At 33.2% G+C, this 115,343-nt stretch carries 90 protein-coding genes and 6 tRNA genes (2 of these 96 cut by a window edge); 39 read left to right on the top strand and 57 right to left on the bottom strand.

Features of this window, described 5'->3' with window-relative positions; all coding sequences use genetic code 11:
• Both D1815_RS23025 and D1815_RS23020 read right to left on the bottom strand, forming a co-directional pair.
• Nucleotides 1-423: the 5' portion of an alpha/beta fold hydrolase gene (locus D1815_RS23025; protein ID WP_205486649.1), read on the bottom strand. Its footprint begins 462 nt before the window's first position; only the first 423 of its 885 coding nucleotides appear in the window; its start codon is at nucleotides 421-423; the stop codon falls past the left edge of the window.
• Nucleotides 410-874, bottom strand: coding sequence for a DUF962 domain-containing protein (locus D1815_RS23020; RefSeq protein ID WP_118389687.1), 465 nt, complete (start codon nucleotides 872-874; stop codon nucleotides 410-412). Before D1815_RS23020 ends, D1815_RS23025 begins: the two co-directional genes overlap by 14 nt.
• A 90-nt stretch (nucleotides 875-964) precedes the next feature.
• On the opposite strand from D1815_RS23020, the gene D1815_RS23015 reads away from it, so the two are divergent.
• Entirely contained in the window at nucleotides 965-1,522 is a 558-nt protein-coding gene (locus D1815_RS23015) for a thioredoxin family protein (RefSeq protein ID WP_027392299.1), read from the top strand.
• A 14-nt stretch (nucleotides 1,523-1,536) separates the two neighbouring features.
• On the opposite strand, the gene D1815_RS23010 is transcribed toward D1815_RS23015, so the two are convergent.
• The 5 genes from D1815_RS23010 to D1815_RS22990 all read right to left on the bottom strand — a co-directional run bounded on the left by D1815_RS23010 (nucleotide 1,537) and on the right by D1815_RS22990 (nucleotide 5,565).
• Nucleotides 1,537-2,058: a YfiT family bacillithiol transferase gene (locus tag D1815_RS23010; RefSeq protein ID WP_118389684.1), complete on the bottom strand. Its 522-nt coding sequence runs from the start codon at nucleotides 2,056-2,058 to the stop codon at nucleotides 1,537-1,539.
• Nucleotides 2,059-2,067: 9 nt separating this feature from the next.
• Complete coding sequence (locus tag D1815_RS23005) at nucleotides 2,068-2,868, bottom strand: hypothetical protein (RefSeq protein WP_027392301.1); 801 nt, start codon at nucleotides 2,866-2,868, stop codon at nucleotides 2,068-2,070.
• A 254-nt stretch (nucleotides 2,869-3,122) separates the two neighbouring features.
• A complete protein-coding gene (locus D1815_RS23000; protein ID WP_027392302.1) occupies nucleotides 3,123-4,055 on the bottom strand; it encodes a peptidylprolyl isomerase in 933 nt (310 codons plus the stop codon).
• Nucleotides 4,056-4,204: 149 nt separating this feature from the next.
• Nucleotides 4,205-5,002 (bottom strand): tol-pal system YbgF family protein, encoded by a 798-nt coding sequence (locus D1815_RS22995; RefSeq protein ID WP_118389682.1) that lies wholly within the window; start codon nucleotides 5,000-5,002, stop codon nucleotides 4,205-4,207.
• Nucleotides 4,999-5,565 (bottom strand): RNA polymerase sigma factor, encoded by a 567-nt coding sequence (locus D1815_RS22990; RefSeq protein ID WP_118389680.1) that lies wholly within the window; start codon nucleotides 5,563-5,565, stop codon nucleotides 4,999-5,001. Before D1815_RS22990 ends, D1815_RS22995 begins: the two co-directional genes overlap by 4 nt.
• A gap of 103 nt (nucleotides 5,566-5,668) precedes the next feature.
• Here D1815_RS22990 and D1815_RS22985 point away from each other — a divergent pair, with 103 nt between their 5' ends.
• Entirely contained in the window at nucleotides 5,669-6,130 is a 462-nt protein-coding gene (locus D1815_RS22985) for a hypothetical protein (protein ID WP_118389678.1), read from the top strand.
• 3 nt (nucleotides 6,131-6,133) lie between these two features.
• Nucleotides 6,134-8,917, top strand: coding sequence for a CHAT domain-containing protein (locus D1815_RS22980; protein WP_027392306.1), 2,784 nt, complete (start codon nucleotides 6,134-6,136; stop codon nucleotides 8,915-8,917).
• On the opposite strand, the gene D1815_RS22975 is transcribed toward D1815_RS22980, so the two are convergent.
• Complete coding sequence (locus D1815_RS22975; protein ID WP_027392307.1) at nucleotides 8,914-10,797, bottom strand: histidine kinase; 1,884 nt, start codon at nucleotides 10,795-10,797, stop codon at nucleotides 8,914-8,916. The two genes, D1815_RS22980 and D1815_RS22975, sit on opposite strands and share 4 nt — an antisense overlap.
• 98 nt (nucleotides 10,798-10,895) lie before the next feature.
• Here D1815_RS22975 and D1815_RS22970 point away from each other — a divergent pair, with 98 nt between their 5' ends.
• The 6 genes from D1815_RS22970 to D1815_RS22945 all read left to right on the top strand — a co-directional run bounded on the left by D1815_RS22970 (nucleotide 10,896) and on the right by D1815_RS22945 (nucleotide 14,580).
• The gene (locus D1815_RS22970; RefSeq protein WP_118389676.1) at nucleotides 10,896-11,636 is read left to right on the top strand and encodes a LytTR family DNA-binding domain-containing protein; all 741 of its coding nucleotides are present in this window, start codon (nucleotides 10,896-10,898) and stop codon (nucleotides 11,634-11,636) included.
• 248 nt (nucleotides 11,637-11,884) lie between these two features.
• Complete coding sequence (locus D1815_RS22965) at nucleotides 11,885-12,073, top strand: hypothetical protein (protein WP_027392309.1); 189 nt, start codon at nucleotides 11,885-11,887, stop codon at nucleotides 12,071-12,073.
• 234 nt (nucleotides 12,074-12,307) lie between these two features.
• Nucleotides 12,308-12,505: a hypothetical protein gene (locus tag D1815_RS22960; protein ID WP_027392310.1), complete on the top strand. Its 198-nt coding sequence runs from the start codon at nucleotides 12,308-12,310 to the stop codon at nucleotides 12,503-12,505.
• Nucleotides 12,506-12,691: 186 nt separating this feature from the next.
• A complete protein-coding gene (locus tag D1815_RS22955) occupies nucleotides 12,692-12,877 on the top strand; it encodes a hypothetical protein (protein WP_027392311.1) in 186 nt (61 codons plus the stop codon).
• Between the two features lie 147 nt (nucleotides 12,878-13,024).
• Nucleotides 13,025-14,230 carry a hypothetical protein gene (locus D1815_RS22950; protein ID WP_118389674.1) on the top strand — a complete coding sequence of 402 codons (1,206 nt, stop codon included), beginning with the start codon at nucleotides 13,025-13,027 and terminating at the stop codon, nucleotides 14,228-14,230.
• Nucleotides 14,231-14,400: 170 nt separating this feature from the next.
• Complete coding sequence (locus D1815_RS22945) at nucleotides 14,401-14,580, top strand: hypothetical protein (protein ID WP_027392313.1); 180 nt, start codon at nucleotides 14,401-14,403, stop codon at nucleotides 14,578-14,580.
• Between the two features lie 64 nt (nucleotides 14,581-14,644).
• Here D1815_RS22945 and D1815_RS22940 read toward each other — a convergent pair whose 3' ends face one another.
• The gene (locus D1815_RS22940; protein ID WP_118389672.1) at nucleotides 14,645-16,852 is read right to left on the bottom strand and encodes an ATP-dependent DNA helicase RecQ; all 2,208 of its coding nucleotides are present in this window, start codon (nucleotides 16,850-16,852) and stop codon (nucleotides 14,645-14,647) included.
• Between the two features lie 230 nt (nucleotides 16,853-17,082).
• On the opposite strand from D1815_RS22940, the gene D1815_RS22935 reads away from it, so the two are divergent.
• The 4 genes from D1815_RS22935 to lptB all read left to right on the top strand — a co-directional run bounded on the left by D1815_RS22935 (nucleotide 17,083) and on the right by lptB (nucleotide 20,057).
• The gene (locus tag D1815_RS22935) at nucleotides 17,083-18,048 is read left to right on the top strand and encodes an SIS domain-containing protein (RefSeq protein ID WP_118389669.1); all 966 of its coding nucleotides are present in this window, start codon (nucleotides 17,083-17,085) and stop codon (nucleotides 18,046-18,048) included.
• Nucleotides 18,048-18,890, top strand: a complete 843-nt coding sequence (gene tatC / locus D1815_RS22930; protein ID WP_027392316.1) for a twin-arginine translocase subunit TatC — start codon at nucleotides 18,048-18,050, stop codon at nucleotides 18,888-18,890. The genes D1815_RS22935 and tatC overlap by 1 nt, the downstream gene beginning before the upstream one ends.
• A complete protein-coding gene (locus D1815_RS22925) occupies nucleotides 18,887-19,243 on the top strand; it encodes a carboxymuconolactone decarboxylase family protein (RefSeq protein WP_118389667.1) in 357 nt (118 codons plus the stop codon). Before tatC ends, D1815_RS22925 begins: the two co-directional genes overlap by 4 nt.
• 73 nt (nucleotides 19,244-19,316) lie before the next feature.
• Nucleotides 19,317-20,057, top strand: a complete 741-nt coding sequence (gene lptB, locus D1815_RS22920; RefSeq protein WP_027392318.1) for an LPS export ABC transporter ATP-binding protein — start codon at nucleotides 19,317-19,319, stop codon at nucleotides 20,055-20,057.
• Nucleotides 20,058-20,069: 12 nt separating this feature from the next.
• Here lptB and D1815_RS22915 read toward each other — a convergent pair whose 3' ends face one another.
• Genes D1815_RS22915 through D1815_RS22900 form a run of 4 tightly spaced genes read right to left on the bottom strand, consistent with a single transcriptional unit; the run spans nucleotide 20,070 to nucleotide 24,852 of the window.
• On the bottom strand, nucleotides 20,070-21,038 hold the full coding sequence (locus D1815_RS22915; RefSeq protein WP_118389665.1) for a CapA family protein: 969 nt from the start codon (nucleotides 21,036-21,038) through the stop codon (nucleotides 20,070-20,072).
• Nucleotides 21,032-23,503 carry a DUF3160 domain-containing protein gene (locus D1815_RS22910; RefSeq protein WP_118389663.1) on the bottom strand — a complete coding sequence of 824 codons (2,472 nt, stop codon included), beginning with the start codon at nucleotides 23,501-23,503 and terminating at the stop codon, nucleotides 21,032-21,034. The genes D1815_RS22915 and D1815_RS22910 overlap by 7 nt, the downstream gene beginning before the upstream one ends.
• Nucleotides 23,504-23,515: 12 nt before the next feature.
• Nucleotides 23,516-24,064 carry a hypothetical protein gene (locus tag D1815_RS22905; protein WP_205486648.1) on the bottom strand — a complete coding sequence of 183 codons (549 nt, stop codon included), beginning with the start codon at nucleotides 24,062-24,064 and terminating at the stop codon, nucleotides 23,516-23,518.
• Between the two features lie 8 nt (nucleotides 24,065-24,072).
• Complete coding sequence (locus tag D1815_RS22900) at nucleotides 24,073-24,852, bottom strand: phosphatidylcholine/phosphatidylserine synthase (RefSeq protein WP_118389661.1); 780 nt, start codon at nucleotides 24,850-24,852, stop codon at nucleotides 24,073-24,075.
• A gap of 127 nt (nucleotides 24,853-24,979) precedes the next feature.
• On the opposite strand from D1815_RS22900, the gene D1815_RS22895 reads away from it, so the two are divergent.
• Nucleotides 24,980-26,068 (top strand): PorV/PorQ family protein, encoded by a 1,089-nt coding sequence (locus D1815_RS22895; protein ID WP_027392322.1) that lies wholly within the window; start codon nucleotides 24,980-24,982, stop codon nucleotides 26,066-26,068.
• Between the two features lie 96 nt (nucleotides 26,069-26,164).
• Nucleotides 26,165-27,751, top strand: a complete 1,587-nt coding sequence (gene lnt, locus D1815_RS22890; protein ID WP_118389658.1) for an apolipoprotein N-acyltransferase — start codon at nucleotides 26,165-26,167, stop codon at nucleotides 27,749-27,751.
• A 40-nt stretch (nucleotides 27,752-27,791) separates the two neighbouring features.
• Here lnt and D1815_RS22885 read toward each other — a convergent pair whose 3' ends face one another.
• Nucleotides 27,792-29,267: a hypothetical protein gene (locus tag D1815_RS22885; protein ID WP_147404259.1), complete on the bottom strand. Its 1,476-nt coding sequence runs from the start codon at nucleotides 29,265-29,267 to the stop codon at nucleotides 27,792-27,794.
• 154 nt (nucleotides 29,268-29,421) lie between these two features.
• On the opposite strand from D1815_RS22885, the gene D1815_RS22880 reads away from it, so the two are divergent.
• From D1815_RS22880 to D1815_RS22865, 4 genes are all read left to right on the top strand, one after another.
• On the top strand, nucleotides 29,422-31,287 hold the full coding sequence (locus D1815_RS22880; protein ID WP_118389654.1) for an ABC-F family ATP-binding cassette domain-containing protein: 1,866 nt from the start codon (nucleotides 29,422-29,424) through the stop codon (nucleotides 31,285-31,287).
• A gap of 57 nt (nucleotides 31,288-31,344) precedes the next feature.
• Nucleotides 31,345-31,884: a hypothetical protein gene (locus D1815_RS23865; RefSeq protein WP_199726752.1), complete on the top strand. Its 540-nt coding sequence runs from the start codon at nucleotides 31,345-31,347 to the stop codon at nucleotides 31,882-31,884.
• A 65-nt stretch (nucleotides 31,885-31,949) separates the two neighbouring features.
• Complete coding sequence (locus D1815_RS22870; protein WP_027392326.1) at nucleotides 31,950-32,636, top strand: ABC transporter ATP-binding protein; 687 nt, start codon at nucleotides 31,950-31,952, stop codon at nucleotides 32,634-32,636.
• Between the two features lie 71 nt (nucleotides 32,637-32,707).
• Nucleotides 32,708-34,165, top strand: coding sequence for a sodium:solute symporter (locus tag D1815_RS22865; RefSeq protein ID WP_118389652.1), 1,458 nt, complete (start codon nucleotides 32,708-32,710; stop codon nucleotides 34,163-34,165).
• Here D1815_RS22865 and D1815_RS22860 read toward each other — a convergent pair.
• Nucleotides 34,142-34,507 (bottom strand): CoA-binding protein, encoded by a 366-nt coding sequence (locus tag D1815_RS22860; protein ID WP_118389650.1) that lies wholly within the window; start codon nucleotides 34,505-34,507, stop codon nucleotides 34,142-34,144. The genes D1815_RS22865 and D1815_RS22860 overlap by 24 nt on opposite strands.
• A 427-nt stretch (nucleotides 34,508-34,934) precedes the next feature.
• Between D1815_RS22860 and D1815_RS22855 the strand changes: the two genes are divergently transcribed.
• On the top strand, nucleotides 34,935-37,355 hold the full coding sequence (locus tag D1815_RS22855; RefSeq protein ID WP_051336025.1) for a TonB-dependent receptor domain-containing protein: 2,421 nt from the start codon (nucleotides 34,935-34,937) through the stop codon (nucleotides 37,353-37,355).
• Nucleotides 37,356-37,621: 266 nt separating this feature from the next.
• On the opposite strand, the gene D1815_RS22850 is transcribed toward D1815_RS22855, so the two are convergent.
• The 4 genes from D1815_RS22850 to D1815_RS22835 all read right to left on the bottom strand — a co-directional run bounded on the left by D1815_RS22850 (nucleotide 37,622) and on the right by D1815_RS22835 (nucleotide 42,492).
• Complete coding sequence (locus D1815_RS22850; protein WP_118389648.1) at nucleotides 37,622-38,632, bottom strand: 3-oxoacyl-ACP synthase III family protein; 1,011 nt, start codon at nucleotides 38,630-38,632, stop codon at nucleotides 37,622-37,624.
• A 221-nt stretch (nucleotides 38,633-38,853) separates the two neighbouring features.
• Entirely contained in the window at nucleotides 38,854-39,135 is a 282-nt protein-coding gene (locus D1815_RS22845; RefSeq protein ID WP_027392331.1) for a T9SS type A sorting domain-containing protein, read from the bottom strand.
• A 1,348-nt stretch (nucleotides 39,136-40,483) separates the two neighbouring features.
• The gene (locus D1815_RS22840) at nucleotides 40,484-41,791 is read right to left on the bottom strand and encodes an AarF/ABC1/UbiB kinase family protein (protein ID WP_118389645.1); all 1,308 of its coding nucleotides are present in this window, start codon (nucleotides 41,789-41,791) and stop codon (nucleotides 40,484-40,486) included.
• 35 nt (nucleotides 41,792-41,826) lie between these two features.
• A complete protein-coding gene (locus D1815_RS22835) occupies nucleotides 41,827-42,492 on the bottom strand; it encodes a TetR family transcriptional regulator C-terminal domain-containing protein (RefSeq protein WP_027392333.1) in 666 nt (221 codons plus the stop codon).
• A 257-nt stretch (nucleotides 42,493-42,749) separates the two neighbouring features.
• Here D1815_RS22835 and htpG point away from each other — a divergent pair, with 257 nt between their 5' ends.
• The 8 genes from htpG to D1815_RS22795 all read left to right on the top strand — a co-directional run bounded on the left by htpG (nucleotide 42,750) and on the right by D1815_RS22795 (nucleotide 52,358).
• Nucleotides 42,750-44,636, top strand: coding sequence for a molecular chaperone HtpG (gene htpG, locus D1815_RS22830; protein ID WP_027392334.1), 1,887 nt, complete (start codon nucleotides 42,750-42,752; stop codon nucleotides 44,634-44,636).
• Nucleotides 44,637-44,787: 151 nt separating this feature from the next.
• The gene (locus tag D1815_RS22825) at nucleotides 44,788-45,768 is read left to right on the top strand and encodes a response regulator transcription factor (RefSeq protein ID WP_118389643.1); all 981 of its coding nucleotides are present in this window, start codon (nucleotides 44,788-44,790) and stop codon (nucleotides 45,766-45,768) included.
• Between the two features lie 99 nt (nucleotides 45,769-45,867).
• Nucleotides 45,868-49,131, top strand: a complete 3,264-nt coding sequence (locus D1815_RS22820) for a protein O-mannosyl-transferase family (RefSeq protein ID WP_118389641.1) — start codon at nucleotides 45,868-45,870, stop codon at nucleotides 49,129-49,131.
• A gap of 172 nt (nucleotides 49,132-49,303) precedes the next feature.
• Nucleotides 49,304-49,537 carry a thioredoxin gene (locus D1815_RS22815; protein WP_027392335.1) on the top strand — a complete coding sequence of 78 codons (234 nt, stop codon included), beginning with the start codon at nucleotides 49,304-49,306 and terminating at the stop codon, nucleotides 49,535-49,537.
• A gap of 70 nt (nucleotides 49,538-49,607) precedes the next feature.
• A complete protein-coding gene (locus D1815_RS22810; RefSeq protein WP_118389639.1) occupies nucleotides 49,608-50,330 on the top strand; it encodes a hypothetical protein in 723 nt (240 codons plus the stop codon).
• A gap of 7 nt (nucleotides 50,331-50,337) precedes the next feature.
• Nucleotides 50,338-50,601, top strand: coding sequence for a DUF2024 family protein (locus tag D1815_RS22805; RefSeq protein ID WP_027392337.1), 264 nt, complete (start codon nucleotides 50,338-50,340; stop codon nucleotides 50,599-50,601).
• 68 nt (nucleotides 50,602-50,669) lie between these two features.
• On the top strand, nucleotides 50,670-51,275 hold the full coding sequence (locus D1815_RS22800; RefSeq protein ID WP_027392338.1) for a MarR family winged helix-turn-helix transcriptional regulator: 606 nt from the start codon (nucleotides 50,670-50,672) through the stop codon (nucleotides 51,273-51,275).
• Between the two features lie 234 nt (nucleotides 51,276-51,509).
• Nucleotides 51,510-52,358, top strand: a complete 849-nt coding sequence (locus D1815_RS22795) for a DUF6503 family protein (protein ID WP_118389637.1) — start codon at nucleotides 51,510-51,512, stop codon at nucleotides 52,356-52,358.
• A 68-nt stretch (nucleotides 52,359-52,426) separates the two neighbouring features.
• Here D1815_RS22795 and D1815_RS22790 read toward each other — a convergent pair whose 3' ends face one another.
• Entirely contained in the window at nucleotides 52,427-53,647 is a 1,221-nt protein-coding gene (locus D1815_RS22790; protein ID WP_118389634.1) for a M12 family metallopeptidase, read from the bottom strand.
• 218 nt (nucleotides 53,648-53,865) lie between these two features.
• On the opposite strand from D1815_RS22790, the gene D1815_RS22780 reads away from it, so the two are divergent.
• Genes D1815_RS22780 through D1815_RS22770 form a run of 3 tightly spaced genes read left to right on the top strand, consistent with a single transcriptional unit; the run spans nucleotide 53,866 to nucleotide 55,289 of the window.
• Nucleotides 53,866-54,327: a hypothetical protein gene (locus tag D1815_RS22780; protein WP_118389630.1), complete on the top strand. Its 462-nt coding sequence runs from the start codon at nucleotides 53,866-53,868 to the stop codon at nucleotides 54,325-54,327.
• On the top strand, nucleotides 54,327-54,674 hold the full coding sequence (locus D1815_RS22775; protein ID WP_118389628.1) for a MauE/DoxX family redox-associated membrane protein: 348 nt from the start codon (nucleotides 54,327-54,329) through the stop codon (nucleotides 54,672-54,674). Before D1815_RS22780 ends, D1815_RS22775 begins: the two co-directional genes overlap by 1 nt.
• A 12-nt stretch (nucleotides 54,675-54,686) precedes the next feature.
• On the top strand, nucleotides 54,687-55,289 hold the full coding sequence (locus D1815_RS22770; RefSeq protein ID WP_233557612.1) for an alpha-ketoglutarate-dependent dioxygenase AlkB: 603 nt from the start codon (nucleotides 54,687-54,689) through the stop codon (nucleotides 55,287-55,289).
• Nucleotides 55,290-55,323: 34 nt separating this feature from the next.
• Here the strand turns inward: D1815_RS22770 and D1815_RS22765 are convergent, their stop codons facing one another.
• Complete coding sequence (locus D1815_RS22765; protein ID WP_118389626.1) at nucleotides 55,324-55,737, bottom strand: DoxX family membrane protein; 414 nt, start codon at nucleotides 55,735-55,737, stop codon at nucleotides 55,324-55,326.
• A 207-nt stretch (nucleotides 55,738-55,944) separates the two neighbouring features.
• Here D1815_RS22765 and D1815_RS22760 point away from each other — a divergent pair, with 207 nt between their 5' ends.
• Nucleotides 55,945-56,805 (top strand): AraC family transcriptional regulator, encoded by an 861-nt coding sequence (locus D1815_RS22760; protein WP_118389624.1) that lies wholly within the window; start codon nucleotides 55,945-55,947, stop codon nucleotides 56,803-56,805.
• Between the two features lie 14 nt (nucleotides 56,806-56,819).
• Here D1815_RS22760 and D1815_RS22755 read toward each other — a convergent pair whose 3' ends face one another.
• Nucleotides 56,820-57,602, bottom strand: a complete 783-nt coding sequence (locus tag D1815_RS22755) for a S1/P1 nuclease (RefSeq protein ID WP_035084640.1) — start codon at nucleotides 57,600-57,602, stop codon at nucleotides 56,820-56,822.
• Between the two features lie 155 nt (nucleotides 57,603-57,757).
• Between D1815_RS22755 and D1815_RS22750 the strand changes: the two genes are divergently transcribed.
• From D1815_RS22750 to D1815_RS22725, 6 genes are all read left to right on the top strand, one after another.
• Nucleotides 57,758-58,693: an alpha/beta hydrolase gene (locus D1815_RS22750; RefSeq protein ID WP_027392347.1), complete on the top strand. Its 936-nt coding sequence runs from the start codon at nucleotides 57,758-57,760 to the stop codon at nucleotides 58,691-58,693.
• 36 nt (nucleotides 58,694-58,729) lie between these two features.
• On the top strand, nucleotides 58,730-59,536 hold the full coding sequence (locus D1815_RS22745) for a Cof-type HAD-IIB family hydrolase (RefSeq protein ID WP_118389622.1): 807 nt from the start codon (nucleotides 58,730-58,732) through the stop codon (nucleotides 59,534-59,536).
• Between the two features lie 5 nt (nucleotides 59,537-59,541).
• Nucleotides 59,542-61,437, top strand: coding sequence for a peptidase M61 (locus D1815_RS22740; protein ID WP_118389620.1), 1,896 nt, complete (start codon nucleotides 59,542-59,544; stop codon nucleotides 61,435-61,437).
• A 79-nt stretch (nucleotides 61,438-61,516) separates the two neighbouring features.
• Nucleotides 61,517-62,821 carry a DUF819 domain-containing protein gene (locus tag D1815_RS22735; RefSeq protein WP_118389618.1) on the top strand — a complete coding sequence of 435 codons (1,305 nt, stop codon included), beginning with the start codon at nucleotides 61,517-61,519 and terminating at the stop codon, nucleotides 62,819-62,821.
• Between the two features lie 60 nt (nucleotides 62,822-62,881).
• The gene (locus D1815_RS22730; RefSeq protein WP_027392351.1) at nucleotides 62,882-63,616 is read left to right on the top strand and encodes a DUF4369 domain-containing protein; all 735 of its coding nucleotides are present in this window, start codon (nucleotides 62,882-62,884) and stop codon (nucleotides 63,614-63,616) included.
• 125 nt (nucleotides 63,617-63,741) lie between these two features.
• On the top strand, nucleotides 63,742-63,987 hold the full coding sequence (locus D1815_RS22725; protein ID WP_027392352.1) for a hypothetical protein: 246 nt from the start codon (nucleotides 63,742-63,744) through the stop codon (nucleotides 63,985-63,987).
• Between the two features lie 224 nt (nucleotides 63,988-64,211).
• Here the strand turns inward: D1815_RS22725 and D1815_RS22720 are convergent.
• From D1815_RS22720 to D1815_RS22680, 9 genes are all read right to left on the bottom strand, one after another.
• A tRNA-Thr gene (locus tag D1815_RS22720) sits at nucleotides 64,212-64,285 on the bottom strand.
• A gap of 57 nt (nucleotides 64,286-64,342) precedes the next feature.
• Nucleotides 64,343-64,609: a hypothetical protein gene (locus D1815_RS22715; RefSeq protein ID WP_027392353.1), complete on the bottom strand. Its 267-nt coding sequence runs from the start codon at nucleotides 64,607-64,609 to the stop codon at nucleotides 64,343-64,345.
• A 59-nt stretch (nucleotides 64,610-64,668) separates the two neighbouring features.
• The gene (locus D1815_RS22710; protein ID WP_118389616.1) at nucleotides 64,669-65,646 is read right to left on the bottom strand and encodes a type I phosphomannose isomerase catalytic subunit; all 978 of its coding nucleotides are present in this window, start codon (nucleotides 65,644-65,646) and stop codon (nucleotides 64,669-64,671) included.
• The gene (locus D1815_RS22705; protein ID WP_118389614.1) at nucleotides 65,639-66,100 is read right to left on the bottom strand and encodes a peroxiredoxin; all 462 of its coding nucleotides are present in this window, start codon (nucleotides 66,098-66,100) and stop codon (nucleotides 65,639-65,641) included. Before D1815_RS22705 ends, D1815_RS22710 begins: the two co-directional genes overlap by 8 nt.
• A gap of 8 nt (nucleotides 66,101-66,108) precedes the next feature.
• Entirely contained in the window at nucleotides 66,109-66,519 is a 411-nt protein-coding gene (locus D1815_RS22700) for a 6-carboxytetrahydropterin synthase (protein WP_027392356.1), read from the bottom strand.
• Entirely contained in the window at nucleotides 66,516-67,034 is a 519-nt protein-coding gene (idi, locus tag D1815_RS22695) for an isopentenyl-diphosphate Delta-isomerase (RefSeq protein WP_118390109.1), read from the bottom strand. The genes D1815_RS22700 and idi overlap by 4 nt, the downstream gene beginning before the upstream one ends.
• Before the next feature lie 170 nt (nucleotides 67,035-67,204).
• A complete protein-coding gene (locus D1815_RS22690; RefSeq protein WP_118389612.1) occupies nucleotides 67,205-69,163 on the bottom strand; it encodes an OmpA family protein in 1,959 nt (652 codons plus the stop codon).
• A gap of 80 nt (nucleotides 69,164-69,243) precedes the next feature.
• Nucleotides 69,244-70,203 carry a type IX secretion system membrane protein PorP/SprF gene (locus tag D1815_RS22685; RefSeq protein WP_027392359.1) on the bottom strand — a complete coding sequence of 320 codons (960 nt, stop codon included), beginning with the start codon at nucleotides 70,201-70,203 and terminating at the stop codon, nucleotides 69,244-69,246.
• 55 nt (nucleotides 70,204-70,258) lie between these two features.
• Nucleotides 70,259-87,946 carry a gliding motility-associated C-terminal domain-containing protein gene (locus D1815_RS22680; protein WP_118389610.1) on the bottom strand — a complete coding sequence of 5,896 codons (17,688 nt, stop codon included), beginning with the start codon at nucleotides 87,944-87,946 and terminating at the stop codon, nucleotides 70,259-70,261.
• A gap of 325 nt (nucleotides 87,947-88,271) precedes the next feature.
• On the opposite strand from D1815_RS22680, the gene D1815_RS22675 reads away from it, so the two are divergent.
• A complete protein-coding gene (locus tag D1815_RS22675) occupies nucleotides 88,272-89,858 on the top strand; it encodes a peptide chain release factor 3 (RefSeq protein ID WP_027393805.1) in 1,587 nt (528 codons plus the stop codon).
• A 157-nt stretch (nucleotides 89,859-90,015) separates the two neighbouring features.
• On the opposite strand, the gene D1815_RS22670 is transcribed toward D1815_RS22675, so the two are convergent.
• From D1815_RS22670 to D1815_RS22545, 26 genes are all read right to left on the bottom strand, one after another.
• The gene (locus tag D1815_RS22670; RefSeq protein WP_027393804.1) at nucleotides 90,016-90,336 is read right to left on the bottom strand and encodes a DUF962 domain-containing protein; all 321 of its coding nucleotides are present in this window, start codon (nucleotides 90,334-90,336) and stop codon (nucleotides 90,016-90,018) included.
• Nucleotides 90,337-90,469: 133 nt separating this feature from the next.
• The gene (locus tag D1815_RS22665; RefSeq protein WP_027393803.1) at nucleotides 90,470-90,784 is read right to left on the bottom strand and encodes a DUF3467 domain-containing protein; all 315 of its coding nucleotides are present in this window, start codon (nucleotides 90,782-90,784) and stop codon (nucleotides 90,470-90,472) included.
• A gap of 70 nt (nucleotides 90,785-90,854) precedes the next feature.
• Nucleotides 90,855-95,153: a DNA-directed RNA polymerase subunit beta' gene (gene rpoC, locus D1815_RS22660; RefSeq protein WP_027393802.1), complete on the bottom strand. Its 4,299-nt coding sequence runs from the start codon at nucleotides 95,151-95,153 to the stop codon at nucleotides 90,855-90,857.
• Between the two features lie 100 nt (nucleotides 95,154-95,253).
• The gene (gene rpoB, locus D1815_RS22655) at nucleotides 95,254-99,063 is read right to left on the bottom strand and encodes a DNA-directed RNA polymerase subunit beta (RefSeq protein ID WP_027393801.1); all 3,810 of its coding nucleotides are present in this window, start codon (nucleotides 99,061-99,063) and stop codon (nucleotides 95,254-95,256) included.
• A gap of 129 nt (nucleotides 99,064-99,192) precedes the next feature.
• Complete coding sequence (gene rplL / locus D1815_RS22650) at nucleotides 99,193-99,567, bottom strand: 50S ribosomal protein L7/L12 (protein WP_027393800.1); 375 nt, start codon at nucleotides 99,565-99,567, stop codon at nucleotides 99,193-99,195.
• 68 nt (nucleotides 99,568-99,635) lie between these two features.
• Complete coding sequence (rplJ, locus tag D1815_RS22645; RefSeq protein ID WP_027393799.1) at nucleotides 99,636-100,157, bottom strand: 50S ribosomal protein L10; 522 nt, start codon at nucleotides 100,155-100,157, stop codon at nucleotides 99,636-99,638.
• Between the two features lie 15 nt (nucleotides 100,158-100,172).
• Complete coding sequence (gene rplA, locus D1815_RS22640) at nucleotides 100,173-100,868, bottom strand: 50S ribosomal protein L1 (protein WP_027393798.1); 696 nt, start codon at nucleotides 100,866-100,868, stop codon at nucleotides 100,173-100,175.
• Nucleotides 100,869-100,886: 18 nt separating this feature from the next.
• Complete coding sequence (rplK, locus tag D1815_RS22635; RefSeq protein ID WP_027393797.1) at nucleotides 100,887-101,324, bottom strand: 50S ribosomal protein L11; 438 nt, start codon at nucleotides 101,322-101,324, stop codon at nucleotides 100,887-100,889.
• 77 nt (nucleotides 101,325-101,401) lie between these two features.
• The gene (gene nusG, locus D1815_RS22630) at nucleotides 101,402-101,956 is read right to left on the bottom strand and encodes a transcription termination/antitermination protein NusG (protein ID WP_027393796.1); all 555 of its coding nucleotides are present in this window, start codon (nucleotides 101,954-101,956) and stop codon (nucleotides 101,402-101,404) included.
• Nucleotides 101,957-101,962: 6 nt separating this feature from the next.
• A complete protein-coding gene (secE, locus tag D1815_RS22625) occupies nucleotides 101,963-102,160 on the bottom strand; it encodes a preprotein translocase subunit SecE (protein ID WP_027393795.1) in 198 nt (65 codons plus the stop codon).
• 90 nt (nucleotides 102,161-102,250) lie between these two features.
• Nucleotides 102,251-102,323, bottom strand: a tRNA-Trp gene (locus D1815_RS22620).
• Nucleotides 102,324-102,380: 57 nt separating this feature from the next.
• A complete protein-coding gene (tuf, locus tag D1815_RS22615) occupies nucleotides 102,381-103,568 on the bottom strand; it encodes an elongation factor Tu (RefSeq protein ID WP_027393794.1) in 1,188 nt (395 codons plus the stop codon).
• A gap of 58 nt (nucleotides 103,569-103,626) precedes the next feature.
• A tRNA-Thr gene (locus D1815_RS22610) sits at nucleotides 103,627-103,698 on the bottom strand.
• 125 nt (nucleotides 103,699-103,823) lie between these two features.
• Nucleotides 103,824-103,896, bottom strand: a tRNA-Gly gene (locus D1815_RS22605).
• A gap of 33 nt (nucleotides 103,897-103,929) precedes the next feature.
• Nucleotides 103,930-104,012, bottom strand: a tRNA-Tyr gene (locus D1815_RS22600).
• A gap of 121 nt (nucleotides 104,013-104,133) precedes the next feature.
• A tRNA-Thr gene (locus D1815_RS22595) sits at nucleotides 104,134-104,207 on the bottom strand.
• A gap of 101 nt (nucleotides 104,208-104,308) precedes the next feature.
• Nucleotides 104,309-104,611 (bottom strand): ribosome hibernation-promoting factor, HPF/YfiA family, encoded by a 303-nt coding sequence (gene hpf / locus D1815_RS22590; protein WP_027393793.1) that lies wholly within the window; start codon nucleotides 104,609-104,611, stop codon nucleotides 104,309-104,311.
• A gap of 67 nt (nucleotides 104,612-104,678) precedes the next feature.
• The gene (locus D1815_RS22585) at nucleotides 104,679-105,569 is read right to left on the bottom strand and encodes a tyrosine-type recombinase/integrase (RefSeq protein WP_027393792.1); all 891 of its coding nucleotides are present in this window, start codon (nucleotides 105,567-105,569) and stop codon (nucleotides 104,679-104,681) included.
• A gap of 123 nt (nucleotides 105,570-105,692) precedes the next feature.
• Nucleotides 105,693-105,887: a 30S ribosomal protein S21 gene (gene rpsU, locus D1815_RS22580; protein WP_025743950.1), complete on the bottom strand. Its 195-nt coding sequence runs from the start codon at nucleotides 105,885-105,887 to the stop codon at nucleotides 105,693-105,695.
• A 226-nt stretch (nucleotides 105,888-106,113) separates the two neighbouring features.
• Nucleotides 106,114-107,493, bottom strand: coding sequence for an alpha-amylase (locus D1815_RS22575; RefSeq protein ID WP_118390107.1), 1,380 nt, complete (start codon nucleotides 107,491-107,493; stop codon nucleotides 106,114-106,116).
• Nucleotides 107,494-107,987: 494 nt separating this feature from the next.
• The gene (locus tag D1815_RS22570; RefSeq protein ID WP_118389608.1) at nucleotides 107,988-109,967 is read right to left on the bottom strand and encodes a thiol-activated cytolysin family protein; all 1,980 of its coding nucleotides are present in this window, start codon (nucleotides 109,965-109,967) and stop codon (nucleotides 107,988-107,990) included.
• A 440-nt stretch (nucleotides 109,968-110,407) separates the two neighbouring features.
• Nucleotides 110,408-111,571, bottom strand: a complete 1,164-nt coding sequence (locus tag D1815_RS22565) for an acyl-CoA dehydrogenase family protein (RefSeq protein ID WP_118389606.1) — start codon at nucleotides 111,569-111,571, stop codon at nucleotides 110,408-110,410.
• 116 nt (nucleotides 111,572-111,687) lie between these two features.
• Nucleotides 111,688-112,560 (bottom strand): helix-hairpin-helix domain-containing protein, encoded by an 873-nt coding sequence (locus D1815_RS22560; protein ID WP_118389603.1) that lies wholly within the window; start codon nucleotides 112,558-112,560, stop codon nucleotides 111,688-111,690.
• A 20-nt stretch (nucleotides 112,561-112,580) separates the two neighbouring features.
• A complete protein-coding gene (locus tag D1815_RS22555; RefSeq protein WP_118389601.1) occupies nucleotides 112,581-114,182 on the bottom strand; it encodes a sodium:alanine symporter family protein in 1,602 nt (533 codons plus the stop codon).
• A gap of 99 nt (nucleotides 114,183-114,281) precedes the next feature.
• Nucleotides 114,282-115,289, bottom strand: a complete 1,008-nt coding sequence (locus D1815_RS22550; RefSeq protein WP_027393786.1) for a TrkA family potassium uptake protein — start codon at nucleotides 115,287-115,289, stop codon at nucleotides 114,282-114,284.
• Between the two features lie 2 nt (nucleotides 115,290-115,291).
• Nucleotides 115,292-115,343, bottom strand: the end of a protein-coding gene (locus D1815_RS22545; RefSeq protein WP_035085698.1) for a PspC family transcriptional regulator. Its footprint extends 170 nt past the window's final position; only the last 52 of its 222 coding nucleotides appear in the window; its start codon lies beyond the right edge, outside the window; the stop codon is at nucleotides 115,292-115,294.

Here is a 115,343-nt window from a genome sequence, read left to right as displayed (position 1 = left end):
CATTCCTCCATTAAGAAAACAAACGGATTTAATATCAAATTCATATGCTGGGTTCTCTTTTAATCTAGCTAACATTTCCTGAACCACAGTATCTCCATAATCATGCGCCAGTATATGAAAAGAAACAATTCCTTTTTGTTTTAAAAAGGCTTCCCATATATCAACCTGGGACGCAATTGTATATTTAAAATCACTTGGTTTAGCCGAAAAACCATACCCCAACATATCAATAGCATATACGCTATACTTTTCTGCAAGTGTGCCCCATATTTTACTCCAATCCCAAGAAGATGTTGGAAATCCATGCACAAGAATCAAAGGCTCCCCTACCCCTTCTTCTTTATAAAATATTTGATAGTTTTTATATGTGTAATACGATCCTGAATCTTTCCAATTCTTTAATTGCATATTATTTTTTTCCAAACATTTTTTGGATTACCCAAGCAGGTCCAATCAACAAGAATTGTAAATCTTGCGCAGCAGAAGGTTTTTTACCTTCTAAATGATGACCATAAAATTGTCCGATCCAAGCAACGACAAAAATAATAAGAGACACCATCCATAATGGTGCATATTGACTGATGTAGTAATTAGCAATTATACAAAAAGCAACAAAAACTAATATTTGTAACGCCATTTTTACGGATAACCTAACGTAAAAAAGCAAAATAAGTAAAGCAACGACAAACGCCCAATTTTCTATAAATGGGTTTTCTCCAGGTATTATAGAGGCTAAAAAACCACTAGGAATACTCATAATTAGACCAACAACAGAAAAAAATATAGCTGGCACACATATAAAATGAATTGCAATATTTGTTTTGTTCTGATGGCTCACAGCATATTCCTGAAACCAAGTCTCTAAAGTTTTCATAATTTTATTTTTTGGAATGTAACTAAGATAACAATTTTTATACTTATAAAGTATAATATTGTAATTTCGAAAATATAAAAATTAAACATTATGGCTCGTACTCCATCAAACATGCTACCATTAGGTACTGTTGCTCCAGATTTCACTTTAGTAGATGCTGTTACTAATAATAAAGTTTCCCTGAATGATATAAAAGGAGAAAAAGGTACTATAGTTATGTTTATATGCAATCATTGCCCTTTTGTTATTCACGTAAATGAAGAAATTTCTAGAGTAGCTAATGACTACAGGGTACAAGGATTTGGTTTTGTCGCTATTAGCAGTAACGATATCGAAAATTATCCACAAGATGCTCCAGAACACATGTGGAAAACCGCTCAGAAAAACAATTATACATTTCCTTATTTGTTTGATGAAACACAGGAAGTAGCTAAAGCCTATGATGCAGCGTGTACTCCGGATTTTTATCTTTTTGATGGAGAATTAAAACTTATTTACAGAGGGCAGTTAGATGATTCGAGACCTGGAAACGGGATTCCTGTAAATGGTAGAGACCTTCGTCAAGCATTGGATGCGGTACTTAGAAACGCTACAGTTTCCGAAATCCAAAAACCAAGTATAGGGTGCAATATTAAATGGAAACAATAATAAGATAAAAGAGATTACTTAAAAGTACCCGCTATAATCTGTAAATGTGCTAAATGATGGTTTCCGTGCCAAGCGTATATTCCAATATCTTCTGCTAAAGAAATTGCAACATCACCTTCGGGATGAATAAATACTTTTCCTAAATCTTCATCAGATAAACCTTTTAAGAAATACACCCATTTAGCATGCAACGCTTTTATTAAGTCTAAAGAGAGGTGAATTGGTGCTGATTTAGTATCAAATAATTCCGCCCATCTATCTTCATAATATGCTTTAATTACTGGTTGTTCTTCGGTGAGCGCCCATTTAAAACGAATATAACCATTATGATGACTATCATGGATATGATGAATAACCTGTCTTGCAGTCCACCCATCAGGTCGGTATGGGGTTTCTAACTGGGCTTCAGAAAAATTGGAAACTAATTTTTCTATTTTTTTAGGTAGTTCCTCTATATCTTTTATCCAAGTAGTAATTTGTTCTTTAGTAATAGTATTAGGGCTTTTAAACTTTCCTATTGGATATTGAAGATTCATAGTATTATTTCAGTCAACTTTTACGTACAAAAATAAACTCGAAGAAGTATTTTGTAAATCCTTTACAACTAATTCTCGTTCATTCAGAGTCTCTATTTTATATTTATAAATATATTTATCTTTAGGAGATGAACAATACATAACATCATCTTTAATTTTTACCTTTAATCTTTTCAGAAACTTTCCATCACGAAAATTGAAACGTATAGTTTCTTCAAAAATCATATGCTCATCAGGAAATTGAACATTTACCCATTTTCCCTGTAGCGCTTCATAAGTCCCTCTATTTTTAAACTTATTATCTAACAAAGATTTCATTCTTAAACTATAAGAAACAAAAGTTTCTTCAGGTTCTATGTTAGTTACCGCTTGACCAGAAACTATTTTATAAATTTCATTCCCTTTATCAAAATAATGTTTTGACTCAAATTTTGTAAATGCGTTGGAGTAATCCATTACAACAAAGCCATCGCTATTTTTTGTTTCCATATACTGGCGTTGCTTATAATTCACATGAATCAATTGATCATTCCAAAAATAAAATACCGTAATTACCATTGCATTAGGCATCCCGATATTTCTTATGATTTTCTTTAAACGTTCGTGCTCATAATATCCATTGAGCTCCGCTCCATGATCCGCAATCTGATCTAAGAACTCCTCAGGATCCAAAGAAAACACATCGGATTCGATATAACTATCAATGATTTCTATTTGATCTTTGATAGCAGTCATTGCAGCTTCATTATCTTGAGTAAAGGAAAAATTTACACAAAAAAATATTAAAAACACTGTTAGCTTCCACTTCATAACCATCAAAAATGGGGTTTTTGTATTGGTTTATTATCTTATAACTAGGGGTGTAAATATCTGCATTATAGACGTAAAAGTTTACTTTTTTCTATAAAACTTCTCTATTTTAATAAATAAATTAACATTTAAAGAGGGAGGACAAGTGTTAATTATGCGTTAAAGTGGTTTTTTTATGTAGGGTTGACCATTAAAAAAACAAAAAACCTCTGAAAATATATTCCAGAGGTTTTAAAATTATTTTAAAAAGAGTTTTACTTTACTCCTACCAATTCTACATCAAAAACTAGTGTAGCATTTGGGGGAATTACTCCTCCAGCTCCGTGCGCTCCATATCCTAAAGATGGCGGAATTACAAAACGTGCCTTATCACCTATTTGTAATAAAGCGATACCTTCATCCCATCCAGGAATAACCTGCCCCATTCCTAATGGGAAATCAATTGGTTGGTTACGCTTGTATGAAGAATCAAACACAGTACCGTCTGTTAAACTTCCTTTATAATGTACTGAAACAGTTTTTCCTTTTTCTGCTTGAGCACCATCACCTTTTTGGATGATTTTATATCGTAATCCACTATCCGTTTTATCAAAACCAGCAGCTAATTCTTCTAATAATTGTTCAGAAGCCTTTTTTGCAGCAGCTTCTCTTTCTGCTTTAGCTCCATTAAATTGTCTAAAAGTTTCTACAGCATTAAAGTTCTCAGCATCAGCTCCTACCCTTACTATCTCTAAAGAATCAATTGTATCACCTTGCGCAACAGCATTTACGATATCCTGTCCTTCTACAACTTTACCAAAAACAGTATGCTTACCATCTAACCAAGCAGTCTCTACGTGAGTGATAAAAAACTGACTTCCATTAGTTCCAGGTCCGGCATTAGCCATAGATAATACTCCTGGTCCATCATGTTTTAGATCTGGGTGAATTTCATCATCAAATTGATATCCTGGTCCACCTGCTCCAGAACCTTGTGGATCTCCACCCTGAATCATAAAATCAGGAATTACTCTGTGAAATTTTAATCCATTGTAGTAAGGTTTTCCTTGAGGAACTGCTTTGTTCTCCATATTACCTTCTGCTAAACCTACAAAATTCCCAACTGTACCTGGAGTCTTTTGATACTCTAGATTTACTAAAATGCTTCCCTTCGAGGTATTAAATTTTGCGTATAATCCGTCTTGCATAACTGCGTATTTTAAGCTTGTTAAATTTTAAGCTGCAAAGATAGGTAATTGCTTAATGTTTAACACATAAAACGAATGATTGTTTGTCTCTTTACAATCATCGAATCTACAAAACGATACTGATGAAAACTTCTAAGCGAGTCGTATATTTAATCAATCTCTGTTAAAAGCTCCTTAGCCTCTTGATACTTATATGCATTACTATCAGAAACAATAGTTTGTAAAACCGCTATCAATTCTTTTTTATCCTTCTGTTTTAAATAAACCAAAGCTTTATACCAATTGGCTTTTTTAGCTTGTAGTGTGTTAGAATCTCCCAAAAGTTGAAACTGTGATAAAGCTTTATCAAACTTATTAAGTTCTACATATGAGATCCCATTATAAATATAACTTAAAGGATCAATAGATTTCTCTTTTTGATGATAGGTGGTAAATAACTCTGTAGCTTCTTTATATTTTTGCTCTTCGAATAATAACTGAGCATTTTCTAAAATTTTATTAGTGTCTTCTCCTCTAGTAACTAAAGATGGTATTTCATCTAAATGAATATACGAAGCATATAATTCATCGTAATTGGTATCCTTAAAAACAAATAATGAAACGGTGATCAAAACGGCAATAGATGCAGCTATTCCAATAAACCAAAAAGTCTTTGATTGAGAATTTGATCGATTTTCTGAAATCACCTCGTTAATCGTTGATTTTAATGCTGCTGCTTCATCACTTTGATAAAAAGTTTTTAATTGAGTAGCTTCTGTTGTTTTTAATAACTCTTTATTTCCTTCTACCCATTCTTGATCTTCATAAATGGTCTGCATATCTTGCTGCAACTTCAATTCTTCAGAGAGTTCCGTATCAGTAAGCAATCTTGCCTCAAACGATTCCTTTTCTGATGCTGACATATTACCGCTTAGATAATCATCAATTTCTATCGGGTAATCTTTCATAATTCTTTGATTTGGTTATATCTCGAATCTTTTTTAATCAATTTAGTCAATTGCGACTTACAATTAAAAATACGTTGTCTCACTACATTATCTGTATTATATCCTAGTTTTTCTACAATATCTTTATACGGTACTTTCTGAAAAAACAACTGTAATAATTGTTTACAGTTATCAGATAATTCAGCTAATTTTTCTTGAAACAGCTCCCACTTTTCTTGTTCTAAAGTTAACATCGTCATATCTTCTGCTTCTTTAACATGTTCTATAACCTCATCATTTGTTACTATACGTTTTTGTTTATTTAGTTCTCTACGCCATAAATTTTTACAAACTGTATAAAAATAAGCATTAAAATTACTCTCAATAATGAATGCTTTTATCTTATATCTAGCAATTAACTGCATCAAAGCTTTCTGAAAAACATCTTCTGCATCCGTTGTATTCCCATTATTATTAAGCACAAAACTTCTCACCTTGGGAAACTCTTTAGTATACAAATCTTGTATCACCTGTTTTTCTCCAGAAACAATCAGCTTTAACTGGTCTATTTCAGTTATCTTCATTAAGATATCTTTAACTATTTAATTTTTTTTTATTTTAGCGTGGTAACATTTGTTAGGTTAGGGAAACATACTAATAAATAATAATACAAAAAAAGATTTAAGAATGAAAAAAATCACGTTACTATTGGTAGCTGCAGTTTTTGTGATTGGAATACAAAGCTGTTCTACAGAAGAAACTTCTATTATTGAAGAAGAAGCACAACAAACCTTAGAAGAAAATGACTCTAAATTTAACTGGGTTCCGCATTGTAACTTTTTTGTGCGTTATCCAGTTGATTGGACACAAGAAGATAGAGATGATTTTCATATTTGGGCTAGAGAGAACTGGTTTAGTTCCATCTTAGTTCTTTTTGAAGATGGATGCTACGCCGTAGATGAATGGAGAGTCCCATGTTCTGAATTAGAAAAAGTTACTAAAACAGATATTGCATCAGCCAATGCAACTGATGCTGGAACTAAGACGGAAAATGATGACGAGGGCGTTCCTACTATCATATATACACTTAAAGCTAAAAATGGTTATTACGATAATTGTTATGATGTTCCATTACATGGACAGCTTTAGTGTATGAAAATCATAGATAAAAAAACTCAAATAAGAAAGGAAATCTATTTTCCTTTCTTATTTTTTTTAATATATCTAATCAATACTCAATCACTATATAGTCAAAAGATATCCCCAACATTAGATTCTATTCTAATTAGTAAAGAGAGCGATACTATCAAAAAATGCCTATATACTGACCTTTTCAAAACCTATGAAAGACAAAGCAACTATACCCAATTAGGTGCAGATGCTCACGAATTAGGAAAATGGTTTTATCGAAAAAAAAATAAAGAAAAAACCATATATTATACTCAACTTGCTATTGATGCTAAAAAAAAAGCAATCCCCTTTGATAAAGAATTACTTAAAAACAGCTACATCAATCTTGGATATTTTCATAACAAATATAAAAATTACGAGAAAGCTATTAAAGCATTTAAAAACGCCGCCCCTTTTAAAAAAAACTCCTTGAACATAAGAACTTATAACTATTTAGCTGACATCTATCTTAAACTAGAGGATCCCTATAACTCGGTCGAACATCGTTTGAAGGTATTTCAATACTTAGATCCAATAAAAGATCGACAAAAAATCATAAATAGTCATATTAATATAGCCTTTTCATATAGAAATATGGGACAGATTAAGACTAGCAAACAAGTAATTCGACATTTACTGCTAGCAGATTCCCTTGTAAAAATAATAGAAAAACCTAGTATCGAAGATGAGTATCTAATTACCTCAAATTTAGCAATACAATATCATGACCTCGGTAATATGGATTACATTAAAAATGGCTCAAAAAACAACTTGATAATTGCTATTTATTATTACAAAAAAGCCCTTATAATATCCAAAATCATAAAAAACAAAGGTTATGAATGTTCTACTAACTATAATCTAGGATTAGCAAATATTGATTTAGATACTATAATTGCCAAAGAATATTTTAATACATCATTATCATTAGTTGAGCACAAACCAACATTACTAAAGTCTATTTATTTTGGATTTGGTAAACTTGCTTATAAAGAAAAAAAATATGATCAAGCTATTGATTTTTACCAGAAATCAATAGCTGGGTTTTTAAATCCAGAAAAAGCCGATTATAATTGGTCATCAACTCGAAAACAATTAGAAGGAGTAGAAAAAAAATCATTATTCCTAGGGATTTTAAAAACAAAAATTAACACTTACATTGATCAAGGAAATACTTCAAATAACAAAAGTGCTTATTTATTAGCTTTAAAAACAGTAAAAACTGCGGATCGACTAATTGAGATCATGCTAACCTCTGATCTCTCTTACAAAACAAAACTACGATGGCGCGATCTGGCTTCTGAGATTTATATTATTGGACTAGAAGCTTGTTATCGAGCTAACTTACTAGACAAGGCCTTTTACCTCATGGAAAAAAACAAGGCATTATTGCTTATGCAAGATCTTAATAGAAGTAAAACAGCATTACCAGAAAGTATCTTAGAAAAAGAATTAGCATTTAAAAACGATATCGCTTCATTACAAGAAAACAAAAAGGGGGGGTCTGATAAAAAAAAAGATTCTTTATCCATATTAATATTTGACAAAAAAGAGGAACTACAGCGCTTCAATGATTCTATAAAAGGGTTTTACCCAGAACATTTCTTGTCTAAAGAAATTCCTGGAGTACTATCATTATCAGAAATAAAACCAAAGGAAAATGAAGTAATTATTCAGTACACTATGGCAGAACGTATTGGATATACTACTCCTTATGGATATGGGATGATCTTATCTAATGAAGGAAATAAGGTTTTTAAATTGAAACAAATAGATACGTTATTAAATAACATTACATCATTAAGAGAACAACTCAATAAACCATTTACTACTACAAAAGATATCGAGACCTATACTAAAGTTTCCAACGCTATTTATCAATCCTTGTTTCCAAAAGATATTAGAAAATCTCTCAAAGACAAAAAAGTAACAATCATACCTGATCATATGCTAGGAATGATCCCTTTTGAGGCATTGATAATTGACATCAATAGAAACACCTATTTCATAGAAGAAAATGAGATCGATTACGCATTCTCTCTTACTTTTCAAAACAAAAACAAATCCATCCAAAGAGAAGCTACTCAGGATTTCTTAGGAGTTGCGCCCATCAATTTTTCTAATAACCTAACCACATTAAAAAATAGCGCTAAAGAAATCACATATGCTAATAAATTATATGACGGAACGCTGTTAGTGGATCAAGAAGCCACTAAAGAAAATTTTATCAAAAAAATAAAAGATTATAAAATACTGCACCTAGCAACACATGCAGATGCTTCTGATTCTATTGTACCTTGGATCGCTTTTAGAAATTCTAAATTAACCGATTTAGAACTGAACTCTTTACAAAGCCAGGCAGAATTGGTAATATTAAGTGCTTGTAATACTTCTTTAGGAGAAATTAGACGTGGAGAAGGTATATTAAGTCTTGCCAGAGGATTTTTTAAATCAGGAGCCAATACTGTGATTCCATCATTATGGAGCACCAATGATAAAGCGACTGCTACCATCACCGCTAATTTCTATAAAAATCTAAGCGAAGGACGAACTAAATCAGCAGCTCTACGTACGGCAAAACTAAACTATCTTAAAAACAATAAAGATGCGGAAGCCTCTCCTCACTATTGGGCCTCTTTAGTATTGATTGGAGATAGTGGAACTTTATTGCCACAATCTAATAATTTATGGATGTTTCTATTAGGATTTGGGATTGTAGCTGTGATAGTATTATATTTATTTCTTTATAGAAGAAATAAAGATTAAGTATCTATCAAGTAAGGTAATATCACTTTAACTTCAGTGCCTTTTCCATCTGGAATTTGATCAATAGTAAAATTTGTTTTTTTATTTAATGACTTTGCATAAATCTGTAAGCGTTCTTTAATAATTTTACCAGAAAAAGACTGATGTTTTGTATCAACTTTAGATTTAAATTCTGAAGGTTTTGTAATCCCTGCTCCATTATCTACAATAAGACACTGTATCAAACCTTCTTTTTCATTTTTGGATAATACTATCTTAATAAAACCGTCGTCTACACCTCTTAAACCATGCTGAATTGAATTTTCGATAAAAGGTTGAATAAACATAGGAGGGATAAAGGTTTCTTCAATATCAATATCTTCTGAAACTGAAACCGAATAAGTAAACTTTTGAGAAAAATTAGATTCTAATTCCAGATAATCTTCTAAAGATTGTAACTCATCTTCGAGAACAATGAACTCTTCTCTGGAATTTTTGAGAATCAATCGAATTAAACTACTTAATTTGGAGATATACTGTAAGGTATGTCCCGATTTTTTATTTACTAAATTACTTACTGTATTTAGCGCATTAAAGACGAAATGAGGATTTAACTGAGATCGTAATAATCGTTGTTTTAGATTAGCAGTTTCATACTTACTCTTCAGTTTACGTTGTCTAAACAACAATATTCCAACTCCGATAATCGACACTAATATTCCTAATAACGCTATAGCTATAGTATTTCTTTGCTTTATGATAATCTGTTGTTCTTCTGTTATCGCCGCTAACTGCTCTATTGATTCTTCTTTTTCTTTTACTTCATATGCAATATTTAATTCTCTAAGTTTTTCATCCAATACTTGTTGATGAAATTTTTGTAGAAAATCACTTTTTCTTATAGAAACAGATAAAGCATCTTCTAGCTTACCATTTTTTTGATACGTTTTAATAAGGTAATCCATATTCCTCACTTTCAAATCTCGATCGCGCTTATCTAATTTACCTAAAGCATTAATACTATCTAAAGTCCTATTAAGCAAATACATAGCAGCACTATACTCTCCTTTATTCAACAGCATCTGACCATAATTAATGTGAGAGCTATATCTAGAATAGTCCGAAACTTTCTCCGAGTTTAAATCTACTATATCTTTAGATTTTTTAAAATGATAAAAAGCTGAGTCCTTTTGATTTACAGAATGAAATAAATTTCCTAAATGATTATGAGAAGTTACTTTTATACCTATTATAGTATCTAACAATGCTTTTTTGTAAAAAAACTTTGCAGAATCTATTTTTTTTAAATCAAAATACATATTACCAATGCTGTTATACAAAGGGCCATAATTAAGTGGGTTTTTCAAATAGCTTGTATCCTTTGATGTTTTCAACAAGTACATTAAAGCCAAACTATTATCCCCCATTTCTAAATGATTACTAGAAATATCTCTAAGAATATAACCTTTAAGATACTTTGAAAAACCTGGATATTTATTAATCACCCTTAAAGCATTCATCATATAATCTAATGCTTTATTATGATCCTTATAGTGCAACCTTAATGCTCTGCCTCCATTATAGTATGCTCTTGCTAATTGGGTTTCGTCTTCTTTACGTTTCTTATCTGATGTGTCATAAGACGAGATTGCTTTATTTGCAAAGAAATAACACGAATCTAATTTATCTTCACCCAAATATAACACACTCATTTTAGAATAATAATAAGTCCATCCTAACAAATTTTCATCTGTTTCCAACATCTTCTGATATTTTAAAAGGTTTTCCCTATTCGTAGGATAAATCTTAAAAGTATCTATTTCTTTTTGTGTATAACTATTCTTTTGCGCATTCCCTTTTAGTCCAAACATGATTATAACTAGCAATATGGTTGTTCTCATTTTTGTCTTTTTTTTAATAAATTATATAAGTTAATACAAGTATAATTAATTAATTTAGCTATTGCTTAATAAAAAAGAAGTAAAACGCATAAATCTCAATGGATAAAAATATTTCAGTTATTATTATTGAAGATGAAAAAGATTCTTTAGAATTCTTATCCGAAATGTTAGTTGAAAATTTTAAGGAAATAGAAATAGTTGGTAATTCTGGAAGTATACAAGAATCTATAAATATTTTAAAGCTAACTAAGCCTGAATTAGTATTTATGGATATTGAACTTATTGATGGGAATTCTTTTCAAATTCTAGATGAAATTTCTAATCATGAGTTTGAGATAATATTTACCACAGGGTATAATAACTACATTGAAAAAGCAATGGAATATTATGCTTTCAATTTTTTATCAAAACCTATAGATGTCGATAAATTAAAAAATGTTGTTCAGCGATACCTAAACCTGAAAGAACGTATTTTTACAGAACAAAAATACGATCTGCTCAAAGAATTCATGACCAAATCTCGTTTAATGATAAATATCGGAAATGAACATATAGCAATTGATATTGATAATATAATCAAATGTGAAGCAGATGGTAATTATACCATTTTTTTAATTACTGACAGTTTAAAATATTTAGCTTCAAAATCACTAAAACATTACGAAAATCTATTAATAACTAAAGGTTTCTTTAGAGCTAATAGAAAAACATTAATAAATACCAAACATATCACCTCTATCTACAAAAAAGAAACTATCATTTTAAGTAATAAAGAAAAAATAATTGTTTCAATTAGAAATAAATCTAAATTAGGTGATCTCATAAGAACATTCTCTTAAACAATTTAATATACGCTTATCAAATAATCCATTACGCTTATCAATTTATTATAGTATTTCTAATAATACATTAATAAATTGACACTAATTAGTTCTTAGCATTAATAATACATATAATATAGAACGTTGAGTTAAAAACTCTATGATGAAGATTAAATGATTTACTTATAATTTTAAGATTTAATTAGACATATACCTTAAATGTCTATAATTGTTTAAGGAAAAAAATAATTATTAATTCGTAAATTATGTTAAAAAGCATTTTAAAAGAAAATGGAGTTCAAGAAATTAAAAAAAATGAACAAAAAAGTATAAACGGAGGAGTTTTAAGTACAAACTGCGATGATATTCAAGGTTGTCAATATGGAGGCTATTGGACTCCAACATTCAGAAATGGGATAGTTCTAATATGTTGTGCAGGGACCCCTGATAACTAAAATAATTGAAGGTATAATATATCGATGCGAAAAATAAAAAGATAAAGAGATTACTAAAATTAGTAATCTCTTTATCTTTTTAAAAGAACTTAAAAATACCCATGTTTTAAAATTTATTAAAAAAACAAAAAACAGATAGTAACATTTTGGTAATATACTGAACATGGTAGTAGATATATCCTCTAAATATCTATAAAAGTTTAGAGATTTTTTAAAAATTTAAAACTAAAAATTATGTTACAAAACATTTTAAATGTAAAAGGAGTACAAACAATGAACAAACAAGAACAACAGTTAATCAATGGTGGTTTTAATGTAGGTGGATTCGACATTGACAGCTGCATTGATGCAGACACAGACAGATTATGTCAAAACGGAAGATATAATGCTGATGGTTGTTGGACTTGTGATGCCGGAACACCTGATAATTAATTAAATCTATTTAAACTTATTGAATAGATCTTAGAATAATCGTATAAGGTTGTTGGTTTTGACAACCTTATACTTTTAAAATCTCATTAAAATAAACATATACTAATAATTTTAAGATTTAATTAGACATACACCTTAAGTGTCTATAATTGTTTAAGGAAAAAAATAATTATTAATTCGTAAATTATGTTAAAAAACATTCTAAATGTAAACGGAGTATCATTGATTAACAAAGACAAACAGCAATCTATTAAAGGAGGATATTTACCAGAATGTCCAACCTTTTTCCCAGGAGGATGCTTTGCTGGCGCTCCATTTTATTGCAACATTCATGGATTACCATTATGTGACCCACAGGATGAGGAAAATTAATTAGAAAAGAGGTTATCGAATTCGATAACCTCTTTTCATAAACTTTAACCACAATTCTTTTAAAACAAACTTATTTCTATATCAAACCATCTGATTTTTAACAAAAAAGCTATATTTGCTGCTTCACACACTCAGATCGTCATATACATGAAATCTTTACTTTATTTTGCAGTAGGCCTATTTTGTATAGCTACTTGCAGCGCGCAAAGCCTTTATGAAGCTGGTTATTTTATCGATAACGATGGAAACCGAAAAGAATGCTTAATCAAAAAATTGTCATGGAGAAGTAACCCAACAGAATTCGAATGGAAACGAACCATCTCTTCTAGCCCTAAAACTGAAACTATTGAAAACGTTAAGGAGTTTGCTGTAGGAGAAGATTATAGGTTTAAAAGGTATATCCTACAATTTGATCTTAATGGAGATACAGTTGGCAAATCTACTAAATCAAAAGATCCTAATCTTAGGTACCAAAAGATATTTTTAAGAACTATATTACAAAGTAAAACTACCTTATACCAATATTCTGAAAATGGTGTAAATCGTTTTTTCTATACGGATCCTAATACCGTATATCCAGAATTACTTTTATACAAGGTATTTTATACGCCAGACGAAAGTAAAAAACCAGGAAAGAAGATTATCCCTCAGCAAAACAACACCTATCAACAGCAATTACAGGATAAAATAAATTGTGAGGATCAAGATGTTTCTAAACTTACCTACACACAACGGGATTTAAAAAGATACTTCAAAAAATATAACGAATGTAAAGGCAATGAAATAGAATATAGCATTCGTAAAAAAATCAATCAAACCAGAATAGGTATCGTTGCCGCAGCAGATGTAAGTGGTTTTACACACAATTCAATTATAGGCAGCGCTGGTAATGTAAGTTATGATGACGTTTTTGTGCCACGATATGGTATATTTATAGAGACTTTTATACCTTTTTCTAAGGTAGATTTAAGTTTCTTTCTAGAATCTACGTATAAGGCTTTTACCATGGACGGTAGGGATTTCGAAATTTCTAATAGTGAGTTTGAACTAGATTATAAAAGTATCAATATAGCCGTAGGACCGCGATTTCATATTTACTTAAGTTCTAAGTTTGAGTTATTTCTAGAAGGAGGTCTTACTGTCGATTTTAATATTGGTACAGAATCTAATGTTTTTGCAGAGAATGAAATAGAAAATACTACCACCGATTACTTTTATGGTGGGGGTCTTGGATCAGGTCGATTTAAAATTGGTTTTAGACAATATACAGCTAAGAACATATCAAAAAGCACTTCTATACCAGACTCAGAGTTAACTACTTCTAGCTTATATCTTTCTATGAATCTATTTTAAACCTTAAAAAATTATAATAGCTCAAATAAAAAACTGAATTTTCCCTGTTTATTTAACATCTCTTTAAGCAACAATTATATTATTAATCGTTCTTAATATATTAAATAGACATATACCTTGAGTGTCTATAAATGTTCAGGGCATTATAAATTATTCTTAAAACTAACAATATGTTAAAGAACATTTTAAAAGAAAACGGAGTTCAGGAAATTAAAAAAAATCAACAAAAATCCATTAATGGAGGTAATGGAAATCCTGCTTGTGCTCAAGCAATCTCTATCGATGGAACTCTATGTCTATGTTTAGGTTGGTATCCTCAAAATGGGGTATGCGTAAACGGAAATCAATAAAATACTTCTAAAAAAAGAGAGGATGTAAAAACATCCTCTCTTTTTTATTTCTATAATATCTACTTTAATTAGCTACATCACTAATAAATTTGATACGATACAATCTTAATTCTTCATCATCATAATCTCCATCAAACTCTTCAATCGCCGTATCTATTTTATCATTTTCCGCCTCTATAAAATATTCATGAATTTCTTCTTGTTGATCTTCATCTAATATTTCATCTATCCAGTATGTAATATTAAGTTTAGTACCACTATATACAATAGCTTCCATTTCTTTAATAAACTCTGGCATATCCATTCCTTTAGCTGCAGCGATATCATCCAACGGAAGTTTTCTATCTACATTCTGGATAATATATAACTTAAGTCCACTATTAGCTCCTGTACTTTTTACGACAAAATCATCAGGACGCATAATATCATTCTCATCTACATATTTAGAGATTAATGCTACAAACTCTTTTCCGTATTTTTTGGCTTTTCCTTCTCCTACTCCATGAACATTTCCTAATTCCTCGATACTTATCGGGTATTTAAGGGCCATATCTTCTAGCGATGGATCCTGAAATACCACGAACGGAGGAACTCCTAATTTCTTGGCAACAGTTTTTCTTAAATCTTTTAGCATACCTACTAATCGATCATCAGTGCCACCTGCTTTTCCTACACCTTTAGCAGCGGTTATAATAGAATCGTCCTTAGTCTGATCATATACATGATCTTCTGTCATCATAAAACTCACAGGCGATTCGATAAATTTTCTTCCTTCTGGAGTAATTCTTATCACACCATAAGTCTCTATATCTTTTTTCAAATACCCAGAAACGAGCACTTGTCGGATCAATGCCATCCAATATTTATCTTCTCTAAACTTACCTGTTCCGAAAAAAGGTTGTTCATGAGTTTTATGAGATATAATAAGCGCATTACTTTTTCCGATCAACGTATTTACTAAGTCTTTCGATTTATAAATTTCTCCTGTTCTATTTACAACTTTTAATAAGAGTTGCACTTCTTCTTGAGCTTCATGTTTCTTTTTTGGATTACGAACATTATCGTCCATGTCCGCTCCTTCTCCTGTAACCTCATCAAACTCCTCACCAAAATAATGCAATATAAATTTACGTCTGGATATAGAAGTTTCGGCAAAAGCCACTACTTCCTGTAACAAGGCATGTCCTATCTCCTGCTCTGCAACAGGTTTACCACTCATAAATTTTTCTAACTTCTCAATATCCTTATAAGCATAATACGCCAAACAGTGTCCTTCTCCACCATCTCTACCTGCACGACCTGTTTCTTGGTAATAACTTTCTATACTTTTAGGAATATCATGATGGATTACAAAACGTACATCGGGTTTATCGATCCCCATTCCAAAAGCAATTGTAGCAACTACTACATCAGCATCTTCCATTAAGAACATATCTTGATGCTTTGCTCTGGTCTTAGCATCCAAACCTGCATGGTAAGGAACAGCTTTTACGCCATTTACCTCTAGTGTTTGAGCAAGCTCTTCTACGCGTTTTCTGCTTAAGCAATAAACAATTCCGCTTTTGCCACTATTTTGTTTTACAAAACGAATAATATCAGCATCTACATTTTTTGTTTTCGGGCGTATTTCATAAAACAAATTAGGACGATTAAAGGACGCTTTAAATGTTTTAGCATTACTCATCGCTAAATTCTTAAGAATATCTTCTTGAACTTTTGGCGTTGCCGTTGCTGTTAATCCTATAATCGGAATATCTTCTCCTATTCGTTTAATAATATTTCTTAGATTCCTATACTCTGGTCTAAAATCATGTCCCCATTCACTTATACAATGGGCTTCATCCACAGCCAGAAAAGAAATCTTTTGCTCTTTTAGGAAATCTACGTACTCTTCTTTTGTCAAAGATTCTGGTGCCACATATAACAGTTTTGTTACACCACTAACAATGTCTCCTTTTACTCTTTTGACCTCGGATTTGTTGAGGGAAGAATTTAACACATGTGCTATTCCTTCTTCAGAAGAAATACTTCGAATAGCATCTACTTGATTTTTCATTAGTGCGATTAGCGGAGAAACTACAATAGCTGTTCCTTCACACATTAAGGCAGGAAGCTGGTAGCAAAGGGATTTTCCACCACCTGTAGGCATAATAACAAAAGTATTTTGTTTTCCTAAAATACTTTCTATAACCTTCTCCTGCAATCCTCTAAATTGACTAAAACCAAAGTACTTTTTTAAAGCTCCTTGTAAGTCGGTTTCGTTCAAACTCATTAAATCGTTTAACTTTTATATACCAATTAAATTAAAATCGCTATCACTAAAACCTTTTTCCCCAGTAAAGATTTAGTGGATTGTTCTTTTTTTAAAAGTTACCAAAGATAAGGAAAACTAAAAATAGTAAGCTTTTTTCTGGCACTATTTAAAATTCATAAGGTATTACATACCTTTGCATAATTAAAGATAATAAAATCTTTATTTATAACACGCAAATTTTATAAATTTTGAACACCCTCGATACGATTATTTCTTTTGCCCAAAAAACAATTAGTGAAGAAGCTAAAGCAATTGCAAATCTGGAACAGCTTATAGATCAAGAATTTGCAGAAGCGGTGAATACGATTCATAATTCTAACGGTCGTGTAATTATTACAGGAATCGGTAAAAGTGCTATTATAGCTTCAAAAATAGTAGCAACTATGAATTCCACTGGTACTCCAGCAGTATTTATGCACGCAGCAGATGCAATTCATGGTGATTTGGGTAATATTCTTAAAGATGATGTAGTAATTTGTATTTCAAAAAGCGGAAACACCCCTGAAATTAAAGTGCTGGTACCTCTGATTAAAAACTTTAACAATACTTTAATTGGTATTACCTCTAATAAAGAATCATTTTTAGGGCAAGAAGCTGACTTTGTTTTAAATGCTTTTGTAGAAAAAGAAGCATGTCCTAATAATCTAGCTCCTACAACAAGCACCACTGCACAATTAGTTATTGGTGATGCAGTCGCTGTAAGTTTATTAAATCTAAAAGGATTTTCTAGTACAGATTTTGCTAAATATCATCCAGGAGGAGCTTTAGGAAAAAAATTATACCTGCGGGTAAATGATATTGTATCTAAAAATGAAAAACCTGAAGTAAGTCCAGATTCTGATATCAACGCTGTTATTGTAGAAATGACAGAAAAAAGATTAGGGGCAACCGCAGTAACCGAAGACAATAAAATTATCGGAATAATTACCGATGGTGATTTACGAAGAATGCTCACCACGAACACTTCTTTTGCAGGTTTAACCGCTAAGGATATTATGTCCCCAAACCCTAAACGTATCGATGCAGATGCAATGGCGATAGATGCTCTAGACAGATTGGAGGAGTACGGAATATCGCAGTTATTAGCTGAAGAAAAAGGTAATTATGCAGGTCTTTTGCATATTCATGATCTAATGAGAGAAGGTATTTTATAATGGCAAATAAAACAACAAAAGATCCGCAATCCATGTCGTTTCTTGATCACCTAGAAGAGTTACGATGGCATTTAATAAGAGCAACTTTAGCAATAGTTTTGGTCGCTATTTTTGCCTTTATTTTCATAAAAACTATTTTTACGGATATCATCTTTGCATTAAGAGATCCGAATTTTATCTCTTACAGAGTTTTATGCGGTATTTCTGAAACCTTTGGAATGGAAAAAGGCTGTCTAGAAGAAATGCCTTTTAATTTTATTAGTACAGAAATGGCTGGGCAATTTAGCGCTGCCATATGGACATCTATTACCACAGGATTTGTAGTAGCATTCCCTTATATATTGCATGAATTTTGGAAATTCATTTCACCAGCACTTTATGAAAAAGAGCGAAAACATTCTAGAGGATTTATTATAGTATCTTCTATATTATTTTTTATTGGTGTCCTTTTTGGGTATTATATTATCGCACCGCTTTCGGTAAATTTCTTAGCTACTTTTTCTGTCGCTGAAGTTGTAGAAAATCAGATAAAAATAGGATCTTATATATCATTAGTTAGGGCTTCTGTAATTGCATCTGGATTTATTTTTGAATTGCCTATAATCATATACTTTTTAAGTAAAGTAGGATTAGTAACACCAGAATTTATGAGACGTAATCGAAAATATGCTTTGGTTATTGTTCTTATTCTAGCTGCTGTAATCACACCTCCAGACATCTCTACTCAGATAATTGTTGCAATACCAATACTTATATTATATGAGATAAGTATTTTTATTTCCAAAATGGTTGTCAGAAGAGAAAATAAAAAGAATAAAAAATTAACAACACAAACTAGATGAGTACTATAGTTGAAGAATTTAACGAATATAGAGAGAGAATGAACTCTCGTATTCTAGAAGATAATAATAAAATTATTAAAAGAATTTTTAATCTAGATACGAATGCTTTTATGAAAGGAGCATTGGATGTAAAAACGAAAGAACTATTAGGCTTGGTTGCTTCTGCCGTATTAAGATGTGATGACTGTGTCCGCTATCATTTAGAGACTTGTCATAAAGAAGGTTTAACCAAAGAAGAAGTGGCAGAAACCCTAAGCATTGCAACTTTAATTGGTGGAACAATTGTAATTCCTCATCTTCGTAGAGCATATGAGTACTGGGATGCATTAGAAGCAAATACATCTAAAAATTAAGGTTTAAAAGAAATACTATAAATTTACCTGCTCATTATAGCAACACTTACCATCTAAAGAAGTCATTCTGATTATGAAGTTAAAAGCGGACAACTTAATTAAGTCATACAAAGGTCGAAAAGTAGTAAAAGGGATTTCTCTGGAAGTAAATCAAGGAGAAATTGTAGGTTTATTAGGGCCCAATGGAGCTGGTAAAACTACTTCTTTTTATATGATTGTAGGTTTAGTTAAACCTAACGGTGGAAAAATCACTTTGGATAATACCGATATCACCAAATTCCCGATGTACAAACGTGCTCAGAATGGTATTGGTTATTTGGCTCAGGAAGCTTCCGTTTTTAGAAAATTAAGTATAGAAGACAATATTCTAAGTGTTCTTCAGCTAACAAAACTTTCTAAAAAAGAACAACTTCATAAAATGGAATCTCTAATAGAAGAGTTTGGATTAGGGCATATTAGAAAAAACCGTGGTGATCTTCTTAGTGGTGGCGAGAGAAGACGTACAGAAATTGCCAGAGCACTAGCTACTGATCCAAATTTCATTCTACTTGATGAACCATTCGCAGGAGTAGATCCAGTTGCTGTAGAAGATATTCAACGGATCGTAGCACAACTAAAAAATAAAAATATTGGAATCCTGATTACAGATCATAATGTACAAGAAACGCTTGCTATTACCGACAGAACCTACTTGATGTTCGAAGGAAGTATTCTTAAAGCAGGTATTCCTGAGGAATTAGCAGAAGATGAAATGGTTCGTAAAGTATATCTTGGTCAGAATTTTGAACTTAGAAAGAAGAAATTAGATTTTTAGATATAGTTTTTCTTAGTCGTTTAAAATTTTTGGTGTACATTTTTCTATGCTAAATTCTGAATGATTAAAAACAACATCTTTTTCGCGAACTTGTAACTGCACTAATAACCCTTTAGAGTTAATAGGTTTATTTTGGTCAAAAATAAAATTCCCAATACTATAATAAATTGGTTTTTGTTTATACGACTCTACCGTCTGAATTGTATGAGGATGGTGCCCAATAATACCGTCAGCACCAGCATCTATTAATAAATATGCTTGTTGCTTTTGATACGTTAGTGGAACAACAGTATGTTCTGCTCCCCAATGGAGCTGCACTATAATTACCGAATTAGGTTCTTTACTTTTTAACCCCTTAATCTTACCAGAAATAGCATCAAAAGAATCTTCGCAAACACAAGGTTTGTTTTCTAAAAAAGTCCAATTTTCTGATGGAACTTGAAGAGAAGAAAACACATAAACATTCCTAGGAGTAGTAGCGATTAATTGCGGTCGACAGGCTTTTTCCGTATTCTCTCCATACCCCAAGGCAATCAAACCATTGTTTATTATATTTTTATTAGTATCCACGAGACCGTTTCTACCTTGATCCATCGCATGATTATTAGCCATATTAAGATGTGTTATTCCATGATCTTTTAATGACTTTAACCAAGATGGTTCTGCTCTAAAAATAAATTTTTTATTAATCGGTTCCTCTATCTCGGTAGCCGGGCATTCTAAATTTGCTATAACAATATCATTTTTTTGAAAAACTGAATCTATGGATGAGTGAAATAGGCTATTCATCCCCAAATGTTCAATACGATTCCGTACACCTCTATCCAACAATAAATCCCCAACAAAAACAATACTAATTTCATCAATTTTTCCTCTACCTGTATTACAAGAAGAGGTTACTATTAAAAAGGTTATTAAATAAAAAACAAACGCACCTAATCGATATTGAGACATCAAGTAATATCTAAATTCTGTTAACATCCGGAACTGTAGAATATTTTTTCATTCGTTTTAGGAACTGGTATTGGTACAATAATATCTTTCATCCAAATTGGTATTCCGGTTGCTTCATTATTTTCTAGCATTTCTTGCCATTCTTCGTCTGTTAAACGATTACCCATTGGTAAATGAAATTCATGATATCCAAACACCGCACCTTTAGTTATGTATAAATACCCTTCAATTTCTACTACTGCATATATATCATTTACATTACCTGTTGCGACGTGTAAGATTCCTTTATCTGGATTGTTCTCGCCATTAGCGGTATAAATATCCGCTACAATAGCAACAGATTTATCTGCACCTTTTACATTATGCCAACCATCAAGATATTGATCTTTTTGCTTGACTAAATCCAACGTTAACCATTCGAATGTACTCCCAATTATTTCTATCTGACCATATTCTTGCACAGATAACTTTTTACCAGCAAGTTCTTTTGTACTAGCTGATAACAAAAACTCTGCATTTTCTCTTAAACCTGTTGTAATTCTAGAAATGTTAGAATTCAATAGTTTATTTCTTTCTAAAACAGATTTGGTAAGATCTATTAATTCGATTACCGTATTCCAATACCCAATATTAGGCTCTACATACCCAACCGTATATGGACTAGGTACCTCTTCTCCAGATCCGCACTCAGCTGCCATAGGTTGTTCTGCATAAAGAATAGAATCATGTTTAAGTTCTGCCCAAGACGCTAATGATGCATTTAAGTTTTTCTTATCCCATTCGGTTGTCTGCATAAAATACGGATAACTATCATTCGGTTTCTGCAACTCCAATAAACTTTGTATCCATTTGGTATACAGAGTTTCATTCCAGTCTAAGTCTTTCATTTCTTTTTGCATATCAGAAAGTAATTCCGGATACTTACTCCATTTCTCACCTTCTTTCAATTCATTCAGTAATAAATTTTCGGCAGATTCACTCCCAAAAGCAGCCATGACATCTAGACCCTGAGGATAAGGACGTTTAGAAACTTTACTTTTTAAATCTACTAAATTCTGAAGAACATCATTATCTGATAAATATCTTTGTGGAATAAAGTTGATTTTAATTTTACAACTTCCGCCACCTGATCTTATTTTATCTTTGATTTCTGCCATTTTTTTCACTTCCTCTTTCAAGCTTTCAATAACAGTAGTATTCTGTAAAATCTCTTCTATAGGGAGCTCTTCCTTTTCAATTAAATCTACTAAATCCAAAAAAGACACATTATCTGGTTGACCTATTATAAAATTAATAGGTTCCATTATTGCTTTATATTTCCGTAATGTTTCTTTTTCAAAATTTGGACTATTCCCTAAAACAGAAGCATTAACCAAAGCTCTTTTAAATTGTAAATCATTATTGAGGCAAAAAGGTGCAGATTGCAGCCACATCATAGCACTAAAATATCGTTTTAACGTTTCTGTACGAGTGTAATGTCCTCTCGGTTTAAATAAGCTATAAGGAAAATTAACTTCTTCAAATTCTAAAAATTTAGAAGTACTATCCTCTGCTCCTTTAATTGAAACTAATTCATTTTCATAGTGTTGTTCATACCCCAAAGGCACTTCTATTTTTTTGTTAGTTAAAACAGTATAGGCTATAGCATAATAGGTATGATTAAATTTTGCTATTTCCTTTATTGATTCATTAGGTGTAGTTTTTACAATCTCTTGCATATCCTTTATCATAGACTCACAAATCTGTGATAGTATAGGAATAAATTGTTCTTCTTCTATTTGTCTAAGTATGTAACCAAAATACATATGAAACAATTGCATATACATATCGGTAGTTACAAAATTTGGGAACTCAGCATAATCATTTTGTTCATACAAATGAAATAACTGAATATTATTATTAGGAACTATAGCAAACCCATTCTGACTTAACATACTCATTAATTCGGGTGCTGGATCATTTAATTGAAAAAGGTTTACAACATTGTTCACGTTCGCCAATTGTCTATTACCTTTTTTTACTAAATTCTTTAATTTTAATTCTTCTTCTCTCTTCTTTAATTTCTCAATAAACACTGTTTCTTGGTCAGAATACGAAATAGGTGCTATATCCTTTCCTCCTTCTTCTGCCCAATATCGATTTTCCATTCTTTCGTTATACCAACTAGTAGCACCAAAAGTATACCTAAGATCCCCTTTCATAAAGCAATACCCTTGTTTAGCAGCAAAACTGTTTCGTAAAATCCTAATTTCATAAAGACTAAACGAAGAAATGTCCATTTCTAAATTAATATCCTCTCCCAGCTGTTCTATATCCAGTTTTCCATCAATCAGAACAGGATTCTCTACATTCTCGATAATCTGATCATCCTTTTCAGTTACTTCTACAATATCCGGAGAAACTTCAAATTGTTTTTTTTCTTCGGATTTTTTATCACCTCCGCAAGCTATTAGAAACAAAAAGAAACTAGCAAATAGTATTTGTCTGTTCATAATTCTTTTAATTTATATGTTTTCGTTTTTAAGTATGCGTATTGCCCTTAGACTATCAATTTCTCTATGGATATATCTTTTGAACTCCAACCCAAATCTACGCCATTTATATTCTGCAATTAATACCTTTCCACTCTTTTCTTTTTCAACGCTTCTAATAAAACTGCCTTCTTTATTTTTTATAAAATTAAAGTCTACCAAAGGTTTACCCAACCTAGAACCTAACCATAGTGGACGGACATAACCTTCATAATTTTTAAAAATAAAAAGTCGTTTTCTTTTTATGGAATCAAATCGAGTTGTTTTAATAACTCCTACTAATATATCATTAGATCCATTTTCATCTACATCTCCAATCATATATTGATACACTGGATATTTTAACTCCCAAGTATCTATTAAAGAATCTGATTTGATTTGTATATAAAATAAAGAGTCATGTTTTTTGATTAAAGTAACGCCACTATCGTATTCCGTGGATTTATTTCTAGTTTTACTAGAACAGCAAAACATAAAAGATATTCCAACTATAAAAAACAGTAATCTGTAAATATTTTTCATTTACTTAATTAATTGTTCTGCGCAACATCTTTCTCCTTAAAAATTAGGGACATCAAAACATACAACAAGATAACACAAGGTATTGCCATAAACTGAAGTAATACAAAGAAAACAATTGTAAGCAATAAGAAAATATATCTGACTTTATTTTCAGCAAACCTCCAAGTTTTAAACTTAAGAGCAAACAATCCAATTTCGGCATTTAGTAAATAACAACTTACCAAAGTTAAACCGATCAAAAACCATTGATTTAAAATAACATCTGACATCCATGGATGCGTCTGATATCTGATGATTAATGGTAAACTTAAAATCAATAGAGCATTGGCAGGAGTCGGCAAACCTATAAACGAGGTAGTCTGACGTGTATCGATATTAAATTTAGCCAATCTATATGCAGAAGCTAATGTTATAAGCAAACCTATTAGTGGCAAATAATTCAAGCCAAAATCACTAAGCATAAAATCATAAGAAATTATTTGACCAGAACCTTCAGAAACGCCCCGATAGGGGTATCCAAAAATCTTAGCAAGCATCTGGAACATCACTATTCCTGGTACTAATCCGCTGGTCACCATATCTGCTAAAGAATCCAGCTGCAACCCTAATTCGCTTTGTACTTTCAAGATTCTAGCAGCAAAGCCATCAAAAAAATCAAAACCAATACCAAGCGCCACAAAAAGTGCTGCTAATTCTAAAGCCCCCTGAACTGCAAAGATGGTTGCAATACATCCACAAAGTAGATTAAGTAATGTAATAATATTAGGGATTTGCTTTTTAAGCCACATATGATTTGATTTTTGTGTAAAAATAGCAAACTATTTTCGTCTATTAACATAGGCTACACAATATGAAATCACAAATAAAGTTTATCATGTTGAAAAATAGTGAGATATTTGTCAAAAATTGCTTGGATTGAAAAGAATTATAATTGCATTACTACTTTTAGTTGTATCGTTTTCTTCGGCACAAACTAGAAAATATTCTAATGAATTTCTAAATATTGGTGTAGATGCTGGTGCTTTAGGGATGGCAAATGCCGTAGTTGCAACATCTGGTGATGTAAACTCGGGCTATTGGAATCCTGCAGGATTAATCCATTTAGAAGACAACCAAGTATCATTTATGCACGCGGCTTATTTTGCAAATATTGCGAATTATGACTACTTAGCTTTTGCGATGCCTTTAGATGAAAAAAGCGCTATTGCTCTTTCCTTAATTCGTTTTGGAGTAGATGATATTTTAGACACAACCAGTCTTGTAGATGCTGATGGTAATATTGATTACACTAGGATCAATTTATTCTCTGCAGCAGATTATGCTTTTACATTTTCTTATTCTAGAAAATTACCTATAGAAGGGTTGAGTTATGGAGCGAATGCTAAGGTAATACGAAGGGTTATTGGAGATTTTGCCTCTTCTTGGGGATTTGGTTTTGACGCAGCATTACAATATCAAAGGAACAAATGGCAATTTGGAATTATGGTACGTGATATCACTACAACTTTTAATGCTTGGAATGTAGAAGATTTTGCTATTGGTGATCTAAACGGAGATGGTATTCCTGATGAAGATCAAATACCTCAAATTAGAGATCAAGAATTACCGGAAACAACAGAAATTACTATTCCCAAATTGCAATTTGGAGCTGCAAGAAAATTTGACATAGGCAAAAAATTCGGTTTAAACACTGAATTGGATATGAATGTACGTTTTGCAGAGACTAACGATATCATTTCCTCATCTGCAATTAGTATTACCCCGGCTTTTGGTTTTGAATTAGATTATTCTAAAATAGTATACCTGAGAGGAGGCGTTGGTAATTTTCAAAATATTGAACAATTTGATGGTTCTGACAACGTAGGATTCCAACCAAATTTTGGTATTGGTTTTCAATATAAAGGAATACAAGTAGATTATGCATTAACAGACATAGGAGATCAAAGTGCCGCTATTTATTCTAATGTATTTTCTATAAAAGTAGACTGGAGTATTTTTAGATAACAATATCACATATTCAATCATAACATTTTTTTAGCTTTGACTTAAAGTTTTGTAACGAAATAAGATTAATTTCGTTACTAAGACAGAACACTCCGTATGAAAAACATTTTACTTGCTATTTTATCTGGTTTATTACTTTCTATTGGATGGCCTACCTATGGTTTTCCTTTATTTCTATTTTTTGGCTTTGTCCCTTTATTAATTATAGAATACAAAACACGTAACAATAAACGTCATAAAACTCAAGTATTAGGCTTTGCTTTTCTAGCATTCTTTATATGGAATATGATTACCACTTGGTGGATATACAACTCTACTCCTTTTGGAATGTGGTTTGCAGAAATCGTCAATACATTATTAATGGCATTAGTATTTCTTATCTATCACATTATTGCCAGAAGATCATCATTTACTATTGGTGCAGTCTTCTTAGTATGCATTTGGATGAGTTTTGAATACCTACACCTGCAATGGCAGTTTTCTTGGCCTTGGCTTAATCTGGGTAACGGATTTGCCAATTTCACTTCTTGGATACAATGGTATGAATACACAGGTACTTTCGGAGGGACACTATGGATTTGGGCAGTAAATATTGGGTTATATAAAAGTGTTTTACTTTATATTGAACACAAAGAAAAGTCTATTTTGTATCGATCCGCGATAAAGAATGGACTTCTTATAATTGTTCCAATTGTAATTTCATTTATAATTCTAAAAACTTATACGGAGGAAGGTAAAGATGTAGAAGTTATTATACTACAACCCAACATAAACCCTTATACCGAAAAATATAACACTTCTGATGATCGTGTAGGCACATTATTAAGCTCTCTTACCGCTAAAGAAATTTCCCAAAAGACAGATTTTATTATAGCTCCAGAAACTGTTTTTGCTGATAATAATAGACTAAAGAATTTTAATAACTCTATTGCAAGAAAAACAGCTAGTAGTATTATTAATAAGTATCCCCATGCTAATTTTCTTTCAGGAATTTCTCTATTAGAAGTATTCAGAAATCCTGCTAAAGTTCGTCCACAAACAAATGAGCATAAAAGTGGTGTATTCTATGACGATTACAACTCTGCCTTCCTAGTAAGACAAGATGGAACAACAGAAATTTATAACAAAAGTAAACTGGTCGTTGGAGTAGAAAATTTTCCTTATCAAAGTGTTTTTAAACCATTAGTTGGCGACGCCATGATAGATTTAGGAGGTACCGTTGCCAAAAAAACAACACAAGATGATCGAGAAGTTTTCTTTACTAAAGAAGGTCTTGGCGCAGGTCCAATCATTTGTTATGAAAGCGTTTATGGTGAGTTTGTTACTGGTTATATAAGGAATGATGCTGATTTTCTTGCCATCATTACTAATGATGCTTGGTGGGGAGTAACACAAGGACATAAACAACATTTGGCCTATGCAAAATTGAGAGCAATCGAAACCAGAAGAAGTATCGCTAGAAGTGCTAATACTGGAATCTCCGCCATTATCGATCAGACTGGTAATATTGTATCTTCTTTAGCGTACAATGAACAAGGAGTTCTAAAAGGAAGTCTTAAAACTAATGAAAAAATTACTTTTTATGTAAAAGCTGGTGATTACCTAGCAAGAGTTGCTATTTTTCTGATGATCTTTATATTCCTATTTTCTATGACCAGACGAAGAAAAAAAATAACTTTTTAGGAAGTAAAGATGTCAAAAAAGAAATCATACCGTTTCCAATCTAATAATTAACCCTATATGTTTTATTTCGGTTAGTAATAACCGTACAACTTATTCTCAATCTCGTTACTCCTGATATTTGAAGTACTGGATCACCAGGTAAGCCTCCATATTCCACAATATATCCTTGAGCAACATAAGCTCCTCCTCCTCCAGTGATTGGTAGATCATTCCAAGAATTCTGAATACCAATTGTATCATCCGTTATATGTGCATAATTTTCTTGACCTGGTATTGCATCGTCAGGATAATCGTTAGGTTCATTATTATTCCAAAAAGCAAATTCGCCAGGTACCACGGTTCCTGTTTCATCACCATTCCAGAATATAGTTCCAGCTTCTGGACCTGTTTCCCATCTCCATTCACCTTCTCCCGAACCAAAATTATCGCTAGCTCCAATCCAACCTGTTCCTGTAATTTGATCTCCAGCAAAAGTTGCTTCGATATTACTTGTCAGGGTAGCCATATATCCTTGGAGTCCAAAAAAGGTTCTTAATTCTGCTTCATCTCTCGCATCATCCCAGCGTATTCCTAAGGACGGAATAAACTCATAATAATGACCTGTTTCTGGCAAATACAGAGGAGATCCCAAAACAATAGAAAATTCTCTCAAAACGGCAACAATCGGAGGCGTAGATGAAAAAACTGTAGCCAAAACAGCAGCTTCAAACTCTGCAAAAGTAGCCGGTCCAGTTAATGTTAATCTTCCTTCGGTAACATCCCAACTATCCGTAATATTAGGATGTACACCTGTCAATGTTAATAAATCTGATCCATTTTGATATCCTGTAGATATCTGAATAGTAAGTTGCTCCAAATTAACATCATCAGGATCTGTAATAGAAACTGTTTCTACTACTGGAATAGAATTTGACCCATTAGGGCAAAAATGTTTATCTCCTGTAACGGTAATTACCGGAGGGTCATCTACTAAAGTATTAGCTTCTATTTCTATATTATCAACAAAAAAGCGATCATTCCCTTGATTCCAATCATTATTAACATTAATAAACCTTATGGTGGTATTAGCCGAAATATAGGCTGAAATATTTTGACTAAAAGAACCTGTAGTATTAACATTATCCCCAAAAGTAGCTAACGTAGTAAAAGGAGCTCCTCCAGTACTAGAGACCTGAACACTAATAATTTCTCCTGCCTCAAGGCTTGATGTTTCCCAATCAAAAGAAAGTGTCGCTGTAGTTGATCCTGCAAGATTCGCAGTTCTCTCAATTTGTTCTTCATTAGCAAACATAAAACTAAATCGTAATCTATTCCCTGTTACTCTCACAAAACCATTAGAAGGGATATTATCTCCACCGGAAAAAGGATCACTCTCATCCCAATTAGCCGCCCAATTGGAATTTCCATCGTTATTACCATAGGAAACAGCACTAAATTCATCACGATACGTATCCTGAGCGAATAAGAAATGAATATTTAATAATAACAAGGGAATTACAAGTAGTTTTTCCTTCATAGGCATAGTTATAATTGGACTTAGGGGTTGAAAATATACAAAAAAAAAAGAAAAAAGAATATTCAATTATATTCAAAAGAAATATTATACCTCTGGTAAAACCTTTCATAGAATCTATTTCTATTTATCTTTGCGTCAATTTTAAAATTAATAAGTGAATTACGTATCAGTCGAAAATATTGCTAAATCATTTGGAGAACGCATACTGTTTCAGAATATCTCTTTTGGAATTAATGAAGGTCAGAAAATAGGTTTTATTGCAAAAAATGGAACAGGAAAAACATCTCTACTCAACATTGTTGCTGGTGATGAAGAGCCTGATAATGGTCAAGTCGTATATAGAAAAAATCTAAAAGTAGCTTTTTTACCTCAGGAGCCTAATCTAGACCCCAATCTTACTATTGAGCAAACTATTTTTGCTGCTGATAATAATACGTTACGAGTAATAAACACTTATGAAAAAGCGCTGCAAAATCCTGATGATACTGAAGCTTACCAAAAAGCTTTTGAGCAAATGGATGCTTTGAATGCATGGGATTTTGAAACACAATACAAACAAATTCTTTTTAAACTAAAGTTAGAAAACCTAAATCAAAAAGTAAGTTTACTTTCTGGAGGCCAAAAAAAAAGGTTAGCACTTGCTAATATTCTACTCAGTAAACCTGAACTATTATATCTGGATGAGCCAACCAATCATTTAGATTTGGAAATGATTGAATGGCTTGAAGAGTATTTTGCCAAAGAAAACTTCACTCTTTTTATGGTGACTCACGATCGTTATTTTCTAGAAAACGTTTGTAATGAAATTGTAGAACTTGAAAACGGAAAACTATATAGCTACAAAGGAAATTACGCCTATTATCTTCAGAATAAAGAAGCTAGAGTCGCTAATGATGAAATTGAAACCAACAAAGCAAAACAACTTTATAAAAAGGAGTTGGATTGGATGCGAAGACAACCTAAAGCTCGAACTACAAAATCAAAATCAAGAATTGATGATTTTTATGAAATAAAAGAACGAGCTCATAAAAGAAGAAATGATCACGAAATACAATTAGAGATAAATATGGAACGACTAGGAAGTAAAATCCTAGAAATTCATAAGGTTTCTAAAAGTTATGAAAACCTTGTTCTGTTAGACAAGTACGAATATGTTTTTCGAAAAGGAGAACGAGTTGGAATTATTGGTAAAAACGGAACCGGAAAGTCAACGTTTCTAAATATGATTACCGGAGCTACCCAACCTGATCAAGGTAAAATAGTAATTGGAGACACTGTAAAATTTGGTTACTACACCCAAAAAGGTATCACTATCAAAGAAGGGCAAAAAGTGATAGAAGTGATCAGAGAATTTGGTGATTACATCCCTTTAAAAAAAGGAAGGCAAATTTCTGCACAACAACTATTAGAACGTTTTTTATTTGACCGCAAAAAACAATATGATTTTGTAGAAAAACTGAGTGGTGGTGAGCGAAAACGATTATACCTATGTACTGTTCTTATACAGAACCCTAATTTCTTAATACTTGATGAACCTACGAATGATTTAGATATTGTTACTCTAAATGTTTTGGAAAACTTCTTATTAGATTTTCCTGGCTGTCTAATTGTAGTATCACACGATCGTTATTTTATGGACAAAATAGTAGATCATCTATTTGTATTTAGAGGAAATGGAGTAATAGAAGATTTCCCTGGTAATTATTCCGATTACCGTATTTACGAAAATAGTCGACCACCAGAAAAAACTAAATCGATTGACACGGAACCAAAAACAAAGACATCTTGGAAAAAAGATAATAAGATTGCTTTGTCTTATAATGAACAAAAAGAATATAACCGTATCGAACGTGATCTAAAGAAATTAGAAATTCAGAAAAAAGATATAGAGAAACTTTTCGCTAATGGTTCTTTGGAAGGAGATAAAATTAATGAAGAGTCTGCGAAGCTAAAAGAGATTATAGATAGTATTGAAGAAAAAGAAATGCGATGGTTAGAGCTTTCTGAAAAAATGGAATAGATACTTATACTTATTACTTCATTCATGTTTTTTAAAATCAAGTCATATTTTCGGTTTTTGATTAAATCTACTAACCAACACGGTGTACATTCCCCTTTTATTTATAATTTGGTTACTAAGTGTTTTTATGATTCAAAAAAAAAAGACGCATATCCCAGAATAAAATTAATTCTTAAAAATAATACTGTTGATATAAATTTTAAAAATGCTAAACTTATAAACCGATTAATACCGTATCTAGATTACAAATCAGGTTTAATCCCTGAAAAACCCTCTAATAATATTGCAGAGATTTTAACCCTTAATAATTCCATTTCAATTTCTAATTCTGAAACCAACAACAAAAAATACGATTTCATATATCTAAACATCAACAAACTGCAAGAAAATCCAGAATATTTAGAATCATTATTCTCTAGAGTTCATAATGATTCCCTACTTCTTTTACGAGCCATGCATTCATCGAAAGAACATCAACTAGTTTGGGAAAAATTACAAGATCATTACAAGGTTAAAGTTACTATAGACACTTTTGATTTAGGCTTTATTTTTTTTAGAAAAGAACAAGAAAAAGAACATTTTACAATTAGAGTGTAACAACTTCTTCATTGATGCGTCATATAAGCTAAAATCGTATCTTACGGCTATAATTAATTCATCGCATGGAAAACGTTATCGATATTAAAGGTATCATTAGAAACTTTCAATTAGGTCAAGAAACAGTGTATGTACTTAAAGGCATTGATCTAGAAATAAAACGAGGAGATTATATCGCTATCATGGGACCTTCTGGATCTGGAAAATCTACACTTATGAATCTTTTAGGTTGTTTAGACACCCCAACTGATGGCACCTATAACCTTAATGGAAATGATGTTAGCAAAATGACCGATGACGAATTAGCGGATATTAGAAATAAAGAAATTGGTTTTGTATTTCAGACTTTTAATCTTTTACCAAGAACTACAGCCTTAGATAACGTAGCACTACCTATGGTTTATGCTGGAACCTCTAAAAAAGATAGAAATGCAAGAGCCGAAGAAGTATTAACAGATGTAGGCTTAGCAGATCGTATGGACCACAAACCAAATCAACTTTCTGGTGGACAGAGACAACGTGTTGCGGTTGGTCGTGCATTGGTTAACAAACCTTCCATTATATTAGCAGATGAACCTACTGGAAATTTAGATTCTAAAACTTCATTAGAAATCATGCAGTTATTTGATGATATTCACGGAGCTGGTAACACTGTAATTTTGGTAACTCATGAAGAAGAAGTAGCTGCTCATGCGCATCGTGTAATACGATTACGTGATGGTGTCATTGAGAGTGATACCAGAAACAGATAACTTATAATTTCAGGTTAGTATCGTAAAAATATTAATTCGTATTTTGGTGTTTTACTAATTCGAATTTTTATATGCAACCCATACATATTCTACTTTTAATCGCCGCTTACTTTGGTGTATTACTTTTAATTTCATATTTCACAGGAAAAAGTTCAGGAAACGAAGCCTTTTTTAAAGCGAATAAACAATCTCCTTGGTACGTAGTTGCTTTTGGTATGATCGGTGCTTCATTAAGTGGAGTTACATTTATTTCTGTTCCTGGATGGGTTGAAGGGGCACAGTTTAGCTATATGCAGATAGTTTTTGGATATCTGGTTGGTAATTTTGTTATTGCATATATCTTAATGCCAATTTACTATAAGTTAAACGTCACCTCTATTTATCAATATCTAGAAGAAAGATTTGGAGTAGTAAGTTATAAAACAGGAGCTTTCTTTTTCTTTATATCTAGAGTTTTAGGTGCTTCTTTCAGACTCTATCTTGTGGCAATTGTATTACAACAATATATTTTTGACGAATGGAATGTACCTTTCGAAATTACCGTTATACTTTCTATACTATTAATCTGGATATATACCTTTAGAGGAGGGATAAAAACAATCGTTTGGACTGATACGTTACAGACATTATTTATGTTAATCGCCTTAGGAACCGCAATCTATTATATTAATAATCAAATAGGATGGTCTTTTTCAGAATTTCTCTCTTCAGAGGAATTAAAAAATTATGATAAAATATTTTTCTTCGATAGCTTTTTAGAAAAGAATCATTTTTTTAAGTCATTTATTGGTGGTATGTTTATTGCCATCTGTATGACTGGATTAGACCAAGATATGATGCAAAAAAATCTAACCTGTCGTAACTTAAAAGAAGCACAGAAAAACATGGTTTCTTTTAGTTTTGTATTGATTGTGGTCAACTTTATTTTTCTTTTACTAGGCGCTTTATTATTCATATATGCTGATCAATTTAATATTGCCACCCCAGTTGTAGATGGAAATGTAAAAACAGACTTGTTGTTTCCAGAAATCGCAATTAATGGCGGATTAGGCATCGTATTAGCTATTGCATTTATACTTGGATTAGTTGCTGCTGCATACAGTAGCGCAGATAGTGCTCTAACATCACTAACAACTTCTTTCTGTGTAGACTTTTTAGGTATCGAGAAAAAAGAAAAGCAAAATCAAGTAGCGATTCGAAAAAAAACTCATATTGCCATGAGTGCCTTGTTAATCATCGTGATTATAGTTTTTAAACATGTATTAACGGAAAATGTAATCAGTAATTTACTAACCGTAGCTACTTTTACTTATGGTCCACTTCTAGGTTTATTCGCATTCGGAATTTTTACTAATTATAAAATCAAAGATAAATACACGTGGATTGTAGCTTTAATATCTGTTCTAATTATTATTGGAGTATGGAAAATACCTTCTGAATTCATTGGTGGTTATAAAATCGGTTATGAATTACTTCCGCTCAATGGATTACTTACATTTCTAGGACTAATACTGATTCGTAGAAAGTAACACCAAAGTACAAGCTACTTCTATATCTATATTCGCTTGTCTTAAAATCTTATAAAACTCTGGGTTTTCAGTTCCTGGATTAAAAATGACTCTTTTTGGATTAAGGCCCACTATATATTTATAGTATTGTTCCTGACGGGTAGGATTTAAATATAAAGTAACTGTATCAACATTTTCGAAATCTACTAAATCTGTTTCAATTTGAACTCCTGATACTTCCCCTTCACGCAATCCAATTGCTATAACATCATGATTAAAACGCACCAGCTTATTTATTGCCAAATTGGAATATCGATTGGATTTTAAAGAAGCACCTAATACTAAAGTTTTTTTGGATGTCATATGTATTAATTTGATTGCAAAATAAAGTTAATCTATCCATTAAAAGTTAAAAATAAAGGCTAAAATGTTAAAAACAAAAAACAGGTGTAACATAAGTCTTACCACTCACGTCTTATAGGTAAAGAAATATGATTTTTCATAAATTTAGTTAGTTAGTTAGTTACTTAATAATCAAATTTTATTCATAGTTGATGGTTAGTGTTACTATTTGATTATTATAAGAAGACCGCCCCTAATAAAGGGGCGGTTTTTGGTTATATAATTTATTGTTAAAAAAAAATATTAGTGTAACAGAATTTAGAATGAATCGTCATATATCAAACACACGATTAATCAACGTGTTTAAAACAGGGAAAACAAATGCTTTTGTATTATGCAATACAAAGTACAATGCTTAGCATAATTATCAATCAAATAAACGTTCGAAATGAAAACAATCAATCCACCTAGCCAACAGGCAGGCCAAAAAGCAATTTTATTATTTTTATTATTTTGCTTTTCTCTTGTCATAGCGCAACCCAGTAATAATGTAATACTAGGAACAATCTCAGGAAAAGTAATTGACAAAAATCTTAACCAACCTATACCGTACGCGACTATTATAATTAATGACGGCGCTGACAAATTAATCAGCGGAGGTATCACTACAGAAGATGGCACATTTTCAATTACAGATATCCCCAACGGAAATTACATTTTAAAAATACAGTTCATAGGATATAAAAGTCATAGTCAACCTATCGAAATTTCTAAGAAAAGTAAAAACATTAATGTTGGCACTGTTTCATTAGAAGAAGAGGCACAAGCTTTAGATGACGTAACTATTATAGCTGAACGTACAACCATTGAACAAAAAATAGATCGAAAAGTAATTAACATCGGAAAAGATCTAACTACTACTGGTGGTACCGCAGCAGAAATAATGCAAAACATCCCATCTGTAAACGTAGATCAAGATGGTAATATAGCACTACGTGGTAACCCAAATGTTCAAGTTTTAATTGATGGCAAGCCAACAAATATCTCGCCAACTCAATTATTGAAACAAATACCATCAACCTCTATTAAATCAGTTGAACTTATAACGAATCCGTCTGCTAAATATAACCCAGAAGGTATGAGTGGAATCATCAACATTGTATTGCGTAAAAACGCTAATATTGGATTTAATGGAAACATAAATCTTGGAGTAAACTGGGATAAAAATGCTAGATTTAACAGTTCTATAGACCTAAATTACCGAAGTGGAAAAATAAATGTCTATGGAAATTATGGTGCAAATATTACAAAAAATCTAAATCAAGGGTTTGTATTTAGAGGTGACCAAAATTATAGAACCGATTTCCGTTTTCAGGATAATAACAAATCACATTTATTCAAAGTAGGTTTTGATTATTATATAAATGAAAAAAACACCATATCATTATACACCAATCAAAACATATTTGATGGAAAAACTATTGGAACCACCGACATTTTGTTTTTTGACAACCCAGAAAATAACATTTTTCAGGATCTAATTAATAAAAGTGACAATTTAGGATCTACTTATAATTTTGATTATAAGCATGATTTTAAAAAAGAAGGGCATAATATAGAATTAGAAGTTGATTATAATGTTTTTGAAGGTGACAGCAATGATGACTTTAATTTTGCAGGAGGATTAACTCCCAATTATGATGACATATTAGACAATGAAAGAACAAATACAACAATCAATCTTGATTATGTAAATCCCTTATCAGAAAAAGCTAAATTAGAACTAGGATATGAGGGGCGATTAAGACGTACAGACAATGAATATCGCTCTACACTTTTTGATGATTCTAAATATCGTTATGATAGAGATATTCACGCTATATATGCTACTTATGGTAAAAATTATGAAAAGTGGTCATATCAATTGGGAGCTAGATTAGAAAACTATCAAGTAGAAGCAATTTTTAATAATGAAAAAGTGTTTGAAGATGATATTTTCACAATATATCCTTCTGCATATTTAACGTATACACCTGGAGAAAAAAACAGTTACCAATTAAGTTATAGTAGACGAGTGGATCGTCCTGGTCTTAATCAAGTAAATCCTATAAGGGAATGGAGTACACCAAGGATTACTTCTAGAGGAAACCCTGAATTAGATCCACAATTTACAAATTCAATCGAATTAAATTATACACGTAAATTGACTGGAGGCTCAATTACAGCAGGTACATTTTATCGTCTAATTAATGATGAAATTAATCAAACCTTACTAGCTGATCCAACTGTAGAAGAAGGTCAGATACTTACTTTTGAAAATTTTGACAATAACTCTGCGTATGGAATAGAAATTTCAAGTAATTATCGTCCTACTAAATGGTGGAATTTTAATGCTAGTTTTGATTTATACGCACAAACACAAAAAGGAATTGTGGAAGATATTGTAGAAGTAAATGGAATGGATGAGATTGTACAAGTCGCTAGTGAAGTTGATGCTGTTGTCTATAATTTTAGAATGAATAATAATTTTAAAGCTACCAAAAACCTTACTTTTCAAATATTCGGATTTTATCGCGGAGAACAGGAAGGTATCCAATTTAAGACAAAACCTTTCTATTTTATTAATACTGGTGCTAGATACAATTTCTTACAAGGGAAAGGAACGGCAAGTATAAACTTCAATGATATTTTTAACACTATGCGTTTTAGATTCTCAGGTGATTTTCCTTTCGAACAAAATGGACAATTCCAAGGAGAGACACAAACAATATTTCTTGGATTATCTTATCGTTTTGGTAGTGGAAAAAACAGAAAAGTCTCAAGGAAGAGAAGAGACAAAAATGAAAAAAGTGGCGGTGGAATCCTCTAAATCAATCAATTAATATGTTAAATTCATAAAATATATCTATAATATTTGTTAAATTTAAGTATTAATTAAAAAAAACGTTGGTTAGTTAAATATTCGTAAAAAACATACTGTTTTTGTAACACTATCCAATTTGTTACGTCTATTATAGTAGTACCATTTGGTTATAAATTATTTGAATTAGCCTTTAAAAAAAAATAACCCAAGTACATATAAAAAATCGCGAAACGATGTTTCGCGATTTTTACTTTATATATTTCCTTATAATACTACCATTTAATAATAGCACTCCCCCAAGTAAATCCACTTCCAAAAGCTGCTAACACTACAAGATCACCTTCTTTAATTTTACCTTCTTCCCAAGCTTCGGTTAACGCAATTGGAATTGAAGCGGCAGTAGTATTTCCATATCTTTGAATATTATTATAAACCTTGTCATCAGATAATTTAAACTGTTTTTGAACAAACTGAGATATTCTGAGATTTGCCTGATGTGGAATTAACATATTAATATCCAAAGGAGTAAGATTATTTTCCTGTAAGCCTTCATTGATAACTTCAGAAAAACGAACTACTGCATTTTTAAACACAAATTGCCCATTCATATAGGGATAATAAGGAATATTCTCTTGATCATTCTCTGCGATGATTTCTGGTACCCAATGATCAGTACTAGGGCCTTCTAACGAAAGTTCTTTAGCATGAGCTCCTTCACTATGTAAGTGGGTAGATAATACGCCACTTCCATCATCTTTTTCATTTCTAGATAAAACCATTGCTCCTGCTCCATCACCAAATATAACAGAAACTCCTCTACCTCTAGTAGTCATATCCAATCCCCCACTATGATTCTCACTTCCTATAATCAAAACATTTTTATACATTCCTGTTTTGATAAATTGATCAGCCACAGATAATGCATACACAAATCCGCTACACTGATTACGAACATCTAAGGCCGGTACGGTTCCCATATCCATCATATCCTGAACTCTTACTCCACCTCCAGGAAAGTACATATCAGGACTAAGTGTCGCAAAAATAATTAGATCAATATCATCTTTTGACAACTTTGCTCTTTCTAAAGCTATTTTAGCTGCTTTTACTCCCATTACAGAAGTACTATTTCCATCCCCTTTTTTGATATGTCGTCTTTCTTTTATTCCAGTTCGTTCCTGAATCCAAGCATCATTGGTATCCATTACTTTAGAAAGATCGTCATTAGTTACAACATTCTCAGGAACATAGCTCCCTAATCCTGTTACTTTTGAAATATACATATATTTTTAATATTGAGTGTGTATTGTGTGCAATAATAGCTAAATACTATAGTTGCTAAAAAACTGCAGAGCAAGATATGTATTCTTATGTTTTTGATAAAAGAAACTGCAGTCTTATTGTATGCACGCATAATAAAATCACCATATTCTCCATTTATATATCAAAAGTAGCCTCAGGAAATAATATGCTTATTGACAAAACCTAACACAAAAAAGAATAGTCAAAACTTTAATATTTCTTTCGATATTTTATTCACATTATCAGTAACCTCAACCCTATACATTCCTGAAGGAAAAGGACTTAAAGACAATTTATATCTCCTAGATAAATTATTTTTTGATTTTATAATTTGTCCTTCTTTATTATATAAAACATAAGAAACATTAGCATCCTCTTCATCTAAATCTATATAAATAGCATTGGAAGATTGAACTAAATATACCGAAAATGCATACTCCAAAGTTTCCTTTAAATCATTTTGAAATATAGAATGTGTATTCATATTAAACTATTTTCTTGTTTTAAAACAATAACTATTAGTATTTTAAACAGAACTAATATTAAGAATCATCATGATTAAAACTACTGATTTAAAATATCTGAGAAGAGCGAAAACTTTTTAGAAAAATCACTTTTTTCGACTAATGACTAATAAAATCTACAAACGTATATCAATAACAACCTTCAATCATCTTTTTCTAAAAAAACAGAAAAACAAATTAAATAATTTTTAGCTTCTAATAGGATAATTAATAAAACACTTCATATCATAATACTAACATTGGAAAAATCCCTCATTAAAAATTTGAAATAAAGTTCACACCTCTTGTGAAACACAAAACTACTTTCTTTCAAATAGTACGATATATCGACAAAAGAGTTTATAAAATGTTAAAATCCCCGTTTGAACCCATAATACTATTTGTTAAATTAAATATAAAATATCGTTAATTTTACACATTAAATAACTTAATTAAAGGTGATTAAAATATTTAAAAAACATAACAGTACGTTAAAACCATATTTTAATTAAAGTAAAACCATATTTATTATCGAAGTGTAATTCCTACATTTGACCCGAGGCTGTTATCATAGTAAAAATTCAAAAAGAGCAACCAACTCTAAATCATAAACTATGAAAACTATATTAAAGTTTTACCATCTTTATTTAGGCAAATCCAATTCCATTTTAATCAGGAATCAGTGGATTCAATCCTATGGAATGTATCATGAATAGATTTGATAAATTCCATCGTGTATTAACCAAAACCTCTTTATTCTTAATTGCCTTAATAATCGTCTTACTTATTGTCTACATCATTCTTCAAGTTTTTTAAGAATAAACTAAGAGAAGATTAAAAACACATATAATGATTCATTAATATATAACACACAGAAAAACCAATCTAGTAAACCCTGAAAATCTGTTAGTTAAGATAGCAGCCTCAATTTTCAATATTTCACAGAATTGGTTCCGGGAACTAGACAATAGTTCCCGGTTTTAAAAAATCACAAACGCAATACTTTATTTTGGTGTTTTAAAGTGCACAGCGGGTTATTTAGTATTGTCGTTTTACCGGAGGTTTTCTATTATTAAATAATAAGCCTCCGGATTTAATTTGTCCCCAACCAAAAAAATATCTTTGAATTAAACTTAACACACAATCATCAAATTTAATTTTAAAAGGTGTTTTCCGGGAGCTAACCCCATAGCTTCCGGTTTTTTTTATAAAAATATCAGAATCATTCTTGATCTTATACCAAAAAAAACGAAAGGCACGCCAACCACAGCATGCCTTTCTAACAACCTAACCAATAAATAAACAAACCAAAGTCAGTCGATTGACCGACTAAAGGTAATTTTCAAAATTTTTAACACGAATCGTCGACTTGAGATCGTGCAATAAATTGTATAAACCGAAAAATGTTCTATTGATATACAAAAAGTGCTTACTTCCTCTGTTACCATTCATCTTTCTTAACTCTGTATCTTTAGAATATTTTTCACTTAAATCTGTTATTTTATTCCAAAAATCTTCATCCGCAAAATCAAAAACCTCTTCATTAAAAGGTTTAGTGAATAGACTAAGCATTTCATAGAACAACTCCGAGAAAAATGCTTTCTCTTCTGCCGAATCATCTTCTCGGAGTATTTCCAGTTCGAACATCTTTAGAGCAAAAAAATCGGGGTTTTCGATATTTTCTTTATCAGCTAACTCAAAATATGGAGTATAAAACTCTAAAGGAACTTTTTTGACACAACCAAAATCGATTGCTATTAAATTATCGTCTTTATCTACAAGAAAATTCCCTGGATGAGGATCGGCGTGCACGGCTTTAAGTACATGCATTTGATACATATAAAAATCCCAAAGTGCTTGTCCAATTTTGTCAGCTTTTTCTTGATCAGTATTTTCTTTTGCAAATTCGCTTAAGTGAACACCATCCATCCAATCCATAGTGATGATCCGCTTACTGGATAAATTTTCATAATAATTCGGGAACCTTAAATTAGGAATCCGCGAACAAGAACCAGTAATATCCTTGCTTTGCTGTACTTCTAAAACGTAATCGGTTTCTTCTAGTAGCTTACCTTCTAATTCCTGAAAATATTTATCAGAATCTTTCCCTTTTAAATTAAACATTCTGATGGCGATGGGCTTTACCATCGCCAGATCAGAACTTATACTGTCTGCAACTCCAGGATATTGAATTTTCACAGCAAGTTTTTTCCCGTCTTTAGATGCCTTATGTACCTGTCCGATACTGGCAGCATTAACAGATTGAGTTGCAAACGTATCATATAATTCTTCCGGATATTTTCCGTGATATTTCTTAAATGTTTTTCTTACCAGTGGCGCAGATAATGGAGGAACGCTAAACTGTGCTAACGAAAATTTCTCCACATACGCGCTTGGTAAAATATTTTTTTCCATTGAAAGCATTTGCGCAACTTTCAACGCGCTACCTTTTAAATTTTTTAACCCATCATAGATATCAGCGGCATTACTCTCATTTAATTGATCTCTTGTAATATTAGGGTTTACCGCTTTTTTACTATAATATTTTAGATAATTACCACCTACTTTAACTCCTGTCTTTACAAGTTCGGTAGTTCGTCCAATTTTTGATGTAGGTATTTTATCAATTGTCTTCATATTCCTCTTCTATTCTTTAATTTACTCTAAAACATCTAGTTCCACATCGTTTTTTCTTTCCATAGAAACTTTCCAAAATCCAACACACTACTCAAAGGTGTATTATCGAATAAATCGAAAATTGTATGTACCGATTTTTCTATAGCAACATCCGTTTTTTCGAATCCTGGAGATTCATCTTGCATCCAGAATTTTAATAGAAATAAAAATTGTAACCAAGCTCCCTCTGAATATATAGACACCGGATTTTTGGCTATCCTAAACATTTTATCATCATTATCAACCTCAATTAATTCCTTTGCAAAACTTTTAATATGATTTCGCAAACTTTTTAATTGCCCTAAATTTTTAAGCGGCATTTCATGATATTTCAAAACTAAAAGAACGTAGCTTCTATTTAGCGTTAGTAATTCAAAAAAAGTAAAGAAAAATGTTAGCATTTTATCCTTACTCGATAAAGAATCATATTCTTCATTTCCATTCATAGCATCTATAGTAGTACTAAAAAAAGTATTCCAAATTCCTTTATTTACACTATCCAAACTACCAAAAAACTCATAAAACTCTTCTTCCTTAATTTTTGACTCTTTACAAAATTTATATACCGATTTAGGGTACATATCATGTTCGAGTACATAGTTCATGTACTTTGTTATAATATACTGACTATCTACAGTTTGTTTCTTATTAGATGCTGCCATAATTCTCATTTTACAGAGTAAAGATAATCATTGTTTAACTTTTTTAGAAAAAACTTGAACAAAAAAATTGTTAAAGTTGTTTCATAAAAAATGAAACTTAATTCCCTTTCTTTTTAATAGACGAAATTGTATTAATATACTTACGTTTTTGTATTCACAATTTTATTTCAATGTCAGTTTGTCAGCAAAATATAATTGGTATTTTTTTTGACTATAGAGAATCACAATAGTGATAATTAAAACTAAAACATAAAAAAATGGCAACAGGAAGTATTAATGTATCGGTAGAAAACATTTTTCCTTTGATTAAAAAATTCTTGTATTCGGATCATGAGATCTTTTTAAGAGAATTAATATCTAACGCAACAGATGCTACGCTAAAATTAAAGCACTTAACTAATATAGGAGAAGCCAAAGTAGAATATGGTAATCCTAGGATTGAAGTTAAAGTAGATAAAGAAAATAAACGATTACATATTATTGATCAAGGAATCGGTATGACAGCCGAAGAAGTTGAAAAATATATCAATCAAGTTGCTTTTTCTGGCGCTGAAGAGTTTTTAGAAAAGTATAAAGACAGTGCCAAAGATTCTGGTATAATAGGACATTTTGGACTTGGTTTCTACTCTGCGTTTATGGTTGCGGAAAAAGTAGAAATAATTACTAAGTCTTTTAAGGATGAACCAGCTGCTCATTGGACTTGTGATGGTTCTCCTACCTATACTATAGAAGCTCACGACAAAACCGAAAGAGGTACTGAAATTATACTTCATATTGGAGAGGAAGATACAGAGTTTCTTGAAGAGAATAGAATCAGTGAATTATTGGTGAAATATAATAAGTTTATGCCTGTTCCGATTAAGTTTGGAACTAAAACAGAGACTTTACCAAAACCAGAAGGAGCAAAAGAAGAAGATCCTGCACCTACAGAAGAAGTTGACAACATTATTAACAATCCAAGTCCAGCCTGGACAAAACAACCTTCTGAATTAAAAGATGAAGATTATAAAGGATTCTACAGAGAGTTGTATCCAATGCAGTTCGAGGAACCTTTATTTAATATTCACCTTAACGTCGATTATCCATTTAACCTTACTGGGATTTTATATTTCCCTAAGCTTGGTCAGGATATGAATATGCAGAAGGATAGAATTCAATTATACCAAAATCAGGTATTTGTGACGGATAACGTAGAAGGTATCGTTCCTGAATTCCTTACGATGCTTCGTGGTGTTATTGATTCTCCTGATATTCCTCTAAACGTTTCTAGATCATATCTACAAGCTGATGGCGCTGTAAAAAAGATTTCTAGTTACATTACTCGTAAGGTAGCGGACAAATTAAATTCTTTATTCAAAAATGATAGAGAAGATTTTGAAAAGAAATGGAATGACATCAAGGTAGTTATAGAATACGGAATGCTTTCTGAAGACAAATTCTTTGAAAAAGCAGACAAATTTGCATTATATCCTACTGTTGATGATACTTTTTTCACTTTTGATGAATTACAAGAGAAAATTAAAGATAGTCAAACAGACAAGGATAATAAGTTAGTAGTCTTATATGCATCTGACAAAGATGAGCAACATGCGTACATATCAGCTGCAAAAGATAAAGGATATGAGGTATTATTACTAGACTCTCCTATCGTTTCTCATTTGATCCAAAAATTAGAAACTAGCAAAGAGAATATTTCTTTTGTTCGTGTAGATGGTGATCATATAGATAATTTGATCAAAAAAGATGAAGAAACTATCTCTAAATTATCTGATGAAGAAAAAGACAGCCTGAAGGCTGATCTAGAAAAGGTTATTCCTGCTGAAAAGTATACAGTACAGTTAGAAGCTATGGATAGTAATGCTTCGCCGTTTATGATTACACAACCAGAATTTATGCGTCGTATGAAAGAGATGCAACAAACTGGAGGTGGTGGAATGAACATGTTTGGTAATATGCCGGAGATGTACAACCTTATAGTAAATACTAATCATGATTTAATTAGTGAAATAAAGGACACTAAAACTGATAAAAAGAAAGAACGCCTAATCAAGCAATCTCTTGACTTAGCAAGACTTTCTCAAAATTTACTAAAAGGTGAAGAATTAACTGAATTCATCAAACGTAGTTTTGATATGATAAAGTAGTTGTAGAAAGACTAACGTTTTTAGAATATAGATTATAACACCGCTTCACTGTCTAATCAGTAGAAGCGGTTTTTATTTCTGATCTCTATATGTATTACATATTTTATTATTTTTACAACATCACTCCTTTCTATTAAGATAATAAGACAAAATGAGAACTAAAATTTATCTTTTCATATTAATACTCTGCATTGGTTTTAATACGAATGGACAAGAAATCGTGTCAGGCTATTTACATATAGAAAACCCAAAAGATTGGGAACAAGAAGTACATCTAAGTAAGGTAGAATTAAATGAAAGTAATAACAGCTATACATATACTCCAATAGCGTCATCAGATATTTCTGAAAAAGGATACTTCGCTTTTGATCAAAAATGGTTTAATACTACTGATCATATATACAAAATCCACCTCAACCCCATAACAGAATCAAAAAACAAAGAATTAGTTAAAAACTCGAAGTTATTTATTTTGTCTAAAAATGATTCTATTCATTTTGAAAAAGGAGAAACATTTTTTGCTAATTACTCTACCAATAATCAAGCAGATAAAGAATGGCAACAGTTAAAAAAATTTGAATCTAAATTTGAAAGTTTACACGATAATTTTGATACTGAAGAATACTTGCTCAGGACAAAAGGATATATAAAAGACTCTTTACAAATACTGTTGGTAAAATTAATCAGTATTAAAAAACTTGATGATAAAAAATTATTAGAAAGAGACATTAAAGAAAATACCGCTTATTATAATAGCTTATTAAAAGAATTAAAATCTAGTGAAATTGATCCTTCTTTATTTATATATCTTGAGAACAAGCTATCTTTAGTTGATAAAAGAATTACCGAAAAAAAATATTCTTTAAGTATTTTCTTAAATGGGATTGCTGGGTTAATTATACTAACACTTATCTTTTTAATTATAAGAAAACGAAAAAAAGGAAATAGTACTCCTATAACAGTATTAAGCAATCAAGAAAACACTATCAAGGAGTTAATTATATCTGGAAAGAGTAATAAGGAAATTGCTAATGAATTATTTATTAGTATTAATACAGTAAAAACTCATATCTCTAATATTTACAGCAAGTTAAATATAAGTAGTAGAAAAGAATTATTAGTTAAAAAGTAAAATCATACCCGTACTAGTACTTTATTACGACTTCTAAAATCACACTTTTTTTAATATATACACTTCTTTTGATTACCAAAACAAAGGCAATCAAAACGAATGAATATTTCTCTTTTTAAAAAATGGAATTTAGTACTTGGCTGGACCGTATTTACTATTTCTTTGGTAGTATATATAATAACTGCAGAACCTACAAATAGTTTTTGGGATGTAGGAGAATACATTTCTGCTTCTTCTAAATTGCAAATTGGACATCCTCCAGGTGCTCCTTTATTTCAGATGATCGGTGCATTTGCTTCTCTTTTCGCTACTGCTCCAGAGCAAATAGCATATACCTTAAATATTACCTCTGGAATTGCAAGCGCATTTACTATATTATTTATGTTTTGGTCGATTACCTTGCTTCTTAAAAATCTAGCTATTTCTAGATCAAGTTTTACAACTAGCTCAGCCATAACAATACTAGGTAGCGCCTTTACTGGCTCCTTATCATTTGCTTTTACAGATAGTTTTTGGTTCAATGCAGTAGAAGCCGAAGTATACGCAATGGCTACTCTTATACTATCAGTTATGTTCTATTTAGGGCTTTTATGGCAGCGGGATATGAATACACCTAAAGGAAACAAATGGATCATTGTAATTTCATTTATTATTGGGCTATCTTTTGGTGTTCATTTTATGGGATTGCTTTCTATTCCTGCAATAGGTTTGTTATATTATTTCAAAAACTATAAAACCGTAACGTTCAAAAATTTTATTGTTGCTAATATTATTGTAATAGCTACATTACTTTTCATTTTTAAAATGTTACTACCTTACACATTAGCATTTTTTGGAACTTCGGAAATATTCTTTGTAAATTCTATTGGATTGCCTTTTCACTCAGGAACTATAATAGCAGGTATAAGCTTGATCATTTGTTTTTATATGGGCCTTCGATTTACCAGAAAAAAAGGGTATCCTTTGATGAACACTTCTCTACTCTGCATTCTTTTTATTCTAATAGGATTTTCTAGTTGGTTAATGATTCCTGTTAGAGCAAATGCAGGTACCGTTATAAATGAAAATAATCCAAATAACGCTCGAGAATTATTAGCTTATTACAATCTAGAACAATACCCAAAAACTCATCTGTTTTACGGACCTCAATTCTCTGAAATATACGGAAACTTAGATGAACAAGAACCCTATTTAGACGACAAACCTAAATATGAAAAAGACATAAATACAAAAAAATATGTGATTGTTAATGATTGGAAAAATGCACGACAAAACTTAGATAATACTCATAAAACTTTATTACCAAGAATGTGGAGCACAGAACATATTAGTAATTATATGTTATTCAGTGGACCTTTAGAGTTCTCTGTTAAAAATGAATATCAAGATCAACAAGAACTGATTGACACAGTCATTGATTTTAGAAAAAAGTATGCGTCTGGCGAATTAGATTATGATGATTATCACAAGTTCTTAGAGTCATTCGGTCAGTTTTTAGATATAAAACCACCCTCTTTCTTTGATAATGTATCCTATTTATTTCAATACCAAATCAACTATATGTATTGGAGGTATTTTATGTGGAACTTCGTTGGAAGACAAGATGATGTCCAAGGCAAACTATCTTCTTTGCATGGAAACTGGCTCAGTGGAATTCCTATTATCGATGAATCTCGTTTAGGTTCTCAAAACAATTTACCAACGGATACATTAAAAAATAAAGCAAGAAACACCTACTACTTTCTTCCTTTAATTTTAGGGTTAGTAGGATTCGTTTTTCACTTCCAAATGGATAGAAAAAATTTCTGGGTATTATTGGTATTCTTTTTATTTACGGGGTTGTCATTAAAAATATATCTTAATGAAAGACCTTTTGAACCAAGAGAAAGAGATTACGCCTTGGTGGGTTCTTTTTATGTATTTGCAATTTGGATTGCATTTGGAGTCTATGCTCTTTTTGATATCTTAAAAAATCAGATTAGTACTAAAAAGGCTGCATATTTAGCTATTGCAATTTCATTACTTGCAGTACCTTCATTATTAATTTCTCAAAACTGGGATGATCATGATCGATCCAATCGATACACTGCTCAATCTTCTGCAAAAACGTATCTATCTTCTTGTCAGAAAGATGCTATTTTATTTTCTATTGGAGATAATGATAGCTTTCCATTATGGTATACACAAGAGATAGAAGGTTATCGGACAGATATACGAATTTTAATTACGAATTTATTGGCTACAGATTGGTATGTTGATCAAATGAAAAAGGCAGCCTATGATGGCAAACCTGTACCATCACAATTAGAACACAATTTTTATGCATATGGAAACAACGATGCTGTTTTCTTTAAAAAGGTAACAAAGGATACCATGCATATTAAAAACTGGATGAGATGGATAACTTCTAATGATCCAAGAACGAAGGGTGAACTTATGAATGGAAAAACAGTATCTACCTTTCCTACTAAAAACATTAGGATTCCGGTTGATAAAGAAAAAATCCTTAAAAATGGTATCGTTTCTGAAAAAGATGCCGATAAGATTGTACCTTATATAGATATTCATTTAAAAGGAAATTACATCCCAAAACATAGATTAGTCATGTTAGATATCATTGCGAATAACAACTGGGAACGTCCTATTTATTTTACAGGAGGTAGTTTTGGCGATGACGATTACATCTGGATGAAAGATTATTTACAGCTAGATGGAATGACCTATAAACTTGTCCCTATTAAAACAAAAGTAAATCCAAACAATCCCTATCAATTAGGAAGAGTGAATACGGATATTATGTATCAAAACGTAAAAGCTTGGGACTGGGGAAATGGAGATAGTACAGAGATTTATCACGATCCCGAAACTAGAAGAAATGGGATATCATACAGGACCAATTTAGGTAGACTCGTAAATCAATTAATAAAAGAAAATAAGTTAATTAAAGCAGAAGAAGTTCTAGATTTAGGAATAGAAAAAATGCCTTTGGAATTCTATGAATATTATACTCCTTTACACGATTTTATAAATAGTTATTATCAGATAAATAAACAAGAAAAAGCAAGGTCTCTTTGGAAACAAGTAGCTAAGAAATATCAGGAACAATTACAATACTTTGCAAATCTATCCTATGAAAATCAACAAGAACATTTCGAAAGTATTATGGACAATGTAACATATTATAGAGATCTTATAGACACACTTGTTGAAAATGAAGATACTGACTTAATCGATACAGAAATAGATTTATTTAACAAGTATATAGGCTTATTTCCAAGATTTTTTACTAGAAGAGAAAAACCTTCATTAGAAGATGAAGAAAACTTATTAAAGGAATTAAAATCAGAACAGGAAATTAGGTGATTTATAAATAAACTAAAACTAATAACAAAATATGCTTTTATAACATCGATACGTTATTTATCATGGATACGACTAAAGTTATTTTGATGTTAAAATTTATAAAAAATATTATTTAATTAGGATTCCTTACTATATTTGTTTCAGAATTTTTTAAACCTTAAAAATTATCAAAATGAGTAAATCAATTTTTTATCATGCAGGATGTCCCGTTTGTGTAAGTGCAGAACAAGACCTTATACATCTAATCGGAGCTTCAAATGTAGAAGTTGTTCATCTAGGAGAGGATCAATCACTAATTAGTAACGCAGAAAAAGCAGGTGTCCAATCGGTTCCAGCGCTAGTGACAGCTAACGGCAACGTATTACATATTAATTTTGGCGCATCTTTATCTGATGTAAAAAAGTAAAAAAATTTAAACTACATAGTTAGGATTCCTAATTAAAAGAATCCTAACTATTCTAAAACTAATAGAAATTATGAGACATATGTTTTTTTTAATACTGATACTATTAAGTAATGTATTATTTGCTTGTGACGAGTGCAAAAAATACGATAATGATAATTTAAAGATCATTGAAGTTAGTGTTACTCATCTAGAGGAACTATCCAGTACCATTTGGGAAATTAAAGTAAAAGGAAAGGCAGGAGAAACCACTCCTGAACCAGTAGGGCAGCTTCATGGGGCTCCAGTTTTGGGATATGTTTTTCCAACTACATTAAAACCTACCGATGTGGGTTTTAATAGTACTGAAGGAATTATTGCCCTGGCATTAACATCACATCCCGATTTTGATGACACTCCTTTATGGGATGAAAACTCTGACAAGAGATATGATAACGATGGTATCGTATGGCATCCACATTGGGTAGTTCTGCATTCGGACAAAAGAGTCAAAGGTGGATTATCAGTAAAGCAATTTAAAAAAGATGATAAAACTATTAAACTTCCTCCTACTAATCCGGGAATGCCAATGTATATGGATTCTCCAGGTTTTCAAGTGATTACTAAAGGAAACTCAATCAAAGTAGTTATCCCCGATTACCGAATAAGCAATCAAACTAATTTCAAATTTGATGCAGTTTCCGCTTATATGCAGGTAAATACTGAAAAAAAAGAATTTCCTATGCTCGGTGTTTATAAAGTATATAGTGTTTTAAGTACCGATCTCTCACTTCCGTATAATGTTGAATTCGAATAAAAAGAAAATGAAAATAGCTGTTTGGGATACTTATGTAAATCGAAAAGATGGATTGCTAATGCATTTTGACATCCTTGTTTCAAATGAAAGCATGGATGAAGATCAGGTTTTAGCATATGGAAAAAAGTACTTAAGTACTAAAACTTTTAAAACTCTTAGTTTGACTGCTAAAGAATGTAGGTTTTGTCATATTGAAACCGCTTCTCCAGAAATTGTAAATCTTATAGAAACTAAGGGTTATGCTATAATCGAAATGGAAAATTGTAATTAGTAATGAATTAACTAATTAGGATAACTAACTTTGCAAATAAGAAAGCAAAACTTTCTTATTAGTTTTATATGGATAAGAGTATTTTCAATATACCGTTTCAACATGAAGATATCAATGCTAAAATTGTTATTGGTTTAGAACGTATTTCTGAAATTTTCCGTGTTTTGTTATGGGAATATTCTAAAGAACTTAAAATAAGCCCTATACAGATTCAAATCTTGATTTTTGTAGCGTATCACAAGGAAAGTCAATGCACAGTTAGTCATTTAGCTAAAGAATTTAATCTTACCAAACCTACTATTAGTGATGCTGTTAAGGTCTTGGAGCAAAAAAAACTGATCTCCAAAAACAAAACATCCACTGATAGCAGAAGTTATCATATTAGTTTAACATTAAATGGAAAAAAGAGTGTTTCTGAAACAGAGAACTTTGCCAATCCAATTAGGAAACAAATTGATACCCTTAATTTTGAAGAGCAACAATCGCTATTTTCTACGCTTAGTTCTTTAATCTATAAATTAAATAAATCTGGTGTTTTATCTGTTCAGAGAACCTGTTTCGCGTGTAAATTTTATGAAAAGAAATCTGAAACCAATGATTTCTGTAATCTTATTCAAAAGGATTTAAGTTCTAACGATATCCGATTGGATTGTCCTGAATTCGAAAAAAAATAAAAAACCTCCTGACCCAAGTTTTCAGGAGGTTTTTGCTACATAATACATTACTCTACAAGCATATATACATTAGTAATCGATAAATGATTTTTGTTACAATATTTATATCATTTAGCAAATATGGTTTCACAATTTTAGCTTAATTAAATCATCAATCTGTTACAATTTTCATAAAGATTATATCACTAATTATGCTTTTAGTACTTTAGTTTATGAACACAAATGACCCTCATTATGAAAAGAATTTTAGTAGTATTATTAACGATCTCTATTATAGGTTGTAATCAGAAGAAAAAAGAAAAAAAAACTGCTCCTGAAGTTACTGAGACTAAAGATGCTATTCCTGTGGAGCCTAATGGTGGAATCGGGGATGGAGCTTTATCAATCTCAGATCACTTTATTAAAAGCATAGAAAAGGCACATAAAAAGGATAAGTTTTTAGATCACAAGGCAGTTAGTTTTTACATTAAAATTATTTTCAACGGAAAAGAACACTTAGAGGGTAAAGTTACCATGCTCACTAATTCATCAAAAATTAGAATTGATAAAAAAGATGAAAGTAAACTTATTTATGATGGAGAGAAGGTATATCTCTGTCCTGCCGATGCTAATGATAAAGGAGCTCGTTTCGATATGTTTACTTGGACTTATTTCTTTGGGTTACCATACAAGTTAAGTGATCCTGGTACGAAATGGGAAATGCAAGATGATAGAACTCTTAATAATACTATACACAGTACTGCTAAACTTACTTTTGAAGCCGGAACAGGAGATGCGCCTGATGATTGGTATGTGATTTATGCTGATCCAGTTGTTAAATCACTACAAGCTGCTGCTTATATTGTTACTTTCGGAAGTGATGGTGATACTTCTAAAGCTGAGGCAGATCCTCACGCCATACACTATAAAGACTTTACCACTATAGATTCTATTCCTTTTGCAACAAAATGGGAATTTTACGGTTGGACTTCAGAAAAAGGAATGACTGATAAGTTAGGGGAAGCTACTATTAGTGATATTACATTTCTAGAAAATGAAGGTAAATTATTTGATGATCCCGAAAACTCTAAAATCATTGACTAAAAATATTAGTTAAACAAAAAACACCGCTTTTAAAGCGGTGTTTTTTTTATTCACAACTTCAGTAAAGTTTACAATCCCGAAATTACGAATTCCTCCCAATTCCCTATTGATATTCTATTACAAGTCATTGATTGACCGCCATCTTCTGAACTAATATACTTATCATTATTTCCTTTTAACGCGTATTTGTTTCCTCCTCTATCTACTAATGTAAATTGTTCCCAAGAACCTATTTGTGATCTATTACAAGTGATAGGCTTAGTACCATCCTCGCTACTTACATATTTTCCATTATTCCCTTTTAGTGCTATTTTTCCACCACCTAATGTTATTACTTCAAATTTCTCCCATACTTGTGGACTTGTTCGATTGCAATTCATGGGTCCACTGCCATTTTCGCTGCTCACATATTTACCATTACTCCCTTTTAGTTCAATTATATTGTTAGAAACCTGCGCCGGATACATCTTATTAATTCCGATAACATCACTATCAGACAAACCATTACGTTGAGCATTGTAAGTATTCCCATTAATACGAGTTATGGTTGGCTGACCATTTTTAGAAAAAGCATATGATCCATACATCATAATACTTCCTAGATCTAGATTAGAAGTGTATTCATTACCGTCCTGGCCTTGTTCTATATAAGTTTTAAAGTTAAATTCTCTACCGTTTTGAATATTTTCGAATACTACCTTAATATATTGATCTCGATCTTTTCTACTTTGTTCATGCCATAATCCAATAGAATGCCCAATTTCATGAATTGTATTACCAGTCGAACATCCATTTGCCAAGGTGATATCTTGGCGTCCTCCAATACGCCCAACGTATGAAGAACATCCTGATCCATTTTTAAAATACACATAATTGGATTGATTTGTGCGAGATTCGAATCTTAACTCTGTTTTAGATTCCCAATGAGCTATTGCATTTGTTATTCGAGCTTGATTAGGCATTCCACTCTGGATTGCATAATACACAATGTTATTAGGCCATCTCCCACCAGTTCTACCTACTCCTTTGTTTGTATCAGATAATTCTATTTTTATATCACCTTCTAAAATGTAATATTTATTAATGCTCTCAACATCTATCTCTTCTCCATTTAAAGTGATTTGTAACAACTCTCCTGTTTCATTTGGATATGCCTGCTCTAAACTAAAATCATCATATATAATTTGTTGATCATCGGATTGTAGTTCTTTTGATTCGCATGAAATTAACAATATGCTTATTATCAATCCTATCCATAAGGGTTTTAGAATTCTAAAAAAATCCTTCATAATATGAGTTTGTGTGGCTTTAAAAACAATGCTATATTAACTATAACTTTTCTTTTTATTTTATGGAAAATACTAAGTGCCGTAAAACTTTTAAAAAACGATGTATATAAAAAAGTATTCGTTTACACGATGCAAAAGGACTTAATAATTGTATTATACTTTCTCTATTTTTTGTATCTTGTAGTAAACACAGGATATCCAAACTTAAATTCAAACTCATGACTCCATTATTCAAAAAATTACAACTACCTCCATCACTTGATGAGATATTAATACTGAATGAACCAGAAGGATTTTGCAAAGAACTAGATTGCCTAAAGGATGTTATAGTAAAAGAATCTTTAATACAAGTATCTGAAGTTGATTTTGCACTAGTCTTTGTTATGGAACAAAAACAAATCGAAAACCGAATCGAAACTATTTTTCCTAAATTAATTGGTGATGCTATTCTTTGGTTTGCTTATCCTAAGAAAAGTTCTAAAAAATACAAGTCTGAAATCACAAGAGATAACGGATGGGGAGTTTTAGGTGACTATAACTTAGAACCTGTAAGACAAGTAGCTATTGATGAAGATTGGAGTGCATTACGTTTTAGAAAAGTAAGTTTCATAAAGCATATGAAAAGAAGTAAAGATTTTGCACTTAGCAGTGCTGGTAAGGCAAAAACAACTGGAGTTTAATGAGTTGGCATTTATATATTTTATCCGGTATTTTTATAATTGCCGGTATTTTTCACTTTATTAAACCAAAGGCATTTATGAGAATTATGCCGCTATATATTCCATATCATAAGCAACTAGTATACCTAAGTGGTATTACTGAGATCATTGCAGGTATAGGTCTTTTATTTGCCCAGACACGGTTTTTTTCTATTTGGTCTATTATATGCATGTTAATTCTATTTTTTCCTGTTCATATACATATGCTTATGAATAAAAAAGCAGGTTTAAATTTACCAAAATCAATTCTCATTTTCAGGTTATTACTTCAATTTGGCTTGATTTATTGGGCACAATCATATCTTTAAAAAACAAAATCATTGAATCTATTTAGTTCTCAAAACGAACATATTCAGCTAAAAATGGCAGATGGAGATGTACATTATTATCCATTTCTTTTTAAAAAAACCGAAGCCGATCATTTTTTTGAAATATTAAAAGAGTCTATTCAATGGCAACAAGATGACATAAAGGTCTTTGGTAAAACCTATAAGCAGCCACGCCTTACTGCCTTATATGCTAATAATGAAAATACCTATTCGTACTCTAATATCACCATGCAACCTCATTTATTTACAGATCATTTATTAAAGATTAAAAAAAAGGTAGAAGATGTAAGTTCGGAGATTTTTACAACTTGTTTACTAAATTTATATCGCAATGGTCAAGATAGTAATGGTTGGCATTCTGATAATGAAAAAGAACTTGGTCCAGAACCAATAATCGCATCTGTAAGTTTTGGCGAAGAAAGATGGTTTCATTTTAAGCATAAAACTAAAGAACTAAAGCAAAAACTATTATTACAACACGGCAGTCTACTTCTAATGCGTGGAAAAACTCAAGAGAATTGGTTACATCAATTACCAAAATCTAAGAAAATTACAAATCCGCGAATTAATCTTACCTTCAGGATTATTAATTAGAAGGCATTTAATCCCTATGAATAAAACATAAAATCTATATCATTAGATACATATCTCGAGAATAATCCATAGATTTTAAATTGTAATTATCTTTTTTCCATAATATTAGGGTCAGGATAAATAATCCTATATGTAATATCGACAGTCCTATTGAATTTACGTCTAATAAAAAAAGTGCCAAAAACAAGAACAAAATCGATGCACATATCAGGACTTTTCTTGTAAAATAACCAAGAATTAGAAATAACCCCAAAACAAACTCTTCAAAAGGAACTAGCGGAGCTAATGCTTCAACCAAGTCGTATTTAAATACCGTTGTTTTTGTAAAGTAGGTGTCAATTTCATTCAGAAATTCTGAATAAATAATTACGTTATAGACACTATGTAGTGCCAAAAAACCTCCAAACAGTATCCGAACCACTGCATATAAATAAACTCTAAACTTCATTGCCGATTTGTGTGAAAAATTTGCAGGGCAAAAGTATAAAGTGTTCCTTACTGTCTACTTGTAGAATTATAGTAACTACTTGTACTTTTAAAACATAATTATTTAATTATCAGTTAAATAAAGTAAAAATATTCAAAAACACTTGTACAAAACAGTTATTAGGTTTGATTTTATTTTTGTAACTTTAAAACAAAAGAAAAATTGATTATGAATCGTTATACCTTACACGAGACCTTTGTTGTACATCAATATTCATTCGATAAATGGGAAGCGGAACCTCATAATCACAATTATTTTGAGATCATTTTTGTTGAAAAAGGAAGTGGTTATCACACAATTAATGGTATTCGATTTCGGTATAAAAAAAATGACATTTTTCTACTTGCTCCAGAAGACACACATCATTTTGAAATAGAAAAACATTCTGGTTTTACACACTTTAAATTTACCGAACTTTTATTTTCTAGTAAAGTCAACTTACCCGATAGGAAATATTGGTTACAACGAATTGAACAACTACTACATCATCCTAATATTATCCCTGGAGATGTAATTTCACATGAAGAAGATAGAAGTATTATCTGGGATATCCATAATGTAGTTATGGAAGAATTTAAAAACGAAAAGATATATTATCAAGAGATTATTTCGAATGCAATCAGTACTATATTAAGTATTATAGTCCGTAATATTTCTGACAAATACAGTTCTCATAATAGAAATGTTTCAATAAATGATTCGAGGATAGATCAGATACTAGGTCACATCAGACAGCATGTATACGATAATGACCTTACCAAGATTAGTTATATGGCTAATAAGTTCAATATGTCGCAGAGTTCGATTAGCACTTATTTTAAGAAAGCAACGGGAGAATCTATACATCAATATGTAACCAAATACAAAATGAAACTCGTAGAATATAGGTTACAGAATACCGAATTTACAATTGCAGAAATTGCCTATCAATTAGGATACACTGATGAGAGTCATCTTACTAAGACCTTCAAAAAGTATTTCTCTATGTCTCCTAAGCAGTATCGAAAGGATCTTACAGTTAGTAAATAAAATCTTGTTTTATTTTAACCAAAAATATCATTCAATACTTTAGCCAAACGTATTCCTCCCTTTTGTAATTGAGCTCTTACAATTGGAAAATTATTATACATATACTTGTACCCCAACTTCTCTCCTACATTTGCAGAGGCATATACTTTTTTCGCAAGGCTTTGCGACTCATAAATCCAATCTAATACTTCACCTTTTTTTATAGCTTCTATTTCTGATAATGATAATTCGTCTGTATTATTGGCTAATTCTGTATAGCTCATTCCATAATAATCAAGCATTTCACTATCCCAAACTCTATGTAAATTAGACCCATCTCTAAACCAACGTACCTGGATATCATTCCCTCCTTTATCCTCTCCTCTTCCTACATGTAAAGGCTGATGTAAATCACCAATAAAATGAACTAACATTTTAAGATAAAATTCTTTATCTTCTTCAGAAGAATCCTCACTTTTCAAAACCTCTACACATTTTTGAATTCCTTGAACTAAATCTCCATGTTTACTAGGAGTTTCTTCTCCGTATTTTTTATCAAAAGAAAAGTTTACATAATGCCAAGGACTATAGCCTCTATAACGATCATCACTTTTTATTTCATCAGCATAAATTGAAACAAAAGCTAACCCTTTTCCTTTTAATATGTTAGCAATATTTCTTTTTGCCTTTTCTGTAAGGTGGCTATCTGCTATCTCTCCTGTAACCCTATGACCTGTTTTACCCCAATCATCATTAAATGAGAATGCATTAAAGGAAATAGTAAACAGTAATAAAAAGGCAATGTATCGAGTAATCATTAGTATATATTTTGAAGCAAAGATAAAAAAGGGTATGTTAGTGAATCGTTAAATGTTATTTTTAACAAAGATATTTTACCAAAAGAATTTTAGATCAAAAATATGGTAGCATATTTATCGTTTCATAAAGACATATCTCATAAACCCCAATATATATGAAAATAAGATTTTCATTATTTCTGATTGCTTTTACAACATTTTGTTTGGCTCAAGAGAAAGAAGAAAAAGAATACAATTCTGCGACCGTTAGAGTTAACCGTCTTATCGAAGGTACATTAACAACTCCATACTCCGATGATAATGTTCCTCTCGTTATTTTTATTATGGATGCTGGAGCTATCAATAGAGAGGGTAATGACAGAATGTCTAAAAATGATGCTTTTAAATTATTAGCTATAGCACTAGCAAAGAAAGGCGTAGCATCGTATCGTTATGACAAAAGATTGTTTAAAATTGATGCTTATGGAATTAGAGAGCACGAAATTTTATTAGAACATTTTATTCAAGATGCGCAAGCAATAGTTAAATACTTCAAGGAAAATGGTAATTACACAAAGGTCATTTTGGCGGGTCATGGACAAGGTTCTTTAATCGGGATTGTAGCTGGCCAGGAAAACGTTGATGGTTTTATATCAATTGCTGGAAATGCACAATCGGTAGACCAAATTGTAATACAACAATTAGAAAAACAAGCACCTGGGTTGGATAAAAGTGCTGCGGTAGCTTTTACTGAATTAAAAGAAAAAGGAAGAGCTACAGATTACGATCCAGCTTTAGAATCTATATTTGGTTATCAATTACAGCCTTTTATGAAATCTTGGATTAAGTATACTCCTTCTGAAGAGATACAGAACCTAGAAATACCAATTCTAATATTACAAGGTGATAAAGATCTACAAGTAGAAGTCTCTGAAGCAGAAAAATTGAAAGAGGCTGTTCCTAATGCGGAGTATGTGATCATAGAAAATATGAATCATATACTTAGAGAAATAAAAGGTAGTAGACTAGAAAACCATAAATCTTATAACGAATACTGGCTTAAAATTATGCCAGAAGTTACCACTAGTATTGTTAACTTCGTAAAAGACTAACCAATTAGAAGAATCATTAACCCTAAGCTAATTTAATTGAATTCACATCGTATTGTATTTTCTGATATTGACGGAACACTTCTTAACCCGGAAAGAGAACTTTCTGAATTTACTATTTCAGAAATAAAGCGAATAAAAGATACTATCCCTGTCATATTAATTTCTTCTCGTATGCCAAGTGCTATGACACATTTACAAGAAGAATTGGATATTACCCATCTTCCACTAATTTGTTATAATGGGGGGTTAGTTTTAGTAGACAAAAAACCTATTCATTCTACTTTTATACATCCGGATATAATACAGGAGTTGAACAACTTTAATAACAAGAACTCATTTCATATAAGCTTATATCATAATGATGATTGGTTTGTTCCTGAAATGGATTTTTGGGCAAATAGAGAATCACAAAATACTAAAGTAACTCCAGTTGTAAAATCAACAAAAAAAGTTATCGAAGAATGGAAAGTCGAAAATAAAGGAGCTCATAAGATCATGTGTATGGGGGATGAAAAATATATTGAAGAAGCATTTATTTTTTTAAAAACACATTTTAGCGAAACATTACACTTATATAGATCAAAGCCTACATATATTGAAATTGCTCATAAAAGTATTTCAAAATTAACTGCGATTGAATTACTGCTTACTAAGCATTATAAAATTTCTCTATCTGAAGCAGTAGCTTTTGGCGATAATTATAACGATATTGCTATGATAAAAGCTGTTGGTACCGGAGTAGCTGTTGCCAATGCGAAACCTGAAACATTAAAAATTGCTGATGTAATAACACTACCCGGAAAAGAAGATGGTGTTGCTACATATATAAAAAACAATATCTAATACTTGTGCTAAAAAAAATTACTCTGATTAGAATTCTAATATTTTACATTTTTATTATCTACTCTTTTACAGGTTGCAAACCAACAAAATCTGCAATAAAAGTAGATACTACACCAATTATTGCATCCTTAGATTTAGTAAATATAATAGATGATAAAGTAAAGGTAGAATTAAAAATCAATAGCATAAACTCAGATACAATCAGTTATTACCTGCCCAAAATTGTTCCCGGAACATACCAAAACAATAATTATGGAAAATACATCGAAGATTTTAAAGCTTTCGATAATGAGGGCAATGAATTGTCTGTAAAAAAACGCGGAGATAATCGCTGGAAAATAAACAGTGCAAAACAATTAAGTTCCATAACTTATTTAGTGAACGATACTTTTGACACAGAAAATGACCATCAAATATTCTCTCCTACAGGAACAAATATTCTACAAAACAAAAATTTCGTTCTTAACCTATATGCTTTTGTAGGATATTTTGACAACAAAAAAGAAAATAAGTACAACCTTTTTATCAAACATCCTATAGATATGGAAGCTTCAACTTCTTTATCTGAATATCTACCAAAAGAGCCTCAAGCAGGAGCTTTATATGATACAGATGTTTTTATTTTTAAGAGATATGCTGATTTAGCTGATTCTCCCATAATGTATTCCTTTCCGGACAAAATAACTTTTAATATTAATGAAATTGAGGTTTTATTAAGTGTTTACTCTCCTACCAAACTTCATCGTGCTGCGCAATTAATGCCACAAATGGAACGCATGATCAGAGCGCAAAAGAATTTTTTAGGATATATCAATACGACAAAAAAATATAGTGTTATACTTTACCTTTCTTCTTCTAAAAGTGATGATGCTAAAGGTTTTGGAGCCTTAGAACATAATACTTCTACAGTTGTTGTACTTCCTGAATCGATACCATTACAAAAACTGAATGAATCGCTGACAGATGTTGTTTCGCACGAGTTTTTTCATATCATAACTCCATTAAGTATACACTCTGAAGAGATTCATGATTTTGACTATAATAATCCAAAAATGTCAAAGCATTTATGGTTGTATGAGGGTACAGTTGAATATTTTTCTTTATTATTTCAGATTAATCAAGCACTCATTGAAAAAGAAGAATTTTTTGAAAGAATTTTAGAAAAAATAAATAATTCTAAAAATTTTGATCAAAGCTTTTCTTTTGCGGAAATGAGTAAAAACATATTACAAGATCCATATTTAGAAAATTATGGCAACGTCTATGAAAAGGGTGCTCTAATTTCCATGTGTATCGATATAATAATGCGAGAAAAAAGTAAAGGAGTTTATGGTATTGTTGATCTTATAAAAGGGTTATCAGGAAGATTTGGAAATAAAAGTCCTTTTAAAGATGATGAATTAATAAAGGTGATAGAAGAACTTTCTTATCCAGAAGTAGCAGATTTTCTAAAATCTCATGTTATTAATAATACCCCTATCGATTATGGATATTACTTAAAAAAAGCTGGATTGATATACAATACTGTAGAAATTCCTTCTGAATATTTCATTCATGAACAAGAACCCTTTATAAAAGGTTCTGAAACTACTAAAAAGGTAGTTTTTACTGCTGGGGCAGAACGTAATAACTTTCTAAAAAAAGTAGGAATAAAAAGAGGAGATATTCTATTAAGCATAGATAGTAAAACATATACCATAAAAAACATTTATGATCTTTTTAGTGATTCTAATAAATGGAATATTGGTGATGATGTTGTTTTTACAATCGAACGAGATCAAAATATTTTAAAACTTACTTCTAAAGTAATTCCCCCTGCAGTAGAAAAAATAATTCTTAAACAGAATCCTAACGCTACTGAAGGACAGATAGCAATTTTAAAGAGCTGGATTAATGATTAACTCACATTAGGAAGTTAATTTAATTTTAATCCAAAAATTGTATTTTGCAACGCATCTCACAATATAATGAACTCACACTATGGAAAATGTTCCTTTTTTTACCAATGACACCATTGTTTTTGGAATTCTAATGCTATGCTTAGGTCTTGTTTTTTACACTTCATCAATTAAAACAGGTTTTTGGCAAGGGTTTTATAAATTTGTTCCTGCACTATTACTTTGTTATTTACTCCCAGCTATATTTAACTCCTTAGGAATTATATCTCCTGAATGGAAAGAACTAGGTACTGACGGAGAGATTATCGAAAAATCCTCCAATGTATATTATATAGCCAGTAGATACTTATTACCAGCTTCTCTAGTATTAATGACACTTAGTATAGATTTAAAAGCAATCTTTAATTTAGGACCAAAAGCCTTAATTATGTTCGCTACAGGAACTATAGGTATTATAATAGGAGGACCTATCGCTATTTTATTAATCTCTTTGATTTCTCCAGAAACTGTTGGAGGTGCTGGTTTTGATGCGGTCTGGAGAGGCTTATCTACACTTGCTGGTAGTTGGATTGGTGGAGGAGCTAATCAAGCCGCTATGTTAGAAATTTACGAATATAATCCTGATAAATATGGAGGTATGGTACTAGTAGATATCGTAGTAGCAAACCTTTGGATGGCTATTTTACTAATTGGTATTGGAAAAAGTAAAAAAATTGACAAATGGCTAAAAGCGGATAGTAGTGCCATTGAATCACTAAAAGAAAAGGTATCCTCTTATGCAGAAAGCGTTAATAGAAACCCTACGTTAACGGATTATATAATTATGTTATCTATCGCTTTTACAACCGTAGGCTTAGCACATTGGGGAGCAAATGGAATGTCTGGATTTTTATCGAACAATTTCGAAGTATTTAATGACAAAAGCTCTGCCCTATCATCCTTTACATCTCAATTCTTTTGGATGATTACTATAGCAACCGCTATTGGAATTCTATTATCATACACTAAAGCGAAAAAATATGAAGGAGCAGGAGCTAGTAAAATCGGCAGTATTTTTATTTACATTCTAGTTGCAACGATTGGAATGAAAATGGATTTGAAAATGATATTAGAAAATCCTGGATTAATTGGAATTGGGTTGGGTTGGATGACCATACATGCGCTTCTTTTAATTGGAGTTGCTAAATTAATAAAGGCACCCTACTTTTTCCTTGCTGTAGGTAGCCAAGCCAATGTAGGAGGAGCAGCATCAGCTCCAGTCGTGGCAGCAGCATTTCATCCATCACTAGCAACAGTTGGCGTACTCTTAGCTGTGTTTGGTTATGTGGTAGGAACCTATGGTGCAATTCTATGTACAATATTAATGCAAATTGCTTCTGGAAGTTAGTTTTTCAATCTAATTTATAGCATCTTTGTATTCGATTTTTTCAAAATTAAAAACCCATCAATGCGACAATTTTTTACCATATTATTGTTATCTACTCTCATCCTAAGTTGTAGTTCTCCTAAAAAAGAAGGAAATGTTTCTATAAACGGAACAGTAAAAGGACTTAAAAAAGGAACATTATATCTTCAAAAAATTAAAGATACTATCTTAATAAATTTAGATTCTTTAGTTATCGATGGAGATCCTCAGTTTACATTTCAAACTACTGTTCAAGAACCTGAAATTCATTATTTATTTTTAGATAAACATGATGGAACTCAATTTAATGATCGTATTGATTTTTTTGCAGAGCCTGGAGTAATTACGATCAACACTTCTCTGAATGGTTTTGAAAAAGAGGCAATTATTGCCGGAGGCAAAAATCAAACTAAATTGATTGAGTACAACAAAATGAATAAAAGATTCAAAGAAAGAAATCTAAGAATCATAAAAGAAGATTATGAGGCAAAGAAACAGAATGATGATGAAAAATTAGCTAAAAACGATATCGCTTACAAAAATCTACTTCGACAAAAATATTTGTACACTATCAATTTTGCCATCAATAATAGAAAACTAGAAGTAGCTCCATACATAACTCTTCACGAAGTTTTTGACGCCAATATTAAATATCTAGATACTGTAGCAAAATCATTATCTCCAAAAGTTAAAAAATCAATATATGGCAAACAACTAACTGATTACTTAAAAGAGAGAAAAACAAAAGAAGCTGAAAGAGTAGAAAAAGATCAGTAAATATATTTTTCTAAAAACAATAACATCGGAATTTAACCATAAAATATTGACAGAAATACCGCAAGGTACTTAAAACAATTTTTATTAACTTAATTGACTCACAATTAACTCTTTAAACTACAATTATGTTAAAAAAAATTTTAAACTTAAAAGGGGCTCAACAATTAAATAGAAAAGAACAAAAAGGTATTTCTGGAGGAGGACGTCCTGGTTCTGGAGGCGGTGGATGCTGTAATCCTTCATTGTCTTGTTGTACAACTACTGATTTAGTTAATAATCCAGCATGCGGAGCGACTTACATTCCTGGATGTTACTTTCATCCCGCTAATCCAAATACACCAAGTTATCCTTACTATAACTGCTGTATCTAAAAAGTTATCTCACATTTTTTTTGGTGAAAACGTTATTAAAAAATAGTAAGTGATATCACTTAATACATTAATAGCCCTAAACTTCTAAAGAAGATTAGGGTTGTTTATTTAATAGAACGTATTAAGAAAGATATTTAACTCGAACTAAATTTCTATTCTAATTGGAAATTTATCCAATAAAAAAAATCCCAACTCCTTCAGGAATTGGGACTTACACTACTAAGAGCCGATGGAGGGACTCGAACCCACGACCTGCTGATTACAAATCAGCTGCTCTAGCCAGCTGAGCTACATCGGCAAAGCGGTTGCAAATATAATTTCTGAAATCATATTTGCAAATACTTTTTAAAAAAAATTATAATGAATTTACTTTTTCAGCTAAAGACTTCGCTGTTTTTTCTAAATCTTCTTTGATAGATTTAAAGTGCTTTGCCGCATTTTCTACATTACGATCACTAACTCTTGCCATAAAAGCATCAAAAGAATTGATTGCCTCATCTATAATAACTTCTCCTGCCTTTTTATCTTTATCTGGATTATTCTCTTCCCAGATGTATACTTCTTCTATGATATCCCCTAATACGTAGTTAATATCTTTCTTAAGATTTCTTTTATTTGCCATTTTCTAAAATATTTTATGCAAAATTAGTCTTTTAAACCATTTATCAAACGGTTTTACTTTTAAATATAGACTTGTAGTAGTTTTGCCCCTTCAGAAATCAAGTTAATTTCTTTTATCGAAGCGGGAACTAAAATTGTCTCTCCAACAACAATAGTAACTTTTTGAGACCCATTTATTAACTGAGCTTTACCTTTTACACACATATATATTACAAAAGAATCTAGTTTAGTATGTGACATAGAAATTTCTTTATCCACTTCTACAAGGTTCGTAATAAAGTGTGGGCATTGAACTAAATCAGTAATTTGATTTTTTTTTGAAGTATACTCAACTTTATAATCAGAATTATTACTAAAATCAATTGCCTCTAAAGCATCTTGTTGATGTAATTCTCTGTAGTTACCATCAGAATCTTTACGATCCCAATCATAAACTCGATAAGTAATATCAGATGTTTGCTGTATTTCTGCTAACAGCACTCCTTTTCCTATTGCGTGTATCAACCCTGAATACACAAAAAAGGTGTCTCCTTCGGTAACCGACTCATAATGTAAAATATCCTTGATCGTCTTATCGGCAACATGTTTTTGATATAATTCAGAATTTACTTTTTGATTAAAGCCTATTATAATGTTTGCTTCTTTATCAGCTTGCGTAATATACCACATCTCAGTTTTACCTAAAGAATTATGCTTCGCTTTAGCGATTTCGTCACCAGGATGTAACTGTACGGAAAGATCCTGTTTAGCATCTATAAATTTTATTAGTAAAGGAAATTTTGCTCCAAATCTATCAAAGTTCTTTTGTCCTATCAATTCTTCTTGATAATTAGCCAAAAGTTCTTTTAGTGTTTTTCCTTCAAATTCACCATTAATAACAACCGAACAATCTCCTTCTACATCACTTATTTCCCAACTTTCTCCAACAAAAGAGCTCTCAGACTTCTTTCCTAAAAGATTATTTAATTTGGAGCCTCCCCATATTTTTTCCTTTAAAATGGGCTGAAACTTAAGCATGTAAAGTGAATCGTTACTCATTCATTATTTTTTTGACAGTTTTAATAGCTTCTTTTAAATGTTTCGAAGCGTTAATGCTATTAAATTTTAACCTAACCACTCCTTCTTTATCTATAACATATGTTTCTCTTCCTGGTAATACTCCAAACAAACCTGACTTAACACCAAAAAGCTTTCTTAAACTACCGTCGGTATCTGATAAAAAAATAAAAGGCAAACTATATTTAGTCTTAAATCTTTCGTGAGATTTGACATTATCTGCACTTATCCCTATTACTTCTACTCCTTCTTTCTTAAAATCTTCGTAACTATCTCTAAAATCACAAGCTTCTTTTATACAACCAGGAGTGAAGTTTTTGGGATAAAAATAAATTACCAATGGAATTTTACCAATATAATCAACGCTATGAAAATCGCCCCCATCATCTTTGATTGCTGAAAATTGGGGAATTTTGCTTCCTAATTCTAAGGCCATAAATGATTTTATTTACCGTCGTATATTACATAATTTCGAGGAGTTTCGAATAATGTAACCTCGATATCATACCTTAAATCTAGCTTTTTACGAAGTCTATTCCAAATTACAAAGGCGATATTTTCCGCAGTTGGATTTAATTTTTCAAATTCTTTTACCTCTTCATTAAGGTTTTTATGATCCATATAATCTTCAACTTCAGACTTAATATAATCTTTTAAAATTTTCAAATCTATTAAGAAACCTGTTTCTGGATCTACATCTCCTATAACCGCTACTACTAATTCATAGTTATGCCCATGATATCTAGGATTGCTGCATTTTCCGAAAACTTGAGTGTTCTTTTCATCACTCCAATCTTTCCTATACAATCTATGTGCGGCATTAAAATGCGCTTTTCTACAAGCCTTTATTCTCATATTACTATATGTTCATAAAATTTATCAAAAATAATCTTAAACCAAGCCGTATAGCTATTAGGATTCTCAATAATATCCTTTTTAACATCTTCTATATGCATCCATTTCCAATCCGAGACTTCATCTGAATTAATAATAGGATCCTCTTCATACTGACCAACTAACACATGATCCAACTCATGTTCTGTAAGTCCATTATCAAAAGGTGCTTTATATATAAATGATATTGTTTCTTTAAGAGGTGTAGTAAATCCCATTTCTTCCTCTAATCTTCTTGTTCCAGCCTGAATATTACTTTCTCCTTCTCGTTGATGACTGCAACAAGTATTTGTCCATAAACCTGGCGAATGGTACTTGTGATGAGCTCTTTGCTGCAACATTAGTTCTTTTTTTTCATTAAGAATAAATACTGAAAATGCTCTATGTAATATAGCTTTCTCGTGTGCTTCAAGTTTAGGCATCAACCCAATTTGCTCATCATTTTCGTTAACTAAAATGACTTTTTCTTCTTTCATTGCTTTGTATTGGCTCAAAGCTACGAAATCGTAATAGCAATTCATAATCTATGCATTTTTTGACATAAATTAAAGAATTGTTTACCTGTATAATAAAAAAACACCTTACTCTCGTAAAGGTGTTTTTTTAATTTAATTAAGTTTTATTAGTAATCTATGTAAGTATACTATTATTTAACGATTATAAATTCACTTCGTCTATTTAGCTGATATTCTGATTTTTTACAATTAGATTCATTTCCACAATCATTAACAGGTTGTGTTTCTCCATATCCTTTACTGGTTAATCTATTCGCTGCAATTCCTTTAGATACCATATATTTTACGGTAGATTTTGCTCTTTCGTCAGATAACCAAAGGTTGTAATCATCATTTCCATGACTATCGGTATGAGATCTTACATCGATTTTCATATCTGGATATTGATTCATTACTTCGATAACTTTTGCTAATTCTATAGCAGCATCAGGACGAATATAATATTGATCAAAATCAAAGTAAATAGGGTTTAACGATAATACTTTAGCAAGATCATCTCCAACATCAGCAGTTTTGATCTTTTTCTCTAACAATAATGGCACATCTAAAGTTTCTGTTTTTCCTGGAGTACTCACTAGCTTTTCTAATGTTAAATACTCTTCTTTTTCTGCACGTACGAAGTACTTAGAGCTACATTTAACTATATGACTATATGATGCATCATCTCCGACAATAAAGCTTTCTAATAGATTATTACTACTATCATAGATTGAAACCTTCGCTCCAGAAAGTAATTCTTGAGTATCTTTATCCTTAACAACACCTGTAATAGTAATCTCACAGAAACTTTTAAGATCTTCTAACTGCAGAAAACTATAAATATCATCTTTCCCTCTTCCTCCTTCTCTATTCGAAGAAAAATATCCTCTTTTAGACTCATCATCTACAATAAAAGCAAAATCGTCATCAGGACTGTTCACAGGTTTACCTATGTTAACAATTAACTTTTCTTCATCTGTTTGAGGGTTTAATCGAGTTACATAAACATCTAAACCACCAAGTCCAATGTGACCATCCGAAGCAAAGTATAAATCATTGTTAATGCTAACGAAGGGAAAAGTTTCTTTTCCTTCTGTATTAATTCTATTTCCTAAGTTTTTAGGTTCTCCAAAACTCCCATCAGAATTAATCGCTATTTCGTAAATGTCTGATTGACCTTCTCCTCCAGGCATATCCGAAGAGAAATACAATGTTTTCTCATCTAAACTTAACGTTGGATGTGCAGTGGAGTATTGATCACTATTAAACGGTAAATTTTGTGGAGTCGTCCAACTACCTTGAGTATTCTTATAAGAACGATAAATTTTTAATCGATTAGTTCCTTTCTTATCACTGCCATATTTTCTACCGTCATAGTTATTTCTTGTAAAATAAACTGTATTACCATCTTTAGAAAAAATGGGTGTAGACTCGTGAAATTTACTATTTATCTTACTATCAAACTTTTCAATTTCAGAAAGTTCTCCATTAGTGGGGTTATATTCTGCTCTATAAAGATCCAAAAATGGTTCTTCATTCCATTGATGAAGCGTTTTCTTAAATAAAAGAGTATCTCTCGAGGAACTAAAAACTATAAATCTTCCGAAAAAAGCCGAACCAAAATCAGTATATGAAGAATTAATAGAAGAATTCTCAATTTCGAACCTTCCTGATTGGAAATCTATTCTTTTAAGATAGTTAGGTTCTTCTTCAAACAATTGCGCTCTTTGATCATCTGAACTCGCTTCTACAAACTTATTCATAAATACATCTGCATCATCATATCTTCCAACAGATTTTAACGTTTGAGCATATCTGAAATAATATTCAGGTTCTACTTCGCTTGGATAGGAATTTACCAATTCTTCATACCACTTAGAAGCTTCTTCGAATTGACTATTAAAGTAGTAGCTATTCCCTAGATTCTTATAAAGATCTGCACTTTTATATCCTTTCTTAACTACTTTAAGGTATGTCTCTTGCGCATTAATATATTCATATTTATCATATTGACTTTGAGCGGTCTTCAATTTTCTTTCTTGAGAAAATGTAGCACCTACAAAGAAAAACACAACAAAAACAAACACTAACTTGTGTAATAATCCCTTCATTTTATTTTGGCTATATATTGTATACTATAAAAATAACTAATCTAAACTCTATGATTAATCAGAAAAACTATTAATTCTAATTAAAAGAAACGAGGAGTTAGCATTCTGTTATATTTTCTAAATAATTCAAAACGTAACATAACTTCATAACTTCCATCATTAAACTGTGTTCTACCCAATTCTGTAGACTCCTTATCATATGCAAATCCGATCATTAAAGAATCTGATACCTGGAACCCAGCCATCGCACTAAATGCTGCACTCCATCTATATCCTACCCCAAGAGTAAGTTTATCATACAACAAGAAGTTAGCCGATAAATCTACTTGCAGAGGAGCTCCAAAAACTAACTTACTTAAAATCGCTGGTTTAAACTTTACAGTATCACTTAAATCAAAAACATGACCCGCTATTAAATAATAATTAATTCTTTCTTCTGCTATAAATGAGGAGTTTCCATTACTATCTATCGCTGCGCTTTCATCAAAATGATCTGTCTCTAATAAATTAGGAGCACTTAATCCTAAATAAAACTTATCAGTATGATAATAAATACCAGCACCAACATTAGGGCTAAATTTATTATCTATATTTCCATTATTAAAAAGAGGATCTCCAGTATCAAACTGTGACAATCGATCAAAATCCACATTTAATAAATGTCCACCTGCCTTTATTCCAAAACTTAATTTCCCGGTATCCGAAGTAGGAATAGTATAAGAAAAATCAATATCAAAATATGTTTCATCAGTGGGTCCGATCTCGTCATTTACAATTGACAAGCCTAATCCAACTCGATTATTATCTCCTATGGGTGTATTTAGAGTTAATGTTTGAGTGCGTGGAGCTCCATCCAGTCCTACCCATTGACTACGATGTAAACCCATTATACTCATAACTCCTCGACTACCTGCATAAGCAGGATTTACACTAATTGTATTATACATATACTGAGTATACTGAGCGTCTTGTTGGGCAACAGCATAATTGGAAATTAAGCTACACGCAATCAGCATAAATATTGTTAATAGTCTATTCATAAGTATTATAATTTGATTTAGGGAATAACAAATATATACTATTCCAAATATAAATTTATCTGTTAATATATAAGTAACCTGCTTTATACGTATTTACTCCTCTAGCATTTATGTATTCTAAAACATAATAATAGGTACCTACAGGCAACTTGTTGTTCTGTGAAATAGTAACTCTTCCATTACTTATTCCTGCAAACAATTCTACACCTGGTTGCTCATAACCATCCTCTTCAAATACCTGAACTCCCCATCTGTTATAGATTCTTAATGTATTATCTGGGAAATTTCTTAACCCTACAATCCTGAAATCATCATTAATTCCATCTCCATTAGGGGTTATACCAGTATAGATTATGATTGGATCATCAGGATCTGTAAACACTCCTTCAATAATTGTTACCGTCTCATCTTCTGCATCTCCGTCATTATCAAGATCTACATCTGTTGTATCTGTAGGATCATCAGAAAGATCAATAACATCATCTCCATTTGGATCCTGACCAGTCACTGTAGCTTGGTTTATAACTTCTCCTAATAGAATATCCTCTGCCGTTAATACATAAGTAGCAGTGAATGTGGTCATATCTATCTCACCAACTGCTAGATCTATTGGACCTCCAGTAACAACAATACCTGGTAATGGATCTGTAAGAATAATATTAGTAACATCAACATTACCTGTGTTCTCTACCGTAAAGGTATACTGAATCTCATCGCCTACATTTGGCAGATCATCACCATTAACATCAACATAGAAACCTGTCTTAGTTAAAGCTAAATTAGGTAGCTGTTCAATATCCGTAATCGTCTCATCATTTGTAGGGTCATTATCTCCATTATCATCAACAGTCTCATCTCCATTATCAGATATATCGATAACATCATTATCATCAGGATCATCTCCAATTACAGTTGCACTATTGATCACTTCTCCATTGTTAATATCAGCTTGTGAAATTGCATAAGTAGCAGTTGCCGTTCCTGTTTCTCCTGGAGCTAAAATAGATGGTGTAACTGGTAGATTAATACTTCCTGTTAGCATATCATCTATGAAGATATTATCAATTGTTACATTTCCTGTATTAGTAACTGTAAAAGTGTATGTAATAACATCTCCTACATTAGAACCACTAGCCACTCCTGTTTTAACTAAGGTTAATTCTGGATTCTGACCTAAATCTGTCTCGGTATTATCCTCTACATCTCCATCACTATCACTATCTGTAGTATCCGTATTGTCATTTGGATCATCGGATACATCTGTTACATCATCCGTGTTACCTGGACTACTTCCTGTAGCGGTAGCACTATTTACTACTTCTCCATTGTTAATATCACTCTGCTGAATGTTATAACTCCCTGTGAATGTACTGGTGTCACTAGCGCCAACAACTAAATCGATTGGACCGCCTGTTAAACTACCATTCGGTGCAACTAATAATGGATCACTAATCGTAATTCCTGTCAAGTCAACATTACCATTGTTGGTTACTGTAAAACTATAGTCAATTCGATCTCCGACATTAACAACGCCATCGCCATTCGCATCAACATATAATCCCGCCTTTAATAATGCAATGTTTGGATTCTGACCTAAATCTGTCTCGGTATTATCCTCTACATCTCCATCACTATCACTATCTGTAGTATCCGTATTGTCATTTGGATCATCGGATACATCTGTTACATCATCCGTGTTACCTGGACTACTTCCTGTAGCGGTAGCACTATTCACTACTTCTCCATTGTTAATATCACTCTGCTGAATGTTATAACTCCCTGTGAATGTACTGGTGTCACTAGCGCCAACAACTAAATCGATTGGACCGCCTGTTAAACTACCATTCGGTGCAACTAATAATGGATCACTAATCGTAATTCCTGTCAAGTCAACATTACCATTGTTGGTTACTGTAAAACTATAGTCAATTCGATCTCCGACATTAACAACGCCATCGCCATTCGCATCAACATATAATCCCGCCTTTAATAATGCAATGTTTGGATTCTGACCTAAATCTGTCTCGGTATTATCCTCTACATCTCCATCACTATCACTATCTGTAGTATCCGTATTGTCATTTGGATCATCGGATACATCTGTTACATCATCCGTGTTACCTGGACTACTTCCTGTAGCGGTAGCACTATTTACTACTTCTCCATTGTTAATATCACTCTGCTGAATGTTATAACTCCCTGTGAATGTACTGGTGTCACTAGCGCCAACAACTAAATCGATTGGACCGCCTGTTAAACTACCATTCGGTGCAACTAATAATGGATCACTAATCGTAATTCCTGTCAAGTCAACATTACCATTGTTGGTTACTGTAAAACTATAGTCAATTCGATCTCCGACATTAACAACGCCATCGCCATTCGCATCAACATATAATCCCGCCTTTAATAATGCAATGTTTGGATTCTGACCTAAATCTGTCTCGGTATTATCCTCTACATCTCCATCACTATCACTATCTGTAGTATCCGTATTGTCATTTGGATCATCGGATACATCTGTTACATCATCCGTGTTACCTGGACTACTTCCTGTAGCGGTAGCACTATTTACTACTTCTCCATTGTTAATATCACTCTGCTGAATGTTATAACTCCCTGTGAATGTACTGGTGTCACTAGCGCCAACAACTAAATCGATTGGACCGCCTGTTAAACTACCATTCGGTGCAACTAATAATGGATCACTAATCGTAATTCCTGTCAAGTCAACATTACCATTGTTGGTTACTGTAAAACTATAGTCAATTCGATCTCCGACATTAACAACGCCATCGCCATTCGCATCAACATATAATCCCGCCTTTAATAATGCAATGTTTGGATTCTGACCTAAATCTGTCTCGGTATTATCCTCTACATCTCCATCACTATCACTATCTGTAGTATCCGTATTGTCATTTGGATCATCGGATACATCTGTTACATCATCCGTGTTACCTGGACTACTTCCTGTAGCGGTAGCACTATTCACTACTTCTCCATTGTTAATATCACTCTGCTGAATGTTATAACTCCCTGTGAATGTACTGGTGTCACTAGCGCCAACAACTAAATCAATTGGACCGCCTGTTAAACTACCATTCGGTGCAACTAATAATGGATCACTAATCGTAATTCCTGTCAAGTCAACATTACCATTGTTGGTTACTGTAAAACTATAGTCAATTCGATCTCCGACATTAACAACGCCATCGCCATTCGCATCAACATATAATCCCGCCTTTAATAATGCAATGTTTGGATTCTGACCTAAATCTGTCTCGGTATTATCCTCTACATCTCCATCACTATCACTATCTGTAGTATCCGTATTGTCATTTGGATCATCGGATACATCTGTTACATCATCCGTGTTACCTGGACTACTTCCTGTAGCGGTAGCACTATTTACTACTTCTCCATTGTTAATATCACTCTGCTGAATGTTATAACTCCCTGTGAATGTACTGGTGTCACTAGCGCCAACAACTAAATCGATTGGACCGCCTGTTAAACTACCATTCGGTGCAACTAATAATGGATCACTAATCGTAATTCCTGTCAAGTCAACATTACCATTGTTGGTTACTGTAAAACTATAGTCAATTCGATCTCCGACATTAACAACGCCATCGCCATTCGCATCAACATATAATCCCGCCTTTAATAATGCAATGTTTGGATTCTGACCTAAATCTGTCTCGGTATTATCCTCTACATCTCCATCACTATCACTATCTGTAGTATCCGTATTGTCATTTGGATCATCGGATACATCTGTTACATCATCCGTGTTACCTGGACTACTTCCTGTAGCGGTAGCACTATTCACTACTTCTCCATTGTTAATATCACTCTGCTGAATGTTATAACTCCCTGTGAATGTACTGGTGTCACTAGCGCCAACAACTAAATCAATTGGACCGCCTGTTAAACTACCATTCGGTGCAACTAATAATGGATCACTAATCGTAATTCCTGTCAAGTCAACATTACCATTGTTGGTTACTGTAAAACTATAGTCAATTCGATCTCCGACATTAACAACGCCATCGCCATTCGCATCAACATATAATCCCGCCTTTAATAATGCAATGTTTGGATTCTGACCTAAATCTGTCTCGGTATTATCCTCTACATCTCCATCACTATCACTATCTGTAGTATCCGTATTGTCATTTGGATCATCGGATACATCTGTTACATCATCCGTGTTACCTGGACTACTTCCTGTAGCGGTAGCACTATTTACTACTTCTCCATTGTTAATATCACTCTGCTGAATGTTATAACTCCCTGTGAATGTACTGGTGTCACTAGCGCCAACAACTAAATCAATTGGACCGCCTGTTAAACTACCATTCGGTGCAACTAATAATGGATCACTAATCGTAATTCCTGTCAAGTCAACATTACCATTGTTGGTTACTGTAAAACTATAGTCAATTCGATCTCCGACATTAACAACGCCATCGCCATTCGCATCAACATATAATCCCGCCTTTAATAATGCAATGTTTGGATTCTGACCTAAATCTGTCTCGGTATTATCCTCTACATCTCCATCACTATCACTATCTGTAGTATCCGTATTGTCATTTGGATCATCGGATACATCTGTTACATCATCCGTGTTACCTGGACTACTTCCTGTAGCGGTAGCACTATTTACTACTTCTCCATTGTTAATATCACTCTGCTGAATGTTATAACTCCCTGTGAATGTACTGGTGTCACTAGCGCCAACAACTAAATCGATTGGACCGCCTGTTAAACTACCATTCGGTGCAACTAATAATGGATCACTAATCGTAATTCCTGTCAAGTCAACATTACCATTGTTGGTTACTGTAAAACTATAGTCAATTCGATCTCCGACATTAACAACGCCATCGCCATTCGCATCAACATATAATCCCGCCTTTAATAATGCAATGTTTGGATTCTGACCTAAATCTGTCTCGGTATTATCCTCTACATCTCCATCACTATCACTATCTGTAGTATCCGTATTGTCATTTGGATCATCGGATACATCTGTTACATCATCCGTGTTACCTGGACTACTTCCTGTAGCGGTAGCACTATTCACTACTTCTCCATTGTTAATATCACTCTGCTGAATGTTATAACTCCCTGTGAATGTACTGGTGTCACTAGCGCCAACAACTAAATCAATTGGACCGCCTGTTAAACTACCATTCGGTGCAACTAATAATGGATCACTAATCGTAATTCCTGTCAAGTCAACATTACCATTGTTGGTTACTGTAAAACTATAGTCAATTCGATCTCCGACATTAACAACGCCATCGCCATTCGCATCAACATATAATCCCGCCTTTAATAATGCAATGTTTGGATTCTGACCTAAATCTGTCTCGGTATTATCCTCTACATCTCCATCACTATCACTATCTGTAGTATCCGTATTGTCATTTGGATCATCGGATACATCTGTTACATCATCCGTGTTACCTGGACTACTTCCTGTAGCGGTAGCACTATTTACTACTTCTCCATTGTTAATATCACTCTGCTGAATGTTATAACTCCCTGTGAATGTACTGGTGTCACTAGCGCCAACAACTAAATCGATTGGACCGCCTGTTAAACTACCATTCGGTGCAACTAATAATGGATCACTAATCGTAATTCCTGTCAAGTCAACATTACCATTGTTGGTTACTGTAAAACTATAGTCAATTCGATCTCCGACATTAACAACGCCATCGCCATTCGCATCAACATATAATCCCGCCTTTAATAATGCAATGTTTGGATTCTGACCTAAATCTGTCTCGGTATTATCCTCTACATCTCCATCACTATCACTATCTGTAGTATCCGTATTGTCATTTGGATCATCGGATACATCTGTTACATCATCCGTGTTACCTGGACTACTTCCTGTAGCGGTAGCACTATTTACTACTTCTCCATTGTTAATATCACTCTGCTGAATGTTATAACTCCCTGTGAATGTACTGGTGTCACTAGCGCCAACAACTAAATCGATTGGACCGCCTGTTAAACTACCATTCGGTGCAACTAATAATGGATCACTAATCGTAATTCCTGTCAAGTCAACATTACCATTGTTGGTTACTGTAAAACTATAGTCAATTCGATCTCCGACATTAACAACGCCATCGCCATTCGCATCAACATATAATCCCGCCTTTAATAATGCAATGTTTGGATTCTGACCTAAATCTGTCTCGGTATTATCCTCTACATCTCCATCACTATCACTATCTGTAGTATCCGTATTGTCATTTGGATCATCGGATACATCTGTTACATCATCCGTGTTACCTGGACTACTTCCTGTAGCGGTAGCACTATTTACTACTTCTCCATTGTTAATATCACTCTGCTGAATGTTATAACTCCCTGTGAATGTACTGGTGTCACTAGCGCCAACAACTAAATCGATTGGACCGCCTGTTAAACTACCATTCGGTGCAACTAATAATGGATCACTAATCGTAATTCCTGTCAAGTCAACATTACCATTGTTGGTTACTGTAAAACTATAGTCAATTCGATCTCCGACATTAACAACGCCATCGCCATTCGCATCAACATATAATCCCGCCTTTAATAATGCAATGTTTGGATTCTGACCTAAATCTGTCTCGGTATTATCCTCTACATCTCCATCACTATCACTATCTGTAGTATCCGTATTGTCATTTGGATCATCGGATACATCTGTTACATCATCCGTGTTACCTGGACTACTTCCTGTAGCGGTAGCACTATTTACTACTTCTCCATTGTTAATATCACTCTGCTGAATGTTATAACTCCCTGTGAATGTACTGGTGTCACTAGCGCCAACAACTAAATCGATTGGACCGCCTGTTAAACTACCATTCGGTGCAACTAATAATGGATCACTAATCGTAATTCCTGTCAAGTCAACATTACCATTGTTGGTTACTGTAAAACTATAGTCAATTCGATCTCCGACATTAACAACGCCATCGCCATTCGCATCAACATATAATCCCGCCTTTAATAATGCAATGTTTGGATTCTGACCTAAATCTGTCTCGGTATTATCCTCTACATCTCCATCACTATCACTATCTGTAGTATCCGTATTGTCATTTGGATCATCGGATACATCTGTTACATCATCCGTGTTACCTGGACTACTTCCTGTAGCGGTAGCACTATTTACTACTTCTCCATTGTTAATATCACTCTGCTGAATGTTATAACTCCCTGTGAATGTACTGGTGTCACTAGCGCCAACAACTAAATCAATTGGACCGCCTGTTAAACTACCATTCGGTGCAACTAATAATGGATCACTAATCGTAATTCCTGTCAAGTCAACATTACCATTGTTGGTTACTGTAAAACTATAGTCAATTCGATCTCCGACATTAACAACGCCATCGCCATTCGCATCAACATATAATCCCGCCTTTAATAATGCAATGTTTGGATTCTGACCTAAATCTGTCTCGGTATTATCCTCTACATCTCCATCACTATCACTATCTGTAGTATCCGTATTGTCATTTGGATCATCGGATACATCTGTTACATCATCCGTGTTACCTGGACTACTTCCTGTAGCGGTAGCACTATTTACTACTTCTCCATTGTTAATATCACTCTGCTGAATGTTATAACTCCCTGTGAATGTACTGGTGTCACTAGCGCCAACAACTAAATCGATTGGACCGCCTGTTAAACTACCATTCGGTGCAACTAATAATGGATCACTAATCGTAATTCCTGTCAAGTCAACATTACCATTGTTGGTTACTGTAAAACTATAGTCAATTCGATCTCCGACATTAACAACGCCATCGCCATTCGCATCAACATATAATCCCGCCTTTAATAATGCAATGTTTGGATTCTGACCTAAATCTGTCTCGGTATTATCCTCTACATCTCCATCACTATCACTATCTGTAGTATCCGTATTGTCATTTGGATCATCGGATACATCTGTTACATCATCCGTGTTACCTGGACTACTTCCTGTAGCGGTAGCACTATTTACTACTTCTCCATTGTTAATATCACTCTGCTGAATGTTATAACTCCCTGTGAATGTACTGGTGTCACTAGCGCCAACAACTAAATCGATTGGACCGCCTGTTAAACTACCATTCGGTGCAACTAATAATGGATCACTAATCGTAATTCCTGTCAAGTCAACATTACCATTGTTGGTTACTGTAAAACTATAGTCAATTCGATCTCCGACATTAACAACGCCATCGCCATTCGCATCAACATATAATCCCGCCTTTAATAATGCAATGTTTGGATTCTGACCTAAATCTGTCTCGGTATTATCCTCTACATCTCCATCACTATCACTATCTGTAGTATCCGTATTGTCATTTGGATCATCGGATACATCTGTTACATCATCCGTGTTACCTGGACTACTTCCTGTAGCGGTAGCACTATTTACTACTTCTCCATTGTTAATATCACTCTGCTGAATGTTATAACTCCCTGTGAATGTACTGGTGTCACTAGCGCCAACAACTAAATCGATTGGACCGCCTGTTAAACTACCATTCGGTGCAACTAATAATGGATCACTAATCGTAATTCCTGTCAAGTCAACATTACCATTGTTGGTTACTGTAAAACTATAGTCAATTCGATCTCCGACATTAACAACGCCATCGCCATTCGCATCAACATATAATCCCGCCTTTAATAATGCAATGTTTGGATTCTGACCTAAATCTGTCTCGGTATTATCCTCTACATCTCCATCACTATCACTATCTGTAGTATCCGTATTGTCATTTGGATCATCGGATACATCTGTTACATCATCCGTGTTACCTGGACTACTTCCTGTAGCGGTAGCACTATTTACTACTTCTCCATTGTTAATATCACTCTGCTGAATGTTATAACTCCCTGTGAATGTACTGGTGTCACTAGCGCCAACAACTAAATCGATTGGACCGCCTGTTAAACTACCATTCGGTGCAACTAATAATGGATCACTAATCGTAATTCCTGTCAAGTCAACATTACCATTGTTGGTTACTGTAAAACTATAGTCAATTCGATCTCCGACATTAACAACGCCATCGCCATTCGCATCAACATATAATCCCGCCTTTAATAATGCAATGTTTGGATTCTGACCTAAATCTGTCTCGGTATTATCCTCTACATCTCCATCACTATCACTATCTGTAGTATCCGTATTGTCATTTGGATCATCGGATACATCTGTTACATCATCCGTGTTACCTGGACTACTTCCTGTAGCGGTAGCACTATTTACTACTTCTCCATTGTTAATATCACTCTGCTGAATGTTATAACTCCCTGTGAATGTACTGGTGTCACTAGCGCCAACAACTAAATCGATTGGACCGCCTGTTAAACTACCATTCGGTGCAACTAATAATGGATCACTAATCGTAATTCCTGTCAAGTCAACATTACCATTGTTGGTTACTGTAAAACTATAGTCAATTCGATCTCCGACATTAACAACGCCATCGCCATTCGCATCAACATATAATCCCGCCTTTAATAATGCAATGTTTGGATTCTGACCTAAATCTGTCTCGGTATTATCCTCTACATCTCCATCACTATCACTATCTGTAGTATCCGTATTGTCATTTGGATCATCGGATACATCTGTTACATCATCCGTGTTACCTGGACTACTTCCTGTAGCGGTAGCACTATTTACTACTTCTCCATTGTTAATATCACTCTGCTGAATGTTATAACTCCCTGTGAATGTACTGGTGTCACTAGCGCCAACAACTAAATCGATTGGACCGCCTGTTAAACTACCATTCGGTGCAACTAATAATGGATCACTAATCGTAATTCCTGTCAAGTCAACATTACCATTGTTGGTTACTGTAAAACTATAGTCAATTCGATCTCCGACATTAACAACGCCATCGCCATTCGCATCAACATATAATCCCGCCTTTAATAATGCAATGTTTGGATTCTGACCTAAATCTGTCTCGGTATTATCCTCTACATCTCCATCACTATCACTATCTGTAGTATCCGTATTGTCATTTGGATCATCGGATACATCTGTTACATCATCCGTGTTACCTGGACTACTTCCTGTAGCGGTAGCACTATTCACTACTTCTCCATTGTTAATATCACTCTGCTGAATGTTATAACTCCCTGTGAATGTACTGGTGTCACTAGCGCCAACAACTAAATCGATTGGACCGCCTGTTAAACTACCATTCGGTGCAACTAATAATGGATCACTAATCGTAATTCCTGTCAAGTCAACATTACCATTGTTGGTTACTGTAAAACTATAGTCAATTCGATCTCCGACATTAACAACGCCATCGCCATTCGCATCAACATATAATCCCGCCTTTAATAATGCAATGTTTGGATTCTGACCTAAATCTGTCTCGGTATTATCCTCTACATCTCCATCACTATCACTATCTGTAGTATCCGTATTGTCATTTGGATCATCGGATACATCTGTTACATCATCCGTGTTACCTGGACTACTTCCTGTAGCGGTAGCACTATTTACTACTTCTCCATTGTTAATATCACTCTGCTGAATGTTATAACTCCCTGTGAATGTACTGGTGTCACTAGCGCCAACAACTAAATCGATTGGACCGCCTGTTAAACTACCATTCGGTGCAACTAATAATGGATCACTAATCGTAATTCCTGTCAAGTCAACATTACCATTGTTGGTTACTGTAAAACTATAGTCAATTCGATCTCCGACATTAACAACGCCATCGCCATTCGCATCAACATATAATCCCGCCTTTAATAATGCAATGTTTGGATTCTGACCTAAATCTGTCTCGGTATTATCCTCTACATCTCCATCACTATCACTATCTGTAGTATCCGTATTGTCATTTGGATCATCGGATACATCTGTTACATCATCCGTGTTACCTGGACTACTTCCTGTAGCGGTAGCACTATTTACTACTTCTCCATTGTTAATATCACTCTGCTGAATGTTATAACTCCCTGTGAATGTACTGGTGTCACTAGCGCCAACAACTAAATCGATTGGACCGCCTGTTAAACTACCATTCGGTGCAACTAATAATGGATCACTAATCGTAATTCCTGTCAAGTCAACATTACCATTGTTGGTTACTGTAAAACTATAGTCAATTCGATCTCCGACATTAACAACGCCATCGCCATTCGCATCAACATATAATCCCGCCTTTAATAATGCAATGTTTGGATTCTGACCTAAATCTGTCTCGGTATTATCCTCTACATCTCCATCACTATCACTATCTGTAGTATCCGTATTGTCATTTGGATCATCGGATACATCTGTTACATCATCCGTGTTACCTGGACTACTTCCTGTAGCGGTAGCACTATTCACTACTTCTCCATTGTTAATATCACTCTGCTGAATGTTATAACTCCCTGTGAATGTACTGGTGTCACTAGCGCCAACAACTAAATCGATTGGACCGCCTGTTAAACTACCATTCGGTGCAACTAATAATGGATCACTAATCGTAATTCCTGTCAAGTCAACATTACCATTGTTGGTTACTGTAAAACTATAGTCAATTCGATCTCCGACATTAACAACGCCATCGCCATTCGCATCAACATATAATCCCGCCTTTAATAATGCAATGTTTGGATTCTGACCTAAATCTGTCTCGGTATTATCCTCTACATCTCCATCACTATCACTATCTGTAGTATCCGTATTGTCATTTGGATCATCGGATACATCTGTTACATCATCCGTGTTACCTGGACTACTTCCTGTAGCGGTAGCACTATTTACTACTTCTCCATTGTTAATATCACTCTGCTGAATGTTATAACTCCCTGTGAATGTACTGGTGTCACTAGCGCCAACAACTAAATCGATTGGACCGCCTGTTAAACTACCATTCGGTGCAACTAATAATGGATCACTAATCGTAATTCCTGTCAAGTCAACATTACCATTGTTGGTTACTGTAAAACTATAGTCAATTCGATCTCCGACATTAACAACGCCATCGCCATTCGCATCAACATATAATCCCGCCTTTAATAATGCAATGTTTGGATTCTGACCTAAATCTGTCTCGGTATTATCCTCTACATCTCCATCACTATCACTATCTGTAGTATCCGTATTGTCATTTGGATCATCGGATACATCTGTTACATCATCCGTGTTACCTGGACTACTTCCTGTAGCGGTAGCACTATTCACTACTTCTCCATTGTTAATATCACTCTGCTGAATGTTATAACTCCCTGTGAATGTACTGGTGTCACTAGCGCCAACAACTAAATCGATTGGACCGCCTGTTAAACTACCATTCGGTGCAACTAATAATGGATCACTAATCGTAATTCCTGTCAAGTCAACATTACCATTGTTGGTTACTGTAAAACTATAGTCAATTCGATCTCCGACATTAACAACGCCATCGCCATTCGCATCAACATATAATCCCGCCTTTAATAATGCAATGTTTGGATTCTGACCTAAATCTGTCTCGGTATTATCCTCTACATCTCCATCACTATCACTATCTGTAGTATCCGTATTGTCATTTGGATCATCGGATACATCTGTTACATCATCCGTGTTACCTGGACTACTTCCTGTAGCGGTAGCACTATTTACTACTTCTCCATTGTTAATATCACTCTGCTGAATGTTATAACTCCCTGTGAATGTACTGGTGTCACTAGCGCCAACAACTAAATCAATTGGACCGCCTGTTAAACTACCATTCGGTGCAACTAATAATGGATCACTAATCGTAATTCCTGTCAAGTCAACATTACCATTGTTGGTTACTGTAAAACTATAGTCAATTCGATCTCCGACATTAACAACGCCATCGCCATTCGCATCAACATATAATCCCGCCTTTAATAATGCAATGTTTGGATTCTGACCTAAATCTGTCTCGGTATTATCCTCTACATCTCCATCACTATCACTATCTGTAGTATCCGTATTGTCATTTGGATCATCGGATACATCTGTTACATCATCCGTGTTACCTGGACTACTTCCTGTAGCGGTAGCACTATTTACTACTTCTCCATTGTTAATATCACTCTGCTGAATGTTATAACTCCCTGTGAATGTACTGGTGTCACTAGCGCCAACAACTAAATCGATTGGACCGCCTGTTAAACTACCATTCGGTGCAACTAATAATGGATCACTAATCGTAATTCCTGTCAAGTCAACATTACCATTGTTGGTTACTGTAAAACTATAGTCAATTCGATCTCCGACATTAACAACACCATCGCCATTCGCATCAACATATAATCCCGCCTTTAATAATGCAATGTTTGGATTCTGACCTAAATCTGTCTCGGTATTATCCTCTACATCTCCATCACTATCACTATCTGTAGTATCCGTATTGTCATTTGGATCATCGGATACATCTGTTACATCATCCGTGTTACCTGGACTACTTCCTGTAGCGGTAGCACTATTCACTACTTCTCCATTGTTAATATCACTCTGCTGAATGTTATAACTCCCTGTGAATGTACTGGTGTCACTAGCGCCAACAACTAAATCAATTGGACCGCCTGTTAAACTACCATTCGGTGCAACTAATAATGGATCACTAATCGTAATTCCTGTCAAGTCAACATTACCATTGTTGGTTACTGTAAAACTATAGTCAATTCGATCTCCGACATTAACAACGCCATCGCCATTCGCATCAACATATAATCCCGCCTTTAATAATGCAATGTTTGGATTCTGACCTAAATCTGTCTCGGTATTATCCTCTACATCTCCATCACTATCACTATCTGTAGTATCCGTATTGTCATTTGGATCATCGGATACATCTGTTACATCATCCGTGTTACCTGGACTACTTCCTGTAGCGGTAGCACTATTTACTACTTCTCCATTGTTAATATCACTCTGCTGAATGTTATAACTCCCTGTGAATGTACTGGTGTCACTAGCGCCAACAACTAAATCGATTGGACCGCCTGTTAAACTACCATTCGGTGCAACTAATAATGGATCACTAATCGTAATTCCTGTCAAGTCAACATTACCATTGTTGGTTACTGTAAAACTATAGTCAATTCGATCTCCGACATTAACAACGCCATCGCCATTCGCATCAACATATAATCCCGCCTTTAATAATGCAATGTTTGGTGTATCTGGTATCTCCGTACAAAAATCAAACCCTCCTATTGCAGAACCGTGCTGAACTGCAGGATTACAAGTAGTACAATTTTGCCACACAATAGTTATACTAGCTATTCCATCAAGGTCTTCAAAATTAACACCTATTTGGTCATCTTGATTGTTTACTGAATTAGCATTAGCATCAATAACTCCAGTACCACTATTAGAAGTATAAGAAGGTGTCCCAGAGTCGGTGAATGCTGGAAAAATTGTATTCCCTGCACCATCCGTAGCAGTAACTGTAAACAAATCTCCATTTCCAGAACCATTAGCATTGATATGATAAAGATCAAATCCTACAGAATATATATCCGTACTAAATGTTATTGTTTGTGTAATTCCTGTTACTCCAAAGCCATTTGTAAAATATTCTAACACTTCATCACCTAGGTTTGCTGTTGCATTAGAATCTACACTAGGACTTACTGTAGAACCTGTTGTAGGCCAAGTACCTAAAGTTCCCGTTTCTCCAGAGAAAGTGTGTGTTATATTTATCCCTGATCCATCTACATCAGAAAACGTATTTGTTAAAGCTCCATCAGGAGTCCAATCGAATTGATCTACTCCATTAGGTACGAACCCATCCCACATTAAATTATACACGGTATCCGTACAAGCTGGACTTTGGTGTAATGTTACTGATGCAGGAGCTGTACATATATTTGCTCCACCAGCAGTAACATTAGCATTTGTTCCTAACGTATAATCTACACCTGTTTCAGTTACTAATCCTGTAGAATTTACAGTTGCAGGATCTATCGAACCAAACTGTCCACCATCACCTCCATCTGCATTCGCATCGTTGTAAGCCTCATTAGCATCACTACAATTATCATCATCAGAATCTAAATCTAGATGATTCGGAATATCATCTCCATCCGTATCTTCATAAGTACAATAGGTAACATTAGAAAGTAAAAAAGTTATTAATCCATTATTCGCTACATCACCATCTTGCCTTGCTTTCCCTGTAGTAATTTGAAAAGATGATACTAATCCCTCTATAACAATATCCGAATAATTAAGTGTAGTATCGCCCGAACCATTAGTATAAGAAGTTATGGAAGGGGATGTACTATCGTTATTTACAATAACATGAGAACTTCCAGATGAAGTAGTTGTATAACTCCCACTAGGAAAAGTTGTTGGATTCATCAAGGATCCCAAATTAATAATTTGACTTCCCGGACCAGTAGCATTTACAGTTACTTTATCGCCGCTATCTATTCCAGACCACCTAAACTTAACACCAGTAACCGGCTCACTGAATGTAAAAGTATACACTAAGCTTTCAGATAATCCGTCATCTATTTCTTCACCTTGAATTCTAATAGTAGTTGGATCATCAACCTGTAATATGTTTAAAGCTCCTCCATCTACTTGATTTATCGTTGTAGTAATATCAACATCTACTCCATCAAAGTCGAAGATATCATTTATAGCACCTACTCCATTCTGATTTCCTGAAGGAGCCGTTCCAACACTAATTGATGAAGATGCACAATTCAACCCTTCATCAGTGTCTAATATCCCGTCATTATCATCATCACTATCACAAAGATTACCAACATTATCAGAATCTTGGTCAGCTTGACCTGCATTAGGAATCGTAGGACAATTATCTAATGGATCACCTGTACCATCTCCATCTGTATCTATAACGAATCCGTCAGGGACAGAAGCTGTATTTGAACCTGCAACTACAACTATACTTGTTGGATCATCTCCTTGTGTTTGGATAGCATTAACTGGTAAATCCGTATCAGAATCCAAAATATCAATAGTAGCATTACCAGGAGGTAAAGTAGCACTATATGTTCCATCAGGATTTGTTTGTATCGTCTGAGTATTTCCATTTACATCTGTAATAGTAATGGTAACACTACCAATTCCTAATTCGCCACTTTGTACACCATCACCATTTGCATCGTTATACACTACTCCACTGATTGTTCCCGGATTAGAACATGTTACTGCTCCGTTACTTATACCTGTAATTGATTCCCCAGTTGCCCCACTTGTAGCACCATTTGCAGGGAATTCCGTTACAGCACCACTATTAGTAATACCATTAGAACCTCCATTTATATTAATCGTAGGCGAACCTGCAGAAACTGCTACAAAACCAGCTCCTCCTCCTCCTCCAGGACCTTCACTTTCGTTATTAGTAATCAATTGATCTCCACCATCTCCACCATTAACGCTAAGCGTCAAAGTATTATCAATAGAAGAAGCTCTTAAAACGATACTTCCACCACCTCCACCACCTCCAGGTGCGTCATTATGGTTTGGAACTGTTGGTAAAGCATCAGCTCCATTAGCAATTATGTTACCAGAACCTGTAATAGAATTTGCTCCAAGCAAAATTATACCACCTCCATTAGCAGCATCTTGACTTGCGCTATTATTTCTATCACCAGCTCCTCCTCCTCCTCCGAGAAAGATTCTATTTTGTTCGTTTGCAATAAGAGGTCTACCACCTAATCCACCAACTGGATCTCTTAAATCTCCTCCCCAAGCAGCACTACCTGGAGCAAGAGTCAAAGCGTTTTGATTACTACTTCCAAAAGAATACCCTCCTCTTCCTCCACCAGAAGAATTCGTAAGAGCATTTCCATTAGCAATATAATCAGGGTCTAAAGTCCAAGCTGTGGCCCCAGTACATCCAGAGCACATTACACCTGATCCATTAAACCAAGTATTACCATTATTCCCATTAGATCCCCCTCCTCCACCGGAGTTATGAGCGTTTCCACCTCCACCACCATTGGCGGGAGCACCACGACCGTATCTACCACCTAAAACATCATAATCTGCTTGATAACCTACTATACTTTCTCCTTTTTCTGCACTCAAACTAGCTAAAGTAGAAACATAATCGCTATAAACAGTCGCATTAGCTCCTGTAGTACTGTTTTCTACCTCGCCTCCTCTAAACCCAAGACCAGATGTATCTATATCTCCTTCTATGTCAATTATGTTCGCAGTAATAACAACTACACCACCTCTTCTACTACCCGCAAAATCTTCCCAAGCTAAAGATGTTACAGAGGCACCTGCTTGTATGGTAAGTGTATCATATTGAGGAACTTTTACTACTTGTGTTCTTCCAGCAACAAAATAACCATTAGCTATCTCACATGTTAACGTAATCGTATTTGAACTAATACTTGAAACATATCCAAATTCATACAACCCTGAACTTCCATAATCCGTAATATCGCCATAATTAACGGTATTTGTTGTATTAATAGATGCCCCTTGAGCTTGATAAATTAAGACTAAATCACCGCTAGAAAGACCTCCTAGATCAGTTGCAACACTATTCACATCAATAGATGTATCACCAGCTGTTATGTCCGAAGTTATAGGACTGTAAGTATTAAGAACCGTATTTGCAGCAGTTACCGTAAGATCACCATCTTTCCCTTCCTGACCAGAAGCGCTGTAGGTAACTAAAAAGATAAAGGTCAAAAGAGACATAAACGCACTTTGACCCAACAAGACTTGGGTAATTTTTTTCATATGACGATGGTTTACAACAGTATATAAAAGCTTGGGTATAACCTTTATTTACCATTCATAAATATCTTAAACAATATTTATATTTTAAAAATACGCGATAAAGTTACGGTAAAACCGTAATCTATAATCTATACAAATATGGCACACATTAGAACAATTAACACTTAATTCCCCAAATTTTTTTCGTTTTTTCGATGAAATACACTTTTCGAACGGCGAAAAACGGTCAAAAACTATAACATTTCAAAATAACGTAGTTTTTAAGTGTCTTATCATCATTGTACATTTATATAGTATATTTGCAAACTTTAGCAATAGAACTACAATGAAATTCTCAGAAGAAATAAAGCGACGAAGAACCTTTGGTATCATTTCTCATCCTGATGCAGGTAAGACAACATTAACAGAAAAATTACTTCTCTTTGGTGGTGCAATTCAAGAAGCAGGAGCTGTTAAATCTAATAAGATCAAAAAAGGTGCTACCAGTGACTTTATGGAAATCGAACGTCAAAGAGGGATTTCCGTAGCTACTTCTGTATTAGCATTTGAATACCAGGGTGTTAAAATAAATATTTTAGACACACCAGGGCATAAAGATTTTGCAGAAGATACTTTTAGAACTTTAACTGCTGTTGATAGTGTAATAGTTGTTATTGATGTTGCTAAAGGTGTAGAGGAACAGACCGAAAAACTGGTTTCGGTGTGTAGAATGCGAAATATCCCAATGATTGTTTTTATCAACAAACTGGATCGAGAAGGAAAAGATGCTTTCGAGCTTTTGGATGAAGTAGAACAAAAACTTGGATTAAAGGTAACTCCTTTAAGTTTTCCTATAGGAATGGGATATGATTTTAAAGGTATCTATAATATTTGGGAAAAGAACATCAATCTTTTTAGTGGAGATAGTAGAAAAAACATTGAAGAGACCATTGAAGTATCCGATTTATCGTCTCCTGAACTTACTACTTTAATCGGAGATACAGCCGCAGATACCTTACGAGAAGAAATTGAATTAGTAGATGGTATTTATCCATCATTTGATAAAGAATTATATCAAAAAGGAGATTTACAACCTGTTTTTTTTGGTTCCGCATTAAATAATTTTGGTGTTCGAGAATTATTAGATTGTTTTATATCCATAGCACCTACTCCAAGAGCCAAAGAAAGTGATATAAGAGTTGTACAACCTGATGAAAAAGATTTCACGGGGTTTGTATTTAAGATCCATGCAAACATGGATCCTAAACACAGAGATAGATTAGCTTTTATTAAAATAGTATCAGGAACTTTTGAACGTAATGTACCCTATTTACATACACGACATAACAAAAAACTTAAATTCTCGAGTCCAAATGCATTTTTTGCAGAGAAAAAAGAAATTGTCGACATCTCATACCCAGGAGATATCGTGGGATTACATGATACTGGTAATTTTAAAATTGGTGATACATTAACAACAGGTGAAAAGTTAAACTATAAAGGTATTCCTAGTTTTTCTCCAGAACATTTTAGATATATTAATAATGCAGATCCGTTAAAATCCAAACAATTAGCAAAAGGAATTGATCAATTAATGGATGAAGGTGTAGCTCAATTATTTACATTAGAACTAAATGGAAGAAAAGTGATTGGTACGGTTGGCGCCCTACAGTATGAAGTAATACAATATAGATTAGAACATGAATATGGTGCAAAATGTACTTATGAAAATCTAAATGTACATAAAGCTTGCTGGGTAGAAGTTGAAGATGAAAGTAATGATGAATTCAAAGATTTCAAAAGAGTAAAAAGTAAATTTCTTGCTAAAGACAAACAAGGGCAATTAGTATTTTTAGCAGACTCTTCTTTTAGTTTACAAATGACGCAACAAAAATATCCTTCTATCATTTTTCATTTTACATCTGAATTCTAAACTTATTTTAAATAGCTTTTTAGAGCAATTAAAAAGGTAAACTACATAACTTATGCTTTTAAATTAAAAACGGATGAAATGCTTTTTATTTGATCCGTTTTTAATTTATTTATCAATAAAATTTATGAAAAAAAAATACTTATAATCAAAAACTATTTTAATCTTTCGAGCTATCAAACGCTCGTTTTCCCAAAAGAATTTCAAAAAATAATTTAAAATCTGAAATCAAACTCCAAAAAGGATATTTAAAAGTAGCAGGTTTATTCTTTTCAAAAAAAGCATGACCTACCCATGCAAATCCATAACCAACTAAAGGAACCAAAAACCACTTCCAACCCCATCCATTATATATAGCAATGCCTATAATAATAAAAACCAAAAAGGTCCCTACAAAATGCAAAGTCCTACTTGTCCTATTTTGATGTTCGGTAAGATAAAATCTATAAAATTCTGAATATGTTTTAATTCTTTCGGACATATTTTAATACGTTAAATAAAAGACGGTTTAAGATACTAAAAATATACTTCCTTATCAAACTCTAAAATATTCATGAAAAAACCCACTGTTAAAAAAAACAATGGGTTGCATATAATTTTATAAAAATATGTTATTATGCCTGTCCTGTAGGCCCAAAATTTAAAGGAATTGGTGGTTGATCATAATCCTTTATTTCGCCATGAGCAGCTTCAAACCTTGACACATTATCACCTAAAGCTTTTAATAATCTTTTAGCATGTTGAGGAGTTAAGATAATCCTACTCTTTACTTTGCTTTTAGGCCGTCCCGGCATAATATTAACGAAGTCTACCACAAACTCGGATACCGAGTGATTAATAATTGCCAAGTTACTATATACTCCATCAGCTATTGCATCATCCAACTCTATATTTAACTGATTTTGTTTTTGTTTCTTTTCCTCTGCCATTTTATATTATTTTACAAAAGCCAATAGCTTTCTAAAAACAGAAAGCCTGCCAATTGGCAGGCTTAACTGATTAATTATAATTTACTTCTTGTCTTTGTTCCATTCGATCTTCGAATTCTTCTTTAGAACCAACTATGATACTTTCGTAGTCTCTCATACCCGTTCCTGCAGGAATTCTATGTCCAACGATTACATTCTCTTTTAACCCTTCTAAATCATCAACTTTACCACTTACAGCAGCTTCGTTTAATACTTTAGTAGTTTCCTGGAATGAAGCTGCAGAAATAAATGACTTAGTTTGAAGTGACGCTCTTGTAATACCCTGAAGGATTGGAGTCGCCGTCGCAGGAGTAACATCTCTTGCTTCTACTAAGTTTTTATCTTCTCTTCTTAATATAGAATTCTCATCTCTAAGATCTCTTGGAGAAATAATTTGACCTGCTTTTAGGTTTTCACTATCTCCAGCTTCTTCTACCACCTTCATTCCGAAGATAGCATCGTTTTCTTGGATGAAATCTGATTTATGAACTAATTGATTCTCTAAGAAAATAGTATCACCTGGATCTTGAATTCTTACTTTACGCATCATCTGACGTACTACAACCTCAAAATGCTTATCATTAATCTTCACACCTTGTAATCGATATACTTCCTGTACTTCATTAACTAAGTACTGTTGCACAGCTGAAGGTCCTTTGATCTTAAGAATATCTTCTGGAGTCACAGAACCATCAGATAATGGCATACCAGCACGAACAAAGTCATTCTCCTGAACAAGAATCTGATTAGACAACTTCACAAGATACTTCTTGATCTCACCTATCCTAGATTCTACGATAATCTCACGATTACCACGCTTAATTTTTCCAAAAGAAACTACACCATCAATTTCACTAACTACAGCAGGATTGGATGGATTACGTGCTTCAAATAATTCCGTTACACGTGGAAGACCCCCTGTAATATCACCAGCTTTTGCTGACTTACGAGGAATTTTTACTAAAATCTTACCAACATTAATCTTATCATTGTCATCAACCATTAAGTGGGCTCCAACCGGAAGGTTGTAAGAACGAAGAACTTCGTCATCTTTACCCATAATTAATAGCGTTGGTATTTTTTTCTTATCACGAGATTCTGAGATTACTTTTTCCTGGAATCCAGTTTGTTCATCTATTTCTACTTGATAAGTAATACCTTGTTCAACATTTTCATAACTTACTTTTCCTGCAAATTCTGAAATGATCACACCGTTATATGGATCCCATTGACAGATACTTTGATCTTTCTTAACTGTATCTCCACTGTTAATAAATAACTGCGAACCGTAAGGGATTAAGTTTGTACTAAGTACGATCTTAGTTTTAGGATCTACAACCTTAACTTCAGAAGTACGAGAGATTACCACATCAATTTCATTTCCGTCAGAATCTTGACCTTTTACAGTTTTCAATTCATCTATCTCTGCCTTACCAGCAAATTTAGACTTCAATTGATTTTCTTCAGAAATGTTACTTGCAATACCTCCTACGTGGAATGTACGCAATGTAAGCTGAGTTCCAGGCTCTCCAATCGATTGAGCTGCCACAACACCAACTGCCTCACCACGCTGAACTGTTTTACCAGTTGCTAGGTTACGACCATAACATTTTACACAAATACCTTTTTTAGCCTCACAAGTTAATGCTGAGCGAACTTCAACGGATTCTACTGGAGAATTCTCAATGTTTTTAGCAGTTACATCATCAATCTCAACTCCTGCTTCTACAAGCACTTCCTGAGTTAGAGGGTTTATAACATCTACTAATGAAGTCCTACCGGTAATTCTAGCAGCAAGACCTTCAATAATTTCTTCATTTTTCTTCAAAGGAGTAACCTCTACCCCACGTAATGTTCCACAATCTTCGATATTAACAATAACATCTTGTGCAACATCAACTAAACGACGTGTAAGGTATCCAGCATCCGCAGTTTTAAGTGCAGTATCCGCAAGACCTTTACGAGCACCGTGTGTTGAGATAAAGTACTCAAGAATCGAAAGACCTTCTTTAAAGTTAGAAAGAATTGGATTCTCAATAATCTCTCCACCAGCTGAATTCGATTTCTTTGGTTTTGCCATTAATCCACGCATACCTGTAAGCTGACGAATCTGTTCTTTAGATCCCCTGGCTCCAGAATCAAGCATCATATATACTGAGTTAAACCCTTGCTGATCCTCTCTAATACGTTTCATTGACAATTCTGTCAATTCCGCATTGGTCGATGTCCATATATCAATTACCTGGTTATAACGCTCATTATTAGTAATAAGACCCATGTTATAATTAGCAACTATATTGTCTACCTGACCATTAGCATCAGCGATCATTTTATGCTTCTCTGCAGGAATAATAATATCACCTAAACTAAAGGATAATCCTCCTCTAAATGCGAAGTTATATCCTAACGTTTTAATTTCATCTAAGAAAGCAGCAGTTTCTGGTACACTAGTTACTTTTAAAATACCTCCAATAATATCTCTAAGAGATTTTTTGGTTAATACTTCATTAATATAACCAGCTTTTTCAGGAACTTTTTCATTAAATAAAACTCTACCTGTAGTAGTTTCTATAATTTTAGTTACCACTTCTCCATCTTCGATATCTTTTGTTCTAACCTTAATATTAGCGTTAATATCAAGACGTTTTTCGTTATAAGCAATAACTACTTCTTCTGGAGAATAGAACGTTAAATCCTCACCTTTAATTTCTAACTCAGGTGTTGATCTACGTGATTTAGTCATATAATACAGACCCAGTACCATATCCTGAGAAGGTACAGTAACCGGCGAACCATTAGCAGGATTCAGAATGTTATGAGAAGCTAACATTAATAATTGTGCTTCCAATATTGCTTCTGGTCCTAATGGTAAATGCACCGCCATTTGATCTCCATCAAAATCGGCATTAAATGCTGTACACACTAATGGGTGTAACTGTATTGCTTTACCTTCAATAAGTTTTGGCTGGAATGCCTGAATACCTAAACGGTGAAGCGTAGGAGCACGGTTTAGTAATACTGGATGTCCTTTAAGAACATTCTCCAAGATATCCCAAACTACAGGCTCTTTTCTATCGATAATTTTTTTAGCAGATTTTACTGTCTTTACAATACCACGTTCTATCAATTTTCTGATTACAAATGGTTTGTATAATTCTGCTGCCATATTCTTAGGAAGACCACATTCGAATAATTTCAATTCTGGTCCTACAACAATTACAGAACGAGCAGAATAATCCACACGTTTACCTAGTAAGTTCTGACGGAAACGTCCTTGCTTACCTTTTAAAGAATCCGAAAGCGATTTTAAAGGTCTGTTAGAATCAGTTTTAACTGCAGAAGCTTTACGAGTATTATCAAACAAAGAATCTACAGATTCTTGTAGCATACGCTTTTCATTACGTAAAATTACTTCTGGAGCTTTGATTTCCATCAAACGCTTCAAACGATTGTTACGAATTATTACACGACGATATAAGTCATTTAAATCTGATGTAGCAAAACGACCACCATCTAATGGTACTAACGGACGTAATTCTGGCGGGATTACCGGAACCACTTTAAGAATCATCCATTCTGGGCGATTTTCTCTATTCTTATTTGCATCACGTAAAGATTCTACAACCTGAAGGCGCTTTAAAGCTTCCGTTTTACGCTGCTTAGAAGTTTCATTATTTGCCTTATGTCTTAACTCGTAAGATAACTCATCGAGATCAATTCTTTTTAGAATTTCGATAAGACACTCTGCACCCATCTTAGCGATGAACTTATTAGGATCTGTATCATCTAGATATAAATTCTCTTGAGGAAGACTATCTAAGATATTAAGATACTCTTCTTCTGTAAGAAAGTCCATTTTCTGAACTGGCTCACCTTCTTCATTCTTTGCGATACCTGGTTGTATTACTACATAACGTTCGTAGTAAATAATCATATCCAGCTTCTTAGAAGGAAGACCTAATAAATATCCTATTTTGTTAGGTAGCGAACGGAAATACCAAATATGTGCAACTGGTACAACTAAATTAATATGACCAACACGATCTCTTCGAACTTTCTTTTCCGTTACTTCTACACCACATCGATCACATACGATCCCTTTGTAACGAATTCTTTTATATTTACCACAAGCACACTCAAAGTCCTTAACAGGTCCAAAAATACGCTCACAGAACAAACCATCACGTTCTGGTTTGTGAGTACGATAATTAATAGTTTCAGGCTTAAGAACCTCTCCCTGCGATGCTGCTAAAACAGACTCAGGAGACGCTAAACCTATAGAGATTTTATTAAATCTCTTTACTGCATTCTTATCATTATTTCTTGCCATAATATATGGTTACTTAAGAATTATTGTAATTTAATTTTGAATAACAAATAGTATAAACGCACCCTTTGATTACTCTCAGGGTACGATTTCCTAATCTATATTATTCTTCTAATCTGATATCTAGACCAAGACCTTTCAATTCGTGCATAAGTACGTTGAATGATTCTGGCAATCCAGGTTCTGGCATAGGCTCACCTTTAACAATACTTTCGTATGTTTTAGCTCTTCCTATAACATCATCAGATTTAACAGTCAATATCTCACGAAGGGTAGCAGAAGCACCATATGCCTCTAATGCCCAAACTTCCATCTCTCCAAAACGCTGACCTCCAAACTGAGCTTTACCACCAAGTGGTTGCTGAGTAATCAATGAATAAGGACCAATAGAACGTGCGTGCATTTTGTCATCTACCATATGACCTAACTTAAGCATGTAAATCACACCTACAGTTGCCGGTTGATCAAAACGATCTCCTGTACCACCATCATATAAATATGTATGACCAAATCTTGGAATACCAGCTTCATCTGTAAATTCATTAATCTGATCTAAAGAAGCTCCATCAAAAATTGGAGTAGCATATTTTCTACCTAATTTCTGACCAGCCCAACCTAGTACAGTTTCATAGATCTGACCAATATTCATACGAGAAGGTACCCCTAGTGGATTCAATACAATATCTACTGGTGTTCCATCTTCTAAGAATGGCATATCTTCTTCTCTTACGATACGGGCAACAATACCTTTGTTACCGTGACGACCTGCCATCTTATCACCTACTTTTAGTTTACGTTTTTTAGCAATGTAAACTTTAGCAAGTTTTATAATTCCAGAAGGTAATTCATCTCCCACAGAGATCGTAAATTTCTCTCTACGCAAGTTACCTTGTAAATCATTTTCTTTAATCTTAAAGTTGTGGATAAGATCCGCAACCATCTTATTAAGACTATCATCAGTAGTCCAAGTCCCTTTAGTAAGATGAGCATAATCATCAACACTATTAAGCATTTTTTGAGTAAACTTCTTACCTTTTGGAAGTACTTCTTCTCCTAAATCGTTAATAACTCCTTGCGAAGTTTTACCTCCAACGATTACGAATAATTTATCTACTAACTCTGCCTTTAATAATGCAAATTTAGCGTCATACGATCGCTCTAAGATTGAAATATCTTCTTTATCCTGAGAACGCTTACGCTTATCTTTTATCGCACGAGCAAATAATTTCTTATCTATAACAACACCGTGTAAAGATGGTGAAGCTTTTAAAGAAGCATCTTTAACATCTCCAGCTTTATCACCAAAGATAGCTCTTAATAATTTCTCTTCTGGTGTAGGATCACTTTCTCCTTTTGGCGTAATCTTACCGATAAGAATATCTCCTGGCTTAATCTCAGCACCAACACGGATCATTCCGTTTTCATCAAGATCCTTAGTCGCTTCTTCAGAAACATTAGGAATATCGTTAGTTAATTCTTCATTCCCTAACTTAGTATCTCTTACTTCTAAAGAGTACTCATCGATATGAATAGAAGTAAAGATATCATCTCTAACAACTTTCTCAGAAATTACGATTGCATCCTCAAAGTTATATCCTTTCCAAGGCATGAAGGCAACCTTCATATTTCTTCCTAAAGCAAGTTCTCCATTTTCAGTTGCATAACCTTGACATAGAACCTGTCCTTTATTTACTCTATCACCAACTCTTACGATCGGTTTAAGATTAATAGAAGTACCTTGATTCGTTTTACGGAATTTAATAAGGTTATAAGTTTTAGAATCACTATCAAAACTTACCATTCTTTGTTCTTCCGTTCTATCATACTTAATAGTTATCTTTTGTGCATCTACATACTCAACAACTCCTGCTCCTTCTGAGTTAATTAATACACGAGAATCTGAAGCTACTTGACGCTCTAGTCCTGTACCAACAATTGGTGCATCAACTCTTAATAATGGTACTGCCTGACGCATCATATTCGATCCCATCAATGCACGGTTCGCATCATCATGTTCTAAGAAAGGAATTAAAGATGCAGAAATAGAGGCAATTTGATTAGGAGCAACATCAGCATAATTTACAGATGATGGTTCTATCACCGGGAAGTCACCTTCCATACGAGCAATTACCTTATCACTTTGAATCTTACCATCTTCTTCTAACGGCAAGTTCGCTTGCATTATTAATTTTTCTTCCTCTTCCTCTGCACTTAAGTATCTAAACTCACTTAAATCTACTTTTCCATCTTCAACTTTACGGTAAGGAGTTTCTAAGAACCCCATTGAATTCACTTTGGCAAAAACTGCTAGTGAAGATATTAATCCAATATTCGGTCCTTCTGGAGTTTCAATTGGACATAAACGACCATAGTGTGTATAATGTACATCTCGAACCTCGAAACCAGCACGCTCTCTTGATAAACCACCTGGTCCTAAAGCAGAAAGTCGACGCTTGTGCGTAATCTCTGCTAATGGATTCGTTTGATCCATAAACTGAGATAACTGATTCGTCCCGAAGAAAGAATTAATTACAGAAGACAATGTCTTTGCATTAATCAAATCAATAGGTGTAAATACTTCATTATCTCTAACATTCATACGCTCACGAATTGTACGTGCCATACGTGCTAGACCAACTCCAAACTGTTGTGATAATTGTTCTCCTACAGTTCTTACACGACGGTTAGAAAGGTGATCAATATCATCAATCTCAGCTTTTGAATTGATTAACTCAATTAAGTATTTTATAATAGTAATAATATCTTCTTTAGTAAGCACTTGCTTATCCATTTCAATATTAAGACCTAGTTTTTTATTCATTCTATAACGACCTACTTCACCAAGGTTGTAACGTTGATCAGAGAAGAATAACTTGTCAATAATACCCCTTGCAGTCTCCTCATCAGGCGGTTCTGCATTACGTAATTGACGGTATATATGTTCTACGGCTTCCTTTTCAGAATTCGTAGGATCTTTTTGTAATGTATTATGGATTATCGCATAATCACCTTTCTGATTATCTTCTTTATGAAGCAAAATAGTTTTAGCTCCAGAATCCACGATCTCATCTAAGTGATCTTTATCAAGAACAGTATCACGATCTAATACAATTTCGTTACGCTCTATAGAAACAACCTCTCCTGTATCCTCATCTACGAAATCCTCATGCCATGTATTTAATACACGTGCCGCTAACTTACGCCCTAGTACTTTTTTCAATCCAGATTTAGAAACTTTTACTTCTTCTGCAAGATCAAAAATTTCTAAAATATCCTTATCTCTTTCAAACCCGATAGCACGGAAAAGAGTAGTTACTGGTAATTTTTTCTTTCTATCAATATATGCGTACATAACGCTATTGATATCTGTTGCAAATTCTATCCAAGATCCTTTAAAAGGAATTACTCTTGCAGAATATAGCTTAGTTCCATTTGCATGGAATGATTGTCCAAAGAAAACACCTGGTGAACGGTGTAATTGAGATACAACAACACGTTCTGCTCCATTAATACAGAATGTACCACTAGGAGTCATATAAGGAATTGTTCCTAAATATACGTCCTGTACAATCGTCTCAAAATCTTCGTGTTCAGGATCGGTACAGAAAAGTTTTAGACGCGCCTTAAGCGGAACACTATATGTAAGACCTCTCTCTATACATTCTTGCAAATCATATCTTGGTGGGTCTACAAAGTAGTCTAAAAATTCAAGTACAAATTGATTACGTGTGTCCGTAATCGGGAAATTTTCCATGAAGGTATTATAAAGACCTTCATTTCCTCTTTCTTCTGACTTTGTTTCTAATTGAAAAAAGTCTTGAAAGGATTTGATCTGTATATCCAAGAAATCAGGATAATCAGGTCTATTCTTTACGGAAGAAAAATTCAATCTTTCAGTTTGCGTTGCTAACATCAATGGACGGAATTAAATTAAAATTTAAAAAACAGCGTATTTTAATACATCATATTTATATACGCAAAATGGTTTAGACCTTAGAGAAAATTCTCCAGGTCTAAACCTCTATGTCAATATTTGGTAAGCTTACTTAAGCTCAACCTCTGCTCCAGCCTCTTCTAATTGAGCTTTAAGAGCTTCTGCTTCATCTTTTGCTACTCCTTCTTTGATTGCACTTGGAGCACCATCAACTAATCCTTTAGCGTCTTTAAGACCTAGACCAGTTAATTCTTTTACTAATTTTACAACTGCTAACTTAGCACCTCCTGGAGCTTTAAGAATTACATCAAATTCTGATTTTTCTTCTGCAGCTTCACCACCACCAGCACCACCAGCAGCAACAGCTACTGCAGCAGCAGCAGGCTCAATACCATACTCTTCTTTTAGTATATCTGCTAATTCATTAACTTCTTTTACAGTTAAGTTAACTAATTGTTCTGCGAAATCTTTTAAATCTGCCATTTTCTATCGTTTTAAATAATTTTTTTTAATTGAAATATAATTTGTTAAAAAGTGCGTACACGCTTAGATTATCCTTCTTTTTCGGATAATGTTTTAAGAATACCAGCAATAGTACCACCACTTGACTTTAATGCTGAAATAACATTCTTAGCAGGTGATTGTAATAAGCCAATAATATCTCCGATAACTTCTTCCTTAGACTTGATATTAACAAGTGCTTCTAGATTCTCATCACCAACAAAAATCGCTGACTCTACGAAAGCTCCTTTTAATACAGGCTTCTCAGATTTCTTACGAAACTCTTTAATAACCTTCGCTGGTGCATTTCCAGTTTCGGAAAACATAATAGAAGTATTACCTTTTAATACCTCAGGTAATTCTCCAAACTCCTTATCTGATTTCTCCATTGCCTTAGCAAGGAGCGTATTCTTAATTACTTTTAATGATACGTTAGCTTTAAAACAAGCTCTACGTAAATTTGAAGTTGTTCCTGCATCTAATCCTGAAATATCAGCTAAATAAATATTAGAGTTTTCAGCTAACTGAGCAGTTAAGTCTTCAATTACTTGTGATTTTTCTTCTCTTGTCATAATCGTATATCTTAATTACCCAGCAAAGTGCTTAGAATCAATTTCTAAACTAGGGCTCATAGTAGAAGACATATAAATAGATTTTATATATACACCTTTAGCAGCCACAGGTTTTAACTTCACCAATGTTGTTAATAATTCTTTTGCATTTCCCGCTATCTTATCAGCAGAAAAAGATGACTTCCCAATTGCAGCGTGAACGATTCCTGTCTTATCAACTTTGAAATCTATCTTACCAGCTTTAACATCAGAAACAGCCTTAGCTATATCCATAGTTACAGTACCAGTCTTTGGGTTAGGCATTAAACCACGAGGTCCTAAAACTCGACCTAATGGACCTAATTTACCCATCACACTTGGCATAGTGATAATCACATCTACATCAGTCCATCCACCTTTGATTTTATCAAGATACTCATCAAGACCTACAAAATCAGCACCAGCTTCTTTAGCTTCAGCTTCTTTATCTGGTGTTACCAATGCAAGAACTTTAACATCCTTTCCTGTTCCGTGAGGTAAAGTTACCACACCACGTACCATTTGATTAGCTTTACGAGGATCTACGTTCAAACGAACTGCTAAATCTACAGATGCATCAAAATTTACGTTTGTTATTTCTTTTACTAAAGCAGAAGCTTCGTCTACTGAATATGATTTATTCTTTTCAACTTTAGCTCTAACTTCTTTTTGCTTTTTAGTTACTTTTGCCATTTTCTACACGTTTTTGGATTAAAAAGGAGCTTGTCCTTTTACAGTTACACCCATTGAACGAGCGGTACCGGCTATCATTTTCATAGCAGATTCAACAGTAAATGCATTCAAATCTTGCATTTTATCTTCTGCTATTGCACGAACTTGATCCCAAGTAACACTAGCTACTTTCTTACGATTTGGCTCTCCTGAACCCTTTTTCGTTTTTGCTGCTTCCAGTATTTGAACTGCTGCAGGTGGAGTTTTAATTACAAAATCAAAAGATTTGTCTTTGTAAACATTGATAACAACCGGTAATACTTTACCAGCCTTATCTTGTGTTCTACCATTGAATTGCTTACAGAATTCCATGATATTCACTCCGGCAGCACCTAAAGCAGGTCCAACTGGTGGGGACGGATTAGCCGCTCCTCCACGTACTTGAAGTTTTACAACCTTACTTATCTCTTTAGCCATTTTTCTAATTTTAAATTAGAATTGTTCTATAAAGTGGAAGCAATAAGAACAATTCAGGATATATAATGTAACAATTATTATACTTTTTCTACTTGCATATAGCTTAATTCTAATGGTGTTTTTCTTCCAAAAATCTTTACCATTACCTCTAGCTTACGCTTTTCTTCATTTACTTTCTCTACTGTACCATTAAAACCATTAAATGGACCATCAATAACTTTAACCGTTTCTCCAACAGTATAAGGAATTGCAACATTATCAGTTTTTACAGCAAGTTCATCAACCTTACCTAACATTCTATTAATCTCTGCTTTTCTTAAAGGAACAGGATCTCCACCCTTTACTTCTCCAAGAAAACCAATAACTCCATTAATAGATTTTATTATATGAGGGATTTCTCCAGATAGGTTAGCTTCTATCATAACATACCCAGGAAAATACACTCTTTCCTTATTTATTTTCTTTCCGTTACGGATTTGCACCACTTTTTCAGTAGGAACTAAGATCTGAGAAACATAATCCTCCATACCCATATGAGCGATTTCTCTCTCTATATAGTCTTTAACCTTATTTTCTTGACCACTTACAGCACGTACTACGTACCATTTCTTTGTATTACTAACTTCAGCCATACTAATTTATGATTTAACTAAAGTAAAATAATACTCTATCAAATTACTGAATACAGTATCCACTCCCCAGATAGCTAAGGAAAAAATAACAGAAAATACAATGGTAACTAAAGTTAGTCTTTGTGCTTCTGCCCAAGGAGTCCAAGTAACGTGGTTTTTCAACTCGCTATATGATTCCGAAATATAATTTATTAATCCAGCCATCTTTCTATTCTTTTTAACGACAAACCTGTCACTTGAAACTTATCTTAAAATCATTATGCTTTTAAGCATATATAATTCAAATTTTCTAAGCACGGGTTGAGAGGCTCGAACTCCCGACACCTGGTTTTGGAGACCAGTGCTCTACCAACTGAGCTAAACCCGTATACATAAGTCAAGGTATTCGTCGTAACGAATACCTTTCCTTATATCATCTATATTATTAGTCTAAAATTTCAGTTACCTGACCAGCACCTACTGTTCTACCACCTTCACGGATAGCAAAACGAAGACCTACATTCATTGCAATTGGCTGAATAAGCTCAACAGTAATAGTTAAGTTATCTCCAGGCATTACCATCTCAACTCCATCAGGAAGCGCAATGTTTCCAGTTACATCAGTTGTACGAACGTAGAACTGAGGACGGTAGTTATTATGGAATGGAGTGTGACGTCCACCTTCTTCTTTCTTAAGAATATATACCTCAGCTTTGAATTTAGCGTGTGGTGTTACAGATCCTGGCTTAGTAATTACCATACCACGAGAAATCTGAGTTTTCTCAATACCTCTTAATAAGATACCAGCATTATCTCCAGCTTCTCCTCTATCAAGGATCTGACGGAACATCTCAATACCTGTTATAGTAGAAGTTAATTTCTCAGCACCCATACCGATGATCTCAACAGGATCTCCAGTGTTAGCAATACCTGTTTCTATACGACCAGTTGCTACAGTACCACGTCCAGTAATAGAGAATACATCTTCAATCGGCATTAAGAAATCCTTATCGATTTCACGTAATGGCTCCTCAATCCAAGCATCTACTTCTTTCATTAATTCTAAAACCGTATCAACCCACTTTTGTTCTCCATTAAGAGCACCAAGTGCAGATCCAGCAACTACAGGTCCATTATCTCCATCATACTCATAGAAAGAAAGAAGATCTCTAACTTCCATCTCTACTAATTCTAAAAGCTCCTCGTCATCAACCATATCCACTTTATTAAGGAATACAACGATTCTTGGAATACCTACCTGACGTCCTAAAAGGATGTGCTCACGAGTTTGTGGCATAGGTCCATCAGTAGCAGCTACCACTAATATAGCACCATCCATCTGCGCAGCACCAGTTACCATGTTCTTTACGTAATCGGCGTGACCTGGACAGTCAACGTGTGCATAGTGACGGTTAGCTGTTTGATATTCTACGTGAGATGTATTAATTGTAATACCTCTTTCTTTTTCTTCTGGAGCGTTATCGATAGTATCGAAATCTCTAGCCTCAGAAAGACCAGCATCTGCCAATACCTTAGTAATAGCAGCCGTTAAAGTTGTTTTACCGTGATCAACGTGTCCAATAGTACCAATATTTAAGTGCGGTTTGGAACGATCAAAAGTTTCCTTTGCCATAATTAATTTATTTAATCTTAGTTATATATTAGTGTTCAATTAATGCTTCTGAACCAAGAGCCAATGACGAGATTTGAACTCGTGACCTCTTCCTTACCAAGGAAACGCTCTACCCCTGAGCTACACCGGCTTTTTAAAGTACACAATGATAAACCAGAGTCCTTTATTTAACATAAAAAGAAAACCGATTCATCACATTCTATTTTAAAAATCCAATGCTAATAATGCATCAAGATTAGCTCTGTATTTTTTAAGAGCGGGAGACCAGGTTCGAACTGGCGACATTCAGCTTGGAAGGCTGACGCTCTACCAACTGAGCTACTCCCGCGATTTACAATTTTGAAATCAAAATTGAAGGTTGTGGGGAGAGCAGGATTCGAACCTGCGAAGTTAAAAAACAACAGATTTACAGTCTGTCCTCGTTGGCCGCTTGAGTATCTCCCCAAAAAAATCATTATTTTAGAATGAACTTCTAAATTTCGAAGCGCAAAAGTAATCAAATATTTTACAATTCAAAATTTTACAAAAAAAAGGTTTATTTATTTTCAAACTTAACCTTTTTTTGAGCCGATGGAGGGACTCGAACCCACGACCTGCTGATTACAAATCAGCTGCTCTAGCCAGCTGAGCTACATCGGCTTTTGGTTACTTTTTTAAGCATAAAAAAGTCCGCTATTTCTAACGGACTGCAAATGTATAGAATTTATTTATTACACAAAACATTTTTTTAAAAAAAATCATCAAACATGTGCATTTAATTTTTCCTTGCGTTTCCTTAACTGTCTCTCCAATGAACTAACACACTCATCCACACCTTCTTCGAAACTTTTATTTATTTTTTTGATTATAAACTCATCTCCTGGCACACTAAGCAAAATTTCTGTGATTTTATTTTCCTTACCACTCGTATTCATAACTTTTAGAAAAACATCAGCATAAATAATACGACTAAAATGATTTTCCAACTTATCCAATTTTGCTTGAGTAAAATCTATCAACTTCTGATCTACATTAAAATTTACGGATTGCAAGTTCACTTTCATAGGTGTTATATTAATTGGTTAAACAAATACTTAAAACCTAAAAGAAATTAACAAAGCAGCTTATAGTTTATTTTTTATTCCTTGGATGGGATTGTTTATACACTTTTGCCAACTGTGCTATACTTTGATGCGTATACACCTGAGTAGCTGCTAAACTAGAATGACCTAGCAATTCTTTTACAGCGTTTAAGTTCGCGCCTTCATTAAGTAGATGTGTCGCAAATGAGTGTCTCAATATATGCGGACTTCTTTTAACTTTTGAAGATACATTACTAAAATAGCCATTTATGACTCGATAAACAAGTGTTTCATATATTTTAACTCCTTTTTCTGTAAGTAGTAACGAAGAATCTCCCAACTCTTTAACTACATCTTTACGCAACTCTATATACTGCTCTATAGTTTTAATAACCGAAGGGATTAATGGAACATACCGTTCTTTATTTCGCTTCCCTAAGACTTTGATCTGCTTAGATGAGACATCAACATCTTTAAGCTTAAGATTCACCAATTCAATTCTACGCATTCCAGTTGCATAAAATAACTCCACAATTAACCTATCCCTAACACTTTTAAAATCCACACCACTAGACAACTCTTCTAAAACGAGATCAACCTCTGCATCCGAAAATGGTATTTGAAGTTTGTTAGAAGCTTTTAACGCCTTATGTTTAGCTAACGGATTCTTATCTATCTGCTCCGACTTAAGCAAGAATTTAAAATAAGTCTTAAGAGAAGACACTTTTCTATTAATTGTTCTATTCGAAACTTCTTTATCAACCAGACTAACTATCCAAGAACGGATTTGAGTATAATCCGATTTTGAAATATCTTTTACATCGTATTCATCTTCATAAAATTGAACAAAAGACAGCAAATCTGCTTTATAAGCAGCAACAGTATGTGTAGAGTATTTTTTCTCTAAAAGTAAATAATCTACAAACTCCTTAATAAACATAAAAAAAACCATTAGACCGCAAAAGTATAAAACTTTTACATCTAATGGTTCAATTTATATATACTGAAAAACGAAGTTCGATTTCTCTACAAGAAATCAAAACATACAACGTTTCAACATTTTTTAAATTTCCTCTTGATCTCTTAAGTGCTGAATGTACTGCGCTTTTTGAACTTGAGCTCTGCGCTCAACAGAAGGCTTTGTGAACGCCTGACGCTTACGCAGCTGACGCATAGTTCCTGTTCTGTCGAATTTACGCTTAAAACGTTTTAACGCTCTATCTATATTTTCTCCGTCTTTAACTGGTATAATTAACATAGTGTTACCTCCTTTCTTTAAAAATTAGGGTGCAAAGATAACACAAAAGTATTATCTACAAAGCTTTTTCTTCACGAAGTTAATTATTCTTCATTTTTTATTGTAAACATTCGAATATCATCATAAAAAAAAACAGCTCCTCTATCTATATAATTATTTAATAGAAATAGGAGCTGTCCTTGATTTATACAGTATCTTTTTACACAAGTAACAATATACCCAATCCTTACTTAAGAGACCATACAGTATACCCTTTCGGCGGAGCTTGTATTTTAACCCATTTCCCTCCTTGAGTTACCGGCTCCCAGCTCGAATTACCTGTATAATCTTTTATTCTTCGGCTAGACCAGTTTGTCTGAATCCATCTTTCTTTCCACGAATTAGAATTATTGATATACACAATTAAACCATTCTTTCCTCCACCACCATTTCTTCTAGCAATATACTCATCGTTATCTGTCCATAAATTTGAAGTATTACCTCCGGCCAAGTTATTATGAATCCATATAAGATTGTTCAGCTTATTTTTATCCAACCAGTCTTCGTAATCTCTATAAAAAAGTGCAGGATATCCTTCGTGAGTTAAAATATAAGCGTATGCTAATAACTTATTGGTATAAATTTCATCAGTATCATGATTAGCTACAAAAGTAACAGCTCTACTGGCATTTCTTTTCCAAAGCATATCTCCGCTAAGTGCATTTAGATTATTACCTACGAACGCGTCCCGCATTTTATAATAGCAAGCAAAATCAAATGCGGACATCTGTGCTTCATTTGTCCACCAATCCAAGGTATTTACATTTCCATCCCAATATTCTCCAACACCAAAGCCACCTGTTGACTGACGAAATTCTTTTGCAACCCAAGGAGCAAAACCTTTTACATAATCAAACCTATATCCATCAAACCCCATAGTGTTAGTATAATACTTCGCCACAGAGTTACTTCTCTTCCATAACCAGTCCTGAACATATGTTTTGTTATGGCTTAAATCTGGGAATCCTCCAAAGAAACCACTATCAGAATTATAGGCTTCATTTGGGTGAAAATCATACTTTGTTCTATTAAACTTATTAGACAATGGATTAAATTTTGTGTACGTCTCTTTTCCTGCAAATTCATTCGGTTCTAAATCCCCACCGCTATTATGATTAATAACAATATCAGCAATCACACTTAAACTGTTACTATGAGCCGTCGATATAAGACTTTCGAGCTCGGATCTTGAACCAAATCGTGTCTCGGTACTTCCCATTTGGTTATATTCTCCAAAATCATAATAATCAAAGGGATCATATCCCATAGAGAATGGCCCATTCTGTGCTTTACTTACTGGCGGTAGCCAAATAGCATCAACACCTGCATTACTCCAAGCGTTAACTTTTCCTTTTACAACATTCCACCAAGTACCACCTGCAGGAACATCCCAATAAAAAGCTTGCATCATCACCCCAGATCCAATAACTTTAAGACCTGCTCTAGTAGAAGTTGATTCCTCTGGTTTGATCGACTCAGGCTCTACTGAATCTAGAACCTCGTCTTTACCGCATGAAACGATAAAAAATACCGTCAACAGAAAATAAACGAATTTAATAGTTTTCATAAAAAGTGTTTTTTGTGTTAAATTTCTCACAATGTAATATTTTTACATACACGAAAACGTTTGAAGAACCACTCAAACGTTTTCGTGTTAATAAAATTTTATCATGTATTCAAAAATGAGCGCTAAAAAGTAGCAAATTGTCATTTTGTAAAGACAATAAAAAGAAAATTCTCAGTTCGGACTTAATTTTCATCTCTAGATCAAGGATTTTAAACAGTATAGATGAAATATTTCGGCAATAATCTCTCTTAAGATTATGGAAGTCTTTCCGTCTATTGTTTCATTTTAGTCTTGGGTTATAAAATCCAAATCCTATGTTTTACCTTGCTATTCATTTTAAAAAGAAAATTCAAACTTTCAAAATAGAAATATATCAGAAACCCCGAAGCAAAACCTTCGGGGAGTCATGAAAAGTAAACTTGGGGAAAGGGTTTTAGGGCAATTACTATAAATAAGTAGGTAAGATTTACAGAGACATAATACTCAACAAACTATTATTGCAGTACTCTAACTCCTGAATAATCAGCTTCAAAATCATCAACCTCTCTAATTCTTCTATACACATTTCTTCTCCTCGCATTCAAATCATTTAAATACATCATAAGATCACCTTCTTCATTAATTAGCAAAAGCTCTTCTACTCCTCCTAAAAAACGTATTACAGCCGCGGCTCCTATTTTATTAAAACTGTCGTTACCTTCATTTTTTAGTAATACCGATAAATTTTGCGTTTCTACATTATCCATAGCTGTACTACTGGAAAAAAGGTTTTGCATAAACTCTGGCGACCCATCAGAAAAAACAATAGAAGTCATTCTATTACCATCAGCCAAGTTAGAAGGTAATCCTGCAGCCGCCGAAACACCTTCTGCAGAAAAAGGGAAAGGTGAATCAGAAGTACTTAAAATAGTATCGATATTTTCAGTATTGGAAGCATAAACTCCTATAGGATTCCCATCATTTATATCAAAATTTTCATTCACAAAAAACCGATGTGACCTAATCCCTCCATTATCAATAAATATCACAGTGTTTTCAGGAAATCCTTTATCAGTTTCTGTATGTTTGAAACCAGCCCCTACGTTATCCAAATCACTAACTCCTAATGGACCATCAGGATCATTATGATCAAATACTCCTAATACTTCTGCTAATCCTGCGTCATAAATAGCGTATCTATCACCTGCTTCATTATAAACACCTATGACGGCATCTTTAATATTGAAAGCTGCTCCTATACGATCATCGGTACCAAAAATATCAACCAGATTTTGATAAGCTCTTAGTGGTAGTTGCCCTTTTAATTCGCAAGTAGTTCTACCGAACTCTGTAACTAAATCTACACCAACAATTTGATCAGGTCGTTCCACGCTTCTTACCACATAAGAAACCGGCAATGCAAAACGTAAATCAGAAGTTTCTCCTAATGCTGAAGCAATATCTCGAATATTGGTTTCACCAATCAACTCAAAAGCACCACTAGAAGGCCCTCCATATGCAATTACCTTTATTTTTAAGTCATTTAAGCTTTCAACTGAAGAAACATCCAAGCCAGCGGAAGCATTAACCGCAAGACCTCTAAAACTCGCATTGATACTTGCATCCATTTCTTGACGAGAAGAAGTCGATTCTATCAACATGTAAAAAACACGTCCAAAAGTTACAGAGGAAATAAAAGTTGCCGGATTATCACCTTGTACAAATGGTGCTAAATCTTCAGGAGTAACACTTTCGCCAAAAATTTGCCCAATTTCGGTAGGCAAATCAAAACTCATTGTATACATACTTTGGTCTAATTTAACTAACGTACGATTGAATTCTTTTTCTGTGCTAAAACTAAAATTGCTAGAAACATTCACTCTAAATGCACGTACATTAATACCTAATTCTATCGCCAACTGCTCTTCAGACTCTACCTGCTCGATGTCCACTGTAAAATTTGCTGGAGCTTCTTCTCCTGATGTGCTGATAATTTGGTTTATAGCATCTTGAATCGTACTTCGTTTCACCTCATCTACTTCTACAGAAGATTGTAAATTTCCGTTATTAATATTTATAGAAATAGTTCCTCCTGCTCTTTCGACTACAATAGGAGAAGGCGTAGGCTCGGACAAAGTTTTTCCTTGTAATAAATTACCTGGAAATATTACATCTGCATTTGTATCAAATAAATTAAATTTTCCTGTTCCATCCTTCAAATCTATAGTTTCGGTAACGCAAATAAATCTCGAAGTGGTTCCATCTGCATTACTCTCATCTAATGCAGTTTCTTCTATAGATATAACTTCCTCTATTCTTTCTTCATTAAAAGAAGGAATCTCGTTTCCGACAGAAAACACATCTTCATATGTCAAAGGTTCTTCTCCAACAATCGAGTTTTCTTCATCAGATGAATCATCATTACTACACCCAAAAGTGAGACATAAAAAAAACAATATGTTGAGTTTAATAAAAAGTGTTATTAGCTTTTTCATAATTAATTAAAATATTTTTAAATAAATGATTTGTGACGCAATACTACAACCGCAGTACGCTGCAAAAAAAAAGAAGTAAGATGAAGACGAAAAAAAAGCGTTTAGAAGGAAAAAAAAACGGTTAAAGGGAATGCTATAATACCTCTACTGATTTAGGATTATCGTATCTATATCAGGGATAAAGTTTACAAGTTGGTGTATATTGATCCAATTTACATTTGGAAGTAAAAAAAAATTATCAATCCTTCTTTTGATTAAAAAAGTTGTACTATTTCATATAAACACTAGCTAGACAATAAGAAGAAAAAAGGCTTTTTATATGTCTTAAGTTTATAGACATATAAAAAGCCTTTTAAAATTTTATAAGCAAGCGAAACATCTTCTTATAATTACCATTTTGACAAATTGAAAAAATTTTCGCTAAAAAAAGCAACCTATAATTATGCTTTCACAGCTGGTTTGTATTCTTTCTTGTCGATTACCATTTTGGCGATAATCTCTCTTAAAATTTCAGAAGTACCTCCTCCTATTGGTCCCAATCGGCTATCTCTAAAAAGTCTTGCTAATGGATATTCTTCCATATAACCATATCCTCCTAATAATTGTAGACATTTATAAATCACCTCATCAGCTATTTTTGTCGACATTAACTTAGACATACTTGCTTCTTTTACCACATACTGCCCATCATTTAATCTTTTAGCTATAGAATAATTAAACTCTTTACACATTTCTAATTCACTAGCCATATCAGCTACTGAGTGACGAAGAGCTTGAAACTTATCGATTGTTTTCCCAAAAGCTTCTCTCTCACTCATATACTTGATTGCATAATCTAAAGCATATTCGGCTCTTGCATGAGCATTGATACCCATTATCAATCTTTCTAATGCAAAATGCTGCATAATATATGAGAAACCTTTGTTCTCTTCTCCCATCAAGTTATTTCCAGGTATTTTAACATTATCAAAAGCTATCTCGCCAGTATCGGATGCTCTCCAACCTAATTTATCTAATTTAGTAGCAGAAATACCCGGAGTTTCTCTATCCATTATAAAAATACTAATCCCTTTATTACCAAGTTCTGGAGTAGTCTTAGCAGCTACTATAAGATAATCACTATAAACTCCATTGGTAATAAATGTTTTAGAGCCATTAATAACATAAGAATCTCCTTCTTTTACCGCAGTAGTTCTCATACCCGCGACATCAGAACCACCAAATGGTTCGGAAATACATAGGCATCCTATTTTTTCTCCAGAAATACTAGACCTAAGATATTCTTCTTTAATTCTATGATCTCCTTCTTTATTTACATGAGTCATTGCCAAATAAACATGTGCCCACATAGCCGCAGCAAAACCGCCAGAATTTATTTTCTGTAACTCTTCTAAAAATATTACGGTATAAAAAAGATCTAGTCCCAATCCTCCATATTCCTCTGGATAAGCTATCCCAAAATAACCCATTTCGCCAAACTTCTCCCAAATGAAACGTTCAATATCACCAGTCTTTTCCCACTTTTCTATATGTGGGACTACTTCTTTTTGTAAAAAATCTTTTAGACTTTCTCTAAATAATTCGTGCTCTTCTGTAAAATACATGTTGTTTAAATGATAACTTTGATTTATATAGCTAACATATTACCATAAATAAAAACATAAAAAACTCTTCTAAGAATTTACATATTATCAATAATCACGGTAATTTTTTCCGATTTTTAATTTAATTCCAAATATAATGCTATTCTATCTATTTTTTCTAAAGAAAAACCCTCAATTTTTCCTAATTCTTCAAAATTAGAAATCCCTTGATGTGCATCTATAAAATCTTTAATTTCTAACGCAGTCTCAAAATCAAAATAAGGAACTTCCATTAATTCCTTTACTGAAGCATTATTAATATTAATCTTTTCAAATCTTCTTATTTCTTTAACAGTATATAGAGATAGAATTTTTTTACGCTGATTATCATACAAGCCTTCAACATCTTTAAGCTGTACATCGCTTATAAAGCCACCTAATCTATCTCTACATTTTATAATCCTCTCTGCAATAAAATCGGGCACACCAATAATATCTTGAAATTCCTTAGAAGTAACACCATTAAGATCCTCTTTTTGAGCAAAAGATTTTATAGGATATCGTACATTATTATAAGGTTTTGATTTTTTAGAATTTTGTACCCAATCAGGAAATTTAAATAAAGGTGAAATTACTGCTAATAATGAATCAGAAACCCCAGTAACCCTTTTAAAATCCGATACAGAATTTATCCATCTATCTTTTTTTCGATATGCATAAAGTTTATCCAATTCACCTGTCGTCATTCCCAAAACGTACCCTTTATAATCCGTTATGAAATTTGGATTAAACTGCTTTAATTTATACTCCTTTTTCTTTTTAAGTGCTTCATTTTTCAATGAATCTATCTGCACCTGATATTCTGTATAAGCCACAAAGTTGTCCTCACTACCTATAGTGTTAGGAAAAAAGTACAACACTCCTATTAAAAAGAACATTAATAGTGCTAAAAGAAGAATCCCATTTCGGAAACGTCTGTGTATCTCGAAATGGGATTCAGTATTTTTCATGTTAAGACGATAAATAAATCTTAATTTTTAGAAGCTTTTATTGCCTCAAAAAACCTAGAAAGTTGTTTCTTAACTACAGGGAAAAGGAAAAATAATCCTACCATATTAGGGAATACCATCGCAAAAATCATTGCATCAGAGAATGCCCAAATTGATCCCATACTAGCTGCTGCACCAATCACAACAAAAGTTAAGAATAAAAGTTTATAAACTAAATCTGCAGTCTTTCCTCGACCAAATAAAAATTTCCAAGATTGTAATCCATAGTACGACCAAGATATCATTGTAGAAACTGCGAACAATACTACAGCTATTGTTAAGAATATATTAGAGTATGGAATGAACTTTCCAAATGCTTGTGCAGTAATTCCTGCTCCTTCATATGACACACCATCAATTAAAACAGCACCACTACCATCTCCACCATACTGAAAAGCTCCACCGGAATTAAAAATAATAATTACTAAAGCAGTCATTGTACATATTACTACTGTATCTATAAAAGGCTCTAACAAAGCTACAAGACCTTCAGAAGCGGAATACTTAGTTTTTACTGCAGAATGCGCAATCGATGCTGAACCTGCTCCAGCTTCATTTGAAAATGCAGCTCTTTTAAAACCAACTAATAAAACTCCTATAAAACCGCCTACTCCAATAGCTTTTGGATTAAATGCTTCTGTAACAATCATACCAATAGCATCATCAATAAATGAAAAGTTACTAAAGATTATATATAAACACGCTAAAATATACATTACTGCCATTAAAGGCACAACTTTTTCCGTAACAGAAGCAATTCTCTTAATTCCTCCTATAATGATAATTCCAACTAAGATTGCCAATATAATACCTATGATTGTTCCAGCACCAGTACTTTCTAACCCCATCAGTTCTTTTAAAACTATTGTTGCTTGATTAGACTGTGCAGCATTTCCTCCTCCAAAAGACCCTCCAATACAAAATATAGCAAAAATTACAGCTGCTATTTTTCCTAATGTAGCAAAACCTTTTTCTTTAAGTCCTTTACTCAAATAATACATTGGACCTCCATAGACAGTTCCATCTTCTCCAACATCTCTATATTGTACTCCTAATGTACACTCAACAAACTTAGTAGACATTCCTAAAAGTCCACAAACAATCATCCAAAAAGTAGCTCCGGGTCCTCCTAAAGCAATTGCTAAAGCTACACCCGCTATATTACCATTACCAACAGTTCCTGAAACTGCGGTAGCCAATGCCTGAAAATGTGAAACTTCTCCTTCTTTACTTTCATCTCTTATCGTATCTGGAATATCGCCATCTACCCCTGCTTTAGGATCTCCCAAACTGTGACCCTCTACTTCATCATATTTACCGCGTACTACATTAATCGCTTTCCCGAAATATCGAATATTTGGAAAGCCAAAATATATTGTAAAGAAAATTGCACTTAGAACTAATAGAATAATTACAAATGGTGCACCTTCGAAAACTTCAAAAAAGATAACTTTTGAGAAAAAATTAGAAATTGGCTGAAAAGCTTCATCTATCTTTTGATCTAAACCTTTTTCTGCAGTCTCCTGCGCAAATGTTAAAAATGGGATTGTGAGTGCTAAAATTGAAAGAAGAATTCTCTTCATAATGTGTGAGTTAATTGAATTTAGTTTTTTAGAAGTGAGCAAGATGCTAAAAAAAACCATTGTTTACAATAATTTAACGATTAAATCTTTTATGCTAATCTAAATATTAAATTCTTTATTCAATTGATTTACCTGCTCAGGTCTTCCTAGGACAACAACTTTAGAACCTGGCTTTAAAATGGTATCAGCTTCTGGGTTTACAATATATTCGCCTTCAGGAGACTTATAACCTATGATAGTACATCCTGTCCTTGATCGCATAGCAATCTCACGAATAGTTCTCTCTTTTTTATCATCAAACAAATCTTCAAAAGAAACCTCTTCTATATTTATAGATCGCTTACCAACTATTGATAAATTATCTAAAAATTCGATTAAATCCGGCACCACAACTAAAGAAGCCATATGATCTCCTCCGATTCTATCTGGCATAATCACATTATCTGCTCCTGCCAATCTTATTTTCTTATAAGAAGCATCTTGTGATGCTCTACTAATAATTTTAAGGTCCCTGTTAATTTGTCTTGCGGATAACACTATAAATAAATTATCAGCATCTTCTGGTAAGGTACAGATTAAACAAAAGGCTTCTTTTATTTTAGCGTCTATTAATACATTATCTTCTGTGGCATTTCCTTCTAGAAAAAAAAGCTCATCACTTTGATATTTTTCGATTACTGCCTTGTCATTTTCTATAATAATAAAAGGCTTATTATATGCCAACAGTTTATCCGCAGCTTGTTTACCATTTCGACCATAGCCGACAATAATGATATGATTTTCTAGTTTATTCATCATTTTTTGCAATTTTCGATGTTGCACTCTTTGAGGATCACTTTTCCCTACAATATATTCTGTTATTACGGATAAGGAATATCCTAAAATTATTGCACTTGTGGTTATTAAAAAAACCGTAAACAACTTTGCTGTATCATCTAATGGCTCTACTTCTCCGAACCCTACAGTAGACATTGTAATAACGGTCATGTACAAGGCATCAATCCAAGAATAATCGGAAAAAAAACGGAAACCTATTACTCCTACCGCAACTACAGTAATTAGTAAAGCTAAGGCTATATATATTTTAGACCCAAATCGCTTTAACATACTTATAAATCAAAAACTGAAGTTCTTTTAGTATACACTAAATCCTTTAATTTT

Source organism: Aquimarina sp. AD1, from assembly GCF_003443695.1.
GTDB classification, from domain to species: Bacteria; Bacteroidota; Bacteroidia; order Flavobacteriales; family Flavobacteriaceae; genus Aquimarina; species Aquimarina latercula.
Note: the sequence above shows the minus strand (reverse complement) of the source record. Positions and strands in the feature narration are given on the sequence as shown.

Bases quoted from the DNA above. Each gene is read 5' to 3' on its own strand.
- D1815_RS23020 (WP_118389687.1), bottom strand. From the start codon at position 874: ATGAAAACTTTAGAGACTTGGTTTCAGGAATATGCTGTGAGCCATCAG.
- D1815_RS23015 (WP_027392299.1), top strand. From the start codon at position 965: ATGGCTCGTACTCCATCAAACATGCTACCATTAGGTACTGTTGCTCCA.
- D1815_RS23010 (WP_118389684.1), bottom strand. From the start codon at position 2,058: ATGAATCTTCAATATCCAATAGGAAAGTTTAAAAGCCCTAATACTATT.
- D1815_RS23005 (WP_027392301.1), bottom strand. From the start codon at position 2,868: ATGAAGTGGAAGCTAACAGTGTTTTTAATATTTTTTTGTGTAAATTTT.
- D1815_RS23000 (WP_027392302.1), bottom strand. From the start codon at position 4,055: ATGCAAGACGGATTATACGCAAAATTTAATACCTCGAAGGGAAGCATT.
- D1815_RS22995 (WP_118389682.1), bottom strand. From the start codon at position 5,002: ATGAAAGATTACCCGATAGAAATTGATGATTATCTAAGCGGTAATATG.
- D1815_RS22990 (WP_118389680.1), bottom strand. From the start codon at position 5,565: ATGAAGATAACTGAAATAGACCAGTTAAAGCTGATTGTTTCTGGAGAA.
- D1815_RS22985 (WP_118389678.1), top strand. From the start codon at position 5,669: ATGAAAAAAATCACGTTACTATTGGTAGCTGCAGTTTTTGTGATTGGA.
- D1815_RS22980 (WP_027392306.1), top strand. From the start codon at position 6,134: ATGAAAATCATAGATAAAAAAACTCAAATAAGAAAGGAAATCTATTTT.
- D1815_RS22975 (WP_027392307.1), bottom strand. From the start codon at position 10,797: ATGAGAACAACCATATTGCTAGTTATAATCATGTTTGGACTAAAAGGG.
- D1815_RS22970 (WP_118389676.1), top strand. From the start codon at position 10,896: ATGGATAAAAATATTTCAGTTATTATTATTGAAGATGAAAAAGATTCT.
- D1815_RS22965 (WP_027392309.1), top strand. From the start codon at position 11,885: ATGTTAAAAAGCATTTTAAAAGAAAATGGAGTTCAAGAAATTAAAAAA.
- D1815_RS22960 (WP_027392310.1), top strand. From the start codon at position 12,308: ATGTTACAAAACATTTTAAATGTAAAAGGAGTACAAACAATGAACAAA.
- D1815_RS22955 (WP_027392311.1), top strand. From the start codon at position 12,692: ATGTTAAAAAACATTCTAAATGTAAACGGAGTATCATTGATTAACAAA.
- D1815_RS22950 (WP_118389674.1), top strand. From the start codon at position 13,025: ATGAAATCTTTACTTTATTTTGCAGTAGGCCTATTTTGTATAGCTACT.
- D1815_RS22945 (WP_027392313.1), top strand. From the start codon at position 14,401: ATGTTAAAGAACATTTTAAAAGAAAACGGAGTTCAGGAAATTAAAAAA.
- D1815_RS22940 (WP_118389672.1), bottom strand. From the start codon at position 16,852: ATGAGTTTGAACGAAACCGACTTACAAGGAGCTTTAAAAAAGTACTTT.
- tatC (WP_027392316.1), top strand. From the start codon at position 18,048: ATGGCAAATAAAACAACAAAAGATCCGCAATCCATGTCGTTTCTTGAT.
- D1815_RS22925 (WP_118389667.1), top strand. From the start codon at position 18,887: ATGAGTACTATAGTTGAAGAATTTAACGAATATAGAGAGAGAATGAAC.
- lptB (WP_027392318.1), top strand. From the start codon at position 19,317: ATGAAGTTAAAAGCGGACAACTTAATTAAGTCATACAAAGGTCGAAAA.
- D1815_RS22915 (WP_118389665.1), bottom strand. From the start codon at position 21,038: ATGTTAACAGAATTTAGATATTACTTGATGTCTCAATATCGATTAGGT.
- D1815_RS22910 (WP_118389663.1), bottom strand. From the start codon at position 23,503: ATGAACAGACAAATACTATTTGCTAGTTTCTTTTTGTTTCTAATAGCT.
- D1815_RS22905 (WP_205486648.1), bottom strand. From the start codon at position 24,064: ATGAAAAATATTTACAGATTACTGTTTTTTATAGTTGGAATATCTTTT.
- D1815_RS22900 (WP_118389661.1), bottom strand. From the start codon at position 24,852: ATGTGGCTTAAAAAGCAAATCCCTAATATTATTACATTACTTAATCTA.
- lnt (WP_118389658.1), top strand. From the start codon at position 26,165: ATGAAAAACATTTTACTTGCTATTTTATCTGGTTTATTACTTTCTATT.
- D1815_RS22885 (WP_147404259.1), bottom strand. From the start codon at position 29,267: ATGAAGGAAAAACTACTTGTAATTCCCTTGTTATTATTAAATATTCAT.
- D1815_RS22870 (WP_027392326.1), top strand. From the start codon at position 31,950: ATGGAAAACGTTATCGATATTAAAGGTATCATTAGAAACTTTCAATTA.
- D1815_RS22865 (WP_118389652.1), top strand. From the start codon at position 32,708: ATGCAACCCATACATATTCTACTTTTAATCGCCGCTTACTTTGGTGTA.
- D1815_RS22860 (WP_118389650.1), bottom strand. From the start codon at position 34,507: ATGACATCCAAAAAAACTTTAGTATTAGGTGCTTCTTTAAAATCCAAT.
- D1815_RS22855 (WP_051336025.1), top strand. From the start codon at position 34,935: ATGAAAACAATCAATCCACCTAGCCAACAGGCAGGCCAAAAAGCAATT.
- D1815_RS22850 (WP_118389648.1), bottom strand. From the start codon at position 38,632: ATGTATATTTCAAAAGTAACAGGATTAGGGAGCTATGTTCCTGAGAAT.
- D1815_RS22845 (WP_027392331.1), bottom strand. From the start codon at position 39,135: ATGAATACACATTCTATATTTCAAAATGATTTAAAGGAAACTTTGGAG.
- D1815_RS22840 (WP_118389645.1), bottom strand. From the start codon at position 41,791: ATGAAGACAATTGATAAAATACCTACATCAAAAATTGGACGAACTACC.
- D1815_RS22835 (WP_027392333.1), bottom strand. From the start codon at position 42,492: ATGGCAGCATCTAATAAGAAACAAACTGTAGATAGTCAGTATATTATA.
- htpG (WP_027392334.1), top strand. From the start codon at position 42,750: ATGGCAACAGGAAGTATTAATGTATCGGTAGAAAACATTTTTCCTTTG.
- D1815_RS22825 (WP_118389643.1), top strand. From the start codon at position 44,788: ATGAGAACTAAAATTTATCTTTTCATATTAATACTCTGCATTGGTTTT.
- D1815_RS22820 (WP_118389641.1), top strand. From the start codon at position 45,868: ATGAATATTTCTCTTTTTAAAAAATGGAATTTAGTACTTGGCTGGACC.
- D1815_RS22815 (WP_027392335.1), top strand. From the start codon at position 49,304: ATGAGTAAATCAATTTTTTATCATGCAGGATGTCCCGTTTGTGTAAGT.
- D1815_RS22810 (WP_118389639.1), top strand. From the start codon at position 49,608: ATGAGACATATGTTTTTTTTAATACTGATACTATTAAGTAATGTATTA.
- D1815_RS22805 (WP_027392337.1), top strand. From the start codon at position 50,338: ATGAAAATAGCTGTTTGGGATACTTATGTAAATCGAAAAGATGGATTG.
- D1815_RS22800 (WP_027392338.1), top strand. From the start codon at position 50,670: ATGGATAAGAGTATTTTCAATATACCGTTTCAACATGAAGATATCAAT.
- D1815_RS22795 (WP_118389637.1), top strand. From the start codon at position 51,510: ATGAAAAGAATTTTAGTAGTATTATTAACGATCTCTATTATAGGTTGT.
- D1815_RS22790 (WP_118389634.1), bottom strand. From the start codon at position 53,647: ATGAAGGATTTTTTTAGAATTCTAAAACCCTTATGGATAGGATTGATA.
- D1815_RS22780 (WP_118389630.1), top strand. From the start codon at position 53,866: ATGACTCCATTATTCAAAAAATTACAACTACCTCCATCACTTGATGAG.
- D1815_RS22775 (WP_118389628.1), top strand. From the start codon at position 54,327: ATGAGTTGGCATTTATATATTTTATCCGGTATTTTTATAATTGCCGGT.
- D1815_RS22765 (WP_118389626.1), bottom strand. From the start codon at position 55,737: ATGAAGTTTAGAGTTTATTTATATGCAGTGGTTCGGATACTGTTTGGA.
- D1815_RS22760 (WP_118389624.1), top strand. From the start codon at position 55,945: ATGAATCGTTATACCTTACACGAGACCTTTGTTGTACATCAATATTCA.
- D1815_RS22755 (WP_035084640.1), bottom strand. From the start codon at position 57,602: ATGATTACTCGATACATTGCCTTTTTATTACTGTTTACTATTTCCTTT.
- D1815_RS22750 (WP_027392347.1), top strand. From the start codon at position 57,758: ATGAAAATAAGATTTTCATTATTTCTGATTGCTTTTACAACATTTTGT.
- D1815_RS22735 (WP_118389618.1), top strand. From the start codon at position 61,517: ATGGAAAATGTTCCTTTTTTTACCAATGACACCATTGTTTTTGGAATT.
- D1815_RS22730 (WP_027392351.1), top strand. From the start codon at position 62,882: ATGCGACAATTTTTTACCATATTATTGTTATCTACTCTCATCCTAAGT.
- D1815_RS22725 (WP_027392352.1), top strand. From the start codon at position 63,742: ATGTTAAAAAAAATTTTAAACTTAAAAGGGGCTCAACAATTAAATAGA.
- D1815_RS22715 (WP_027392353.1), bottom strand. From the start codon at position 64,609: ATGGCAAATAAAAGAAATCTTAAGAAAGATATTAACTACGTATTAGGG.
- D1815_RS22710 (WP_118389616.1), bottom strand. From the start codon at position 65,646: ATGAGTAACGATTCACTTTACATGCTTAAGTTTCAGCCCATTTTAAAG.
- D1815_RS22705 (WP_118389614.1), bottom strand. From the start codon at position 66,100: ATGGCCTTAGAATTAGGAAGCAAAATTCCCCAATTTTCAGCAATCAAA.
- D1815_RS22700 (WP_027392356.1), bottom strand. From the start codon at position 66,519: ATGAGAATAAAGGCTTGTAGAAAAGCGCATTTTAATGCCGCACATAGA.
- idi (WP_118390109.1), bottom strand. From the start codon at position 67,034: ATGAAAGAAGAAAAAGTCATTTTAGTTAACGAAAATGATGAGCAAATT.
- D1815_RS22690 (WP_118389612.1), bottom strand. From the start codon at position 69,163: ATGAAGGGATTATTACACAAGTTAGTGTTTGTTTTTGTTGTGTTTTTC.
- D1815_RS22685 (WP_027392359.1), bottom strand. From the start codon at position 70,203: ATGAATAGACTATTAACAATATTTATGCTGATTGCGTGTAGCTTAATT.
- D1815_RS22680 (WP_118389610.1), bottom strand. From the start codon at position 87,946: ATGAAAAAAATTACCCAAGTCTTGTTGGGTCAAAGTGCGTTTATGTCT.
- D1815_RS22675 (WP_027393805.1), top strand. From the start codon at position 88,272: ATGAAATTCTCAGAAGAAATAAAGCGACGAAGAACCTTTGGTATCATT.
- D1815_RS22670 (WP_027393804.1), bottom strand. From the start codon at position 90,336: ATGTCCGAAAGAATTAAAACATATTCAGAATTTTATAGATTTTATCTT.
- D1815_RS22665 (WP_027393803.1), bottom strand. From the start codon at position 90,784: ATGGCAGAGGAAAAGAAACAAAAACAAAATCAGTTAAATATAGAGTTG.
- rpoC (WP_027393802.1), bottom strand. From the start codon at position 95,153: ATGGCAAGAAATAATGATAAGAATGCAGTAAAGAGATTTAATAAAATC.
- rpoB (WP_027393801.1), bottom strand. From the start codon at position 99,063: ATGTTAGCAACGCAAACTGAAAGATTGAATTTTTCTTCCGTAAAGAAT.
- rplL (WP_027393800.1), bottom strand. From the start codon at position 99,567: ATGGCAGATTTAAAAGATTTCGCAGAACAATTAGTTAACTTAACTGTA.
- rplJ (WP_027393799.1), bottom strand. From the start codon at position 100,157: ATGACAAGAGAAGAAAAATCACAAGTAATTGAAGACTTAACTGCTCAG.
- rplA (WP_027393798.1), bottom strand. From the start codon at position 100,868: ATGGCAAAAGTAACTAAAAAGCAAAAAGAAGTTAGAGCTAAAGTTGAA.
- rplK (WP_027393797.1), bottom strand. From the start codon at position 101,324: ATGGCTAAAGAGATAAGTAAGGTTGTAAAACTTCAAGTACGTGGAGGA.
- nusG (WP_027393796.1), bottom strand. From the start codon at position 101,956: ATGGCTGAAGTTAGTAATACAAAGAAATGGTACGTAGTACGTGCTGTA.
- secE (WP_027393795.1), bottom strand. From the start codon at position 102,160: ATGGCTGGATTAATAAATTATATTTCGGAATCATATAGCGAGTTGAAA.
- tuf (WP_027393794.1), bottom strand. From the start codon at position 103,568: ATGGCAAAGGAAACTTTTGATCGTTCCAAACCGCACTTAAATATTGGT.
- hpf (WP_027393793.1), bottom strand. From the start codon at position 104,611: ATGAAAGTGAACTTGCAATCCGTAAATTTTAATGTAGATCAGAAGTTG.
- D1815_RS22585 (WP_027393792.1), bottom strand. From the start codon at position 105,569: ATGTTTATTAAGGAGTTTGTAGATTATTTACTTTTAGAGAAAAAATAC.
- rpsU (WP_025743950.1), bottom strand. From the start codon at position 105,887: ATGTTAATTATACCAGTTAAAGACGGAGAAAATATAGATAGAGCGTTA.
- D1815_RS22575 (WP_118390107.1), bottom strand. From the start codon at position 107,493: ATGAAAACTATTAAATTCGTTTATTTTCTGTTGACGGTATTTTTTATC.
- D1815_RS22570 (WP_118389608.1), bottom strand. From the start codon at position 109,967: ATGAAAAAGCTAATAACACTTTTTATTAAACTCAACATATTGTTTTTT.
- D1815_RS22565 (WP_118389606.1), bottom strand. From the start codon at position 111,571: ATGTATTTTACAGAAGAGCACGAATTATTTAGAGAAAGTCTAAAAGAT.
- D1815_RS22560 (WP_118389603.1), bottom strand. From the start codon at position 112,560: ATGAAAAATACTGAATCCCATTTCGAGATACACAGACGTTTCCGAAAT.
- D1815_RS22555 (WP_118389601.1), bottom strand. From the start codon at position 114,182: ATGAAGAGAATTCTTCTTTCAATTTTAGCACTCACAATCCCATTTTTA.
- D1815_RS22550 (WP_027393786.1), bottom strand. From the start codon at position 115,289: ATGTTAAAGCGATTTGGGTCTAAAATATATATAGCCTTAGCTTTACTA.